The organism is Butyricimonas hominis, from assembly GCF_014287455.1.
GTDB classification, from domain to species: Bacteria; Bacteroidota; Bacteroidia; order Bacteroidales; family Marinifilaceae; genus Butyricimonas; species Butyricimonas muris.
The window spans coordinates 400723-516065 of record NZ_JACOOH010000004.1 but is presented as its reverse complement, the minus strand read 5'-3'; the positions used below and the strand labels follow the sequence as shown (position 1 = coordinate 516065).

Annotated in this window: 102 protein-coding genes and 2 tRNA genes (2 of these 104 only partly in view); 21 read left to right on the top strand and 83 right to left on the bottom strand. The window is 41.2% G+C overall.

The genetic code is table 11. From position 1 onward, the window contains the following. Positions 1 to 78, top strand: partial view of a CehA/McbA family metallohydrolase domain-containing protein gene (locus H8S64_RS11260; protein WP_099291445.1) — the 3' end only. It extends 1539 nt beyond the left edge of the window; the window shows 78 of its 1617 coding nt (coding positions 1540-1617); the start codon falls outside the window, past its left edge; it ends in the stop codon at positions 76 to 78. A gap of 302 nt (positions 79 to 380) precedes the next feature. Here H8S64_RS11260 and H8S64_RS11255 read toward each other — a convergent pair whose 3' ends face one another. The 36 genes from H8S64_RS11255 to H8S64_RS11080 all read right to left on the bottom strand — a co-directional run bounded on the left by H8S64_RS11255 (position 381) and on the right by H8S64_RS11080 (position 27618). Next, positions 381 to 974, bottom strand: a complete 594-nt coding sequence (locus H8S64_RS11255) for a hypothetical protein (protein WP_186976140.1) — start codon at positions 972 to 974, stop codon at positions 381 to 383. Beyond that, on the bottom strand, positions 907 to 1446 hold the full coding sequence (locus H8S64_RS11250) for a hypothetical protein (RefSeq protein ID WP_186976139.1): 540 nt from the start codon (positions 1444 to 1446) through the stop codon (positions 907 to 909). The genes H8S64_RS11255 and H8S64_RS11250 overlap by 68 nt, the downstream gene beginning before the upstream one ends. Continuing rightward, positions 1439 to 1855 carry a pepsin/retropepsin-like aspartic protease family protein gene (locus H8S64_RS11245; RefSeq protein WP_186976138.1) on the bottom strand — a complete coding sequence of 139 codons (417 nt, stop codon included), beginning with the start codon at positions 1853 to 1855 and terminating at the stop codon, positions 1439 to 1441. The genes H8S64_RS11250 and H8S64_RS11245 overlap by 8 nt, the downstream gene beginning before the upstream one ends. 33 nt (positions 1856 to 1888) lie before the next feature. Next, positions 1889 to 2494, bottom strand: coding sequence for a hypothetical protein (locus H8S64_RS11240; RefSeq protein WP_186976137.1), 606 nt, complete (start codon positions 2492 to 2494; stop codon positions 1889 to 1891). Between the two features lie 984 nt (positions 2495 to 3478). Next, a complete protein-coding gene (locus tag H8S64_RS11235) occupies positions 3479 to 4435 on the bottom strand; it encodes a DUF3871 family protein (RefSeq protein ID WP_370645591.1) in 957 nt (318 codons plus the stop codon). 73 nt (positions 4436 to 4508) lie between these two features. Next, complete coding sequence (locus H8S64_RS11230; protein WP_186976135.1) at positions 4509 to 5396, bottom strand: AAA family ATPase; 888 nt, start codon at positions 5394 to 5396, stop codon at positions 4509 to 4511. 92 nt (positions 5397 to 5488) lie between these two features. Then, positions 5489 to 5761, bottom strand: coding sequence for a hypothetical protein (locus H8S64_RS11225; RefSeq protein ID WP_186976134.1), 273 nt, complete (start codon positions 5759 to 5761; stop codon positions 5489 to 5491). Positions 5762 to 5976: 215 nt separating this feature from the next. Continuing rightward, on the bottom strand, positions 5977 to 6492 hold the full coding sequence (locus tag H8S64_RS11220) for a hypothetical protein (protein ID WP_099291452.1): 516 nt from the start codon (positions 6490 to 6492) through the stop codon (positions 5977 to 5979). Between the two features lie 237 nt (positions 6493 to 6729). Then, positions 6730 to 7461 (bottom strand): hypothetical protein, encoded by a 732-nt coding sequence (locus H8S64_RS11215; RefSeq protein ID WP_099291454.1) that lies wholly within the window; start codon positions 7459 to 7461, stop codon positions 6730 to 6732. 503 nt (positions 7462 to 7964) lie between these two features. Next, positions 7965 to 10097 carry a hypothetical protein gene (locus H8S64_RS11210; RefSeq protein ID WP_186976133.1) on the bottom strand — a complete coding sequence of 711 codons (2133 nt, stop codon included), beginning with the start codon at positions 10095 to 10097 and terminating at the stop codon, positions 7965 to 7967. Between the two features lie 135 nt (positions 10098 to 10232). Beyond that, the gene (locus H8S64_RS11205) at positions 10233 to 11468 is read right to left on the bottom strand and encodes a site-specific integrase (protein WP_099291456.1); all 1236 of its coding nucleotides are present in this window, start codon (positions 11466 to 11468) and stop codon (positions 10233 to 10235) included. Between the two features lie 255 nt (positions 11469 to 11723). Beyond that, positions 11724 to 11825, bottom strand: a tRNA-Lys gene (locus tag H8S64_RS11200). A gap of 384 nt (positions 11826 to 12209) precedes the next feature. Further along, positions 12210 to 12557: a HepT-like ribonuclease domain-containing protein gene (locus tag H8S64_RS11195; protein ID WP_186976132.1), complete on the bottom strand. Its 348-nt coding sequence runs from the start codon at positions 12555 to 12557 to the stop codon at positions 12210 to 12212. Further along, positions 12541 to 12837, bottom strand: a complete 297-nt coding sequence (locus tag H8S64_RS11190) for a nucleotidyltransferase family protein (RefSeq protein WP_186976131.1) — start codon at positions 12835 to 12837, stop codon at positions 12541 to 12543. The genes H8S64_RS11195 and H8S64_RS11190 overlap by 17 nt, the downstream gene beginning before the upstream one ends. A 226-nt stretch (positions 12838 to 13063) precedes the next feature. Beyond that, complete coding sequence (locus tag H8S64_RS11185; RefSeq protein WP_186976130.1) at positions 13064 to 14005, bottom strand: ADP-ribosylglycohydrolase family protein; 942 nt, start codon at positions 14003 to 14005, stop codon at positions 13064 to 13066. A 131-nt stretch (positions 14006 to 14136) separates the two neighbouring features. Further along, positions 14137 to 15354: a leucine-rich repeat protein gene (locus H8S64_RS11180; RefSeq protein WP_186976129.1), complete on the bottom strand. Its 1218-nt coding sequence runs from the start codon at positions 15352 to 15354 to the stop codon at positions 14137 to 14139. Positions 15355 to 15407: 53 nt separating this feature from the next. Then, complete coding sequence (locus H8S64_RS11175) at positions 15408 to 15593, bottom strand: hypothetical protein (protein WP_186976128.1); 186 nt, start codon at positions 15591 to 15593, stop codon at positions 15408 to 15410. A 23-nt stretch (positions 15594 to 15616) separates the two neighbouring features. After that, the gene (locus H8S64_RS11170; protein WP_186976127.1) at positions 15617 to 15850 is read right to left on the bottom strand and encodes a hypothetical protein; all 234 of its coding nucleotides are present in this window, start codon (positions 15848 to 15850) and stop codon (positions 15617 to 15619) included. After that, on the bottom strand, positions 15837 to 16202 hold the full coding sequence (locus H8S64_RS11165) for a hypothetical protein (RefSeq protein WP_186976126.1): 366 nt from the start codon (positions 16200 to 16202) through the stop codon (positions 15837 to 15839). The genes H8S64_RS11170 and H8S64_RS11165 overlap by 14 nt, the downstream gene beginning before the upstream one ends. Positions 16203 to 16229: 27 nt before the next feature. Further along, on the bottom strand, positions 16230 to 16448 hold the full coding sequence (locus tag H8S64_RS11160) for an ETC complex I subunit (protein WP_186976125.1): 219 nt from the start codon (positions 16446 to 16448) through the stop codon (positions 16230 to 16232). Positions 16449 to 16483: 35 nt separating this feature from the next. After that, positions 16484 to 16738 (bottom strand): hypothetical protein, encoded by a 255-nt coding sequence (locus H8S64_RS11155; protein ID WP_186976124.1) that lies wholly within the window; start codon positions 16736 to 16738, stop codon positions 16484 to 16486. A 2-nt stretch (positions 16739 to 16740) separates the two neighbouring features. Then, on the bottom strand, positions 16741 to 17085 hold the full coding sequence (locus H8S64_RS11150) for a hypothetical protein (protein WP_186976123.1): 345 nt from the start codon (positions 17083 to 17085) through the stop codon (positions 16741 to 16743). A 15-nt stretch (positions 17086 to 17100) separates the two neighbouring features. Then, entirely contained in the window at positions 17101 to 17313 is a 213-nt protein-coding gene (locus H8S64_RS11145) for a hypothetical protein (RefSeq protein ID WP_186976122.1), read from the bottom strand. Between the two features lie 27 nt (positions 17314 to 17340). Then, positions 17341 to 17580, bottom strand: a complete 240-nt coding sequence (locus tag H8S64_RS11140; RefSeq protein ID WP_186976121.1) for a hypothetical protein — start codon at positions 17578 to 17580, stop codon at positions 17341 to 17343. A 22-nt stretch (positions 17581 to 17602) separates the two neighbouring features. Continuing rightward, positions 17603 to 18349, bottom strand: coding sequence for a PP2C family protein-serine/threonine phosphatase (locus tag H8S64_RS11135; protein ID WP_186976120.1), 747 nt, complete (start codon positions 18347 to 18349; stop codon positions 17603 to 17605). Between the two features lie 15 nt (positions 18350 to 18364). Further along, positions 18365 to 18772, bottom strand: coding sequence for a hypothetical protein (locus tag H8S64_RS11130; protein ID WP_186976119.1), 408 nt, complete (start codon positions 18770 to 18772; stop codon positions 18365 to 18367). A 728-nt stretch (positions 18773 to 19500) separates the two neighbouring features. Next, a complete protein-coding gene (locus tag H8S64_RS11125) occupies positions 19501 to 20226 on the bottom strand; it encodes a hypothetical protein (protein ID WP_186976118.1) in 726 nt (241 codons plus the stop codon). A 7-nt stretch (positions 20227 to 20233) separates the two neighbouring features. After that, complete coding sequence (locus H8S64_RS11120; protein WP_186976117.1) at positions 20234 to 20548, bottom strand: hypothetical protein; 315 nt, start codon at positions 20546 to 20548, stop codon at positions 20234 to 20236. A gap of 927 nt (positions 20549 to 21475) precedes the next feature. After that, complete coding sequence (locus H8S64_RS11115; RefSeq protein ID WP_186976116.1) at positions 21476 to 22138, bottom strand: hypothetical protein; 663 nt, start codon at positions 22136 to 22138, stop codon at positions 21476 to 21478. Between the two features lie 220 nt (positions 22139 to 22358). Further along, complete coding sequence (locus H8S64_RS11110; RefSeq protein ID WP_186976115.1) at positions 22359 to 22580, bottom strand: hypothetical protein; 222 nt, start codon at positions 22578 to 22580, stop codon at positions 22359 to 22361. A gap of 225 nt (positions 22581 to 22805) precedes the next feature. Further along, positions 22806 to 22997, bottom strand: coding sequence for a hypothetical protein (locus tag H8S64_RS11105; protein WP_186976114.1), 192 nt, complete (start codon positions 22995 to 22997; stop codon positions 22806 to 22808). Then, entirely contained in the window at positions 22994 to 23671 is a 678-nt protein-coding gene (locus tag H8S64_RS11100; RefSeq protein ID WP_186976113.1) for a hypothetical protein, read from the bottom strand. The genes H8S64_RS11105 and H8S64_RS11100 overlap by 4 nt, the downstream gene beginning before the upstream one ends. Before the next feature lie 414 nt (positions 23672 to 24085). Beyond that, positions 24086 to 25141: a DUF3871 family protein gene (locus tag H8S64_RS11095; protein WP_186976112.1), complete on the bottom strand. Its 1056-nt coding sequence runs from the start codon at positions 25139 to 25141 to the stop codon at positions 24086 to 24088. Positions 25142 to 25392: 251 nt separating this feature from the next. Continuing rightward, positions 25393 to 25845, bottom strand: a complete 453-nt coding sequence (locus H8S64_RS11090) for a JAB domain-containing protein (RefSeq protein ID WP_186976111.1) — start codon at positions 25843 to 25845, stop codon at positions 25393 to 25395. Positions 25846 to 26041: 196 nt separating this feature from the next. Beyond that, positions 26042 to 26521, bottom strand: a complete 480-nt coding sequence (locus tag H8S64_RS11085; protein ID WP_186976110.1) for a hypothetical protein — start codon at positions 26519 to 26521, stop codon at positions 26042 to 26044. 158 nt (positions 26522 to 26679) lie between these two features. Beyond that, positions 26680 to 27618, bottom strand: a complete 939-nt coding sequence (locus H8S64_RS11080) for a helix-turn-helix domain-containing protein (protein WP_186976109.1) — start codon at positions 27616 to 27618, stop codon at positions 26680 to 26682. A gap of 908 nt (positions 27619 to 28526) precedes the next feature. Here H8S64_RS11080 and H8S64_RS11075 point away from each other — a divergent pair. The 5 genes from H8S64_RS11075 (at position 28527) to H8S64_RS11055 (ending at position 34597) form a co-directional block, all read left to right on the top strand. Further along, positions 28527 to 29600: a hypothetical protein gene (locus H8S64_RS11075; protein WP_186976108.1), complete on the top strand. Its 1074-nt coding sequence runs from the start codon at positions 28527 to 28529 to the stop codon at positions 29598 to 29600. A gap of 209 nt (positions 29601 to 29809) precedes the next feature. Beyond that, positions 29810 to 30889, top strand: coding sequence for a hypothetical protein (locus H8S64_RS11070; protein WP_186976107.1), 1080 nt, complete (start codon positions 29810 to 29812; stop codon positions 30887 to 30889). A 90-nt stretch (positions 30890 to 30979) separates the two neighbouring features. Then, a complete protein-coding gene (locus H8S64_RS11065; protein ID WP_186976106.1) occupies positions 30980 to 31330 on the top strand; it encodes a hypothetical protein in 351 nt (116 codons plus the stop codon). Between the two features lie 146 nt (positions 31331 to 31476). Continuing rightward, a complete protein-coding gene (locus H8S64_RS11060) occupies positions 31477 to 33318 on the top strand; it encodes a hypothetical protein (RefSeq protein ID WP_186976105.1) in 1842 nt (613 codons plus the stop codon). 391 nt (positions 33319 to 33709) lie between these two features. Continuing rightward, the gene (locus H8S64_RS11055; RefSeq protein ID WP_186976104.1) at positions 33710 to 34597 is read left to right on the top strand and encodes a hypothetical protein; all 888 of its coding nucleotides are present in this window, start codon (positions 33710 to 33712) and stop codon (positions 34595 to 34597) included. 72 nt (positions 34598 to 34669) lie between these two features. On the opposite strand, the gene H8S64_RS11050 is transcribed toward H8S64_RS11055, so the two are convergent. The 21 genes from H8S64_RS11050 to H8S64_RS10955 form a co-directional block, all read right to left on the bottom strand. Next, positions 34670 to 36745, bottom strand: coding sequence for a Shedu immune nuclease family protein (locus H8S64_RS11050; RefSeq protein WP_186976103.1), 2076 nt, complete (start codon positions 36743 to 36745; stop codon positions 34670 to 34672). A gap of 192 nt (positions 36746 to 36937) precedes the next feature. Continuing rightward, positions 36938 to 38137 carry a site-specific integrase gene (locus H8S64_RS11045; RefSeq protein WP_186976102.1) on the bottom strand — a complete coding sequence of 400 codons (1200 nt, stop codon included), beginning with the start codon at positions 38135 to 38137 and terminating at the stop codon, positions 36938 to 36940. Positions 38138 to 38239: 102 nt separating this feature from the next. Further along, positions 38240 to 38312 (bottom strand) — tRNA-Lys (locus H8S64_RS11040). A 73-nt stretch (positions 38313 to 38385) separates the two neighbouring features. Next, positions 38386 to 39102: a YebC/PmpR family DNA-binding transcriptional regulator gene (locus H8S64_RS11035; protein ID WP_099291457.1), complete on the bottom strand. Its 717-nt coding sequence runs from the start codon at positions 39100 to 39102 to the stop codon at positions 38386 to 38388. 100 nt (positions 39103 to 39202) lie between these two features. After that, on the bottom strand, positions 39203 to 40477 hold the full coding sequence (locus H8S64_RS11030; protein ID WP_186976101.1) for a FimB/Mfa2 family fimbrial subunit: 1275 nt from the start codon (positions 40475 to 40477) through the stop codon (positions 39203 to 39205). A 71-nt stretch (positions 40478 to 40548) separates the two neighbouring features. Then, a complete protein-coding gene (locus H8S64_RS11025) occupies positions 40549 to 41463 on the bottom strand; it encodes a glutaminase (protein WP_186976100.1) in 915 nt (304 codons plus the stop codon). Positions 41464 to 41592: 129 nt separating this feature from the next. Beyond that, positions 41593 to 42618 carry an AMP-binding protein gene (locus H8S64_RS11020; protein WP_186976099.1) on the bottom strand — a complete coding sequence of 342 codons (1026 nt, stop codon included), beginning with the start codon at positions 42616 to 42618 and terminating at the stop codon, positions 41593 to 41595. Between the two features lie 3 nt (positions 42619 to 42621). After that, positions 42622 to 43683 (bottom strand): o-succinylbenzoate synthase, encoded by a 1062-nt coding sequence (locus tag H8S64_RS11015; RefSeq protein ID WP_186976098.1) that lies wholly within the window; start codon positions 43681 to 43683, stop codon positions 42622 to 42624. A gap of 200 nt (positions 43684 to 43883) precedes the next feature. Further along, the gene (locus tag H8S64_RS11010) at positions 43884 to 45233 is read right to left on the bottom strand and encodes a TlpA family protein disulfide reductase (protein WP_186976097.1); all 1350 of its coding nucleotides are present in this window, start codon (positions 45231 to 45233) and stop codon (positions 43884 to 43886) included. A 19-nt stretch (positions 45234 to 45252) separates the two neighbouring features. Beyond that, positions 45253 to 46380 carry a TlpA disulfide reductase family protein gene (locus H8S64_RS11005; protein WP_186976096.1) on the bottom strand — a complete coding sequence of 376 codons (1128 nt, stop codon included), beginning with the start codon at positions 46378 to 46380 and terminating at the stop codon, positions 45253 to 45255. Positions 46381 to 46383: 3 nt separating this feature from the next. After that, on the bottom strand, positions 46384 to 48018 hold the full coding sequence (locus tag H8S64_RS11000; RefSeq protein ID WP_186976095.1) for a PKD-like family lipoprotein: 1635 nt from the start codon (positions 48016 to 48018) through the stop codon (positions 46384 to 46386). A gap of 20 nt (positions 48019 to 48038) precedes the next feature. Next, a complete protein-coding gene (locus tag H8S64_RS10995) occupies positions 48039 to 48785 on the bottom strand; it encodes a DUF4843 domain-containing protein (protein WP_099291465.1) in 747 nt (248 codons plus the stop codon). A gap of 10 nt (positions 48786 to 48795) precedes the next feature. Beyond that, positions 48796 to 50256 (bottom strand): RagB/SusD family nutrient uptake outer membrane protein, encoded by a 1461-nt coding sequence (locus tag H8S64_RS10990; RefSeq protein WP_099291466.1) that lies wholly within the window; start codon positions 50254 to 50256, stop codon positions 48796 to 48798. Positions 50257 to 50267: 11 nt separating this feature from the next. Continuing rightward, complete coding sequence (locus H8S64_RS10985) at positions 50268 to 53624, bottom strand: SusC/RagA family TonB-linked outer membrane protein (protein ID WP_186976094.1); 3357 nt, start codon at positions 53622 to 53624, stop codon at positions 50268 to 50270. A 154-nt stretch (positions 53625 to 53778) separates the two neighbouring features. Further along, positions 53779 to 54858: a FecR family protein gene (locus tag H8S64_RS10980; RefSeq protein ID WP_186976093.1), complete on the bottom strand. Its 1080-nt coding sequence runs from the start codon at positions 54856 to 54858 to the stop codon at positions 53779 to 53781. A 63-nt stretch (positions 54859 to 54921) separates the two neighbouring features. Further along, positions 54922 to 55506: an RNA polymerase sigma-70 factor gene (locus H8S64_RS10975; RefSeq protein ID WP_099291469.1), complete on the bottom strand. Its 585-nt coding sequence runs from the start codon at positions 55504 to 55506 to the stop codon at positions 54922 to 54924. A gap of 203 nt (positions 55507 to 55709) precedes the next feature. Continuing rightward, positions 55710 to 56531: a 1,4-dihydroxy-2-naphthoyl-CoA synthase gene (gene menB / locus H8S64_RS10970; protein WP_186976092.1), complete on the bottom strand. Its 822-nt coding sequence runs from the start codon at positions 56529 to 56531 to the stop codon at positions 55710 to 55712. 38 nt (positions 56532 to 56569) lie between these two features. Then, on the bottom strand, positions 56570 to 57142 hold the full coding sequence (locus H8S64_RS10965) for a DUF4840 domain-containing protein (RefSeq protein WP_186976091.1): 573 nt from the start codon (positions 57140 to 57142) through the stop codon (positions 56570 to 56572). 35 nt (positions 57143 to 57177) lie between these two features. Then, a complete protein-coding gene (gene menD, locus H8S64_RS10960; protein ID WP_366482651.1) occupies positions 57178 to 58458 on the bottom strand; it encodes a 2-succinyl-5-enolpyruvyl-6-hydroxy-3-cyclohexene-1-carboxylate synthase in 1281 nt (426 codons plus the stop codon). Beyond that, complete coding sequence (locus tag H8S64_RS22785; RefSeq protein ID WP_366482650.1) at positions 58455 to 58871, bottom strand: thiamine pyrophosphate-binding protein; 417 nt, start codon at positions 58869 to 58871, stop codon at positions 58455 to 58457. The genes menD and H8S64_RS22785 overlap by 4 nt, the downstream gene beginning before the upstream one ends. Next, complete coding sequence (locus H8S64_RS10955) at positions 58852 to 59994, bottom strand: isochorismate synthase (RefSeq protein WP_186976090.1); 1143 nt, start codon at positions 59992 to 59994, stop codon at positions 58852 to 58854. Before H8S64_RS10955 ends, H8S64_RS22785 begins: the two co-directional genes overlap by 20 nt. Positions 59995 to 60081: 87 nt before the next feature. On the opposite strand from H8S64_RS10955, the gene H8S64_RS10950 reads away from it, so the two are divergent. The 12 genes from H8S64_RS10950 to H8S64_RS10895 all read left to right on the top strand — a co-directional run bounded on the left by H8S64_RS10950 (position 60082) and on the right by H8S64_RS10895 (position 78269). Continuing rightward, positions 60082 to 61446, top strand: coding sequence for an MFS transporter (locus H8S64_RS10950; RefSeq protein WP_186976089.1), 1365 nt, complete (start codon positions 60082 to 60084; stop codon positions 61444 to 61446). Positions 61447 to 61770: 324 nt separating this feature from the next. Beyond that, complete coding sequence (locus H8S64_RS10945) at positions 61771 to 62334, top strand: RNA polymerase sigma-70 factor (RefSeq protein WP_099291475.1); 564 nt, start codon at positions 61771 to 61773, stop codon at positions 62332 to 62334. A 271-nt stretch (positions 62335 to 62605) separates the two neighbouring features. After that, positions 62606 to 63781: a FecR family protein gene (locus tag H8S64_RS10940; protein WP_186976088.1), complete on the top strand. Its 1176-nt coding sequence runs from the start codon at positions 62606 to 62608 to the stop codon at positions 63779 to 63781. Between the two features lie 97 nt (positions 63782 to 63878). Further along, positions 63879 to 67391, top strand: a complete 3513-nt coding sequence (locus tag H8S64_RS10935; protein WP_186976087.1) for a TonB-dependent receptor — start codon at positions 63879 to 63881, stop codon at positions 67389 to 67391. A gap of 13 nt (positions 67392 to 67404) precedes the next feature. Beyond that, entirely contained in the window at positions 67405 to 68820 is a 1416-nt protein-coding gene (locus H8S64_RS10930) for a RagB/SusD family nutrient uptake outer membrane protein (RefSeq protein ID WP_186976086.1), read from the top strand. 9 nt (positions 68821 to 68829) lie between these two features. Next, positions 68830 to 70020, top strand: coding sequence for a TlpA disulfide reductase family protein (locus H8S64_RS10925; RefSeq protein ID WP_186976085.1), 1191 nt, complete (start codon positions 68830 to 68832; stop codon positions 70018 to 70020). Between the two features lie 159 nt (positions 70021 to 70179). After that, positions 70180 to 70737 (top strand): RNA polymerase sigma-70 factor, encoded by a 558-nt coding sequence (locus H8S64_RS10920; RefSeq protein ID WP_186976084.1) that lies wholly within the window; start codon positions 70180 to 70182, stop codon positions 70735 to 70737. Between the two features lie 65 nt (positions 70738 to 70802). Continuing rightward, positions 70803 to 71972: a FecR family protein gene (locus H8S64_RS10915; protein ID WP_186976083.1), complete on the top strand. Its 1170-nt coding sequence runs from the start codon at positions 70803 to 70805 to the stop codon at positions 71970 to 71972. Positions 71973 to 72140: 168 nt separating this feature from the next. Further along, a complete protein-coding gene (locus tag H8S64_RS10910) occupies positions 72141 to 75611 on the top strand; it encodes a SusC/RagA family TonB-linked outer membrane protein (RefSeq protein WP_176554992.1) in 3471 nt (1156 codons plus the stop codon). A gap of 11 nt (positions 75612 to 75622) precedes the next feature. Then, on the top strand, positions 75623 to 77212 hold the full coding sequence (locus tag H8S64_RS10905) for a RagB/SusD family nutrient uptake outer membrane protein (RefSeq protein ID WP_186976082.1): 1590 nt from the start codon (positions 75623 to 75625) through the stop codon (positions 77210 to 77212). 10 nt (positions 77213 to 77222) lie between these two features. Continuing rightward, positions 77223 to 77837, top strand: a complete 615-nt coding sequence (locus H8S64_RS10900; RefSeq protein ID WP_186976081.1) for a fasciclin domain-containing protein — start codon at positions 77223 to 77225, stop codon at positions 77835 to 77837. 12 nt (positions 77838 to 77849) lie between these two features. Further along, complete coding sequence (locus H8S64_RS10895) at positions 77850 to 78269, top strand: hypothetical protein (RefSeq protein ID WP_186976080.1); 420 nt, start codon at positions 77850 to 77852, stop codon at positions 78267 to 78269. 100 nt (positions 78270 to 78369) lie between these two features. On the opposite strand, the gene H8S64_RS10890 is transcribed toward H8S64_RS10895, so the two are convergent. From H8S64_RS10890 to H8S64_RS10785, 22 genes are all read right to left on the bottom strand, one after another. Continuing rightward, positions 78370 to 78990, bottom strand: a complete 621-nt coding sequence (locus H8S64_RS10890) for a trimeric intracellular cation channel family protein (RefSeq protein WP_186976079.1) — start codon at positions 78988 to 78990, stop codon at positions 78370 to 78372. 78 nt (positions 78991 to 79068) lie between these two features. Continuing rightward, positions 79069 to 79905 carry an ATP-binding protein gene (locus tag H8S64_RS10885; protein ID WP_186976078.1) on the bottom strand — a complete coding sequence of 279 codons (837 nt, stop codon included), beginning with the start codon at positions 79903 to 79905 and terminating at the stop codon, positions 79069 to 79071. Between the two features lie 66 nt (positions 79906 to 79971). Continuing rightward, a complete protein-coding gene (locus H8S64_RS10880) occupies positions 79972 to 81144 on the bottom strand; it encodes a MalY/PatB family protein (protein WP_186976077.1) in 1173 nt (390 codons plus the stop codon). A 171-nt stretch (positions 81145 to 81315) separates the two neighbouring features. Continuing rightward, complete coding sequence (locus tag H8S64_RS10875; protein ID WP_186976076.1) at positions 81316 to 81480, bottom strand: hypothetical protein; 165 nt, start codon at positions 81478 to 81480, stop codon at positions 81316 to 81318. Between the two features lie 94 nt (positions 81481 to 81574). After that, a complete protein-coding gene (locus tag H8S64_RS10870; protein ID WP_186976075.1) occupies positions 81575 to 82201 on the bottom strand; it encodes a DUF6266 family protein in 627 nt (208 codons plus the stop codon). Positions 82202 to 82355: 154 nt separating this feature from the next. Beyond that, positions 82356 to 82952, bottom strand: coding sequence for an N-acetylmuramoyl-L-alanine amidase (locus tag H8S64_RS10865; RefSeq protein WP_186976074.1), 597 nt, complete (start codon positions 82950 to 82952; stop codon positions 82356 to 82358). Between the two features lie 24 nt (positions 82953 to 82976). Further along, on the bottom strand, positions 82977 to 83351 hold the full coding sequence (locus H8S64_RS10860) for a 3TM-type holin (protein ID WP_186976073.1): 375 nt from the start codon (positions 83349 to 83351) through the stop codon (positions 82977 to 82979). Beyond that, complete coding sequence (locus tag H8S64_RS10855; protein ID WP_186976072.1) at positions 83336 to 83632, bottom strand: MerR family transcriptional regulator; 297 nt, start codon at positions 83630 to 83632, stop codon at positions 83336 to 83338. Before H8S64_RS10855 ends, H8S64_RS10860 begins: the two co-directional genes overlap by 16 nt. A gap of 93 nt (positions 83633 to 83725) precedes the next feature. Beyond that, positions 83726 to 84346, bottom strand: coding sequence for a DUF6266 family protein (locus H8S64_RS10850; RefSeq protein WP_186976071.1), 621 nt, complete (start codon positions 84344 to 84346; stop codon positions 83726 to 83728). 467 nt (positions 84347 to 84813) lie between these two features. Further along, positions 84814 to 85215 (bottom strand): LytR/AlgR family response regulator transcription factor, encoded by a 402-nt coding sequence (locus H8S64_RS10845; protein WP_186976070.1) that lies wholly within the window; start codon positions 85213 to 85215, stop codon positions 84814 to 84816. A gap of 268 nt (positions 85216 to 85483) precedes the next feature. Next, positions 85484 to 86746 (bottom strand): hypothetical protein, encoded by a 1263-nt coding sequence (locus tag H8S64_RS10840; protein ID WP_186976069.1) that lies wholly within the window; start codon positions 86744 to 86746, stop codon positions 85484 to 85486. A gap of 29 nt (positions 86747 to 86775) precedes the next feature. After that, entirely contained in the window at positions 86776 to 87813 is a 1038-nt protein-coding gene (locus tag H8S64_RS10835; protein ID WP_186976068.1) for a hypothetical protein, read from the bottom strand. Between the two features lie 45 nt (positions 87814 to 87858). After that, on the bottom strand, positions 87859 to 88380 hold the full coding sequence (locus H8S64_RS10830) for a hypothetical protein (protein WP_186976067.1): 522 nt from the start codon (positions 88378 to 88380) through the stop codon (positions 87859 to 87861). Between the two features lie 142 nt (positions 88381 to 88522). Continuing rightward, positions 88523 to 88801, bottom strand: a complete 279-nt coding sequence (locus H8S64_RS10825; protein WP_186976066.1) for a hypothetical protein — start codon at positions 88799 to 88801, stop codon at positions 88523 to 88525. Positions 88802 to 88920: 119 nt separating this feature from the next. After that, the gene (locus tag H8S64_RS10820) at positions 88921 to 90015 is read right to left on the bottom strand and encodes a TlpA disulfide reductase family protein (protein WP_186976065.1); all 1095 of its coding nucleotides are present in this window, start codon (positions 90013 to 90015) and stop codon (positions 88921 to 88923) included. Positions 90016 to 90097: 82 nt separating this feature from the next. Beyond that, positions 90098 to 93406, bottom strand: a complete 3309-nt coding sequence (locus H8S64_RS10815) for a metallopeptidase TldD-related protein (protein ID WP_186976064.1) — start codon at positions 93404 to 93406, stop codon at positions 90098 to 90100. Between the two features lie 54 nt (positions 93407 to 93460). Next, positions 93461 to 95020, bottom strand: a complete 1560-nt coding sequence (locus H8S64_RS10810; RefSeq protein WP_186976063.1) for a DUF4998 domain-containing protein — start codon at positions 95018 to 95020, stop codon at positions 93461 to 93463. A 3-nt stretch (positions 95021 to 95023) separates the two neighbouring features. Continuing rightward, the gene (locus tag H8S64_RS10805) at positions 95024 to 96367 is read right to left on the bottom strand and encodes a DUF4959 domain-containing protein (protein ID WP_186976062.1); all 1344 of its coding nucleotides are present in this window, start codon (positions 96365 to 96367) and stop codon (positions 95024 to 95026) included. A 42-nt stretch (positions 96368 to 96409) separates the two neighbouring features. Continuing rightward, the gene (locus H8S64_RS10800) at positions 96410 to 98332 is read right to left on the bottom strand and encodes a RagB/SusD family nutrient uptake outer membrane protein (RefSeq protein WP_186976061.1); all 1923 of its coding nucleotides are present in this window, start codon (positions 98330 to 98332) and stop codon (positions 96410 to 96412) included. Positions 98333 to 98349: 17 nt separating this feature from the next. Next, positions 98350 to 101805, bottom strand: coding sequence for a TonB-dependent receptor (locus H8S64_RS10795; RefSeq protein WP_186976060.1), 3456 nt, complete (start codon positions 101803 to 101805; stop codon positions 98350 to 98352). A 114-nt stretch (positions 101806 to 101919) separates the two neighbouring features. After that, the gene (locus tag H8S64_RS10790) at positions 101920 to 103080 is read right to left on the bottom strand and encodes a FecR family protein (protein WP_186976059.1); all 1161 of its coding nucleotides are present in this window, start codon (positions 103078 to 103080) and stop codon (positions 101920 to 101922) included. 56 nt (positions 103081 to 103136) lie between these two features. Next, complete coding sequence (locus H8S64_RS10785; protein ID WP_186976058.1) at positions 103137 to 103706, bottom strand: RNA polymerase sigma-70 factor; 570 nt, start codon at positions 103704 to 103706, stop codon at positions 103137 to 103139. Between the two features lie 252 nt (positions 103707 to 103958). Here H8S64_RS10785 and H8S64_RS10780 point away from each other — a divergent pair, with 252 nt between their 5' ends. Both H8S64_RS10780 and H8S64_RS10775 read left to right on the top strand, forming a co-directional pair. After that, entirely contained in the window at positions 103959 to 105299 is a 1341-nt protein-coding gene (locus tag H8S64_RS10780; protein WP_186976057.1) for an ATP-binding protein, read from the top strand. 21 nt (positions 105300 to 105320) lie between these two features. Next, complete coding sequence (locus H8S64_RS10775; RefSeq protein WP_186976056.1) at positions 105321 to 106958, top strand: hypothetical protein; 1638 nt, start codon at positions 105321 to 105323, stop codon at positions 106956 to 106958. 103 nt (positions 106959 to 107061) lie between these two features. Here H8S64_RS10775 and scpA read toward each other — a convergent pair whose 3' ends face one another. The 3 genes from scpA to H8S64_RS10760 all read right to left on the bottom strand — a co-directional run bounded on the left by scpA (position 107062) and on the right by H8S64_RS10760 (position 112974). Then, positions 107062 to 109218, bottom strand: coding sequence for a methylmalonyl-CoA mutase (scpA, locus tag H8S64_RS10770; protein WP_099291507.1), 2157 nt, complete (start codon positions 109216 to 109218; stop codon positions 107062 to 107064). A 78-nt stretch (positions 109219 to 109296) separates the two neighbouring features. Beyond that, positions 109297 to 111177 (bottom strand): methylmalonyl-CoA mutase family protein, encoded by a 1881-nt coding sequence (locus tag H8S64_RS10765; RefSeq protein ID WP_186976055.1) that lies wholly within the window; start codon positions 111175 to 111177, stop codon positions 109297 to 109299. A gap of 321 nt (positions 111178 to 111498) precedes the next feature. Beyond that, a complete protein-coding gene (locus tag H8S64_RS10760) occupies positions 111499 to 112974 on the bottom strand; it encodes a S8 family peptidase (protein ID WP_186976054.1) in 1476 nt (491 codons plus the stop codon). A gap of 358 nt (positions 112975 to 113332) precedes the next feature. Here H8S64_RS10760 and H8S64_RS10755 point away from each other — a divergent pair, with 358 nt between their 5' ends. After that, on the top strand, positions 113333 to 114229 hold the full coding sequence (locus tag H8S64_RS10755) for a diaminopimelate dehydrogenase (protein WP_186976053.1): 897 nt from the start codon (positions 113333 to 113335) through the stop codon (positions 114227 to 114229). 63 nt (positions 114230 to 114292) lie between these two features. Here H8S64_RS10755 and H8S64_RS10750 read toward each other — a convergent pair whose 3' ends face one another. Beyond that, positions 114293 to 115343, bottom strand: partial view of an ATP-binding protein gene (locus tag H8S64_RS10750; protein ID WP_186976052.1) — the 3' portion only. Its footprint extends 680 nt past the window's final position; the window shows 1051 of its 1731 coding nt (coding positions 681-1731); its start codon lies off the right edge, out of view; it ends in the stop codon at positions 114293 to 114295.

The following is a 115343-nucleotide window of genomic DNA, read 5'->3' as shown; positions in this document are numbered from 1 at the left end:
AATAATGAAGCCGCGGCAAAAGTCTCTTTCGAGGATTTATGGTTTTACTCGAATCCTATCTTCGTGAAGAAAAATTAAGTAGTTAATAATCTACAAGGTACCCACTTGACTTTTCTATAGTTAGGTGGGTATTTACTTCCTATAAAAAAACCACCTACTTTCGTAAGTGGCTCATTTTCGGTGACCTCGGTGGGACTCGAACCCACTCTGTATAACATTAAAATACAACATGTTAGATGCTTGCTGAATGTGATATGCACCTGTAAGGATACCAGATATAGATTAAACAATATTTTTCTTACAAATCATATTATCTTTATTCTTCCCACCATAATGGAAATGTAGAGGCTGAATAAGTTTCATGTTACTGTGTTCATAATTCAATCATTAATTTCTAGTTTATTAAAGTCAATAATCCATTTGTGCTTTTTGAGAAAGTTTGTTCCTAGTACCCCAGAGAACATCTTCTCTTTGGATGTGCAATAGGGACATAGGCTTTGGTCAATGTAAAATAGTTCAGAATAAGTCTTTCCATTATATTCAAATTTGAGTATAGTAGATTCACATCCCATTATAACCCCATTTTTACATCTAACCTTCTTGATACCTTCTCTCTTCTGGAATACCTCTCTAAACAAGTATAAAGGGGTTTTTATGGGGGCTTCTGGAGAGGGAAAATTTAAATTCAACCACTCATGAGATTTAATCCTTTCCTGTGAAGCTGGATATTCCTCGTGAAAGAAGTCAACCAAGCAAGGAGCAAGTAGGTTGTACTTGCAACTAGTATCCACCAAGAAAGTGAATCCTATACCCTTGACTTGAATTAATATCATAGGTTGAGCTTTAAATTTTTCCATCAATTTTAATATTGTCATTAAGAGGGTGTATATTATTGAATCAAACAGTTTACCATAATGCTCTTTCAGAAGGAAGAAAACAACAAAGAAGAGGATTTCCTGCTTCAATTTCTTCATTCCCTATTTTTATATAGAAATGATAAATTGTCCTAAAATACCCTTGAGATTCTGCAATTCTTATTTCTCCTGTATCTGTCTTAACTATAGCTAGTTTTGTTAATTCATACATTGAACCTAAAGGAGTATTTTGCATATATCCTGTAGCAAGACCATAATATTCAACAGATTTAATTGCACATGTAATAGGATTATCAATACCTACTTCAATAGTAACTAAATCCTTATTTTCGAAAAGTACTTTTAATCTTGATGAATAATTATCTTTAAATGAAGCATTTTCTGTTGTTTTAATTAATACAGCTCCATAACCACTAGCTGTATATGGTATATTCGTTTTGAGGAAGTTATTACATGAGTAAACACTATCCATTAGGCTTATAGGATTTACTTTATTTGCTTTTTGTGTTTGCTGAGTATTGCATCCTATAATAAAGAAGAATATAGGAAGCAAAATGTGATATTTATTCATTATAATTTGATATGTTAAGTTTATTAAAATCAATTATCCACTTGTTTTCTAGTAAAAACTTTATACCAAGTACCCCATGAATTTGTATTCCAGTTTCTTCCTGCACTTGTTTAATAGCTTCAGAAGCATCCAATACAGAAAAAGTGGAAGTATAATCTTTCCCTTCAAAATTGAATGTGGCTTCAATAGTAGGAGTCTCTCGGTATTGTCCCTCTATTCCCATAAGTGATTGGGTGTCATCTAGTAATTTAAACTCATCCCTAAAGTGGTTATATACAAAATCAAATAAGATATTATGTGTTGAACCCGTATCTATCAAGAAACATAGATTCTTTAGTTTACCTGATGTTAGTATTAAGGGTAATCCTGCTTTTTGTAGTCCTAAAGTGATTGGGAATGATTTATCCATATTATTTTCATTATAGAGTTTATGAAGTGATAATTAGTCTAATAGAACTCCTTTGAATTGGAGTTTCCAATTATTACCATTCATTTTGAACATAAGTCGTCGTGTCATCCAATTGTCATAATAACAATACCAGCTTTTAACAAATAGTTCGTTGAATGATAATGCATCAAGAGAGTTGTTAATTAGTATTGTATAATAAACATATAACCCTATTCCTATTGAAACAGATTCTGGGTCTAAAGAACGCCTTTCAACTTCATTATCAACGTTCAATATATCTTCTACATCTTTAAATTGTGCATGCATTGTAAGCATACTTATTTGTTGGTACAAGATATTAATATCTTTATTATAAAGATGTTTCATTGCTTGATTATTCTGGCAGAATAGGTTGTCTTTGTATGTTGTCATATGTAGCTTCATGAATAAGCTAAATTTCCCCTCTGGAGCATTAGGGTCTACATAATGCGAACATAAAAAACCTTTACTTTTAAAACAATAATCAGGGGCTTGGACTTGCATTGCAGCAATACTTTGATTTTTACTACTTGTCAATTTAAATGCATCACATGAAGGTTTTAACATTGATTCAATGCTGTACTGCTGCATTAAAGCGGCATCTAATTCTTTTGTATTCATAGTTTTTCTTTTTGTAGCCATAGTACAAAAAGAAGGTGTGAGCCAAGCCTCAATTGCAAGTCCAAGGTATTACCACACACCTATAATCACACAATATAAGGGAAGCCCACACCGTATGGTATGAGTATCCACTACTTACTGTTGTGATTATTAGTCTTCAAGGTGGTAATTTTAGGACTATCACGAGTAAGAAGCAAACACTTCTTTTTCTAGTATGTCTTGATTAAACTTCTATTTCATTAGCAATCATTTAACTGTTACTACCGCAAAGTTATGACTTTTCTGCAATAAACAATCATTTAAAAGCTATTTTAGAAGGTTTTCAATCCATGCTAGTACCACAGGCATGAGCTTGTATCCTTGTTTGTGTTCAATACACTCCAGAAGAGGAAAGAAGTACTTCAATCCTTCATTCTTGATGGCAAATGTACCACATTTCTATCATTTGTCCCTGATTCTCATATCAATTCAATTTAAAAGCCCCAATCTTTACCAGAAAGGGGCTTGAAACAACAATAAAAACAATCACACGAGGGATACCCTCATTCATTCTTCGCAATAACACATATCATTATTATCCAGATAATAACATGAACAATAGCCTCGATAATCATATTCATTAGACCATATTTATCTTGTACAACTTTAAGCCTGTTATCTAAAAGCTACTCCAGAATAGGGTATTGTTAATAAACAGGGATACATCACCCCTTCTAGGCTCTATAAACCACCTTCAACGCGTAATCACGTCTTTTAATTCCAGTGACAGGTTGTATTCACTTCTCCTTTATTAGACAATGGAAGTGAATACATGGCTCACTTTAATGATACAATGTATTATTATATACCCAAGTGAGCAATGTCGAATTTTTCCAGTTTAACCTTATACGGTGTAACATCAATTTTTTCGACACTATAAAATTTCCCATCATAATGGATAAAATGTAACTGGTAGTTCCAGAAGTTGAGTTATGGTGAAGAGAGTTACTGGATAAACCATGAATACTCGTTTCTTTCATTTAGAGCCTTGTTTAGCCCTTCTGTCAATTGGGTGGCATTAAGAGCCCTATCAATGAAATTATCAATGTAGGATGACTTGTTAGCCCCTGTAAGAAGGTTGTAGACTCTCCACATGCTGATTTCCCTGTTACCTTCTTGAATGGCAAAGTTTTCATCATTGTAATATGCCTTGGCTACAAGTCCTATCTGGGTATCAGTCATAAGCATTGAAGGTAGCCTCTTCTTCTGTTCACTGGGTAGGAATTGATACATCCTGCTCTTTCCCAAGAACTGTGCAAACTGGCTTTCAGTCATGTAACAATCCTTGTAAGTAGCCATGTTGTGAAGGTGTTGGGCTGCATTATACTCGTGAATTACCCTTATTGTGGCATTAAACAGGTCTGCAACACTCGTCACCTTCAACTCTGACTTGTACCCGTCGGTTGAAACACACATGTTGCAGCAAACCATGTTCTTGAAGCCAATAAACACCTTGAACTTCTCGATGCCCTTCTTGCTGTAAAGATTTTCATGATTGTAAGCCCTAACCCCTCCAACAGTGAGATTGAGCCTGTTGCCTTCTATATCCTCGTGAATGGAGGGGATTTGAATACAAAACATCATTCTTTCATAGTAGATGGTCTTGTCTTCATCCAGCAAGTCTTTCACTGGTTTGTGAATGGCATCTGGTGTTCTACCTTTAATAACATGGCTAACCCTGATGGAGGGTTCTTCAATCTCTTCCCTTGGAAATGCTTGATTGGCAGCTTCCCAGACAGTTTCAATGAAAGAAGGGTGAGAGATGGTCACTTCATTATCCTTGCTGAATACGGGCACCACGCAATCATTTTTCAAGTGTTGCATGGTGGCTTCTCTAGTGTTTGCCTCGATGAAAGGTAGTTGCCCCTCTATTAATATAGCATCTTCTGGAGTCCCTTTCATTATTCCAGTTTCAGGAGCAACAGGTGAAGTGCTTGCTCCAGAATTGTAGGTAGTGATGATGCTTGGATAAATATTAGTTCTGACGGGCTGTAATAGCATTGTTTCCATATCTTGTAAAATTAGGTTGGTAATTGATACCGGGTTGTTTCATGGCTTCTTGTAGTTTGACTCTCCTCGTGGTGAAGTCACTTGATAATTGAATGTTCCATTCAGGGTAGGCATGGTAAATAGTGGTCAGTTCTTCAATGGTTCTGGCTTGGTTAATCTTGCTTTTAACCATCTCCATGCTTACCCCTTCATTGCACCAGTCTAAAATAGCCTGTCCTGTAGTGGGGGTAATGATAAACTCTGGTTTATTTACAAACAGTGCTGTTCTATCCTTTGATGCAATAACTTGATGCTTCATGTTGATATCAAACACTATGGTAAACTCGTAATCTATCCCATCTCTCATGACAGCTTTTAATCCTACCTTTTCAGGTACCATTTTACCATTCTTTTCATTCAAAACATAATCTTGTTTACACCTCATGGTGCAAATAACATGGCTTCGAGATTGTAGAATCTTTTGCATGAAGGCATTGATTCTTGGAGTTACTTTCTGCCAGTTAGTGAATGAGTTACCTTGCAGGTTGGCATGGTATTCAAGCAAGTAATCCCAGCATTGAGAGATTGAGTCAATTATAATCACTTCTATCCCTGCATCTTCACACGCTTTTATAGCCTCAATATAAGTTTCTGGGGTGAAGTTTTCACTTAGATTCAATACATTATAAGTTCCCAAGTGAGCGTATAAATCAGCACTTCCATTTTCACTATCAATAACTGCAATTTTAGTCCAGTCATTGCATAAGCCATAGGCTAATAGCAAGGCAGAATAGGTCTTTCCTGAGCCTGCACAGCCTTGAAGGGCAAGCTTTATCTTGGCTTGCTTCTTTGATGATACTCTTAAATTTAGCATATTCAAATACTATTAATGATTAACAATTTAGAAAAATAAAAGAGCAGCCAGACATTCATCCAACTGCCCTTCTGGAGTGTATTCATTAGCTATTACAAGGTAGCCAATGTAGTAGCCCCTCCTTCTCCTTTCTGGTGCAACAAGAAGAACATCTCTCCAGTTGTAGCGGAGCATACTTCAGAAATTACTGGTACTGTTAGTTCTCCTGTTTCTACCTTCCTTGAACAAGCACCAGTTTCAAAGCCATAGACAAAGAAACATTTGCCAGTGTGCTCATTCCTTTTCACTTCAATCTTTTCTACATTGTGGTGTGCTTTAAACTCTGCTACACTCATTGTTTTCACGAACTTTAAATCTCTTTCCATGATTGTGAATTTATTATTGTTGTAGGGGGGACTATCCCCACCTGAGTGATGGGGAGGGTGGATTGGTTGGAGTATATAGCATTCATGACTCCAGAATAGAAAAAAAATAATTTTGGACAGGTCTTTTTAATCAGTAAAAACAGCTATACATTACCATGTTCTATATATAATAATCCCCCTCTCTCTGGTTGAAAACAGGGGATTATTTGTACTTATCAATACATGGTACTAAGAATCTCGTATCCTTTAGTTTTTATCCCGTCAATATATCTACTTGTATCATTAATATTGTACCAGTATTTGAGGTCAGAACCTTTGGCAGTACTTGTGATTCCTACTTGCTTGTATATCTTTTCTAGGATAGCTTTTGCTTCTTTAGCTGGAATAAAATCTTTGCTTTCAAGTTCTTCCTTGAGAATGGGAAATACTTTATTCTTTAAGAGAATATTTTCACATTCAATTTTGAGTTTACTTTCCTTGAAGTTTAGAGCTTTAATTTTTGAAGCACCTAAAGTCGAGTAATACACCTCTAAACTAGGGTCAGCTGATCTCATTGATGCAATTATCAGCTTATCAGGCATGGAATTACTTTCTTTATGAAGACAATATTCTTCCATTTTTTCCTTGAATGAACCTTTAACTATCGCTTGTTTTAATTGTGTATCATATACTTTCCACTCTTGTTTACTTATAATCTTGAATCCACTATCTTCCAGTTGTCTCTTTACCATAATACCATTTTCATATCCGTGTTTCTATACCTTGTAACAATACTCTTCATTTAACTTGGCTAAATCATTGAACCTAAATGTATCTGTATTGGAATCATACATGGTGTAAGACTTCGAGTACTTGTCAATTTTTTGTAATTTAACAATATCATCAATCTTTTTAGGTCTCAACAGGTGAGAAGCCTTGTTGCACTCTTCGATTTCCTCTTTTGTTAGATCAGTTTTTTTTCTCATGTACTATTCAAACGTTGTATCATCAATATCTTCAATTCCAGTGTTGTATATGAAATACAATCTTTTTCTGAATGGATTACTTTCCAACCTTTGTCTTCCCGCTATTTGTACAAGATCAGTGCCTATATCAATGGTTGTATTCAATTTCCTGTTATCACTGATAACAAAAGTCGAAGCACATTCAGAGTAGAAATCACATCCTGCATAAGAGGTAGAAGTACAAAAGGTGAACATTTTGTGTTTTTCTCCTCTCAAGGGGATTCTACCCTTGTTAAACCCCTCTCCTAGTTCCTTTATTAACTTGTTATTATCTTCTGAAGCCCCGACAATGATGTTTACCTCCTCTGGTGATAACTCGCATTGTTTGATTATATTCAGAATGTTAGTAACAGAGTTTAAAAAGATGATGCATTCTTTTGAATATACTTGTTTCCCGTCAACAAGCAAGACAGGATAATCACCTCTTTTATACATTGAAACAATACCAACTCCAGCAGCCATAGGGGTAGGGGATTTTTCCCTGATAACTTCTACAGTTTCTTTTTCTTCCCATTTCAGTTGATAGTATACAACACCCTTTAATACATCTAGTTGTTCAATAAATTGGTCTAGTATTGGTGTTGCAGACAGGTAAGTAATGTGTGGATATTCCTTTAGGCTATCTAATAGCCTGAGGTTCACTTCTGACTTGAAAGAAGCATCTCCTAAAATGTAATGAAACTCATCCACCACCACTCTCCATGGCTTCTTGTTAGGAATGCACTCCCCAATCTTCTAAAAAGAATCATAGGAAACAAGAATCTTTGGTATAGTAGCCTGCTTGATATAATCTTCAATTTCTTTCTTGTGCACCCCTCCAATAACAAGCAAAGCATTAGGATATTGGGAGTTTTTGTTTTTTAATAGTTCATTCCTTGGGCTACAAATAATAGTGGGATGCTTGTCTGTTAATGCAATAGTGGTAGCACCACATCCAGTTACTTCTTTGTTAAGGATACCATTGGGTAATTCAAACCCTTCTATTTCACTGAGGTACTTGATACCTTTTTTAATAGAAATAATTTTTTTCTACATAAAAAATATGTTTTAAGTGGAACTTTTTTGCACTAAAAAACAAATTTATTAAAGGTGATCTCGGTAAAAAAAAGTTCCATCAAACTACCCATCACCTTAATTGATATACAAATATACGCAAAAAAGATGAGATGTCCAAATTTATGGTATTAAAAATCAATACATTAAAACATAAAATATTGAAGTAAGTCATTTTCGGATTTATTCAACCTGTTCTTGTGTGATGAGAATTTAGACTCTTTTAGGATTATGTATTCCTTCTTGGGTCTGGTGGTTTTGAAAAAACACCTGAATAAAGTGATAAGCTTTCTCCCTTTCTCTTTAAAGTCCTTATGGAGGTGGTAGTATATGATAGGCTGCATTTTAGCTTCAATTTCCTCGTTTGTGTATTTATTGCCTACTTTGAAAGTTTCGTGAACAGATAACTTCAATGGGTGCTCTTCATCCAGAGCCCAGAATACAACTGAATTATTGAGATTCTTGAAGCCTATATTATTACCACTTTTTAGCTCTTTCAATAGCTGGATGGCTTCCTCCATGTTGATATACTTGTACAGGGAGAGAACTTGCTTGTAAACTTTTCTTTGGGCACTATTCCCGTGGTAACTTTTCCTTGATAAAACTTTTTCATCTACTTGTTGGTTGTTATGTAGTTCCAGAATCTCATCCAGTACTTTTACTCGTTCTTTCTGGGTTAGTTCTTTCTGTTGTTTCTTTTCTTCCTCCTCTATCTCTAGTTGTTTCTTTGGTTTCTCGTTTGGATCATCAGGAATAGAGGTTACGTCATAATAGCTCTTTAATGCTGTTTCAAGAAATTTGGGTACTTTGTAGTGGTTTCTGTAAAGGTTAATTCTTAATAACAAGTAGTCAAGATTCATATAAGCTACTTCCCACGTGTTTTCAATATTCTTTCTTACAAGGGACACCGGAGAGAACCTTCCTTGTAACCTTCCTGTAACCTTCTCCTTTATCACGTTTTGTACTATTGCAAATAGTTTGGTTAAGCTCTTATCACCATCACTTAATTCATCAGCCACGTTGAGTAGTTTAACAATTTTACTTCCTCTTTCAATCATCAATGCAATTTCATTAAGCCAAGTTTCTTTATAGTACATAGTGTTGTGAACTAGATGATTACTAAGTGTTTCTTCTTTGGTTAGATTGATTATTTGCTTTAATGAAAAAAGGGTATTCCATTGTTTCGTGTCAGAAACAATAATCAAGTGAGCCTTTTCTGTTATCTCTTTCTTGAGTTTGTTAAAGCACCAAAAGATGATTCTTTTAGGAGAGCTTGGAGTTTCCCCTTCTTGTTCCACGTGGTATTTGCCTGCTTCTAATTGCTTGTTGGGAGAACATATGATGCCACATTCTTTTTGATATCTCTCTTCTAAATTCAATATACATAATTTGGATTGTCTTACAGAGGGGTATATCAGGATAACCTTATCCTGAACGGGTAATTTCTCTATGATAGTCTTAATTCTACCCGTGATATTCACGCAAGGATACAAGGTTACATTCTTGTGTAAAGGTTGTTGCCAGTGAATGATATGCCTTTTTTCTTCCTTCAAGAGGGGATGGGTGAATGCCAAATGATCTGTCGTGTAAATACATCTATTGGTAGGTGGAAACTTGATATAATAATCCAGAACTTCTGCATTCAATTGATTGCTAGTTGCTTGAAGTTCCTCCATGTTTCTAATCATGAAAAAATAATTGATTATTTCATCCTTGAGTAAAAATACTAATGTCTTTAAAGTGAATGATGAAATAATGAATTTTTTCCATTCTACATTGGCTTTATAACAGATAATTTCTTCTTTTATATTTCCGTGCAGACTATCTATACAAAGGCTACTCGTTGTCACTTGGGAATGTTGTAGGGCTTCTTCTGGTGTGGAGAATAGTATGATGGAGTTTCTTTGAGTGTGGAGTTCTAGGTAGGTTGCTCCTATATTGGGTACAGGGCACTCTATAATACCACAAGGAGTTTCATTTAATCTTTCAGATAAGTGAGAAGTGGTAGGGGTACATTCAATAACTATAGCCTCTTGTTCTTTTAGAATATTATCTGGAGTTTCCTGTTTTTCAATAGTATCTTGAATAATGATGTTATTACTGGATTCTATAGAGTATAATGTTTCTTCTTCATTAGAGAGAATTATATCATTATTACTTGTGATGTTTTCTTCTTCTCTTAATGTATAAATAGTTGAACTCTCTTCTATGTCTTCTGGAGTAAGATCAAAAATATCACTATATTGATAATCTGTATCATTAGTATCTATGTTTGTCATGTCTCACTTGTATTTAATTATAAAATATATAATACTAAGTGCGCAAATATACGCAAAAATTGAAGAATTAAAAGAGAAAGAATCCCTATAACCCAATCAACTACAGGGATTCTTTTTTAATCTCACTTCTGGAGCCTATAATGGTTCCTTGTGCTCTTGTTTGCTCTCTAGTTGCTTGGATAGCTGGAGCATGTGGTTGCTGACATTTTTGTTTACTACTTCGGCATAAGATTTTTGAGTGATACTAATATTAGCGTGTCCCAACAATTTACTCACTATTTCGATAGGAACATTGTTATAGAGGAGGATAGTTGAAGCAAAGGTTTTTCTTGCCGTGTGATGCGTGAGTTTTTTCTTTATTCCCACTATCTCGGCTATTTCCTTCAAGTAGCTGTTCATCTTTTGGTTGCTGATAGTTGGTAATATGTACCCTTGCTCTCCCGCTTGATGATACTTTTGGATGATTTTTAATGCTTGTGGTAACAGGGGAATGTTAATCTCCCTTTGTGTTTTCAGTCTTATCATCTTTATCCATAGTTGATTATCAAACCCTTTTATGATATGTTCCTCTTTTAGCTCGAAAGCTTCATTGTAAGCCAGTCCAGTATACACGGAGAACATGTAATAATCCCTAACCCTTTCTAATCTCTCTTGAGCAAATTGGAAGTCTTCAAGAAGTTTTATTTCTTCCTCTGTTAGGTATATCAATTGCTTGACCTCTTTAAGAGGTTTATAGTTCCTGAAAGGGTATTTTGCACCATCATAATTAACTCCTATCCAAACTATTTGACAAACTCTTTGAATGATTTTATTGATTGTTGCAGGTTTATGATTCTTATTGACAAGTAGATATTCCTGAAAACCTTGGATAAAGTCATTATTCAGGTGTGTAAAAGCAATATCTTTAATGTTATGAATTTCTATCAGATAATCAAGTGTATGTGCGAATACCTCTTTGAATTTTGTTAGAGTACCTTTGCTATAACTTTTACCTATCAGCTTCTCCATTGAATCAATCTTCTTTTTGAACACCTGTATGAGTGTGACTGCTGACTCTTGATTTGCACCAGTGAATTTGGAATAAATATCATGCAGCGTGTAGTTTTCTTTCTTCTCTACCATAAACAGTGCTTCAATGTCTAATAGCTTACTTTTGATACTATTGAGATGAAGGTTGATGGTTTCTGCTGTTGGAGATGAACCTTTAGCTTGTTGTTTGATTTTATTCCATTGGTTATGGATTAAATACATTCCAGTAGAGTATTGCTGCCTTTCATTACCTATTGATATTCTACAATAAATAGGTGCTTCTCCTTTGATATTCATTTTTGAGGATAGTAAATAGAATGAAATCTTCAATTTTTGTATCATTTTTCATGTGATGTTACTATCTGGTATATAGTAAGATATATCACTTCTAGGTGTAATTTATTATGTTCACTATAATTACACCTGATTGTGTACCTAGCATATTCATATTTTATCTATTCTTAGAAGAAAGATGTTAAGAATTTATCAATAGACTAGATTAGCAATTAATCTTATATTATTGATTGTCAATGTATTTAATAGATATGAGGATAAAAAGAAAACCACCTACTTTCGTAAGTGGCTCATTTTCGGTGACCTCGGTGGGACTCGAACCCACGACCCATTGATTAAGAGTCAATTGCTCTTTAAAGCCTCAAAAGCTGTCGCTTTTGACGCAACCAGCTGAGCTACGAAGTTTTACAGAAAATGAACTCACTCCTTTTTGGTGTTAGCGAAGTGTTGGTTTAAACATAGTTTAAACAGATGCTCTTGCCATGTTGATTAATACTATTAATGAACTCTCTCTTGTTGAATCTCAAATATAAGCAACAAATAGCTTATATACAAGCAACTTACCACTAAATTATGGTGGTTGGGATATGATTTTTATACACATTCTTTCTGTTATTAATTGGTTATACATTAAATTCCAACTTAATTCATATCTCTAATTGAAATATGTAAGTTGGTGAATAATATTTCTATTGGGTATATATAACTAAATTTGCTACAATTTTCCACCAAATAAAAAAGGCAACAGAAATGAATCCATTGCCAGTATATTTTATCTATGATGATATTTTATTCTAGTTCACGTTTGTATAACTCAACCTTCTCTTTTAATGGCAATAGTTCTGTTTGAATTGTAGCCCACACCATTTCATCACTGATTTGATAATAACCATGTACTAAAACATGGCGCATTCCAATTATAACTTTCCATTCAACTTCTGGATGCTTTTCTTTAAATTCATTTGTCAGTAAATATGCCGCTTCTCCAATTATCTCTAAATTCTTGATAATGGCAAAACGTAATATTTTGTTACCCTTGTACTCGTCAAAACTGATACCTTGAGTAAACTCGAACAGGTTATCAATTGCCTCTATTATATGGGATAAGCGGTTAATATCTTTAGGCTTCTCTCTCATAGATCAATATTTTATCCTGTTCTGCTGATTCTTTAGCGAAATCTTTCAACTGTCCCTCTTCCACCAAATCTATTTTTTTGTGCAGAAGAGATTGTAAAGCGTTCACGATACCGATATACTTGAAAAGAGTAACGTTAGCATTCTTGTCAAAGCGTACAAGTATATCAATATCGCTTTCCCTTGATTCTTCTCCACGTGAACAAGAGCCAAACACCCATGCTTTCTCAACTGGTTGTAGCGTGAAGAACTCTCTTAGTTTATTGATAATAGCTTGTTTCATATTTGCTCTTTTTGCAAAAATAGTGAATGTTGACGAGAAAACCATGATGTTAGGAGTAACTAATGGTTAAATATTTGACTTGGTGACTTTTCCTCAGAGCTGGCATATAAAACTTAATACTTTATATTCCTCACCTATTGAAATATTACACATCAAACTCACATAGAATAAAAAAGGGCTTACCTCTTTTGAAGTAAACCCTATATGTATGATTGTATTAAAACTTTTATTTCATTATTGAATCCTGTTTATCAGCCAATTCAATAATATCATCTTTTTTTGCTAATACCTCCAACCATTCAGAAGGAATAGTATCATAACCGTATATAATCCCTGCCAATCCTCCTGTAATCGCACCCACTGTATCAGTATCATCACCTAGATTCACTGCTTTTAAAACAGCATCTTTATAGTTAGTAGTATTGAAGACACACCATAAACTAGCTTCTAGTGTATCTATAACGTATCCAGTAGAACGAATATTCTTCAATTCAATATTCTTAAACTCTTCATAAGATAAGCCTACTAACCTTTTAAAAGGAATATCTTCTTCAATAAACATCTCCTTTTTCAGAAGTTGTAGTATCGTTTGTTGCATAGCTTGGTAGGCTTTCTCAACTGATTGGAGATTTATATACTGTATGGCAAATTCACATAATGCGATACAGGCTAAAATACTTCTTGGATGCCTGTGAGTTAATGATGATACTTCCCCAATAATCTTAAATCTATCTTCTTCCTTCATGTTAAGGATATAAGGAACCAACGGCAGGATTCTCATGAGAGAGCCATTACCGTTATCCCTTTCTCTATCCATTCCTGCTAGTTCAGGCTTACATCCACTTTGCAAATAGGATATTGCTCTTGCCGTGGTAACCCCAACATCAAACACTCTTCCATAAGGAGTACAATAACCATCATAGTACCATTTTATAAATTTATCTACAATATCATTCAAATTATATCCATTGCATAGAGATTCAGCCAAACAGAGGGCTAAAGAACTATCGTCTGACCACGTTCCTTTGGGTTGGTTATGTGTACCGTACTCTCTCATTCCAACAACAGGATTCTTCTCTAATTCCTGCCTGTGTTCAAATTCAACAGGAACGCCTAAAGCATCACCAATGGCTATTCCTAGCAATATATCTTTATTTAAGTTATTCATCGATATAAATATATATAAATCCCTTTATTTGTGATAGTTTTTAAAGCAATATGTTTCTCTGAACTTTGAAATTTAAACATGGTGACTTTTCTCCTGAATTGGTATAATAAAATATTCTCACCTAATTTTTATCACTCTTCAATAATTGTAGCAAACTCACACCATTCAATAGCATTTTTATAAGCCTGTAAAGAACCTTTGGGAACATATAATATAGCCCTTTCTTTGCTGGATTTATCAAATGCTTCCACGAGTAATGGAGGGATGGAAGCTCTACAATGTACCTCTTTCAATGGCGATTTAAATTTGCATGAATAAGGAAGTTTCCAATCTAAATTCACGGGACGATTACGAAGACAATTCCAATATCCTAAATGAAATGCATGGTATTTTATTCGTTTTATATTTCTCCCTAATGTTATAGAAATCAAATGTTGTCCTTGAAAAGCTTCTTCATCAATATATTCTATATGATTAGGAATCAAAATTGATAAGTAACCATTATAATGACCTAAAACATGACGTTGTATAGTATTGTTGGTTTCTGGTATCGTGTATGGTTTCTTGGCAGCTTTAGGGTATAGTATCAATTGTTGTTCATCCTTACTAACTAAAAATCCATCAACAGTAGAATATTTAGAATTGGAAGGTGATACAATGAATTGTTCAAGGTTAGGTGCATAAATATCTCTTATTGATGTAACACTTTCTGGAATTGTTATAGATGTTAATTTATCCCCTCCCAAATCGTATATGGACACAATCCCCTCTGGAATTGTATAATTCCCTTCTCGACCTCGTGGAAATCTAATTAACATGGTTTTGCGCTTGTCAAATAACACACCATCAATTGTAGAATAAGTGGGATGAGTATCTGAAACAAGAATTTGTAATAGATTCTCACATCCTCCTAGTTGTATCCAAAATTTAAATTTGTCAGGTAAAAAGATACTTTTCAAATTCAAACAACCATCAAAAGCATCATCATTAATGGAAGATACGAAGTCTGGTATGATATACGAAGTTGTTTCCTTTTTGGGAGGATATTTAAGAAGTTTGTTCCTTGTTTTGTCAAAAAGAACCCCTTCAATTGTACAATAATGTAAGTTTGATTCTGAAATATAAAAACATTTTATACTTTCCATATTTCTGAACTGAGAGAAACGGATGAAAGCTCCAAAGTCATCAAGTTCAATAGGTGGTATATCATCACATTTTAAGTATGCATCATTTACTAGTGTATCAGAATCAGAAAGTATTAATTCTCCCAATTGATTCTTGTAATAATAGAGTAAGTAACTTATCTCTTCATTAATCACGCCTTGGTATGAATGTATTTTTTCTTTCATGTTAATTCTACAAATCTTTTTTCTCCTTTATTATTCATCCCTAATAACTTCTACTATATCCGTGTAAAGTTATCCCACACTTTTTCATCTGGAAGTTCTGGTTCATCTATAGATTCTTTTTTTTCCATGCCCATTTGCTCTGATAATGCTTCTATAATAAGCTTCATGGATTCCTCTCTTTCTTCTGGTGTCATTTCAACTGGTTCTGTAAATGACTCTTCAAATGGAAATTTACTCATATTATTTCATTTTATATTAATACCTACTTCCTCATAATATGCTGAACTTTACACTCACCTATGCAATATTCATTCTCCTTTAGTCCATGTTCACTAGCATATTCACGTGCTTCTTCCCCTGTTCTAAAATTTAAACTATCATATTCAGGATTACTAATAATTTCTCCAAACTCATCAACGAGGGCTATACTTTTAGAGAATCCTTCTAATGCCCAATATGGTTTTTCTCTAATTACTCCATTATCATATACTTTCATGGCTGTTTTCATTATCTGACCAAATAGTTTCCACTAACTCATTCGTACTTATCTTATATACTTCAATTCTGTCTGAATATCCATATATACGATAATTTTCATTTATCGCTATATAGTTATGACTTCCTTCTTGTCCATAATGAATATGATATTCTAATTTACCATACTTCTCTTCTATCCCGTCTACAGCTTCATTCCATACTTCAACTAAATTACCTTTCTTGTCACGTATTTCTGTATGTCCATCTGCATATCTACACATGGTAATACAATCATTAACCATTACAAATATAGGGTCTCCTTCTTCTGGTGGTGGTCCTAATTTAGGTCTTGTAAACTTACCGTAATCCATATAACTTATCTCTGTTTTTAAGTGACATTATACATACCAGAAAGCAATCTCATATTCATCTTCTTTTAAACCATTCTCTTTAGCAAAAGCAATAGCTTCTTCTTTGGTTTTAAACATTGGACATTCTAAAGGATCAGCTACTTCTATTTTCTCTATTTCTCCTACTTCTAATTTAGGTTTGTTTAGTAATCGTATTCCGTATGGTCTATATTCAAATTTATGACCTTCTCTCTCATATACAGACATAATTATTCATTTTTATTTTACCAGATTATTTATACCTAATATAACCATTCTCCAATTTTATATTCATCTTCTTTCAATCCATGTTGTTTAGCGTAGTTACGTGCTTCTTCTTTAGTTTTGAATACTTCACTTTCAATAGAATATTTAATTGTATTCTTTGTACCTCTCATTATCTTACCTCCAACTACAACTTCTACTGGCACGGTTCTTCTATCTACATTAAGTAAGTGGATTGTATAAGGCTTTCTATCCGTTTTATCCTTTATTGTCCCATCATTAAAATAAGCCATAATTATTCTTTATTATTCAACCAAATAGTTTCTACTAACCTGTCAAATCTCTTATCATCTAACAACTTATAAAAGGTTGATAAATCATTCAAGTAGTCTATTAGTAGATTGTAGTTAGAAGAAACAATCAATTTATCACGTAATTTCTTTAATTCTTCTTTATCGTTTCTATGTTTAAAATCAATGTTGATTTTATGAATCTCTTTGTATTGAAGGAAAAATTCATCTATTATATCATCGCTTGCCAATTTTCCAAGTATATTTAATGAAATTGGAATAAATGACCTACTGCAATAAGTATAAGTCATATATTGGCATATATTCCTATCCATAAATTCATTTTTCATTTCGCTGATAATTTTCTACTTGAAATCTCCCCAACACAAATGTATTTTACGTTTCCATCTATCACTCCTAATACATATCTTTTCACGTGTATCTGGATGTTCATCTAAAAATAGACGATATACTTCATTGTTCTCTACCAAATTCCCTTTTAAATCATAGTAAGTACCGTTTATTTTAAGTTCATTTACGTGTCCTATTGCTTCATATTCTTCATTATATACCTTCATAATTCACTTCTATTCTTTAATAATAGGTTAATCAAACTCTAATTCCTTGTTAGTCTTTATGGTTGGCTGTGCTTTAGTTTGTATATCTCCAAAGGATTCTATAAACATATCATCTTTGTACACTTCTGCATAACCATTGTAATCATACATTATATATCCTCCTGAATTGAAACGGAACACCAAACAGATATTATCGTACTTCTTATCTGGAATATAATTTCCTTCTCCGTACTTACTTATAGCTAATTCATATATATCATCTATCATACTTTCCCTCCATTCTTTAAATTTACAATATCCTTATCAAGTACGCAGAGTAGTTATCCGTGGACTTTTCAGCACAAATACTTTCAATTTGTTTCATTTTGCTATTATCCTCTATAGAGGAGCATAATATATGGACGAGGCTTGAAGCGCTCAGGCACTCGATAACCCCGTCAGAACATAAAAAGAAGTAATCGCCAGATAGAATGTTAGAAGTCTGGTAAACATCCGCTTCATCTCGTTCTGGTTGATTTGCTTGTATCGCCTTGGTCATGATACGAGATAATTGAAGTAGTCTTGGATCATCTACTTGAATCTCCCCACGTTCAACAAGCATCGTTGCCAAAGAATGGTCTTTTGTCTGGAAAAGTATTTTCTTCTCGTTAGGTCTAACATGATAAACTCTGCTATCTCCAACATGGGCAATAAATACACTACTTTCTAGTATTTTTAAAAAGACCAAAGTCGTACCCGCATCATTTGGAACAATCCTATCTAACTCGTCATAAGCGCATGATAGTGCATGATTGAACAAAGTATTCGTGAATGGGCTATCACTATAATTTAACAAGTAACTGGATATGGTTTGACACGCTGTTTTACTGGCAATCTCTCCCATGGATACCCCTCCAACTCCATCACAAACCATGAATACAGTATCTTCGATTGTCACATTTTCTGGTAATGGATAAACACTATCCTCATTACGTTGCCTACCTCCTTTGGAAGTAAATGCGATTGGTTGAGCTATCTTTACAGGAGTGCAATTCATAATCTATCCGTAGTTTTAAAGTGTCGTTAATCGTTCAAGTACACGTTTAAGTTCTTCTTCATGGCTAAGGTCTACTTCAATCAACCTCTCCAACTTCCCGTGTTGCAGTATCACACACTTTTCCACTTGCAACGGGTTATCATCTAACCAGTAAAAATTAGAACCAAAGTCGATAGCTTCTGTTTTCAATGAATCCCAACAGGTAGGTTTTATCGTTCTCAAATCTTGCATGATAGTTGGTTCAAAATAGGAAGACAAATAGCGAATCACGTTTGAAGCATCTCCTTTACAATGGGTAGTGAGCCAGTAGCATTCAAAGTTGTTTACTATATAACGAATAAACTCTACCACGTGATATGCAGGTTGCGGGTGTTTGGTTGTTATTAAAACCCCATCTATATCCAAGTATAATTTTCTTCTCATTTTCTTCATTATCATTTTTCTCCATATTATTTCCAGTTGAAATAGAAATAACATTTAATAGTTTTCTTCCTTCTCTATTATTTCATTTTACGTTTACGGGTTATATATCTTACTATAATGAAAGTTGTACAAATTACTAATACCCAGAAATAGATTATTAAAGATGTAGGTCTAATAGGTCCCATTGTAGTGGTGGGTCCTGATTGATCCCATACTATTAGAAAAAGCCATGCAACAATTATTACGCCTTTGTATTTCATGTTACCTCATTTAGTTTTTACAATGAAAATCATAATAGTACACGTTACTAATATTGCCCAACCAATTTTAACTAACATTGGTAGAGGTAAAGGTGGATTTGAATGAGGTTTAAACAGGTAACTTATTATTGTCATTATAATCCATCCTGTTACTATTATTGTTTCTCTATGCTTCATACCAGAATTTCTTTAAACTAATTTCATCACATTATAAACACATAAGAAGTTATCACAAGCAATATATACAGTATAAATAATTGCCACCTTTTCTTTTTACTATTTACAAATACATATAAATTGCAAAAGGCTATATTAAGTAGAAACATTACTGTGTAAAGTAACCATATATCACTTTTATATCTGCAAGCATCAGGAAATAGTATTTTATAATATATTTGTTCTCCTATTGCCCATAACAAGAATTCCAATCTATTTATGAAATATCCTATCAGTGTTGCAGTTATCACTTTAAATACCTTCTTCATCGTTTTTCTCCCTTATAGGTGGATAAAATTCTGTACCCATTATACAACTTGTAATGTAATTTCTAGCGTCCATTCTATCGCTTGTTTCTTGGGTTGTAATTCCATACTTTATTCCCCACTCTGTAAGCGATTGTGCTAGTTCTCTATGCTTGTCAATAAACTCTTTTAGCTCTTTTACAGGTACAATATCTAACTCATCCAAGAAAGCATTATCACTGTAATAATTAGGATGCAGATAACCACGGAAAGGAGGTCTATTTCTTGCCACTTCCCAAGCATCTTGCTCTGACAGGAAACGATTCTCGTAAGGAGAGGCTATTTTCCACCTGAAACGCTCTAGGTTGTTTATAAAAGAGAACAAGGCTTTCATTGATTCATTATACAAATCTATTGTTGCCTGTTGATGTTCTGCTTTATATTTCGCATCTATCGCCTGTCGCTCTTCTTCGCTAATCTCATTTTGCCATTCTGTTTCCTTTATCTCTTCATGTTGTTTTACAACGTCTTCTTCATCTAGTACTTTGTCCAAAAACTCACACGTCTGAATGACTATGATACAAGCTACCACGATCCACACGCAAACAAACAGAACGGCATATCCAAAGTTTGTTGGCTCTATCCACTTCCAAACGAAGAATCCAACCCCAAGTATCTCTACAAGTATAACGACAGTATATATCGTTGTAATAAGTTTTTTCTTCTTACTCATCTTATCACTATATTATGAATTTATCCAATAGTTGACTTACTATAATAAGAATCGCAACAGGACTTAACCAGAGTATTAATATTAATCCAATATCTTTCTTACTTTTCTTGATAGAGCGTGATGAAAGCGTGATAACAAGAAATGCTAGCATTAAGCCAATCAATGTAATAAACACGTAATTACCAATATCATACCACTTGTCAAAATTAAACATATAGTGTTCAATATTACTACAGCTTGTTACCCCTGCCACAAACGCACATATACAATTACTTAAAAGCAACAATATAACATACACTCGTAAATCTTTCCAGTACTTCATATATTGTCATTTTAGTTGTCCATATATCAACAATTCCTTCACTAACATTCCCAACTTAAATGCGATCATTGGAAACAGGAACAAACAGAAATATAGCAGGCTACTTATCCATTGTTTCTTACAAAGGAGGTACAAGCCTACAAGTGTAGTCGCAATGCCTAGTGTCCACCAGTAGATTTTTAATATTACAGTAAGATTAGTAGTGACTTGTACAGCAAATAACACTATAAAACTGATAGCCCAGAATGAATAGACTATTTTCCAGTTTAAACAGGCATTCAATATATCTTTATATCTTATCATTTTGAAAATGTAATTTGTAAATCACCATATCTTGTGAATAAATGTTTGATTAACCGCAATATCTGATGTGTGGAGGAACATGGTAATACAAAACGCAACAAGTAATATTCCCACATTTTTCCATTTTTTCTTGTATAGTTGGTATATAAATGAAGGGATTAACCATATTCCTAAACCTAAATAGAATGATCTTCCATTTATATATAATTGCCCCAACTCAAAATCTCCAAATTTAATGACAGGTTTGAAATTAAGCCAATATATTGCATTAGGATCAAATGGAATTGTATTAAACAAGTAAAAAATCATGAATAGCAATATGATTGATATTCTAACATCATCTAAACAAGTAAGTAGTATCCGTTTCATAACTCATGAATTATAGACATTATTCCTCTAAAACAGATTGGAATAAAAAACATTACGGCATTTAACCATTGCTTTTTTCGTAACCAATAGCATCCAGATATGGTAAAGACGCAACAACCAATAATCTTTATAATGAATAATACTTCTATTATAGAGAAGAATAAATTCCAGTTATTCCGTAGTGTTCCTATTACAAGTAGATAGATGAACCATATTATATACATGGTCTTCCAGTTTAAACAATACTGTCGTAATCTATTCATTGTTCCATTCTTGAAGTTGTTTATGTAATATCTTTAATGGTATCGCCACGTGCAAGTAAAGTGAATCATCTCCTGCTGTATAACCATCAATGAAAAGCGTGTTTCTCTGTAATAGCATTTCTTGATTATAAGGTTTCAAACGGCTGATAAAACAACCTCGTTCCAAGGGCATAGGGCTTGAACTGTATATATCCTTAACACAATCTATTTCCCAGTTAGCCAGTGTCAGGTAAATACTATCCACTTCTTCTGGAACCCAAATCTTCATTACCGCAATACTGTCCATTTCATTATTATCCCAGTATAGTATGTCTACTTGTCCTACCACATCACCAGTTTCACCTGTTATAAAGGTTACTTTAGAGAACATACCAGAGCCATTTGCACACCACGTGCTTTCTGCTTGCTCAATCTTGTCTGCCAGATACTTCTTATCACTTTTAGACACTAACGTATCTCCAATAATATCATGCACGATTCCAAATGAAGAAGCTATTCTGTATTGTGCTTCCTCATAAATATCAACGTCTTTACTATCATATCCTGCAATGATACTGTCTATCACTTGTTCGTATCTATGCAAGTATGAATTTATAGGCTTGTTTGAACAAGAAGCTAAGCCTGCAACCAGTATAAAGAGTAACAAATGCTTCATTGTAATAATATTAAGGTTGGTGAGTTTTTATCATGATAAGTATATAGACATACCACGATAATAACTCACTTACTTGTTTGTGATTAATCTTTCCACCTATTCTCCAAGTTCTTTTGTTTCTTCTTTAAAGCATTGTGTATAAGTGCAACAACACCTAAAACTAGTAATCCTGCAATAATTTCCATTTGTTATTAATATTAAATTGTTAATATGCTTGGTTTTACTTGGAGCGACCACTAACCGCTTTTGACATTTTATCGTATATCTGTCCCTTGAAATGGTAATATGAGGCATACTTTTGTACTTCCTCCGTATCCCAGCTTCCTAAACTGTATGATTTTGTTTGCGAATAATGTCCATACTTGTCTAGTATCTTGACCGTTAATGTGATGTTGTATGTTCCTTTGCCTTTGTGTAACTTGTTGTATATTTTCTCTTCCATATTATACACATCTTTCATGTTAGAACCACGTAAAGGCATCGTTATTGTTATCTCCTTCCCTTTGTAAGAAACTTTGCAAGTACTAGAGCTACACGATGCAAATATCATACACCAAAGAATCAATACAATCAAAATCAAATAAGTATGTTTCATTTTATTCATGTTATTAGTTTATAATCTTAATTGAAAACAGAAGAATTTACTCTAAAAAATTCTTTACATGATCTATTCTTTTTTTATCAAGCTAATTATAATTCCTAGAATTAAAATACATAACCATGTATAATGTCCGTCAACAAGAGTTATTATCGCCATTGGCAAGCTAACGATTATTGATAAGGCAAACACCGCACAACTAGGAATAAATAACATAACAATACCAGCGACTATTACTGCTGCCCAAACAATCGTATTCATAGTTTACTTATCTTTTTTAATAACTTAACTAGAACGATAATTAATGCAGCTAGTCCAAACAGACCAATAATACAATAGAAACCTATCTTGAACCACTCCCAGATATTAGCATCACTTATCTGGAATGTTTGCCAAAAGGCATAATTCTTTTCAGGTTTTTCATACGGTTTAACTAGGTCTGTTTCAATTTTACCATTTTCAAATCGTAAATCCTTAACGGCTATGATGTCTGTTGCAGAGCCAATACTAACATACTTGTAATCTTGTTCTGCTAAAGAATTAAGCAGGATAACGTGAGCTTCCTTTTTTCCAGAATTTCTAAAAGCTAATTTATCTGCATATTTTCTAATAGAAGATCGTTTATCTAAATTGGAAATGACATTCGCACCTTGCTCAATGGGAACAAATTTCCTTTTAGTTTCAATCCATTCATTATCTACTTTCTTGGCAACAAAGAATATATCATATGAATTGTCAGTGTATTCTAAAACAGAGAATTTGATATTTATAAGTTTCTTAGAACTTGCGTCTAGTGCAAGCGCAACTAAATCTGAATGTATTTGTTTTACTGTTTTTGTACTAGGGAGATTTAAAATTATTTGTTCCGCTTTACTATATTGTGCGGCACTCGTGGTGTATGCTAGTAATAATATGAATAATATTGCAATTCTCATAATTAGTATAAATAACTTCCCAATCCCCCAAGAAGTATTAATACCAAAAAAGAAGCGTGGGAATTGTCAGTCTATTCACTTTGAGGGTCTGGACTCCCTTTCATACAAATAAACAGCTACCCCACGCTAAACCAGTATATATAATTGGATTGTATATATGGCAAGCATGAGCGTTTGTACTGTTTATCCCTGTATGATGAAATTGTCCAGATTCCAAAGTGAGGATAAAACTAAACGCTTCTATTATCTAATATGTTACCAGACAGGTTTTATCCTGCCCAGTGTCATACAAAGGTAGATAATTTTTAGCATCCAACAAACGCCACTACGGGGTAGCCGTGTAACAAATTTATGAATTAATCATCGCCCGCTGCCAGACAACGGGTATTCTATTGTAATTTAGAATTAGATTAATTACTCTATAAACCATTTATAGGTGTTGTCACCATGTAACGCCCTATCTATTCCTTCCGTTAATTGCGTGGCATTTAATGACCTATCGAGGAAATTATCTATATAAGAAGATTTATTCGCACCTGTCAACATGTTGTAGAATTTCCATAAATTTATTTCATTCTCTCCATGCTCCCTCTTGAAATTGTCATCGTTGTAATACGCCTTCGCCACCATGTTAATCTGGCTATCCGTCAACTCCATGCATGGTAAACGTTTCTTCTCTCTGGCAGGTAAACATTGATACAACCTACTTTTACCCAAGAATTGTGCGAATTGATGTTCCGTGAGGTAAGAACCAGTGAAACTCTTCATCAACCTTAAATGCTTGTCTGCATCGTACTGTTGGAATAACTTCATAACACCTCTAAACAGGTCATGGTAACTCATCGCTCTTAAATCAGTCTGGAAACCATCCGTGAAAGTACACAGGTTACAACATACCTTGTTCTTGAATCCAATCGCTACACTGAACCTTTCTGATGTCTTCTTTGAATAGAGGTTCTCCCTGTTATACGCTCTCACTCCCGTGATACATAAATTAACCCTGTTACCGTTTATAGATTCATAGATAGTCGGTATCTCAAATGCGAACGCCATTCTTTCATAATAGATGGTCTTGTCACTTTCCAGTAATTCAGATACTGGTTTATGTATGGCTTCTGGAATCCTACCTTTTATAACGTGGCTAACCATTATATCTGGTTCATCTATGCTTTCCCCTCTAAACAATTCACTAGCCACCTTATGCACTGTTTCAATAAATGCTGGATGGGATATTGTCATCTCGTTATCCTTGCTGAACACTGGCACGATACAATCATTCTTTAAATGTAGCATATCTACTGGTGAAGTGTTAGCTTCAATGAAATGCTTTCTCCTTTTGTCTTTTTTAATTGGTTCATTTACCACTTCATAAGGAGTGTAGGTAGGTTCTTCTTGCTTGACGTTATCACTGCCAAATAAAACTGGCAACAATCCTTCATTCTGGCTTGAAATTAATATTGACGTGTTCATAATCTAGTCTATTTAACGGTGGTGGAATTATTAGAAATTTCAGTTTATATATACAATTCATAAATTCTCCACCAACCTTGATTTATAAAGTTCATTATCACTTTTACTTGATTTATTTATTCTCTAGCGTTATGCCAGTTAAAAAATTGAACTGGAAATACATTTATGGTTTAATTGCCAATGGTGGTGAGAATTATTGTCCCTATTGGCTATATATACCAATCCAGACAAAAACTCACCAACCTAAATTTTCATATCTTATCGTTAGCTGAATAACTGTAATAACCCTCTTCATAATAGAGAACGTAATCCAGTAACTCTACATCTATATATGAAAGTGCAATCTTTACCTGTTGTACCAGTTCATCATCCTGTTTAGTTGGCTTTATATCACCAGAAGGTTGATTTATGCAAACTATCACGCTTTTACAATTAGAGAGTGCAGCCAGTTGTACTATAAACCTTATATCCGTGATGTTGTAAGATAACGCACCTTCACTGATTGTGGATACACCCAGTACTTGGTTCCTACCATTTAACAGGATAACTCTAGTTGAGATATGGTGTTCGATGGTATCTTTAAACGGGGATACCAGTAACTCGTGCACGTCCCTAGCCATTTTGATTTTATACCTTTTAGAAGGTTTGGTATTGTTCCTGTACACCAGTTCTACCACTGGTACTTTTATCAATTCCTCATTCATGATATTGTTTTACTTGATTTTTAATTTGAATACGTTAATGGTAATGAAATTTAGAGAGTTGTAGGCTTGTCAGGTTTGGCAATGGAGAGGAAAGATTCTTGCTTATACTGCCTGTTTAGAAAGGTGATACTTCCTTCACTTTGGTATAACAATATCTTTCCCCTTCCCACTGCGCTCTCTGTCCCTGTATCTTTAACTACTCTTCCAAGTAGGCGAATTTCTTAATCTGCATCTTTGTTTTAGTTCCAGCATAAACGGCGGGAGTTTCAACCTGACCGCATAACACTATGGTTTTGCCTTTAAGCGTCAGGATAAGCTGGTCTAGCATCATGTTCTTGGCGAGAGAGTAAATGAAACGTAACTTGTCCCCATGTTTCTGTTCTATGGCAGGGTCACAGGGAATGTCATCTGGCGTGATGTCCCCTTTCTGGCTCGCACGAACAAGTTGAGTGTATTTAATCTCTTTCACCTCTTCCTCTCCCAAGGCACAAACCAGTTGTAATTGTTGAGGGTTTTCCCCTTTAAAGTCAATAACAGTCATTTCATCACCAACCTTAACGGGAGTGGGTAATACCGCCACCTGATTTTTAAACTTTTCAATCAGTTCAGGATTGAGTTCAAGGGAATTGTTAGGTTGTGCAACCTCCAAATTTTGGTAGTAAGTTTTCAAGTTCATAATTGATAAGATTTTGATTAATTAATTTAATTTTCTTCACTCTTGGGGTGGGGGTATAAATGGTTACACTACCCTAGCGTGGAATACTCTTTATATATAATGCCAACATGAAATTGAAAGGGAGGGGGTGTTTTATAGAGGGTAGGTATATATGTTTGTCAAAGATACAATACGGCTTCCTCCACCTCTTCTTCTGGCTGGGAAACTCTCTCTTTATAACATTTAGTATTTATCAACGAAGTAAGGAAATATTGTAAACTATGTATCTGGGATGGCAGGTTGGGACATAATTTAGGTAAGTTATATTTCAATGAATAATAATTGTAATGCTTCTTGGCGTTTCTATCTCCATTTCTAACTGCCGTTTCCAGTTCCTCCTCTGGTTGATCGTACCTGTGAATACATAACACTTCCATTAGCTTGAAATCGTATGGAGGTGGGATAACATTCTTCTCTATACAATAGTTATATATAATATCGTATTTCTCTCTGGCTAGTTTATCAAAAGTTCTCAGTCCAAAATTACTTTTAGCATGTGGGGTATCCAGTATGATGTTGTTATCCGTGATAAGGAAGAAATTATTAACTTCCACCAGTTTATGATACTTTATTGCCAAATCTATATATTTCTTTACGGTTTTTGGAGATAAGTTTAATCGTCTTGAGATTTCTGTCTTGTTATAGTAAATAATATTGGTATTATTGATACATAAACATTTAAGTAGCACTAGGAAGGCTTTCAATTCATCAGGAATATCTTCCAGTAATAAATCTTTCTTGAACCTGACCCAGTTACTCTTTGGAATGTCTACATGATACGTGACGGGTGTGGTTAACTGTCCTTCATTGTTCCTGTAATTATACTCTTTACGCAGGAAGCCTAAATCTTCAAATTTGGCAGTGTACTTGGAAATAGTATCTACATCTTTAATGCCTGTAACCTCACGAAGTGTTTCCCTCAGTACATGGGATTCACCTGTTTCATAATCTGATTTAAAAAGTAACCATGTAAATGTATAAGTTTCATCTAGGTTCAGTTTACCCGCAATATCTCTCGTTATGATTCTATAATCCTTCTTTTCTTCTTCATTCGCCATTATTAATTCCAGTTTGAAACAACCATCTAAAAATGATCTATGGATTCACTGGTTCTGCTTTTATTTAGTGGGATAGGCTAGCAAGCCTGTAACACCAGTACTAGTTATTAGTTTACTAGTTAATAGTATGTACCCTGTCAATTCCCTAAAAGCATACCCCATCAAATCCCCAACTTTTAAATATTAATCTTCATGGAGGGATAATCTCTCTATTTCAGGTTGGAATCTCTGGTTACATGAAATATAGTTATATCATGTAGCTTTATAGATTAATCTTTACAGGGTGGTAGTATCTGGATTCTGGTATTCTCATCTGGAACGTAGTATATCTTCCTCACTTTATCTACCTGTTTTTTAATCTTTTTCAGCCCCTTAGACTTTATCCAGAAACCTATGGATACCTTGTTGTCAGGGATGCCAGATTGTATGGCTAATCGCCTTAATCGCTCGTAAGTGTACATGATTTGATAATTTGATTGGTTAGTACGGTGTATCTAGTTTAGTGCCACTTGAAGACCAAAAATTACTCCTTACAGGTGGACTTGCAAGGAGTAACAGGAATCTTTTATATAATTGTTTCAAATGGTATGTTTTGATCTTTAAGATGATACAAAGATATTAAACATCTGGGATACCGACAAATAGAGTATAGGTATTCTTTAAAAATCGAGTTGAGGTATATATAAAGTGAGAATATTGAAGATAAGGGTAGCTAACAGGCAAGTTTTCAAGTTATAGATATACTTGTACTGGATATATTCAGGTTGGTGAGTTTTCAACGGATCGGGTATATAATAGTAAAATGCTATCAATTCTTCACTTACCCAAGAATGAATTTCGTGCAAGTATATTTTTGAAATTTTCTAGTAACGTGTAACTTTAACCTGATAAATAATGATATTAGCGTTATGAATGAAAAAATCACGATAGAAGATGGTATCTTATTTTTTCCATTAAAGGTATTTAGAAGGATTGAACCCCTTTTGAAAGAATGTTTTGGTTTCAGTAGAGAATTAATTAAGGAAGAAATAGAACATCTTGTAGCCTCGTTGCCGCTTTTAGAGAATGACTTTCAAGATTCAAAGTTTGCTAAATACTGGTGTAGTCTGGATTCAGACGGAATGAAAGGCTGTTACTTTGATCGTGCCGCATTTTTAATGGACACGGATTTATGTTTATGTTTTGAGGCGGGAGGGGATGAAACTAATTTATTCAAACTTGATCCAAAAGTTAAAAATGAACGGGACGACATAGAGTACACGCTTTTATTTTTGGGATTGTTATATAACAGGCTTGCATATGCTGAAATGGATAGAAGTAATTGCACTCTAAAACCTGATAAATATATTATCCAGTCATCTATTATTACAGGTGATAACAAGGAAATTGTGGAATCTTATGATTTTACTGAAAATGTGCAAATTAATAACATTCATAATCGCCAGCAAGATATGCTAAAGCTTTACAGGTTCATGCTGACGAGCGAACAACCTATCACGTTAAGAGGGAAAGATCACAAGGCGATCACGTTGACTTGTGCCCAAAGTTGGCTAGTGGAATTACTGGAAAATGAATTTATCAAAAACTGGGGATTGAACAGGAATAGAACGAGGCAAGAAATCCTGCAAGAAGTAGACGAGTTGCTTGAAGAATCAAAACGGCGAGTTAAAGATGTTGATGATAAAACCAAAATGCCAAGCGGGAAAGACCCTCTAGTGAATATCTTGGCGTACGGTACGTATAAACTATTACAACATCATCCCTCGTTCGCTTCTCCTGAAAATGCCCCAACAAGAATAACAGCCACCCAAGTAGAATGTATTATTAGATATTTAAATTACTTGGAGATTCCGTATTGCGAGAACGCACATGATCTACAAGAGAGTCTTGACACTTTATTACGTAAATTGCAAAAACAGAATTTTCAACCAGACCTTCACTCTTATACTTTTGGAGCCTCCCCTGTCCATTTTTCCAAGTAAACCTGTTGCAAGTATTTTTTATATAAAACCATGGGCTTCCATGGTTTATTTTTTTGACTTTCCCAAAATTGGATAATTCAATTTTAACATTTATTGGCTTTCTGCCTTTGAATTTATAAGTTTCATTTTTGCATTGTCAATCAAGAACGACGGCGCGCACCTCTTCCAAGATTGAGAAAACATATTGTGAAATATTAAAATTTAAAGAAATGAAAAATTCAATTAAAACACAGGAAGAATTAAACAATCAAGTTGAAGAAGTAAAAGTAAACGTTATGGATTTGAACGAATTAAAAAAGAAAATGGCTAAAGCTAGAAAAGATTTAACCAGCTTGGAGAACAAGAACATGAATCCTGCCGTTATCGAGGCACAGAAGAAGATCGTGGAAGAGCTGGAAGTGGAAGTTGCCAATCATCCAGAAATGAAGGCAAGCGAGATAAAGGTTAAACCTGATTTTATCACCTTTGAAGTGGTGGATGGCGATACCTACCAGAAAACAGAGGTAAGTAAAAAATTGGCTTTTGTTGAAAACAATCGACCTATTGATTCCAAGAAGGTGGGTACTTTTATCTCTATCATTTCAGATGGAAAGTACGAGAAAGCCTATCCCGTTATCGTGATTCCCGCCGCTTCACTTGTGGAACAGGGATACACGGTAAAAGATATTGAAGGTAAGCCCATCCCTCAAGAAGAGGTAGAAGATTATTTTGTTGTTCTGGACGGTCAGCACCGAAGCATAGCTTTCGCCAGAATAAACGCCACTGGTGAAACTCGTGTTATTCCTAACGTTAGGATTAAAGAGAAAGAGAATGTAGGGGAATATCTTGTTGATATAAACAGGGTAGGCAACTGGAATACCAAGGATAAAATAACGGTAGCGGCTTTGGTGAATAAAGAGGATGAATTACTGAATGTTATGGCGAAACGCATGGAAGAGGGTTTTAATCCTTCCACGTTGGGGTTAATCTACGCCAAGAAAAAATTATCTGACAAGGCAACGAGCTTGGCGTTAAAAGGGGAAGAATATACCTTACCACAGGGAGCGGAAATTAATATAAAGAGAGGCAACAAGTTCATCACGCTCTGTCAAATGGCAGGAATTGAAGTAAAAGATATTACCAAACGATATTTCATCGAGGGATTTGAAGGGTATAGTAGTGCCACAAGTGAAGAAAAAGCTTTCGATGCTCTGGGTAAACTGGGAAGCTTGGAAGATAAAGCGAAGAAGTTTAAAGCGGTGAAATCTGGTAATGACTTTATCGCTCTATTAAAAAAGGCTAGCAAGTAATAAAAAGGTTCTGGTTTTAGCTAAACACGTGTGAAGTCTGATAATGGCTAAAACCAGAAACCTTCATTGTTTAATTATAATATTAATAACATGATTGATTTAGAAAAAAGAAGAGAGCTGGGTAAAGCTCCAAAACTGACAACTGAAGAGTTGGTGTGGAGTATCAATCATCATTACAATGATGCAGAGATACTGGCAATAACATCCGAGTTGCGAACCTCCTTGCAAAAAAGGATAAATGCCTACAATGATGAATGCTTCAAGGTGGTGAACGAGGGTACGGAAGAAGAGGATGAAGAGTTTGACGAGGGGGAATACGATTCAATGATTGCCAAGTTGCAAACAGGTGCTAGAGAAATTCTAGTGAAGGAACTGGAACGGGGAATCAGTGAAGACGGTTGGAATCCAGATTTGTTGAACGAGTTGAGGATTGAATACTAGTTCTAAAGTGAGGTTTCTGTGGTTGTTTCAAATAACGACCACGGATTCCTTTAATCACCAAAATTTGAAGTCGGTGAGAAAATAGCTGGAACGGTATATAATACCTAAACGACAGTAAAAACTCACCACCTGTAAAATTGGATCACATGAAGAGATTATTTCAAAAATTGAAGTTTGAAGTTATCCCAGCGATATTGAAAAAGGGACAACGTTTGATTGACGCTTTAAAAACGATAGGATATAAAAACATTCCAAGTGACGTGATACTGGATAAAACGTTAACGGGAATCGGTGCCACTTATCAGGAATTACACGCAAAACGTCATTCAATTATCATAGAACCGACTTTGCCTGTGATACATGATAAAGCGTACGGTAAAGATGAGATATTGCCAGTTTACGAAAATTGTAAAGTTCCTGACGTGAAACGGTATTTGCAAAGGGCTGGGGTTAAGTACAAGAAGATTCTTACCACGCCAGAAAGTTTCTGGAAGGTAAAGAAAGCGTGTGAAGAGTTGAAACTGGATATGCATGGTATGTTCTTTTGCCTGTTTGATGAATGTGAAAAAGTGACGGAGGATAGCGATTTTCGTAGGAAGATAACAAAACCGATGAAAGATTTCTTCCAGTTTAAAGGTAAGGCGTTCGTGTCAGCAACACCGCTAGAGGTGAGTGATCCTCGATTTGAAAATTTCAAGTGGATAAAGGTCAAACCTGATTTTGATTACAAGAAACCTTTGAATCTAATTATTACTAATAGCTATGAAATGTCCGTTCGTAAATTGTTACTGGATGATCTGGCAAACAGTTCTTGCGTGTTCGTCTTCCTGAACACAACGGATGGAATTGATAAGATCGTGAACACTCTTGAAATAGAGAATCAATCGAGGATATTCTGTTCCAGTAAAAGCGTGAGCAAGCTAAAGAAGAAAGGTTACACGAATGTCGCAAGTTTATATTCAGAACCTATCGCCAAGTACAACTTTTTAACCTGTCGATTTTACTCCGCACTGGATATAATATTGAAAGTTAAACCAGATATAGTGATGCTTACCAACTTGTTTGAAGCAGAACATTCAATGATAGACCCGTACACGGAAGCGGTACAAATATGCGGTCGTTTCAGAAAAGAGATTAACGGTAGTACATTTAATTCGATCACTCATGTTACTAACGTTCGTGACAGTTTGAAGGTAAAAACGGATGAAGAGATTGATATTGAACTGGAAGAGAAGTTGAAAACTTACGAGGATTTACAAACTAGGTACAATACAGCCACAGATAAAACACGGAAGGAAGCTATACTTGATGATATAAGGAGATTAGGTTTAGCTGAATTTGCCACTCAACTTGATGATGGATTACTTGAAATAGATTACTTCGCTATTGACAACTATTACAACAATGAAAGGGTAAAACGGTATTATCTATCTGGGAATGCTTTAAAAGAATCTTACGAGCGAACAGGGCATTTTATAGTTAGTTACAGGAACGTGTTTTATGCGGTAAGTGATAGCGTCAGGATGGAATTGAAACAGTTGCCAACATTCGCTGAACGCTGTAAATTGATGCTTGATAAATTGAACAAGTTACAGGGTGATCCAGAGCGTGATTTTTATATTGATATTCTCAAACAGGGAAAAGATGGAGAATTGATAGTTGAAGCGTACGAGAAGCTGGAAATAGAGGTGTTTGCAAACAAGAAGTACCAGAGGGCAGAGATAAAAAAGGCTCTGGATAAATGTAATATAGAATTATTACGATTTAGTGTTGAGGTGGTACAAGAAGTAAGAGGAACCTTCCCTTTAAACGTGCCAATACCGATGGATGAGATTCAATCTAAATTACAGAACGTATACAAGCGGTACGGTATTGATTATAAAGTGAAGAAAAATACCATTGAAGATTATTACGATGTTAGCTTTTCATACAGCAAGAAACCGTACACGTACACACTTAAAGCGGTAAAAGAGAATTTATTTAAATAACCACAACTAAAGGATTTGTTAATGAACTTTAGAGAGTGATGCCTGTTGATGACATTGATTTTTAATTATTTGATGGATTTTTCTGGTTGTAAAATTATTGTTGGTGAATTGTTTACAGAATAGGTATATAAAAGAAATTAGATGATATTTTTTCACTCGCAAAAATTTGTTTAGAACAACATATTTATAATATCTACTTTATGAATAAAGAAATTTAAAAGGAAGTAGTAAAAAACATAATTACTATAATTCTCTTTGTTCTATTTTTGATGCTTTTATGCTGAATATATTTTTATAAAATTAGATTAAGATGAAATATTTGTTGCTATATTTGTAAAATAGGTGGAAGCATATATGTTTATATGCATGATATTTTAATTTGCAAATAGAAATGTTAGTTGCTGATATTAAAGAAATAATTGAAAACAATAAAGGTGATATTGCTTTTATCATAGGAAATGGTATTAATCGTTATTCGACTAATTCTAACGTACTCTCTTGGAATAACTTGTTAATTCAGTTATGGAGTGATGTTTCGTTACATACATTAAGTAAGATTCCTCCAGGTATTTCTTTGACCGAATTTTATGACATTTTAGACCTAGAAAATACTCAAAATAAAAACTTACAAACAAGGATTGTAAGTTTGATGTCTAAGTGGGAGCCCCTCAATCATCATCAATTGATTACCAATAGAATTAGAGATATTAATGCCCCCATTCTAACAACTAATTTTGAAGATACTCTTGCTAAAGCATGTAAACTGAGTTTGTTTAAAACGAATAAGGGAAAATTTACAGATTTTTATCCTTGGACGAGCTATTATGGAGATTCGCAACTTGTATCTCCTATAGATGGTTTCGGAATTTGGCATATAAATGGAATGATCAATTACCACAGAAGTATTAGACTCGGTTTAAGCCATTATATGGGAAGTGTTGAAAGAGCAAGGAATTTTATACATAAAAGAAATGAGGAGAACTTATTTTCTGGTAAGAATATGAACAATTGGAGAGGATTCAAAACATGGCTACATATTATATTTAATAAATCTCTTTTTATTTTTGGTTTAGGACTTGAAGAGAATGAAGTTTTTTTGCGGTGGTTATTAATTGAGAGAATAAAATATTTCAAACAATTTCCTGATCGAAAGCACAAAGGTTGGTATATCTCTAAAAAAGAAGACAATGCAGGAAAAAAATTCTTTCTTGAAAGAGTTGGATTTGAAATAATTGAAGTTGATGATTATTCTGACATATACGAAAATATTTGGAAATAAAATGTAAAGATACGACACTGTCCAGAATTTTGTTTATGCAATCTTATGGACAGTGTCTATCCTTAATAGTATTTAGTCTGCTGGTAAACCTAATTTGTCAAACAGTATTTGATTACGTTTTTTAGCATCACTTCTAATTTTATCAAAAGTCATCACTTCTATATACCCATTATATCTCCTAGATTTAAACGTGTAATATCCCTGTCCATCTGGGGTTTTATAAAAATCCCGTCGCTCTAATATCTTTACTAAAGATGGGGTTAAATCACTAATAATATACACATAAAAAGGTGTTTCTTTTGTAATATTTATCGTTCGTCCTTTTCGATTCGTAACTTTTCCGTTCAATAAATCTTCAATGTAACGCTCTACTTGATCTACAGGATTTTTAGAATCATCATTATCAATATAATTATCCCGTTCTGGTTTTTTAAATTCGATGATTGTTATAGAGTTATAAGGGGGGTCTTTTTCTTCAACAAAAGCAAAAGCATTTGAAAAAATTAAAATATCAGGTCTATCATCAGGATTTTCAGAAACCTCAATATATTTTAATGTACTAAAAAATTTATCAGAAGCAAGATAAGTATGATATGACAATCTTTCATCTATCATCCATAAATTTTGTTTACTATATGGAATTATGTCCGATGTTGATCGGATAGGAAAAAAAAGGCTATGAACAATATCTTCATTTGCATATTTGTCTTCATCGCTTTCCTTACTTACAAGATAATCTAATAAATCAATTACCGCTTTTCGATGTGTAACGTATCTTGCTAATTCAGATTGTCCAATTTCATTTAGACCTGTTAAATAGCTTTCGTACAAATCTTGATATTCATCTAGATTTGTAATATCTTTTTTCTTCTCAATTAATTCTATACCTTGCTTTTTTATATCAGCTTTCCAATCAGTTTCAATTTTATATAATTCAATGTCTAGATTTTGCTTTGATAATCCAGCCTGCAATTTCTTGACTTGTTCGGGTCTTCTATTTAATACTGCTCGATATTGAGGCATTTCAGTATCGATTACAGTTCGATAAATTTCAACTTTTTGATTTTGGACATCATTAAGGTAATCAGCTATTAAAGATTCTACTGCGTTTACTGCATGACGACGTATTTTAGACAAACTAATTTCTTCTGTTTCTTCTTCTTCCTCATCTTCTTCATTTGTTGGAAAACAAAAGTTCGTTCTTTCATTATTGACAGACCTATCTAATAACTCACTAACAATGAAAGCTGCGTAATAAAAAGGAGAAGAATCTTTAAATACTACTGGTTTTTTACCTAAATCAATAATTCGTTTACCTAGCCACTCTTCTATGACACTCCTATTATGTGCACAAAAGTGTAACCTATGGCTTTGGGAGGAGTTTGATTTAGATAAATATACTGTAAAATAGTCTTCTCCAATATTGAATCCTTGTTCTTGTATCTTATTACTAAATGAGGTAGAATATCTATTATTCAAGTCAATATGATCCCCGTTTTGATTATAAATAATGATATGGGGCATTTGATTTGTAATAAAATATAATTGGAAATGAGTAATTATGGCATCAGCAATCTCACCCAATCTTTTAGGCGTATGACGTTGATATTCTGTTAAAAAATCAAATAAAGTACATGTAGTTTGATAAACTCTTTCATCTGTATCAGTTTCTGTATAATTTTCAAAACCTTGTTTAGTGTTCTTTAGAGATAACGATCTCTTTTTAAACACACCTCCTTCTCTAAAAACACTACTAATTTCTAAATATTTGAATGCTTTTAGACATACAAAACGTCCTATTCCTTTTCCCCCGATATTTAATTTATGGTCAGAGTCCGCCTCTGTAAACGAAATAAGATTAGCCTCATTTAATCCAATGCCGTTATCTTGAACTTTAATAGCTCTTATTGGGTAATTATCATTATCAGCGATTGATTCCAAAGTTTGTGGTTTGCCGTTTCTGATCAAAGTAATCAATACCTTTCCCTCCTCATCTTCATCCATTAGATCTGCTGCTGCACGTTCGAAAATTGAATGTATGGAATTGCTAATTAATTCAAATAATGGCATTAATCCTTTTTTACGAGATAGAACTGTATTCCTTATCTTATTAGCTATATTACTTTTGGCTATTATTTTATCTACCATAATACTTTATTTCGATATTTTATAAGACAAAACTACGAAATAAAATAGAAAAGTAAATATTGGTTATCTGATAAAAACGCTTTTCAAAAATATCTGTACCTTTTTTATTAGTGAATAATAGCCAGAAGATACATTGCTATATACCTTTCTGGCTAAAACCCACCTTACTTGATTTATCAACTTCAAATGTAGCTAAAGTAAATTACTCATAGCTTCATCTATCTGGTCATTCTCGAAACTATCCAGATAAATTTGTGTTACCTTTTCAGAACTATGCCCCAATGCTTCACAAATGAGTGATGTACTTACACCTGATCTTTTGAGTGTGGTTGAGAATGAGTGTCTAGCAACGTAGGTTGTCAACTTCTTATCTAAATCTAATTCAACTCCTAATGCTTTCAAATGCTTGTTTACCTTACCAATAACTTTATGAATCCTATTTATTTTCTGCTGTTCCGTTTTGTGAAATGTTGATAGAATAGGGAAAATGTAAGGATTGCTAGGTGATTTATATTTGTTGATAATTTCCATAGCTTTGGGTTGCAACGGTAATTGTATCAGCTTCTTTGTCTTCTTTCGCTTATATGCCAATCGTCCATCAATGATATTATCATATTTGATTCTTGCCATATCAGTGAAGTTGATACCTCCCATGAAATAAGAGAAAGTGAATAAATCAATGGCTAATTCTTTATAAGCATTATTTGTGGAGGTCGATACGATCTTTTTTACATTATCTTTCACAATAGCCCGTTTGGGAGTGTCTTCATGTAGTTTTGAAACATTATAATCTTTAAATGGGTAAAGATCGGCTTTGACATACTTTTTTTTGATAGCAATGTTATATACTGCTCTTAAAGTACGAAATCGGATACCGATAGAGTTTTCTGCACTTCCATTCTTTCTTTGCCAATCTTCATATTTTTGTAACCATTGTACATCAATATCGGAGAAGTAAATATCTAAATGTCCGTTGAACTTTAATAGATTCTTATAAACAAATTTATGCGATAAAGCATAACTAATTCTATCTGCGTTGTATAAGCGTTGAATTTGTTCTTGAAATAATTCTCCTACTGTTTTGCGTTTTGTTGGGTTATTTACTTTATCAATGAGGCTTTTGCTTGTAAAGTCCTTCTTTTCAATTTGTAAATCAACAATATTATCTGTATATTCTTTAATTTTGTCTGTAATAAGTCTTTGAATTGCCATATAATTGGGGCAATTAGTTTTAGGCTTATTCTTTTTGGTATCCCAAAAATTCGGATGAATATTAATGCCTAAACTCACATATTTAGGTTTCCGATTTTGAGTAACTCTTAGCATTAAAGGGTGATTCCCATTCTTTAATGTTTTTGATGTGTAGTAAACTACTGAAACAGAAGTATTCATGTCTAAATTCTGGTTTAAACATGGTTTAAACATCTACCTCAAAACCTCCCAATTTTACCCCCAAAAGAAAACCACCTACTTTCGTAAGTGGTTCATTTTCGGTGACCTCGGTGGGACTCGAACCCACGGCCCATTGATTAAGAGTCAATTGCTCTACCAGCTGAGCTACGAAGTCTTCCTTGTTGCGAGCGGTTTTAACCGTTTTGCGGGTGCAAATATGCAACAATATTTTTTAATCTGCAAGAAAATTATTCTTTAATGTTGTGATAAACGTTGGTTACGTCATCATCTTCTTCTAATTTTTCCAGCAATTTGTCGACGGTTTCTCTTTGTTCCTCGGTTAATTCTTTTGTATCGAGAGGAATACGTTCGAACTCTCCACTGGTAATCTCGTATTTGCTATCTTCCAGATATTTTTGGATAGCACCGAATGATTCGAATGCACCGTAGATAATCACGTGGTTTTCCTCGTCTTCAAAGATTTCGTCGGCACCGTAGTCAATCATTTCCAACTCGAACTCTTCGAGATCGAAGTTTTCGGGGCGGGAGATTTTGAACACGCATTTGCGGTCGAACAAGAAGTCCAGACTTCCGGTTGTTCCCAGTGAGCCGCCGTATTTGGAGAAACAGTGGCGCACGTTGGCAACGGTACGCGTATGGTTATCGGTAGCGGTTTCCACTACAACGGCGATACCGAAAGGTGCATACCCCTCGTACACGATTTCCTTGTAATCTGAAGTGTCTTTTGAAATGGCGCGTTTGATGGCACGTTCCACGTTTTCCTTCGGCATATTTTCCGCTTTCGCATTTTGGATAAGGATACGCAAACGAGTATTATTTGCTGGGTCTGGTCCTCCTGCTTTTACGGCAATATCAATCTCTTTTCCTATTCTCGTGAACGTGCGGGCCATGTTGCCCCATCTTTTTAGCTTCCGTGCTTTACGGTATTCGAACGCTCTTCCCATATTATTGTGAATATAATTTATTATACGATTTGGAACGCGAATTTAGTTTTTATACTGAAAACTTAAAAGGAATTCCATGATTTTCTGGTATGAAAGTATCTCATTCGACGAGTTCTACGCTAAAATCATCAATATAAATACCCTCGTCGGGGACAATAGCCTTGCCATAGGTGCGGATTTCCACCCGCAAATATTTTGCTCCTTCCGGGGCGGTGAATGTTTTGCTGTTGAAGACATTAATCCACCCGTCGGTTTGTTTCAGATAAGTTTGTGCTTGAATCGGTTTGTTGTATTCCGACGGGAGAGCCGTACTTTTGTTCTTTCGCCAGTAACAGTAATATTTCCACGAGAAATTAGCGGACGGGGCATTCACGAACATTTTAATCTCGTAGCGGGTGAGGGCCTCGACGGGAACATCTTGGTATAGATAAGTCTTTCCTTGTAGGAATACCGCTTGTCTTCCCGAATGTACTTTATCCTCACCCGTTTTTATGGCAGAACTGTCCCGTCCGTCTTTGAAAAAATGCCAGCTGTCAGGCTCTTTGGAAAGATCACTCCAAATCTCGAAGTCCCCGTTTTCCAATAAATTGATGCCATTTCCTTGTAATCCTCCTTCTTCCAATTCAAGAAAACTGCTTTCCACCCGGATGATTCGGTTCGTGTCTATGCTTTCCGTGAACGGGATGATTTTGCGTTTTTCTTTATCTCCCGTGCGATAGGTAACGGACAGGGTTGCTTCTCCTTTTCCGGCGGGAAAAGTCAAGAGTTCGACATGCCCTTGATTTGCTTCCCGATGCATCGGTTTCGTGATTGTCCCGAATGTATTCGTGTTTGAGCCTGTAAAATTGATGGCGGAGGGAACGAATGACAGTTCAAAATTCACGTTATCGACCTCTTCGGGTATATTTTCCAGCCTCACTTGCAATTGTGCCACCCTTCGATAAAGGTTTACAGTAAAGACTGCATCTTTATTTTCCGAGATACTTACACTTTGGAGAGACGTCAGTATATCATCCGCCTCTTCGAAAATCTCTCCTTTTTGAGGTAAACGAAGTAGTATATTTTCCAGTGTTTCTCCTGTATCGAAATTTATATCCGGGCAGTTAGCCACGCAAGCGAGGCGATAGCGTCCGAAGGGAAGTTTTGCCCGTAGCGTGTTTTCATGCAAATCATTTCGGGTGAAATGTTCGTGACGGACAACACGGTTATCCCGGTCTATGGCGAACAGAGCCAGCGTCTCGAAAGCCGGGGTATGAAGAGATGCATTACCGAGCGTGTAACTTTGGAACAAGAGTTGTGTTTCTTTTCCCGTGATTTCTTCGTCCCGGTTACAGGAAAAAAACAGCAATAGCCCAAAGAAGATAATTTTCCTCATAAACGCTAATTTATCCTTACTTAACAAAAGTAAGGAATAAGCGCGAGAAAATCAAGAATTATATATCTTGATTAGAAAATAGAAATCCCGATATTCGTGGTGAATCTTTCGAGTGTCTCTATACCCATGTACGAGTTTCCGTGTTCGTTTAGTTCAGGGCTCCACACAGCGATACTGAGTTTACCCGGGATAATGGCGACCACTCCCCCGCCTACGCCACTTTTACCCGGCATACCAACCCGGAACGCGAAATCTCCCGATTCGTCGTAGAAACCGCAGGTAAGCATCAAGGCGCTGAGGCGCTTCGAGCGGCTGACCGTTAGGATTTGTTCGTTGTTGTGCGGGTTCACCCCGTGATTTGCCAGAAAGAGAAAAGATTTTGCCAGATCCTCGCAAGTCATGACAAGGCTGCATTGATTGCAATACACGTCAATAAGCGAATCCACGTCGTTGTCGATGTTTCCGAAACTTTTCATGAAATATCCCAAGGCTTGGTTACGGCTGGCGTGTTCCTGTTCCGATTGGGCTACAATTTTGTCAAAATAAATATCTTCCGAGCCGGCGACTCCCCGCACGAACTGGAGTATCGCTTCTTTGGGACGGTGGTAGAGGTTCATCAATTTGTCCGTGACCACGAGAGCCCCGGCATTGATGAACGGGTTACGGGGAATGCCGTGTTCATGTTCAAGCTGGACGAGCGAATTGAAAGGAGTTCCCGACGGTTCCCGTCCCACGTATTGCCACAGGTCACTTCCCATGTGGCGCACGACCATGGCGAGCGTGAATACTTTAGATATACTTTGGATGGAAAACTTGGTCTGGTAATCTCCCGTGCCGATGATTTGCCCGTCCATGGTAGCTATGGCAATCCCGTACTGTCGCGGGTTCACGTTTGCCAGAGCCGGTATATAATTGGCGACTTCTCCTTTCCCGAAGAAAGGTTTTACCTCGTTATATATATTTTCGATAACTTCCTTGTAGTTCATAAGTTCAAAAACTTTGTTTTTGAGTTACAGGTTGCAAGTTGGCAGGTTACAAGTTGAGAAACCGGAAACTCGCTGGATTGCAACTCTAATTTGTATGTTTTTTGTGCGGCAAAGATAGAAAAGTTTTTGTTACATTAGTTTTCGGATGACTTTTCCCGAGTAAGTTTCCGTGAAATGTTCCCGGAAGTAAATTTTTTTAGGTACTTCGTATGGGTGCAATAGCTGTTTCAGTTGTTCCTGAAGTCGTTTTTTTCCTGCCTTGTCCCATGGTACATCTTCAATGACGAGAACGGTTCGTTGTCCCAATCGGGTATCCTCCTCGGGCATAATAAAGAAACGTTGTTTCACGAGGAGGGCAATCTTTGCTTCGATTTTTTCGGGGAATAATTTTACGCCCCCGGAATTAATCACGTTGTCATGACGTCCCAGCCATTCGAAACGTGTCGTGTCGACGAGATTAACAATGTCATTAGTGATAAAGGTTTGTTGATGCAAATGCGGGGCGTGGATGATTAGGCACTGCCTTTCGTCTGTTTCGAAATGCACGTCGCCTAAGGCAAAGTAGTCGGGTGATTTCTTTACGCTGTTAATATCCCGCAGGGCAACGTGTGACACGGTTTCAGTCATGCCGTAGGTGGAATAACAACGTGTGGGGACTTGTTGCAGGCGTTCTTCCAGTACCGGGGAAAGGGCTGCACCTCCGATAATTACTTGTTTGATTCGGGAGAATTTTTCTGCTGTTTCCGGGGTGGTAAGACAGGTTTCTACCTGCATGGGAACCATGGCGGCAAAGTCAATGTCTTGTTCTAAATGCTTCAACGGGGATGACGAGGGGGGAACGACAATCAAATCGGCTCCCGCAAGGATACTGCGGACAATCATCATCTTCCCGGCGATATACGACGGGGAGAGGCATAATAATAAACGGGATTCGGAATGGATATCGAAGTACCTGTTTGTAATTTTAGCTGACGCCAGCATGTCCTGCTTTGACAACCGGATAGTTTTCGGTGTTCCCGTGGAGCCGGAAGTATGTCCGGTCACGTGGTCTTTATCGTCATACCATTCTTGCAGGAATGTGACTACATCCGGATTGTCGACAGCCTGCAATGCTTCCGGCGTGGTGTAGCGAATACCGTTTATTTTGATTGTCATAATCTAAAATTCTATCGGGGTTACATCCCATGAACATTGCGGGTTATACCGGATAGTCGAACCGGTTTGTTCCAGCGGGGCGGGAATATTATTCGTGTAGAGTTGTCCGGTTCCCAGTCCTTGGGGCATACCCGTCGGGTGGAAATTCAATATATAAGCAGTCCATTGTGCGATGGCGTTGAGTCCGATATTGGATTCCAGTGCGGAAGTAATCCACCAGCCGATGCCGCGTTCCCGGGCACGTGCTATCCATTCCCATGAGCCGGAGAAACTTCCTGTTAAAGATGGCTTTATTACAACATATTGGGGATGAATCATGTCAAGTAACTCGCCTTTTTCACCTGTTCTGTTAATTCCTATCAGTTCTTCATCCAGAGCAATTGGGATAGGGGTATTTCGGCATAAAGCAGCCATTTCTTTCCACTGTCTTTGGCGGATAGGTTGCTCTATTGAATGGATGTCATAGCGTGACAGTTCTTCCAGTTTACGGGGAGCCTCCCGCGGGGTAAAAGCACCGTTCGCGTCTACTCTCAACTCGACGGTTTCTTTGCTGAATTGTTTTCGGATATAGCGTAATAAATCTAATTCCTCCTCGAAACCGATAGCCCCGATTTTCAGTTTGACACAATGGAATCCGGCATCCAGTTTTTCGATAATCCGTTGGCGCATGGTATCCTTATCACCCATCCAGATTAAACCGTTAATCTCGATGTCTTTTTGTCCTTCGGTAAAAAGACCGGGATAGATAATGCGTTTGCCTCCGTTTTTTAAATCCGACAGGGCGGTATTCACTCCGAAGCTGATAGAACTCCAGTTTCGGAAGTAGTGTATATGGCGTATTTTGCCAATATCCCGGCAGGTTTCTTGTAGTTTCCTCTCGTATTCCGGGCGGTCATCCGCGCTTAATCCCCGGAATAAAGCACATTCCCCCAGTCCGTATATTTCGGGATGTTCCGAATCCCAGATTTTAATGAACCAAGTCTCTTTTTCCGTGAGAATGCCGCGGGAGGTTCCGGCGGGCTGTTTGAATTTCAGAATATATCTCGTGTACTTTGCTTGTAACATATCATTCTTCGGTTTTGTACAAGCAAAAGTAAGATATTCTGTAAATGAAAGCAAGGAAGAGGCTAAAAAGTCGGTTTGTACGAGCTCCCCCCTCCAACACCCCCTTACACAGGGGGAGAGAAACCGCTTCGGTAATTACTTCTCTTCGTGAATAATAATTAACCAAGCTGTTTTCCCACCTGTGGAGGGAGGCGTTAGGGTTAAATATTAGGAAGAGCGTTTAAAATCTTTTCGGCGTCCGGGGAAGAAGGACGGACAGCTTTGGGGTTAATAATCTTGCCATCCGGATCAATAAGAATGAAATGAGGGATGCCGTTGATATTATAATCCCGTTGGAATTGACTCCCTCGCCCAAGCAAAAGTTGAACGCCGGAGAGTTCTCCCGATTTGACCATTTTTTCCCATGCCGCTTTGTCCTCGTCAGTAGAAAGACCGAGGAAGGTGATGTTTTTCCCTTCCATTTTCTTTTCCAGTTCTTTCAGGTAGGGCATTTCTCTTTTGCAGGGACCGCACCACGTTGCCCACATATCGATATATAAATACTTCCCTTTGAAATCCTTCAAGGAGTAAGTTTTGCCATTAATGTCCTTTGCTTCGAAGTCCGGGGAAAGTTTTCCGGCAACGGCAATATTCCATTTGTCGTACTCCGTTTTATAGGCAGCCCGTAAAGTCGGGTCCGTCACGTAGGTATTGTAAATATTTTCCATTTCGGTGATATTATTAATACCGTTTTTCTTTATCTGTCTGACTACAATCTCGTTAAGAAGAGATTGTTTTAGCTTGTCATTTTTGAAATGTTGAGCGATATATTTCATTCGGGCAACATTTTTATTGTAAATGCCGGAGATTTCTTTATCCTTGCTTCCAAGTATAAGAGCGGACTCTATAATAAATTCCCTGTAAATGTCGAGGTCAATCAAACTCTCGTCTTCTTGTACATATTGTTCCAACGTTGAATAATACTCCTCGTTCGGGCGATAAGTCGTGTCGAACATGACATGCCCCATGGGATACATAACCAGACTGACCAGATATGAATATTTAATTCGTCCCTCTTCCAGTTTTACAAATTCGGGATTTGTCGTTTCCAGTTTTCGGGCTTTCAGTAAGGCGGTAGCCTCGTCTATCTTCTCGTTGGCAAGACTCATAATCCCGTCCAATGAACGCTCGTAATCGGGGGGATTTATCGGGGCATAAGTGATAGAATTAAGGTATTCTATCACCGGAGCATTCTTTCCCTCGAATTTCATGCCGTCCTTAAAATTGTTGGCATCAAAAGAAATCGTTACACGATCGCCTTTCCGGAAAAAAACATTCTTGGCTTCCTCGCCATAAAACAGTCGGGCGTATATCACATCGCCCTGCAATGTACAGGTGGCTTTCCCGTGTTTGTCCAGATCCATTTCCTTGATTATTTCCGGGCTGACAACAATGGCAATCTTGGAATAGGTCATGTTTTGCACTTTGAAGTCCACGACAATATCGTCGTTGTTCTTCTGTGAACAAGAGCAAGCGAGCGAGAGTAAAATAATAAATATAAAGCTTCTCATTTCAAGTATATATTAATAATTAATCATAGATTTCCTGCATGGCAGCATCCAGCCATCCGCCTCTTGCGTTTACGTTAATAATCTTTCCCTTCTCGTCTACAAGGATAGAGGAAGGGACTCCGGTCAGGTTATAAGCTCGAAAGGCTGCTTTGGTATTATCAATAAGCTGTCCCCAAGGCATTTTTTCCTCTTCCATGGCTTGATGCCAATTCTTCGGCTCACTGTCAATGGAGATACTCACGATATTTAACCCTTTGGGATGGTATTTACTGTACGTGTTACGCATGTGGGGAATTTCCGCACGGCAGGGACTGCACCATGATGCCCAGAATTCGATCAATGTAGTACATCCGGGTTTCACGAAATCCGATATTTTCTTTTTGCTTCCGTCCGGTGCCATGAGTTCCATATCGATGAAAGCCCCTCCGATAAATACCTGTCTGCCTTGAATTGTTGCCCGAAGAGCCTGCCCCATTTCCGAATTTTGCATTTCGGGCGATAGGCTGGTGAACAATCCTTCAATTTCTTTCAGGGAAAGGTCGGAATTTCTGTCGGAGAGTTCTTGCGCTATCTTAACGCTGATGGCGGATTCGGGGTGCGCTTTCAGGTATTTCATTTTAGCCTCTCTGATCGCGAGTCTTTTTTCCGTGACAAGTTTGGCAAGGTCAATCGCTTTCGCTAAATCCTTTGTGCTGTAATAGGCTTCCCCGTAAGCGTAAAACGTTTTACTCCGGTCATCTTCCATGGGCTGTATCTCGCTCAGGTAGTTCTGGTATTCAGTTTGTGTGCCGCTTCCGGAGATTTGGAACACGGGGTGTTTGCCGGAATAGTCGCAAGTGGCTTCTACCGCTGTGCTGTCGATAAATAACGAGAAGTTTATAATTTTACTACGGGTCTGTCGGTCATTGGGATCAAGGTAAATGTTAATCGTGCAATAACGCGGAACTTCGAATTTACCTTGGAATTTGAATTTGCCTCCCGATATTTTCGTGCTGTCGATAAAATGAGGTTGATTTGTATCATCCAGTGCCAGAAAAACGGGTTTCCCTTCCCATGCTTCGGGGACGTGTCCCGTGAGGGTATATCCGTCGTGTTTTGCACAACTGACGACGGATAGAATGAACGCGATAAATAAAATGTATTTCATTTTTTATTCTTGAGTTATAGGTTCTTTATAGATAATATCCACGATTCTGCCGAAACCGGAATGATACTCTTTGTAATCGGTTATTTGTGCAAGGTTATCAATGGCTTCGTACACTCTGAGTTCACCTCCGTCAGTACCGCCCTTGTCGCTACCCACGATCAAATCGTAAGAACGTCTGGCATTTTCTGCGTTCCTGTATAGATAGAATTTCAGACAAGTAATTTCTCCCGGCACCTCAAACTGGAATTGGGCAGAAGGGGTACTCGTGTCCAGATTCACCCGGTAAACCTTTCCGTCCACGGCATAAAACATCTGATTGTTCAAGGGACTGAATGCAAAATGTTCTGCTCGTGTGATATCAGTACAATTGGAGAGGTTCGCATAGTGGGTTTTTGTGTAGGGTGGTGTAGGCACTCCTGTTAGCATTTCTGCTAAATAGTCTCCTAACGTAATTCCATAAAGATGATAGACGCCATTATTTTCCAAAATCGTAAAAGTAATGTTGTTATACGAACCGGGCGCCATGGAAGATTCTGTATATTTACGTCCGGTATTTTCCATGTAGACGTAGTTATAGCCTATCGGGAATGAAAAGGAAACATCTTCTCCGGCTTCATCATCGCTCATATTCACGCAACCGGCAGTTCGATCTTGGGTAAAGTCCCCGTACATACCTCCCGGATGGTAAACAAATCGTTTGTGGTCTAAATCATAAAACATGAATACCGGGGCGAATTGCATAGAGTTCGTGATATTACATCCCACGTACGGTGCAACTTGTATATATTCTTTCGTATTATCGTCATTACGGAGATAATTCAATTTTGATTCCCATAATGCTTCGGTTCCATAACCGAAATTGCTACTGTATATTCCATCCGGTGTTACCATCATGCGAAAATATATTGCTGATGTGATATGAGTAGGTTTGGCATCGCTCATATCTCCCATTTCGTATTTCATAAGATACTCCTCTTTCCATTCGAAAGCATCTTTATGCAACCGGGTAGTTCCTTCTTCGGTAAGTAAATAAAATGGAGATATGGGGTCTACTTGTTGTTCTTCAGTGTTAAGGGCAATAAGTGCCAACGGTCCTTTCTTGAAAGGCATATCCGAATCGGCAAGCATATCTTTGGAATGTACTTTTTCTCCTAATACGGTAGAAATCATATCCAAACGGACATTGCCATTCTCAGAACATAGGAGAACCCATCCCTCGGACGTTGTCGTGACAACGGAGAGATTTGCCTGCTGTTGGTAAAATACGTCCAATTGTTTATCCTTTACTGTGTAAATCAATTTATAAGGACCGGGGCGTAAAGATATAATATCATTAAATTCTTTTGTGGTTGCCAACACTTCGCTTACAGCGTCATTTTCATCTTCTGCCTCGAATTGACGGATAGCCCGCCACTCGTATTCATACCGGTTTTCATCGGCTTGCAAGCCGTCTAACTGCACGGGGATAGACAAATTCTGGTATGCCAAAGCCGTAATGGAATTACCGATACCTTCAATTTTCACTTCCGGGATATCATGGTAATTATAATTACCTTTATCGTCTGCGCAAGCACTGATTCCACCTGCTATTGCAACAAGTAAAAAAAGTGATTTTATTCTATATAATATCTGTTTCATAGTTAGTCTTTTTATTGTAGTTAAAAGATTGTATCTCCATTCTCGTCAAAGATTTCAGGGTCGGGATTTTCCAATAACAATTGTTCCGCTACATATTTTCTCATTTCAGACATAAAATATTGGAATCGGAAGGATGAGATTTTTGACGTATCATTAAAGTCTGAGCGCGGGATGTTCATTACCCGACAAGTCAGAAAGAAACATTGAGGGGTAAATGGGTATATATAAGTGTACCAGGCAGCAGGTGCTGCTGTGAACAATTCCGAAAACTCTATTTTGTGACGTATGGCTGTAACATCCGTACCGCTTTGGATATCCGTGATCTCGTGCGTGATAATCGGTCTGAAATATTCGTTTTCTTCAATGGCGATCTCGATCGTTTTTGCTTCTTCCTGCAGGACGGTCGAACGCTTCAACGTAATTTCATAATTGAACGAACTGGCTCCCGCGGGTAATACCGGGTTGACGGGTAACACGAAATCGTCCCCTTCCTTTGCACTTCCCCCGACAACTTTGATGTTTACCGGGCGAGGTTCATCAATAGCCCTCCCGACTAATTGAACCGGAATAGATACGGTTGCTTCGTTCTGTGATTCCTCGATATACACGAACGTGAAATTCGTGCTGTCCGTCAGTATATTCCCCACTCTTATACGTTGGTTGAAATAGATTCCTTCCTCTGCACTATAGGTATTAACTTCTTCTTCTGAACAAGCGGTTAATCCTAGAATGAGCATAATCCATATAAATATATTTCTTGTTTTCATGATTCGCGTATTATTGTCTGTTATTGATTTCAGTGTCGGGTAAAGGCACCACGAAAACTTGAGTAGATGCCGCTTGGCCTGCAGGTTTACTTCCACTGCTGTTCGTTTTGTTTAAGATTGTTGTAAACGTCCGTTTATAGAAATAGAATAATTGTCCTTCACCATACAACTCGCGCATGTATTCGTAGGTCAGGTTCGTTACGGTTAGTGAACCCAAATTCGTGATACCTCTTTTATTTCTCAACGTGTTGATATATGGAAGTCCGTCATCCAAAGTTTCCGATTCGCTTTCTGCGGCGATCAGATACATCTCTCCCAACCTTAACATTGGAATCATCGTGTTCTGTATTAATCCGGTGGTACTCATATCATTGTATTTATAGAAATACCGGGCACCGTTTGTCAATCCGGGAAGAGTAGCCTGTTCCCAGTTGGCCTCAAAACGAGTGTCGCTCGTGGTAGAGGAACCCGACGCCGAGTACAGGAAATTCAATAATTTTTCATCCATGGTAAATATAAACGACGGGTTACGGGACGGGTCGTAGTAATTCTTGAATAACAGAACCCGATTCGTGTTCGTTAAGGCAAACAATACCTCTGACGAGAAAATTCGGTCACTCTTTGCCTCCGTCCTTTCCGTGAACGGGAATGTCCCCGCTTCTGCCGCCGTGATCACTTTCTTGGCGTAGGTGGAAGCATTGGTTTTATCCCCGGCATAGAGATAAGCCCGTGCCATGAGTCCTTGTACCGCGTAGTAATTCATACGCAATGCCCGGTAACGCAGGAAATTGGATTCATTCCCGGCAGACTCCATCAAAGTACCTTTCGTGATGATCGGGTCATTTGCCAACGCTTTCTCCGCTTCCTGCAAATCGCCGATGATATATTCCATTACCTTGTTTGCGGGTAACAAATCATTCACGTTCGGTGATTGGTGCAGATAGTAGGGGATACACACGTTTTCCGGGTTATTCATGTAAACCGGTCCGAACAGGCGCAACATATCGAAGTGCAACATGGCACGCAACGCCAAGGCTTCCCCCCGGATAATATCGTAATTGATCCCCGTGAAGAGTGATTCCCGTCCTTCTATATTATCGAGAATCTTGTTACAGTTCATGATCAGCGCGTAAGCCTTCTCCCAAACTTTATCCAAACGTCCCCGCCAGTATTCCGTGCTGTATTTGTAACTGTTCAAATCAATATAATCCCCCCATTTCCCTTGGTCGTCGCCGATCTTGTAGGCTCCGCCCATGAGTTCGAGCATCTCCACCATGAGGGTACTTCCGTAAAGGTTCTCGTCGTTCAACTCGATGTACACGCCGTTCAGTAATTTCTGGAAACCGGCTTCCGAGTTTAACAGGTCTTCTTCCGCTATCTGGTCGTAAGGCTTCACGTCCAACCAACTGTCACAAGCCCCGAAAACAAGGGAGCAACATATAAGCGTGATTAATTGTATTTTTCTTTTCATAATTCTTCCGTTTAAAAGGTTGCAGATATAGAGAACGACATCGTGCGTGCGAACGGGTAGTCAATGCCTCGCTCGCTCTTTACTGACGAAACTCTGAAAATATCGTTCATGTTAGCTTGCACGGTTAATGTGGACAACCCGACATGCTTGATGAAAGGTTGGGTGAACTCGTAACCGACGTTGAAAGACTCTCCGCTCAGCGTGTTCTCGTCCATCACGAATCGGGAAGAAGTTTCGGTCGTTTGAAAAAGAGAGATTCTTTTGAATTTAGCCTCTTGTCCCGGGGTACTCCAACGGTCGTACAAAGCCCGTTTATCCTGATTATAATTGATCCCTTCCCGGTCAATATTTTCCACTTTTTCGTAGAGAGCGCTATTGAAAACCTGACCTCCTAACCGGTAACGCAGGTAACATCCGAACGAGAAACCTTTATAGTAAAGGGTTGTGCCGAGCACTCCTTCCAGTTTCGGTTCGGTATTCCCGACCACCACTTCGTCATTCTTGTCATACGCGAAGGTGTAAGTCCCGTCTTTCTTGATAAATAAATCCTGACCTGTCGCTGGATCGATACCTGCCGATCTTACTGCCCAAATATCGGTAGGGCTGCCGCCGTCATAGTATCTGGTCGTGTTCAGGTTCGCTTGATTCTGTTCATTCATCGACTGTAACTTGTTCCCTATCTTCGAATATTTTGATTTGGCGTGCGTTCCGTTGAGGCTGATATTCCATACAAAACGCTCTTGCGGGCGGTAAATGGGAGAAACTTTTAACGTTACTTCAATACCGTCTGTTTTCAGTTGTCCCATGTTCATCATAACACTCTTCACCCCGATAGAGCTCGGTGTCGTGATGGCTGCTACCAGCGGATCGGTCTTTTTCCGGTACAAATCCAAGGTGAGGTTCACTCGCTCGTTGAACATCGTGATATCGGTTCCCAAACTGTAATTGATAGTTTCCTGCCATGCCAGATCGGGATTGCCCAAGCCTTCGAGAATAACTCCGGTTCCGAAAATATTGCTCATCCAATGCGTGAAAGCGTAGGTAGAGAATGCTTGGTAAGAAGCGAAATTCTGGTTCCCCGGGTTTCCGACCGAGCCTCTGAGTTTTAATAACTGGAAGAAATCGCAATTCTCCATGAATTTCTCGGCGTGGATGTTCCAGCCTAAACCGACAGACCACGTGTTTCTGAAACGGTTGTTTGTCCCGAACACGGAAGTACCGTCACTGCGGTAGTTGAAATCAAACAGATAACGGTTGTCATAAGCGTATCCCCCGTTGATATAGAAACTGGCGGCACGTGTTTTGCTTTCCGTGTAAGTCGGTTTAGAGCCTGCCGGGTAGCTGTTTGTGAAAGACGGGGCATCAAATTCATCTTCCGTGAAGCCGATAGCCTTATAACCGTTTCGGGTGTTTTCCTTGGTGCTGAAATTGAATCCGGCAACAGCATTTACCATGTGTTTCCCTGCGAACAGACGTCCGTAGGTAACGGAGATATCTCCTTCGTAATTCAGGTTTTTCGTTTGAGCATTCGTGTAAAGTCCTTTCTCCGTCTCGCTCATCTCGTCAAAATCACTGTGTTGCGGGGAAAGACGTACCTCGGCTGTCGAACTGTTTTTGGTAATTCCGAACTTGGCTCTTGCACGCAGGTCATTCGTGGCAAACCATTCGAGGATAAAATTATTCGTGAACCCGAATTGATCCTGCACGTCGTAATTATTCAGGTGAGCGTTCCACAAGGGATTGGGTACGGAATATTCTTCGTACTCTTCCGTGTAGTATAAATATTTGTCGATACCGCCTTCGCTGTTGTATTTTCTGAAATAAGGATTGGCTTTCGCGTATTCAGAGAAAGGAACAGCCGGGTTATTCGTTTTCATGTAATCCAGTATAAATTTATTACTAAACTGGAATTTCCCGGTACGGTAAACCAAGTCGATATTTCCGCTTATCGTTTGACGGTCGGAACCTTTCATCACTCCTTGCGTGTTGCCGTAACTTAACCCCAGCCCGTACCGGATGCGTTCCTCACCTCCTTCGGCATAAAGGTTGTGTTTCTGAACGAAACTCGTGCGAATCGGTTCGCTGAGCCAGTAGGTGTTAACGCCGCGTTCGATGTCTTGTAAACGTTGGTTCCTGAGATTGTCCATCGCGATTTGGTCCATCGGGTCGCCACTGGTACTGGTGTACCTGCCCGCTTTGGTTTCAAACTCCAGTTTCTCCCGCGCGTTCATCAGGTTGTAGTCCGACAAGTCAGCCATGGTGACACTGAAATCACCCTTGTATGAGAGGGAAAGCACTCCTTTTTCCGGAACTTTCGTTTCGATAACCAGTACGCCGTTGGCGGCTCTCGAACCGTAAATTGCCGTGGAAGCGGCATCCTTCAATAGTGTTACGGATGCAACCCGGTTCATGTTCAAATCCATGACGGTCTGCAAATCCGTTTCGAAACCGTCCAATATAAACAACGGTTGGTTCGGGTCGGTACCGTATTCTTCTTTCAATCCCATGACACTACTCTTGCCCCGTATCTCCACGTCCGGCAACCGGTTCGGGTCTGATCCGAATTGGTTATTGACATTAATCTTGAAAGAGGGGTCGAGCGTTCTGATACTTTGGAGTACATTTTGCGTTCCGGCGGCTTTCAAGTCTTCCACCTTATACGTGCTTGCCGATCCCGTGAAACTCTCTTTCTTTCTCCGGTAGATTCCGGTCACCACCACGTCTTCAATTTTTTCAACGGCAGGCACGAGCACGATTTTCTGAAAATCCGCCATATTGCTTCCGGTAAATTTCTTTACTTGGCGCTCGTAACCGATGTACGAGAAAATAATATTATACTCTGCCGAATCGAGAGGAAACGTGAATTGTCCGTCTGCGTTAGTGGCAGTCCCTTTGGTTGTCCCTTCGACCATGACGGTTACTCCCGGTAACGATTCCTGTGTGTCGCCGTCCACGACAACCCCTTTCAATTCGATGATTCTCGTTCGGGGCTTTTGAGGTTCCGCCGGACGTTGCGTGATGATAATCGTCTTATCTTCAATCCTGAATGTAAAAGGAGTTTCGTCCAAAACGTATTCCAACGCCGCCTTTAACGGGGTATTCTTGAATTCTCTCGTGATTCGTTTATTGGAAGTACTGATTTGTCCGGCATTATAAAAGAATTCCATTCCCGTGGCTGTCCCGATTTTCTTCAAGGCATCCAGCAACGTGGAATTTTCCAGTTTTAAATTTAGTTGTGCCTCTTGAGCGTAACTTACCCGCGTAAAACTGCAAAGCACTATAAGCAGGAATACCGGCAGGAGGATCTTTCCCCGGAGTTTATCCCGGGGTATCATCCGGCTCAGACTAAATGATCTGTCTTTTTTCATGTTGATTTAGTGTTAATTGATATTTATTTTATACTCGAGTTTTCATTTTTTTAAGCATACAAGATCTTGAACTTTATTTTTCAATAAAGTTTTATTCTTGATATTGAGGGAGTTCCTCTAACTATGATTTATTAATCGTTATCTCCTTTCTTACCTACTTTAAATATATAATCCCGTTCTCAATAATACATTTGATATTACTTGTCGTTGTTACTAGCCTCGTGATGTAGTCGATTCCCCGCTCGTGTCGGATCATCCCCGAAAAACGGGAATCGTGGTGTTCCTCCGATACCTGAATATCGATACCGTACATTCTGGACAATTTTTTAGCTAACACGCTTAGTTTCTCGTTGTTGAAATAAATTACGCCCTCTTTCCACATGGCGTATTCCGCGGCATCTACCTCGTGTTTTTTTACCTTGTTCGTTCCTTTGTCCACGCGAATTTGCTCGTTCGGTGATAAAGTCACCGTTTGGTTGTTCGCCGGAACGTGATAAGCTATTTTACCGGAGAGTAGCGTGGTCACGTTTTCCGTGTTGTCTTCATAAGCCGATACGTTGAAACAGGTACCGAGTACCCGGATCGATTCCCCGTTGGGAATCTCCACGTAGAAAGGTTTCGTCGTATCGCTTTTCACTTCAAAGAATCCCTCTCCGTTGATTTTCACCCTGCGTTCCGATTGGGAGTCAAACGTCGAGGGATACTCGAACCACGTGTCGGCGTTTAGCACGATACGTGTGCCGTCAGTTAATTCAAGATTGAAATGCTTGCCCGAGGGGACGTATATTTTCAATACTTTTGCCTCTTGCAGCATAATCTTTTTCCCGTCGGCGGATTGCAGTGCGACATTCGAATGTTTGTCTACATTTATCTTCGCGTCGCTTCCCAAGTTTGAAACGGCAGAATCCCCGACAATCAACTGCACCTGTTCGTTGCAAACGGATACTCCCATGTTATCGAGTTGGGCGTATACCGGAACATCCTGCAAGGCAGTGGGACGGAACAACAGAAACAGGAACACGAACACGCAAGCCGCGGCAACACTGCCGGAAATCCAATACATCCGGCGGGTATTTCTTCTCCGGCGGATTCTGCTTTTCACGTCTTGGTAATTCTCGTTCAATATATGTTCCTCGCGCTCCTCTTCCGGGAGAGAGTTCCAGATTTCATCCAGCAACTCATCTTCATTTTCCCCGATGGGGCGATTCAAATATTTGTCTGCATCTGTTTTCATTCGCACTATTCACTAAAGTATATATATAATACCTGACTTCCCGAAACTACGTATTCGGAAATACTATTTTTTTATTTTTCCCCGAAGTTTTTTCATTGCTTGGTAGAGAATGGTTTCTACCGTTCGGACGGAAATGCCTAATTCTCGGGCAATGTCGGCACTTTTTTTGTTTTCGATATGACTCATGATCACCACTTGTCGGCTTCTTTCCGGTAATTCATTCAGTAAAGCGGATAATTGTTGTTCGGGATCGGGATATTCTTCGTGTCGGATCACGTTTTCTTGTTCCTCTTCGCTTTTTTCCTTTTTGAGGTTTTCTTGATGTTGTAGGTGGAGAGATTGGGTTTTGAGATAACGCAAGGAATTGTTGTGTGCGCTGCGAAGAAGGTAATTGCGGAGAGATTTCTCTCGGTCGAGATTTTTACGGTTTTCCCATAAGGCTACAAAGATATTTTGAATAATCTCGTAAGCCGCATCGGAATCACCCACGATAGAGGCAGAATAGTTCCGAAGGAGAGCGAAATAGCTTTTATATATTTTCTCGAAAGCTGCTTCCTCTCCTTTGATTAATGCGTCCAATAGTGATTGGTCTATCTGAGCCTTTTCATTTTTAGCATTTTCAGTCGTATGACTACCTTTTTCTATCATTATCAATGTACTACCATGTGTAATTCTATATTATTAAACGTTCGTTTATTGATATTGTTTTTTGTGTTCTTTACTTTTTGATTGAATTTTGAATATTTGCTTATTTTCAATGTATTACGTTTGTAACTACAAAATATCTTTTTTCGTTTAATAAACGAACGGATATTGATACTTGATGATGACAAATTTTATAGCCCCTGCTGTCAAGGAAACTTGGGAAATTGTTGGAAATCCGGGTCCCTTTTCTCCAAAAAGGCATTTTTACCCTCTTGTGCCTCTTCCATCAGATAATACATGAGGGTGGCATCTCCGGCAAATTCCATTATCCCGTGTTGTCCGTCGAGTTCCGCGTTCAATGCCCGTTTAATCATGCGGATTGCCATCGGACTCCGTTGCATGATTGTTTTGCACCATTCCACGGTTTCGTCTTCCAGTTGCTCGAAGGGAACCACTTTATTCACCATACCCATCTCTTCGGCTTCTTTTGCCGTGTACTGGCGGCACAGGAACCATATTTCCCGTGCTTTCTTCTGTCCCACGTGACGGGCAAGATAAGAGGAACCGAATCCCCCGTCGAAACTCCCCACCTTCGGGCCGGTCTGACCGAAACGGGCATTCTCGGAAGCGATAGTAAGATCGCACACCACGTGCAGCACGTGTCCGCCCCCGATGGCGTAACCGTTGACCATGGCAATCACGGGTTTCGGGAGTGAACGGATGGCTTTGTGTAGGTCAAGCACGTTCAATCGGGGTACCCCGTTCTCGTCAATATATCCGCCCACGCCTTTCACCTTTTGGTCGCCTCCCGAGCAGAAGGCTTTATCCCCGGCCCCCGTGAGTACCACCACCCCGATATCACTGCGTTCGCGGCAAATATTCATGGCATCCAACATTTCGAAATTAGTTTGCGGTCGAAAAGCGTTATACACTTTCTGACGATCAATCGTGATTTTGGCTATTCCCTCGAAGAACTCAAATTTAATATCCTTGTATTCTTTGATAATAGTCCAGTTTCGTTTTGACATATTCTTATGGTTTTAATATTTACATACTGTAAGCTAGATTATTCATACTCTCCTCTGAAGTGATAGACAAGTTGTTTGAAAGAATCAAGTTTGGTGCCTCCCACTAAAATTTCTTTAGGAGAAACATTGAACATGATAAAATTAAAGGCTTTCTCAAAATCACCGCCGAACGTGTCGGCGAGGACTATCGTAATGTCCGGCGTGTTTCCATTGGCGGGAATGACAATGTTTTCCGGAATAAGTACAAAATGCACGGAGTATCCATCGTTGTCAATTTGTAAGAATTCGTATTCGGCTTTGACTTCCACTTCTTCAATGTCACGCAGGGTTTTGGCAACCTGCTTGTCGTCGATGATGTCGGCAATGGGAGCAAGCTGCATCACGAATGAAAGTGAATCGCGTGATTTGGCTTTGGCGTTGTCAATCTTTGTGATTTCATCCCCGTGATAAAATGCAACTTCAATGGAACCATGATATGTCCCTTTCATATCGAATAGAGCTTGTCGGATTTGCTTGGCGCTAATCTTTTCTTCATCATCATTACACCCTGATAAAAGGATAACGAGAGAAAGAATGCTTAAAATCTTTAATCCGATTAATTTCTTTTTCATTTCCACGATTTAAAGATAATAAATTACTTCCAAGTCTATTTCAAAGCCTCGAAATATTTTTTCAGAATCTCGCCGTTTATTTCCCCCGGGGTCTCGACAATCAATACCGCCGGACGTTGTGACGGTCCGTAAAAAACGGGTAGGATTTCCCGTAAAGCAGCTTCATTGTCGGCCTTGTAAACCTCGAAATTATGGGTTTTTGCCAATTGTTTCAGGTTCACCTTATGCGGTGTTTCGAAATACTTTTCCACCTCCTGCAATGCCGACGGTCCCGGAAGGAAACGGAAGATTCCGCCTCCGCCGTTCTGCATCACGATGATTCGCAGGCGGGCTGGTATCTGTTTCATCCAAAGAGCGTTCGAGTCGTACAGGAAACTGTTATCCCCCACGATGAGGGTTGTCGTCCCGTCAAAAGAACAGGCTGCCCCGATAGCGGTAGAGGTACATCCGTCAATGCCGCTGGTTCCGCGGTTGGCATCCGAACGGGATACTTGGGAATAGCGGAAAAGCTGGGCGTAACGGATGGGAGTACTGTTCCCGAGTTGCAGGTGGCTATCGGCGGGCAACGAGGGCATCAACACGGAAAATGCTTTCAGGTCACACCACGGGATGCGGTTTATATATGCCTCGTGTTTGGTTGTCGCCGATTCCGCTTTTTGCAACCATTTCCACGCGTAGCCGGAAGCGGATATCAAGGGAAGCGGTGTTGACAGGAATTGTTTAAAAAACTCCCCGGTATTTGTTTGCAGATGCCGTGTCATGGACTTGTACGTGTCCGGCGGGGTGGCACGTTCGTCTATATGCCAATGTACGCGGGGCGGGTGCTTGCGGATAAACGCCTTTATCATGCGGGAGATAATGGCACCCCCGAACGTGATGAGTAAATCGGGAGCGTATGCCCCGGCTTCCCCCGGACGCACGGTCGAGATAATGCGATCGATCGTCGAGAAGGAACAAGGAGTAGTCAAGTTAGCCACGCTTTCCGTGAGAACTACCGTGTTCGGGAATCCCGCGAGTTGTTCGATATGTCGCTGTAAAACCGGATCGGGTGCTTGAAATCCCGCGATGATCATCACGTTGGTCGAAGACGCGAACTCCTGCCTCAGTTGGTTTATAATTTCGTCCGGGAAAACATTCCTTGAAGGAGTCGTTTCAATAACACGTTCCGCCGGAAGTGTTTTTTGGTGAAACTCGTACAAGGGCTCCCGCAGGGGAATATTTATATGGACGGGACCTTTGCGGGGAAGTCTCGTCAGGTTGATAGCCTCGTTAATCACGCGGTTCGTGTACCAGTGCTCCTCTTCGCTTGCAATCACTGCGGGCAGTTGGTAGCTTTTCTTGACAAAACGGTCGAGTGCGCCTTGTTGCCGGATTGTCTGGCTGTCATCCTGATCAATCCATTCCGCGGGACGGTCGGCCGAAATGACGATAAGCGGACTCCTTGATAATAAGCTTCTGCCACGGCAGGTGCGTAATTCAACAAAGCCGTACCCGAAGTACAGACAAGTGCCACGGGTTCACCACTTTGTTGTGCCATCCCGAGGGCAAAGAAAGCGGCGGAGCGTTCATCCGTGATGACACGGTGGAGTATGCGTCTTTCCCGGGCGATTGACACCACCAACGGCGCGTTGCGGGAACCGGGAGAGAGGACGACGTGGCGTACTCTTTTTTGCACGAGCAGGCTCACGAGCACGCGAACGCTCTCGATATCAGAATGTAGTTTTTCCATAGTTGATCTGGCGAATCAAATTGAGTAATGTATCGGCTTTTTGACAAGTTTCCTGCCATTCGGTTTCCGGGTCGGACAATGGGGTGATACCTCCGCCCACGTATAGTTTCAAGGCATCGTCGAATACCTCCATCGTGCGCAGGTTGACAAAAAGGTCAAACGCCCCGGTTGCCTGTAACGGGCCGAGGTACCCGGCATAATATCCCCGTTCCTGCTTCTCGATTTCGGTTATTACTTGCATCGCCCGTTTCTTGGGAATACCGCAAACGGCCGGGGTAGGGTGTAATTGTGTGACCAGTTCGTCGATCCGGTCGGGTGGAATCTGTTCGTCACTTCTGAAAAAGGTGCAGAGGTGGAACACGTTGCCCGCTTGAAGCGTGATCGGTCCTTCCGTTTCGAGATGGCGGGTGAAAAATTGCTTTAAAGTATTTTGTATATAATCGGTTACTATTTGTTGTTCCTCGATGTCTTTCTCTCCCCATTGCGGCGGGTTCTGTGCGGTAGACACGGGTTGCGTGCCGGCAAGCGACATAGAGAAAAATCCGTTGCGATCGTATTTCAAGAAAGTCTCCGGCGAAGCTCCTATCCACGCGCATTTGCCGGGAATGGCAGCAAAGAAAAGAAAGGCATGATGGTATTGCCTCATCTGTTCAAACAACACGGGAGCTATCCGCAGGGAATCACACGGGATGGTGATCGTGCGGGATAGTACCGCTTTTCGCATTCCCTCCCGTTTCAACGTGGCGATTAGGGTGCGCAATTCGTCCAGATACTCGAAATGCTCGCAATCCTGCTTGGTGAAAATACGTCCCGGCGTGTTGAACACGGTATTCCGGAGATTAACGATAGCTTCTTGATCCGTGAGATAGTCCGTGAACGTCAGGTCTGCCTGTATGAAGAAGGGGAAACTCCATGACGCGGGATTAAAAGGGGTGATGATGAAGCCTTTCTCGCCCCGGTGTTTTTCGAATCCTTTAAAAAGGCGGATGTTATTGGTCAATTGTGCCCCGAATACGACTTCATGCGAACCGGGCAGGCGATAAGAGTAGAAAGGAATATTATTCCTCAAGCAAATGGCTTGTGCTTCTGCCACGGATAATCTATTTTCTGTTTGTAGTGTCATGATGTACCCTAATCTTTACGCGAAAGTAACCAAAATTCTTCTGCGTTGCTTCATGATTCAAGTAAAAACTAACTACTTTTGTAAAACATGAATAAAAGTGGTGACAAACATAAATTCTTGGGCGGTTGGCGAGGGCTTCGTGAGTTATTGCCGAATAACTCGGGGGCTTTCTCCCAGGTGTTTGCGTCGCTGAAGAATCGTAATTTCAGGCTTTATTTCGGGGGACAATGCGTGTCACTCGTCGGAACGTGGATGCAGCAGATAGCCATGAGCTGGTTGGTATTCCGCCTGACGGGATCCGTGTTCCTGTTGGCGACGGTCACGTTTATGGCGCAAATCCCCGTGCTGGTCGTGACTCCTTACATGAGTGTCTTTGTCGATCGTTTCAACCGGCGGGCTTTGCTGGTCGTGACGCAATCGCTGTCTATGGTGCAAGCCTTGCTGATGGCATTATTGACGCTAACGGGCTGGATCGAAGTGTGGCACATTATGGTGTTGAGCCTGCTTATCGGGTTGATCAATGCTTTGGATAATCCTACCCGCCAGTCGTTCTACCCGAGTCTGGTGCCTGCGGAGAAATTGGGTAACGCTATCGCCTTGAATTCCGCCGTGATCAACGGTTCCCGTTTGATAGGTCCTGCCGTGGGAGGTGTGCTGATCGGCTTGTTGGGCGAAGGAATATGCTTTCTGTTGAACGGTGTCAGTTATATCGCCGTGATTATCGCCTTGTTGATGATGCGGATAAAACCGAACCGGGAAACCGTCGTGAAACAACGGGTGTGGGAAGATATGCGGGATGGATTCCTGTACGTGGCACACGATATGCCTATCCGTTCGCTGTTGTTGTTGATGAGCGCGATTAGCTTTTTCGGTTTGCCGTTGATGACGTTTATTCCCGCTTACGTGAAGACCATTTTGGGCGGGGAGAGCGAGATGCTGGGGTTGTTACTGTCGTGCGTGGGTGTCGGGTCGTTTATTGCGGCTTTATATCTCGCGGCACGGAAGAGCGTGTTGGGATTGGGAAAAGTGGTTATGCTCTCCGGCGCGTTGCTGGGAATCGGTCTTGTCGTGATGTCTTTCGTGACCGTGCCGTGGGTGGCGGCTGTCTTGTGTGTGCCTGTCGGGTTCACGATTATCGCGGCAGTGGCTTCTATCAATACCTTGTTGCAAACGCTGTCGCGGGAAGATAAGCGGGGACGGGTAATGGGGTATATGGCTATGGCATTCACGGGTATGGCACCCGTGGGAAGTATGGTGTTGGGGGCTATCGAGAAGTTCGCGGGATTGCAGAATATTATCTTGTTGTCAGGTGCCTGTTGTTTTATAGCTTCTTTGATTTTTGAACACTACCGCCCGATAGTACGGAAATATGCCCGTCCGGTTTACGTGGAAAAAGGTATAATCAAAGAGATTGCCGAAGGTATAGGTTCTGTTGAGGAATACAAATTCTAATTTCTTTTTTTTGTCTGATATTCAGTGGGAAGTTATGAGGAAGTACTATCCGTTATATAGAAGAAATCAACTATAGTAGTAGATCACTTCCGGTTCATTTCCGGTTGAAATATTATTAATAAGCTTTTAGTTCCCTATTAAAACGCTATTATAGTATAGGGTTTTAATAGCGTTTTAATAGGGAACTAATAGCGTTTTACACGGAAGTGAACCGGAATTAATGTACTACTATTACGGAAATTACTATTGTATTCTTATTGTTTCGGGTATATTTTGCTTTTTAACTTGCGTATGTTATCTTTGTAGGACTTACTCTATCACTTTATGGACGAAAACGATATTTTGCTCGTGAAACAATTAAAGAACCGGGAGGAGAAGGCTTATGTTTTCTTGTTCGAGCAATATTATAACCGTTTGTATCGTTTCGCTGCCAATTATTTATGTGATCCCGAGGCAGCTCATGATATCGTGCAGGATTTGTTCACGGATCTTTTCGAGAAGAGCGAGGTGTTGAATATAACGACTTCGGTAAAGGCCTATCTGTTTATGGCAGTGAGGAATCGTTGTCTGAGTTTCCTTCGGAATCTGAAAATCAAAGACTCGTATAAACAGAATGTACTGGAAGCCCACCTGTATTCGGATACCGTGGATGCGATAGAGGACGGCTCCGTGTTGGACGAGTTGCAGGTAATTGTCGATAAGATGCCCCCGGGGATGAAAGAAGTTTTTCGTTTGCGTGTCACGGAGGATTACAAATTTAAGGAGATAGCCGAAAAATTAGGGATTTCGGAAAATAGTGCTAAGGTTCAGATGAACGGGGCTATCCGAATGATCCGGGAAAAATTGCCTTATCTGAAAGATCGTTTATTGTTGTTTGCTCTGTTTTAAGGGGCTAGAGTCGCTTTCGGCGAGTTGCAACTTGCCGAAGGCAAATGCAACTTGTAACTTGTAACTTGTAACTTGTAACTTGTAACTCGCCGCAGGCGACTCTTTTATTGATAATTTTTTTAATCCGATTTTTCATTTGCTAATTAGTTGTTAATTAGTATTTTGTTTATTGGTATGCGCTACCTTGAAAATTTTTATCAAAAAATAATGATATTTTGTCTTAACCTTTTTCTCTTTTGAGGCGTCTTAATAAAAATTAAACCCGAAAACTATGGAAAAGAGAAACGATGAATCTTTGGAATGGACGCTAATTAGGAAGAGTCTTGCAGAGGGTTTGACAAAAGAGGAGCAGGAGCAATTGAATGCTTGGTTGGAGGCTTCTCCGGAGCATCGGGCTTTTTACAATCGGATTTCTAAGTTTGACCGTTCGGAAGGTATCGCGGGATTGTCCGGGGAAACGTATCAACGTGACCGGAACCGGTACGTGGATAAATTTCGGCAGAATAAGCGGAAAAACAGTAAACGACGTCTGGTATATTTCACTCGCTACGCGGCGGTGTTTATCATGTTGTTGGGTGTGGGGCTGTATTTCTGGTACGCGAACGGTTCGCGGGAGGTGATGCCCGAGAACGTGTTGCCCGTGGCGGTTCACGGGAAAGCGCAACCGATTCTGGTAACGGGGGATGGAACACGGGTGAATTTGGCGAAAGAGAGCAATTTGTTGAAACAACTCGCGGGCGGAGTGGTTTCTTCGGGAAAGGATGGAATCGCTTACACGGAATCGACAAATCAGGGAAAGAAAGCGGATCACCATACGTTGATCATTCCTCGCGGGGGAGAGTTTCGGGTGGAGCTTGCAGACGGAACTGTCGTTTGGTTAAATTCCGAGTCTGAATTTACTTATCCGGTGATTTTTAATGACACGACGAGAGAGGTTTCTTTGAAAGGGGAGGCTTATTTCGAGGTGACGAAGGACAAGAAGCCGTTTAAGGTGAGCGTGAACGGGGTGGAAGTGAAGGTTTACGGGACACGGTTTAACGTGAACGGCTATGACCCGCGGCAGGTACAGACCGTGCTGGTAGAGGGACGAGTGGGAGTAAGGTCTTTGGAACATGCTTCGAGAGAATGGATGATGAGCCCGAACGAGATGGCGGAGGTGAATACGGAAACGGGGGAATGTGTGGTGACGGAAGTGGATGCTTCGGCGTACGTGGCATGGAAAGAGGGATATTTCTCTTTCGAGGGGGAAAGTCTGGAACAGATTATGGAAAAATTGGGACGCTGGTATGATGTGGAGGTGGTGTTTGCGGCTGATGATGCTCGTTCCCAACGGTTCTCGGGACGGGTGGACAGGAGCGAGGATTTCCGGGACGTGTTGAATTTGCTTCAGCGTACGCTATTAGTGAAATTTGAAGTGGATGGAAATAAAATAACCATTACTAAATAAAGAGACGGAAAGTGTTACCAGCACTTCCCGTCGTAAATAAGTTAACCGCCTAAATTGGAGGTTTAGGCAATTGAATCATCAATTAATTTACAAGAGTATGAAAAATTCGCGAGAAAAGAAAGCTTTTGCGGGGATTTATTGCAAAGTGTTCGTGATTATGACGCTGTGTTTGTGCATGGTAACGAATCTTTGGGCTAATTCCTCTTATGCATCACCGCAACGGGTGACTATTAATCTTAAGGATGCGGCGGTCAAGCAAGTGTTTGCCGAAATCCGTAAACAAACGACTTACAATTTCGTGTATAGCGACGATCAGATGGATAAGTTGAAGCCGGTGACGTTGAATGTGACGGCGGAGACGGTGGAGAACGTGCTGAACAAGGTGTTGGAAGGGACTCCTTACACGTACACTATCGAGGGAAATTCTATCGCGATAGTGGCGAGAGATAACGTGAAAAAGGAAGTGAAAGAGATCCGGGTAACCGGTAACGTGAAAGATAAGGACGGTCTGCCCCTGCCGGGAGTATCCGTGATCGTGAAGGGGACAACGGTGGGTGTCGCTACCGATATCGACGGGAATTACACGCTGACTTTTGCCGAACGGCAGGATGTTACGCTTGTCTTCTCTTTCGTGGGAATGCAAAGCAAGGAAGTTCCTTACACGGGACAGAAAGAGATCAACGTGGTTCTGGAGGAAGAGCAAGTGAGTCTGGGTGACGTGGTCGTGATCGGTTACGGTACGAAGTCAAAGCATGACGTGACGAGTTCGGTGTCTTCGATTAACGCGGACGAATTGAAAAAGTATTCCAGTAGTGCCACTTCCTTTGATGGTATGTTGGGCGGAGCGATCAAGGGAGTGCGTGTTATTCAGAATAATGGAGCCCCGGGTGCGGCCGCAACAATTAACGTGAGAGGTGTTACTTCACCCGTGTCAGGAAGCACGAATGAGCCTTTGTATGTTATTGATGATGTTCCTTTCTTTTCCGAGCGCGGAGGTGTGAATCCGTTGTTGATTATTTCCCCGAATGACATTGAGAGTATTGATGTGTTGAAGGATGCTGCGGCTACCGCTATTTATGGTTCCCGGGGTGCAAACGGGGTGATTATCGTGAAAACCAAGGGCGGGAAAAATAACGAAAAAATTAATGTATCAGCCGGTTATTCTGTTACGGTCGGTAATCCGGTGAAACAGTATAAACCGTTGAACACGGCAGAGTATAAAGAGGTGCAGGATTTGTTGATAAAAAACACGATATCTGCCATAAACCGGGGGCAAATTGAGCCTTACACGGGAGTTTATTTTTTTATACCGATGTTGGAGTTACTCGGGAATTTTTCGGAGATCGGTTTTGATGACGAATTGTTTATCCCGAAGTACGAGTACGACGGTTTGAATGAAGATGCTTTTGGAGAAGCAAACACGAATTGGGAAAAAGAGATTCAGAATAAGAATGCTTTGAATCAACAATTTGACCTTGGTATCCGTGGTGGCGGGAAAGCTATAAATTATGCTTTTTCTTTCAACTCGGTGAATCAGGACGGTATTTACATTAATGACGGACTGAAGCGTTACGGGGTGCGTTTGGCTGTCGATGCTAATATTAGCGACCGTTTGAAAAGTGGTGCCACTTTAGGATATTCATTTTCAAAATTCCGGGATGCTACAAGTATAACGGATGGAAACACGAAACCTTGGCTGGTGCGTCCGGATTATCCCGCGAAAGACGAAAGCGGGGAATTTGTCCGGTTGCCCGGTTCTAATTATGGTGACGTGTATTACGCGGCGAATCCGGTCGCTCAAAGAAAGGTCAAGAACCGTACGGATGCCCGCCAGTTTATAGGTAGTGCTTACGCCCAGTACCGGATATTGGATAATTTGAAACTCCGGGGAGATTTCAATCTAGCCTCTTTCCGCGATGACGGAAGTTCTTTTGTGCCTAAAGCGGCGATGGATGAATACACGTATTATGAAACGTTGTCTAATCTGACAGAGTCGCAGAGTGATATGACAACTACTTCCATTAATTTCAGGGCGGATTATAATTTGGATATAGAGGAACATCGCCTTTCTTTTATGGTGGGGTACGGTTGGGATAGAACATTCCGTAAAGGAGGGTATCAAATGTACGAGGACTTCGCGGATGACCAAATTCTGAATAATCCGGCTTCCGCGGCAAAAGTGTCCGCTTACTATTCTTCAAAGTCTACAACGGGATTGAATTCCGTTTATGCCCGCGTGGGGTATATTTATAGTGACCGATATTTGGCGGAGTTTAATTTCCGTTCGGATGCTTCTTCTAAGTTCGGTCCCGGGAATAAACGCGGTTATTTCCCTTCGCTCTCGTTGGGGTGGAGAATAAGTAACGAACGATTTATGGCGAATTTTTCCAGATTGGATGATTTGAAATTACGTTTGAGTGCGGGACAAACCGGTTCGACGAACTTGGATGATTTTGTTTACAAGCAATTGTTCGGGAGGACTTCAAACAATTTGTGGGAGGGTAAACCGACAATCGTGCCGAAGAGTAATTTCCCGAACCGGGATGTAAAATGGGAGATGACAACCGAATATAATATCGGTGTTGATTTTTCTTTCTTTAATCGTCGTTTGTACGGTAGTTTGGATTTGTATTACCGTTACACGGACGGGGCATTAACTCCTTCTCCTGTTGCCTTGGAAACGGGTTCCATGACTTATTATTCTAACTTGATTGATTTGTCGAACAAGGGAATTGAGTTTGAGGTCGGGGGCGATATTATACGGAAAAGTGACTGGCAGTGGACTTCTAAGTTTAATGTCGCTTTGAACCGGAATAAAATAGAGAATTTGAACGGGGCCACGCTGGCTTCTTACCAGTTGGATTTTTTCACGAAAGGGTATCCGGCAGGTGCTTTGAAAGGGTACGTGGTAGACAGGATATTCCAGTCTGACCGGGAGGTTAACGCCTATAACAAGTTTTCAGAGATTATAAATGGAGAGGGTAGTTATTACCAGAACTCATCGACTGGGGCTGGAGATTATAAGTTCCGGGATTTGAATGGGGACTGGAAAATTACGGCAGAGGACAAAAAGGTGATTGTGAATCCGGAACCGGACTTTTTCGGGGGATGGTTTAATTCGGTTAATTACAAGAATTTGAATTTGTCCTTTGTATTCCAGTTCTCGGTAGGGGGAGAGGCTTTTCTGAATGATTTGGCTAACAGTGCGACGGGAGTTGTCGGGAATAGCATACAACGTAAGATGTTCCGGGATACGTGGACGGAGGATAATAAAGACGCTCGTTACGCTCGTTTGGTTGCTTTGGATTATAGTGGTAATTCAGCTTATTGTGACAAATATGTGTTTGAAACTTCTTATCTGAGGTTGAAGAATATTTCGTTATCTTATGTTTTACCCAAAGAATGGTTGAAAAAAATCAATTTCCAGTCTGTGCAATTGTTTGCCAGCGCATCCAATTTGTGGACATGGACGAATTGGCCGGGGCTTGACCCGGAACTGGTGGGAGACAGAACGCTGGCGGGGACCAATCCTTTGCAGGAAGGAGTTTTCAGTAATGACGCCTATCCGCTGAGTAAAACATTCACGTTTGGTATAAGAGTAGAATTTTAAATAATAAATGAATATGATGAAAGCGTTTAAATATATAGTTTATTCCTTTTTGGGTGTTATGGGGTTTACCTCATGCGACTTGGTCGGGAATATCAATGATATTAAGCCCGAGTATATTTTGGATGAAAAGACATTGATTCGGGATGCCAGTTCGGCGGAATTGGCTTTACGGGGTGTTTACGAGCAATGGCGGGATAAGGGGTTGAGTTTGATATTGCCCAATATGTATTTTTTGTCCGGTAGTTTAACGGGTAGTGGTATTGATGCCGGTGTTTTCTTAAATAACGAAGTGAAACCGGAAACAAGTGTTATTGCCAATTATTATACTTCTTTGTACCATATCGTGAATTATGCTGATATAGTGATGGAGCAATTGGAAGCCGGAAAAGCCGTGGGGTTGGATTCGGTGCGCATGGTGGAGATGATCGGGGAAACGAAAATACACCGTGCGATGGCGCATTTCTTTTTGTTGAGGGCTTACGGGCAATTCTACGATGAAACATCGCCTTACGGTATCGTGTTGGTAGAGGAGCATATGCAAGAGACGAAAGCTGCGCCGAGAGATTCAGTGGCGGCGGTCTACGTATCTATAAATAGAGATTTGGACGATGCCATTGAAACTGCGCCCGAGAATGTATCGACACATTATAGCATGAGTCGGACTACTGCAAAAGCATTGAAAGCTAAGGTGCTGTTGTACCAAAGGAAATATAAAGAAGCAGCGGATTTGGCGAATGAGGTTTTAAGTGAAGCGGAAGGATATGGATATGCCATGGAAAATAATTTTATCGATGTATTTAAAAATAGTTGTTTTTCTTCCGAGGCGTTGTTTTGTCCTTATACTTACGGGCGTATTGAAAGGTTGGTATTGAATATTAATGCTTTGATTCCGGGACGTTATTTAACCAAAATTGCAGACGATTTTGTTGCGGGAGATGGGAATATGACTACCGGAGAGGGATATGACAAGCGTTTTGCAGAAACTTTTGCTTATAATTTGAGAGGACAGAATAATAACGGGAAGTTCCCTCATAATGATATGCTGGATGGCACGAAGAGTAATACGGTGTTTTATATGCGTCTGGCAGAAGTATACTTGATTCATGCGGAAGCGGCCATACGCGGGTATCAGGATTATGCCGGTGCCCGGACAAGTTTGAAGAAGATTACGGATAGGGCGGGTTATGATGAGAATTACGTGAATACAATTACCGATGGGGATTTGTTAGAGATGGTACGTAAGCATAAATTGTTGGAATTGGTATCGGAGGTTTATGAAGAATGGTTCGATTTGGTACGGTATTATAAAGAAGGGGATTTTAATATCACGGATATTAAGAGTACAATTACTTCTGATAATCAATTAATTTTGCCTATTCCGCAAACAGCATTGGCGGGAAATAATTTGTTAGAACAAAATCCATTATAAAAAAAGTATATGAGGACAGTAATTATTGTTTTAGCGTGTTTACTGGTGGGATATTCCTGCCAGAAGGCACCCCGTTATGTTGTTAACGGGAAAATCTCCGGTAACGCGGAGGGTATGAAGGTGACATTGAATAGGATTGATTACCCGCAATTGGAATTAATTGACAGCACGGTAATTAAGGATGGAAAGTTTGTGTTCGAGGGTGTACTTGCGGAGCCGGGGTACTACACGATACAGATTGACAGAAATCCTAAGGGAGAGGAATTCTCACTGAGAAATGTCACGAATAGTCCGTTCTATTTGGAAAATTCAGTGATTAGCTTTTCGGGGAATATTGATAGTTTGCCCACGATGTACTGGAGTAATAAACCGCAGAAGGCGCCGAAAGTGACCGGGTCGGCGATGGAAGACCTCTATCAGAAATTTCAGGCGGATGGACGGGAGTTGAGAAACCGTTCGAGTGATTTGTATGAACAGTATTTGGAAGAATATCACCGTCCGGCACTGGATGGCATTTTCAACAAGGAGAGAGGGATTGAGTTGGCTCGTGCCATGGAGAAGCTGGAAAAGCAGTTGGCTGACATGAAATGGGAATTCGTGAAGAATAATATTCAGACCGTGGTGGGTTTTGATATGGCTAAACAGTATTTTCAGGATATGTACGTCCGTATCACCCCGGGGCAGATAGATGAATTGGAAACCTTGGTGGAGAAGGCATGGCCGAACACGGAGAAGGCTACCGAGTTCAAGAAAATGGCGGAAGTCGGAAAGCGTATCGCCGTGGGAGCCAAGTACCCGGATATCGAGTTGGTGAATCCGGAGGGGAAGAAAGTGAAGTTGTCGGAATACGTGCCCGCGGGGAAATATGCGATGCTGGAATTTTGGGCTTCGTGGTGCGGACCCTGCCGGGGAGAAATCCCTCATCTGAGAGAGGTCTACAAGGAATATAAAGATAAAGGTTTCGAGATTATCAGTATCTCTATCGACCGGAACGATGCGGAGTGGAAAAAAGCCATGAAAGAGGAGAATATGGTTTGGACGCAATTGAATGATCCGGGAGAGTTTAACGGTCCGGTTGCTAAAGTGTATAACGTGCAGGGTGTTCCCACGTGTATTCTTTTGGATAAGGAAGGACGTATTTTTAAAACGGATATGCGGGGAGCGCAATTGGATGCCGTGTTGGAGGAGATTTATGATTGATAATGCAACAATTCGTTTATTAAATATGCTTTGTTATCCCGCTACCGTTCGGTAGCGGGATAACTGTGTTATAAAGTGGTTTGTGGTAATAAATTGTGTCACCATTGTTGGGAAATAATTATATTCTTTATCTTTGTCCGTGGATAAAGTGTATATACGGTGAAAAGTGAGTTCGACATATTATTTGAGAAGTATTACGAGCGTCTTGTCTTGTTTGCCGAGGGGTACGTGGGGGATTTGAAAACGGCGGAAGATATGGTGCAGGATGTTTTTTTGGCACTTTTATCCCGAAAGGATTTAAAGGATGTGGAGTATAGCCGTTCCTATCTTTATAGTTGCGTGAAGAACGGGTGCGTGGATTACCTGCGTAAATTAAAGATTACCGATCCTTTGGACGTGAAGTTGTTTGATGCGGCTTACTACACGGGAGATTTTGACGTGTTGGAGCAGGAGAAATTGATTTGCAGGGTCGAGGAGGAAATTGAAAAATTACCGGAGCAACGGCGAGAAGTGTTGAAGTTGAGTGTCTACGAGGGGATGAGTTATCCGCGGATCGCGGAAGTCACGGGATTGTCTGTCAATACGGTAAAAACTCACATGAAAAAAGCATATCAAGATTTACGAGAGACTCTTTCTGATCAGCATGTACATCTTTTTTTGTCTTTTGTTCTGCTGAAGATGAGACGAAAAGCAATTTCAAAGTTATTCAATCCATAATTTTTTTCATTTTTCGTTCACCCTGTTTTTCCATTTTTACGTCATAGGTGTAAAAATTTAAACAGATGAGTGAATCGGAGTTTATAAATGTATCTCTTCTTTACCGGAAAATGACGGGGGAACTTCTTTCCACCGAGGAGCAGAAGGCATTTGACGTGTGGTACGCCGTGAGCAAGGAACATCGGTTGTATTATAAACGTTTTTGCCGGCAACAGGAGAAGATTATGGAAAGACAATGTTCCCGTGTCGATGTCCGGAAAGGATATGCTAGTATTCGGGGAAAGCGACGTCGTTATATGAACCGATGGACTTGGGGAGGAATTGCCGCTTCTTTGCTATTGTCCGTGACGCTCGGAACGGTTTATTGGCAAAACGGTCGCACGAAGAATGTTCAAGAAGTTAATTCGGGTTTCCGTTTTTCCCCCGGTCATAAGAATGTGATACTTTCATTGGGAGGGGGACAAAAAATCGTTATTGATTCCACGTTCTCGGAAAAAACTGTCGGACAGGATTGTGTAGCGATTCAAGTTGAGAATGGCGTTTTGCGTTATCGACAAAACACGGTTATTACGGAGGCTCCTGTTTTTAACGAGCTGGTTGTTCCGCCTTCCGGAGAGTATATCGTGGAATTGGTTGACGGCACGAAAATATACTTGAATTCGGATTCCCGTTTGCGTTACCCGACGTCTTTCACTGGAATGAATGAACGCAGGGTATTTCTGGAAGGAGAGGCGTATTTTGTTGTTTACAGAGATGAGAAGAGACCTTTTATCGTTGAAACTTTGCAGGAAGAGGTGAAGGTATTCGGAACGGAGTTTAACGTGATGGCTTATCGGGATGAGGATGTCGTGCAAACAACTTTGGTGAAAGGAAGCGTCGGGATAAATGTAAAAGGAGAGAGGAAGGATGTGTTCCGGAGAATAGTACCGGGAGAACAATTCCGTTTGCATAAACAGTCCGGGGAGGTGAGAATAGAGACGGTGGACGTATTCCCTTACGTGGCTTGGAAGGATGGGCTGTTTGTTGCCCGGAATGATGATTTGGAATCCATTATGCGGAAGGTGGCACGTTGGTATGATGTCGAGGTGTTTTATCAAAATCAAGGTTTGAAAGAGAAACGTTTTTTCGGTATCATGAAAAAACAGACTTGTTTGGATGAAGTGCTTGAAATCATAGCCAAAGCGGGTGATGTGCAATTTAACGTGAGTGGCCGGACGGTTATCGTGAAAGAGTAAAAATAAAACAAGAAGTTGTTTGCAGCAACTTCTTGTCAATAACAAATAGGGAACAAACATTTTGCAGGTGTTGTTCCCGGTAATGTTTCATTTAAGAATAACAAATGTATGAAAAAAAATCGTTGGAACGTTCCTATACGGGGGAACTGTTTTCGAAAAATGTGGCTTATGACAAGATTATTGACAGTTTTTTTGTTCGTGATGTCGATGAATGTATCGGCAAGCCTCTATTCTCAGAATAAGACGGTCAGTCTTAAATTGAACGGGGCGACTTTGGAAGAAGTGATTCAATCGTTGAAATTGCAAACGGATTACGGGTTCTTTTATAACATTGATAACAAGGATATCAAAAGCGTCAGGAATATTTCTATCGACGTGAAGGATATGGCTTTGGAGGATGTGTTGTTGCACGTGTTGAAGGGTACGAATCTGACGTATTCCATCGTGAATAACGTGGTTATTCTTAACACGAAAAACCCGGTTGTCACGAGGGATTCGGTTCAAAAAGAACACGTGTTGGTCGGTAGAGTGATAGACGAGAAGAAGGAGCCTATACCGGGCGTAACAGTAAGATTGAAAAACACGAATATCGGTACGGCAACAAATAATAAAGGGATTTTTGTTTTCCGGTTGCCGATCACGAAAGGTGCGCTGGTATTGAGTTTCGTCGGGTTTAAGACGAAAGAGCTGGAATTCAAGCTCCCCTCTGATACGCTTAGAATCACGTTGGAAGAGGATTTGGCAAGTATTGACGAGGTAACCGTGGTGGCTTACGGGGAACGGAAAAAGCGGGAAGTAGTGGGTGCTATATCTTCCGTGAAGGCGGATGATATAAAAGAGGTTCCGACGGCTAGTATCGAGAATCTTCTGCAAGGTCGGATGGCGGGAGTCGAGATCAACACGCAGAGCGGTGCTCCCGGTGGTGGCGGTAGTGTTGTTGCTATCCGGGGATATAATTCCCTGTTCGTGGGGGACGGTCGCGATTACGGGGAACCGTTGTACGTGATTGACGGGGTTCCTGTACATTCGTTTACTTCTCCAATCACGGGGACGAATGCGTTGGCAGAGATTGACCCGTCGACAATAGAGTCCGTCGAGGTATTGAAAGACGCAGCTTCTGCGGCAATCTATGGTTCTCGTGCCGGAAATGGAGTGATCCTGATTACCACGAAAAAGGGTAAAGCCGGTAGGGCCAGTTTTTCTGCAAATGTATCCTATTCTTACTCTATATTACCCGAGACTCCGGTACAAACGGGAGGGCGAGGCGAGAGGGCTTTTAATTTTGACGTGATGAAGAATGAACATATGGCCGGGTATAATAACGGGGAATATATATTCCCGCAGAATTATTTGGATTCTAAAACCGGTTTGGGATTATATGACCGTTGGTGGTACAACGCGATGAAGCGCACAAGTGGGAAAAGACAGTTACAGGATTCCTTGAATCCGTATTATAATAATTCCACGGATTGGTTCCGTTATGCATTCCGTGCCGGGGAAATCGTAAACGCGAATATTCAAGCAAGCGGGGGAAGTGAAACGATAAATTACCTCGTGGGGGCCGGCTATTATACTGAAAAGGGGATCATGTACGGGAGTGATTTCTCCCGTGTAAATCTGATTGTAAATTTAGGTACGCAACCTGCCCGGAATTTGAGTCTGGATACAAGGTTGTATTTTGCGTATACAGACCGTAGCCGCGGGGCCGGTACCGGTGGTACCATGTCCGGGTCAAAAATCGAGAGGTTGACGGTAGATCCCAAAACTACTTCCTCTCTTCTTGCCGCCGGGGGGATAAATGAGGAGAAATTGCTCGAAGAGTTGAATACTTCCATTGAGAAGAATGAATCTTACCGTTTGCGTGCGAATCTGAACTTAAGATACCAGTTGTACAAGGGATTGAATTTGTCTGTACTTGGTTCCTTGGATTACAATCAAGGAATGAGAAATAATTTTCGACCCAGTACTTTGGATCCGACAAACGGTCTGAGTTCTTCTATCGGGGAGGTCGACCGGAACTTGTTAATTTTGAACGAGAATATGTTGACCTATAAAACCTCTTTTAACGAGAAACACAATATAGACGCGTTGTTCGGTATTTCTTACCAGTCTGATCAGAACGATTATATTGCGGCGAAAGGATTGGGGGGAGCCAGTGACAAGATTCATTATATTGTAGACGAGGGAACATCTGTTGAGGTTAATGGGCAGACCATATACCTGAAAGAAGCTAAAACGGATCGGACAGAAAAAGTGTTGGTCAGTTATTATGCCCGTTTGGCGTATAATTATATGCAACGCTATCTTTTTGAAGCAACTTGGCGTAAGGATGGTTCTTCCGTGTTTGGGAATAAGGTGCGTTGGGCTACATTCCCGTCGGCGGCTGTCGGATGGGCTTTTTCAGAAGAAAGTTTTCTGGAAGACGTGTCTTGGTTGAATTTTGGTAAGATTCGTGCTTCTTGGGGACGTTCCGGGCAACAGTTCGGGCAGGCATACTTGGCGCACGGCGTGATGGTTCCGAACGGGACTTTCTTGGGACAAACGACAATTTCTCCGAATCCCATGGGTGGAATGATTAATCGTCGGTTGACATGGGAAGAGAGTGACCAGTATGATTTGGGGCTGGATATGGATATGTTTGATTATCGTATAAAATTTAAGTTGGATTATTATTATAAGTTGACGAAAGGTCTTTTGTATTACGTTCCCTTGGGCGGTAACTGGAGTTTTATGACGAATCAATGGCAGAACGCCATGCGGGTTTCGAACGAGGGATTGGAACTGGAGCTGGAGGCTGATATCTTCCGTGAAACAGCCGTTTCTTGGAGGATGAAATTTAATATTTCCCGTAACTGGAATCTTTTCAAGAAGAGTTACACGGGGCGTGACGTGGAAAAATACGTTATCGGACGACCGCTTTATTCTATTTTCTTGTACGAGGATGACGGTTATTATCAGACGGATGATGAGATTCCTTATGTTTATGACCAAAGAGGTTACAAGCATAAAATGTATGTAGGTGCAAACGGAAGCGGTAATGCTGCTACCCGTTATGAGGAGGGAACAAGGAGAATTTTGGATATTGATGGGGATGGCATGATCGGTGCGGGAGATATGGTTTACCAAGGTAGTGCCTTGCCTTTGGCTTATGGAGGCTGGGTGAATGAAGTTAAATGGAAAGGGTTCGATGTGAATATTCTTTTCACTTACTCTCTTGGACGTAAGATGTATAGAACTTATAATCATAAATCTTTAACAGGAAACCCGGATGTTCCGATTCTGGAGAACGTGGGTAAAGTATCTTTTTGGGAAAAAGAGGGGGATATTACCGATTACCCGAGAAAGGCTGCTTATAGTGATATTTTGCAGCAATTTGGGGGGACTTTGGCTTCCAACTTGGAAAAGGTAAGTTATATCAAGTTGAAACAATTCACGATAGGTTATGATGTGCCTAAACAGGTTGTAAAGAAATTGAAGCTGTCCGGTGTGCGATTGTTCTTCACGGGCGAGAATCTTTTCACATTGACGAATTATTCCGGTTTAGATCCGGAGGTTGTGGATATGTACTCGGGGATGGATGATTTTAATTACTACCCGTTGGCCCGGAAGATATCTTTAGGACTTACCGTAAATTTTTAGATGAATAGGTTATGAGAAAATTGATAAGATTATTGGCTGCAATTGTGTTGTGCTTGAGTATTTCATGCAGCAGTATGTTGGACGTTGAGCCTGAAAATTCTGTTACCTTTACTAATTTTTATAAAAATGAACAGGATATAGCTGCGCTGACTCGCGGAATGCACGCGATACTGGCATGGTCGTTTCGAACTTTTAATACGTTGGAATATGCGGGGGTGAAAACGGATGCTTCTCCTTCCGGTCATTTCCCATCTCCCGATGTTTTTATGCGTTTTCATTTATGGAATTCTGTCGGGACAAGTTGGAAGAGTTTCTATGATGCGATTTATCAATGCAATTTGTTGTTTGATAACGTCCAACAACCCGTGTGCGCTCAAGATCGGATGGATTTTTATTATGGACAGGCAAATTTCATAAAAGGGGTATGTTATCTGCAATTGGCCCGTTATTGGGGAGATGCCGTTATTTCCGGACATACAGAGGATACTCAAGCTCGTCCTAAAAAGCCGATGGTGGAGGTTTTGGATACGGCATTAGCTTGTGCGGAAAGAGCTTTCATGTTATTGAAGAAGCATGAAGAATTGGTGGATTATGCCGGAGCCAGAATTACCTCGAAGCAATACGGTAGTAAAGGTAGTGCGGCAACTTTGATAGCACACATCTACGCGTGGAAAGCTGCGATGGGGAAAGGTTTGAGTGATGAAGAAGTGCGTGCATGTTGGGAAAAGGTGGATACTTATGCATCCAAAGTGATCGACACGGACGAGTGCGGGTTTTATGAATTGGAGAATAGTGCCGAGTTATTGGTTGCGAATACTTTAAATACACGTAATGGTAAAGAGAGTATTTTCGAGATAGAATTGAACGCGCAAGATAAAACATTGGATGGGACTGTTTTTACATCCGCTCGTTGGTTTGTCGGTTTTCCTGTTGTTCCGGGAGCACTTCCGGGAGATATTAATAGTAATCAATGGAAATTGAAAATTCAAACGGTTCTCGATATGTACCCGGGAGCAGATGAACGCAAGAACGCTTTTTTTTATAAACCGGAATTATATTCAAATGATCCGGACAGCGCACGCGCCTGTGGCGGATATGCTTTCGAGTATAAATACAGAAAAGGGTTGTACAGTACTTCCACGACTTCTGAACAGACTTTAGAATTTGTGAATTTCGACGTGAACAGGATGGTTTGGCGTTTGGCCGATTTGATTCTGTTGAGGGCGGAGGCACGGATGCATTTAGGGAATACAAACGGTGCCGTGCAGGATTTGTGGAGAGTTCAGCGGAGATCAAAAGCCGTTGAATACGCGGGTGGTGATTTGCAAATGGCGATCTTCCGGGAAAGAGAAAAAGAATTGATTTTTGAAGACCACCGTTACTTTGATATCATGCGAAATAAAGGATATTATAAAACAGAATTGCCTAAAAATAAAGTGTTTGTTCCTTTCCCGTTCCCTCACGAGGAAGAGGAGGAAGTGTATAGTTTATTGACGGATCAGGAAGTGGCGGATGGTGCTCTTTTTTTACCGATAGGGGATGGAGCGTTCTTTTTGAATCCTATGATGATTCAGAATACATATTGGTTTAATAGAAAATAAAGTTATAGCCATGAAAAAATTAATTATTGGACTGTTGTTAGCCACGTTTTGGGCTTGTAATACAAAATATAATTATATTGATACGGGTATTTCAGATGGAGTTCATGATTGTTCTATGCTGGAGTACTTGAAAGGGGATTCATATAATTGGGATACCATTGTACGTGTTATTGAACGTGCCGGGTTAACTTCTTTGTTTGAGGGAGAGGGACCCGGGGAGCAGATAACGTTTTTGGGACCGACCAATCATTCTATCCGTAATTGGATGTATGACAGCGCGTACATTGATGTAAACAGTATCCCCGCGGATACGTGTAAGAAAATCGTGTTGCGCCACGTGATTAAAGGCCGGTACATGATGACGGATATTCCTCGCGGCAGTATCGGCACGAGTGCCTCTTCCGGACGTGACGGTGGTGTTGAAATGCCAACTCTGGGAGGAGGAAAGGTGTGGCTTTACACGGTGTCTACTCCTGCTCACGGGGTGGAAGATGCCGGTCCGCTGACTCTTTATTGCGTTTCTTTGGATTTTCAAAAAAGTATTCCGTTGGCTTGTCCGGATATTCAAACGAATACAGGTGTCGTGATTTCCTTGGATTACAATTTTTATTGTGGTGAATTATAAATGAATAGAATTATGGGAAAATATATTGCTGGTTTTTTATTGCTGGTTGTCGTGGCGATGTCATGTCATGATGTGAAAATTGGCTATTTGGAAACGGAAAATGCTGTTTATGTTCCGGACTCGTTGGTGGTGAATTTGGAATGGACAGTGGAGGAGTACATACGATGGGAGAATGAATCCGATTGGGTTTCCACGGGGATACAGGGGGTGTTGGGAACGGCTCCGATTACTTATCGGGTGGCAGATGTAAAGGTGGACGGAGAAGGTGATGCCGAAGCTATGAAAGCGGCTTGTGCAATTAATGGCGGCGGGATTTTTACTATCCCGTTTCATCACGAAATCCCCAAGGGTGTGTATATATTATCAATAGAAATAAGTAATGAAGATTATCATTTCGTAAAGGATGATATTTTCAGGATTATAGTGAAATAGGTATTGTCGTAGACGTGCAAAGCTCGTGGTGACCGAGAAATAATGTGCTTGGAGTTGTATCTTATGGAATACAATTTCAGGCACATTTTCCCGCTTTATATTAATGATCTTCATGCCCTTTCAGTACCGGGAGGCTGATATGGTATTTTACAGCGACAACACGAGCAAGGATGACGCTTCCGGCTGTGACGATTTGCGTGGTGACGTGACCGATGCCGAGGGCATCACAGGCGAAGTAGATAAAGCCGCCGAGAATACAGGCGATGGCGTAAATATCTTTTCGGAAGATAAGGGGTACCTCGTTGATGAAAATGTCGCGAATGACTCCCCCGACGGCTCCGGTGGTCATACCCATGATGATTGCTACCCACGTGGGGAATCCGGCGAGTAAGCTCTTCTCGATGCCGACCACGGTGAATAGCCCCAGACCGATGGCGTCGAAAATGAAAAAGGTATTATTTAGCCGGATCACGTGTTTTCCGAATATGATGACGAACAGGAGGGCAAGTCCCGTGACGATGAGGTAGGATGGTTGGTGCATCCAGAAAGGGGTGACACCCAGTAATAAATCCCGGGTTGTTCCACCCCCGATAGCCGTGGCTGCTCCCACGACATAAGCCCCGAACCAGTCAAAACGTTTGGCAGAAGCAAGACGGATACCGCTGATCGCGAAAGCGAAGGTTCCGATGTAGTCGATAATGGTAGTGAAATCTATATGCATAATCCTATTTTTGAGGGGACAAAAATAGTAATAATGTATGTCGATTGCTCTCGTTATAAGATGTTTTACAACAGGATACTACACCCAATCTTCGCTTTTTACTTCTCCTTCCACGGAAAGGATAATTCGTTTGACCGGGATGTTGCGTGAGGCTTGTTCTCTTGCCTTCAATGCCATTTGGAATAGTCCGCCGCAACAAGGAACTTCCATGATTACCACCGTTAACGTGTTGATCTTGGCATCGTCAATCATATCGCGAAGTTTATCCACGTAGGAGTCCGTGTTGTGGTCGAGTTTCGGGCAGGCGATTGCCAGAATCTTGCCTTTCAGGAAACGCTCGTGAAAGTTTCCGGCGGCGAATGCCGAACAGTCGGAGGCAAGGAGTACATCCGCGTTTTGGAAATACCCGGCTTGCGGGTTAAGCAGATGTAATTGAACGGGCCATTGCCGGAGTTCCGAATTTCCGGTACAAGCGACCGGGGTGGCTTTCGTGACAGGTTTCAGTTCTCTTGCCATGGAGCCGGGACACCCGCATCCCAGTTTTTGGGCGGGATGTAATTCTTGCAGGTTCACGGGAATGTTATGGCGTTTCAGGTATTCCACTCCCTGTTTTAATAATTCTGTTTCTCCATGTTCTTTCAAATGGTGTAAATGAGCTAGTATCACGTGTTGCCCTTTAGGAGCGATACGCTCCATGACAGTCTCTTCACTATAAGGTTCCGCTTCTCTCTCTTCCAGTTCAATAGCGCCGACGGGACATTCCCCGATACACGCACCTAGCCCGTCGCAATACAAATCGCTGATCATGACGGCTTTCCCGTCTATTAACTGTAACGCTCCCTCGTGACAACCTTGTACGCATAAACCGCAACCGTTACACTTTTCCTCGTCTATCTTGATTATTGTTCGTTTCATCTTGTAGTTGTTTTTGATTTCTAGTACAAAGATAAGGCACGAGGGAGAGATATTTTGTAATGATTATTACAATAGGGGAATAAATGTTTTCTTTATTCGTTCAAGTCCTTCTTTTACCGTGGCAAGAGGGCAGCCGATGTTCATGCGGAAGAATCCTCTGCCTTCTTCGCCGAAGTCGGTTCCGCTATTGAGTCCTATTTTTGCTTCCTTGAGTAATTTTTCCCGCACCTGTTCGTGTGTCAACCCGGTATCCCGGAAATCCAACCAGAGCAGGAATGAACCTTCAGGGGGGAGCATTTTTACCCGGGGAAGTTCCCGTTGCAGGAATTGGTCCGTGTAGGTAATGTTCTTTTCGAGGTAGCGGAGCATCTCGTCCAGCCATGCATCGCCATGTTTATAGGCTGCTTCCAACGTGATATGCCCGAAGATATTTCCTAAATCCAAGTGCAGGCATAATATTTCCTTTTCAAAACGGCGGCGTAGTTCGGGAGATGAAATCACGATAACGGAATTCATCATTCCGGCGATATTGAATGTTTTACTGGGAGCCATCATGGTTACCGTAATGTCGGCAATTTCGGGTGACAGGGCTGCCATTACCGTGTGCTTGTGTCCGAACAGGGCAAGGTCGGCATGTATCTCGTCGGAGAGAATGGTTACCCCGTGTTGCAGGCAAAGATTACCTACGCGGGTGAGTTCATCTTTCGTCCATACCCTGCCTACCGGGTTGTGCGAGTTACTGATGATAAGCAGTTTCACTCCTTCTTGCAGTTTCCGCTCGAAATCTTCCCAGTCGATGCGGTAATGTCCGTCTTCTACTTTCAACGTGCTGCACACGAGTTCCCGTTGATTGTCTTTCACCACGGCATGGAATGGCGGGTAAACGGGTGTGAAAATAAGTACTTTATCCCCTTTCCCCGTGTACACTCGCACGGCGAGGGACAATGCCGTCACGATACCCGGGCTACTTAATATCCACTCTTGTTTTACCTGCCAGCCGTGGCGACGTGCCGTCCAGTCAATGAAAGCCTGTTTTGCTTCATCCGTTCGGAACGTGTACCCGAAAACTCCTTTTTCACAACATTGGCGTACGGCTTCCAGAATTTCAGGTGCTGCCTGAAAATCCATATCTGCCACCCACATGGGGAGGATATCCGTAACCCCGAACACGTTTGCCAGATTATCGTATTTCGCGCAAGCCGTGTTCCGGCGATCTATTATTTGGTCAAAATTGTACATATCGTTTGTTTTTAAGTTGCTGCAAGTTACAAAACTCTTTCGTGAAATCCATGTTTATCGGCTTTTGAAAGCTGAAACAATCACTTTGTATTTGAGTAACAAGTACTTAACAATACTATGCTTCTTTTGTGATTCGGCACCAGTTCGGTGCCGAATCGGAATCTATTACCACTATTCCTGTCGTTGTCTCCATCGCCGTTTCACCCGGGCGACAACGATGGAGCTAACCACTCCGCCCACGATACTTACTACCCCGGCGAAAAAATGATCCGCCATTTGCGACAACACTGAATTTAAACTCAGTGTCGAAAACATTCCTATCATAAAATAATTCATACAATTGAAAATTGAAAGTTGAAAATTGAAAATGAAAGAGGATTCAGCCACACAAAAGCAAAGCCCCGTGCGGCTGGAATCACCTAATCATAAATCAAGAAATCAGTACGCTGTCCGATGCTCCTTTCCCGTTCTTCAGCATGGCGAAGCAATACACTTTCACCTTCGTGCTATCCCAGTCTTCCGGGAGTGCGTAACTTGTGCTGCCACTCTCGCTGCGGGCTCTCAACATCACTAGCCTTGACCTGTCCCGTTCCGTTTCGTACAACACGCCGTACACCTTGTCCTCCGCGGAAGCGTACCCGTCTTCCTCTTCCTGTACCTCCTGCGTGAACTGGTACTTCTTACTCTCCTCGTCGTACGCCATTGTCACCTTCGGCGGAGTAAGTAACCCCGTTGCCACCCGCAGCCGCTCGAAGTCCACCGTTGCCACGTTCTTGTTGTCTACCAAGATCGCCTCTTGATTCGTTGCCACGAATGCGTTTGACGTCGAACCTTTCCCGATACCCGTGAATCCTTTGCGGATCACCGGTAAAAGATTCCGTCCCAGTTGCACCAATGCTTTCATCCTTGCCCGCTGTGCCAGTATCTCCGGTGTCGGGTTGTCTTTCCTCGAGAACACCTTCGCCTTCGCGATGTTCTTCCCTTTCGTGTAACACAACGTGATGTTACCAACTGATTTTCTCGCTTTACCTAACAAATAAGAATTAAATTCTGCCATAAAATAATTGAAAGTTGAAAATTGAAAATGAACTGCTCCCTCAACTTCACGAACCAAATAATATAAGGTAATTCAGCTCTCCCTCTGTTTATAGAGGGAGTACGGCGAAGCCGGGAGGGAGTTCAATCTAAAATTTAAAATCTAAAATCATAAATCATTCCCTCAGCGCGGATTCCAACGCCGGTCCCGGGTCGATTTTCCTTGTCGTGATAGCCGAATGTCCCACCACGTCTTTGATCGGGTAATATTCTTCCAGCACTTCGCATACCTTCATCAATGCTTGTACCTGTACCCTCGTGTAACGATGCCAGTAAGTCAATTTCCCGTTCGAGTCATGGGTGTAAACCTCCTCCGGCGGAACGATCCGTCCACACTCGGCAATAAACAACCCTTCACGTAACCGCAATAAGCCGAGATTATCCAGTTCGATCCCTATGGAATAACGATTCAGTCCCGAACGCCCCGCGTACCAACTCCGTCCGGCATGCCACGCTTCCGTGTCAAACGGCACCAGTTGAATGATCTTTCCCTCCCGCCCGATCACCAGATGTGCTGAAGCGCTTACGTCAGGTCTTGTCAGATAAATTGCCGCCGCCTCACTACCCGCTGCCGCCGTGTAATGTAAAACAATCATATCCGGTCCTACAAGTTTACGCGTGTTCTTCGCGCACACCAGATGCCTTACCCCGTCTCCCACCAAACGGTGGTTAACAATTGAAAATTGAGAATTGAAAATTGAAAATGAACTCATAAATCGTAAATCATAAATCAAAAATTAGAAGCGTTTTTTTCCCGTGAAGGCTTGCACGATTTTTTCCCCGCTTCTTCCCACCACGTAGCCGCCTAACCCGATTTCCAGCAAATCCCAAAAGCGGGAGGTGTCGGCGAGCATGGGCAGGCTCGTGAATGTCCCCGCGAGAACAATCAAGGCGAATGTCAACATCACCAACGGACGCCACGATCGTTGTAACCATGTACCCCGGGCTTCTTCTGTCAGCACCGCCGCGCGGGCTTCCATTACCCGCTTTTCCCACTCGATAAAGATTCGCATCAAATCCGTTTCCAATTGCTTCTTCTCCCTCGCCGGGAGCGTCAGGCGGTCGATCACCCCGCCGACCGCACTGACAACGCCCTTTACTCTTTCCACCATCTCAATCCCGTGACAATACTATTCTTGATCTCTGCCTCGAAGTAAAACTTCTTGTTCCCCACTCTCCGCACGGGAATAGCGAACAACTTCTCGTAACGGCGCAAGGTGTGGGCGGAGATATTCATTGCCTTGCAAACTTCCGCCGCGGTCATCAATCTGTGCGATACGTTTGCCGCCGTTTCTATCGCTAACCTTACCTCCTGCCGGTATTCTTTCAGTTGCCGCAGTAATAACAGGGTTATTTCTTCTCCTTTTTCGATGTTGTTAATCACTCTCTTCATGTTAATTGAAAATTAAAAGTTGAAAATTGAAAATGTAAATCACTGAATCAATAAAATCATAAATCTTAAATCATAAATCTTAAATCATAAATCTTAAATTCGAATGTATTGGCTCGCCGAATACGCCTTCCCCTCCTTTTCCTTGAAAAAGCTGTATAAATGGGCTGCCGTACCTTGTTTCCGTGTCAGGCGGAATATTGCCTTCCCGCCCCCTCGCGTTGCGCCGTCCGTATCGATAAACACGGGCGAGAAAGAGCGATTTGCGTACAGTACGACTACCACCAAGCCATCATTCTCCCGTGCCGAGGGCACATCCATACCCTTCTCCCATGTTAGTGTCACCGTGTCGTCGTCTGCGACCGTGGCTTTCAGGTGGTTCGCTTTTTGCAACAGCCCCACGGACAATTGCAGGCGGGAGAAATCCCCGATCTTGCCGTCCGACCGGAACACCGTCATGTTCAGTTTCATGAATGCATTGTAACCGTTTATCCCGGAGCCTCCCGCCGCCACTTTCCATGCCTCTTGTAATATAGTCCCCTTCAGGTGTTGATAAAAACGTACTGCCACTCTCAGGCAGGAACGATTTGCCCGCTGTTTCACCGTGTCCGCGTCAATATAATTTGACGCCGTACTTCTCACCCGGGTTTCGTTGCCTACCCGGTAAAATACCGTGTTTCCAACTTTCCCTCGAATAGATTCTTCCGTCTTTGCCATTCTTCGTCCTTTTTAATTCATTACTACTATTTTTCTTTCCTCTCCGTCCTTTTCTCCCATTGTCCGGGACAAAGATATTGCCTGCTACTACCGTGTTGCAACTCTAATTTAAAAACGACGTTATCTTTTTAAATTCGACGATTTAACGTCGAATTCCGACAAAAAACCGCTCACCCCGTAACTTCTTTCGATATCCCGGGGAAGAAATCGGGTAGAAAAAAATCATTCCCGCGGCACTCCCGGGTCAAAGACCTTTCGCCTACGCCCCCGAACGTCTTTGAAACGTCTTTGTATCGAAGGTGAAACGTCTTTGATCCCTTATTACACCCTTATCTCATCGAATGCACTTCGGCTCTACACCGGGTATTGTTCCCGGGATTCTGAATATAGTGAAGGGTAAACTTTTCCACGGAATCCCGCCGATAAATATACCTGCGAGGTGTGGTTATTATTTTAGATTATTGATACTATGATTCTGTTTTGCGGGTTTTCCGGGAAATTTCCGAGAAATGTAACGTTCCCTGCAAACGCTTCTGGTAAGCCCTTCCGACGGGGAACCACTCGCTCCCTATTTTCACCGAATTTCCTACCAGCGTGTCGATAAAATGCCAGTTAAGGATAAAACTCTGGTGTACCCGGACGAAACTGCTCTCCGGTAACGACCGTTCGGTTATTGCCAGGCAGTAGGAAACAATTATTTGAGTTCCGTCGGTGAAGTGGAATGTACTGTAACTGCCCGATCCCTGCACGTAAAGTATATCCGCGTACAAGGCTCGCTTGCAATAGCCTTCACCCCAGATAAACACGTGTTCACCCCCGTACCGGGGTTCGTTGGATGATGTTTTTGTTCCTGTTTTTTTATTTTCCATGTTATTGATTTTTATGCCTCGTGAAGAACTCACCGGCGGGCAATTTCGTTTATCATGCTTTTAATGAATAACCGTAAAAATCAATATTGCTTATCCGTATCCCGGGGCCTATCTTCTATATGCGTTTTTTTATTTTGGATAAAGTCGGGAAAATTTCCCGAGGTCGAGATTATAATGAGCTTTTCTTCTGTAAGCACGAGGGAGAGCCAAACAGGTCAGGCTCCCCCTCCACACAAACACCGACTATATAACAATTGTTGAAGACCGTTTACTTGATAATCTTTCCTTTTTTCACTTTGTAAGATGTGTTTCTCCGGGCAGAGTTGCCCCTTTCCAAGTCATTCCCAGTTGATAAATATAATTCACCTGTGTACCATGTTGCTTCTATCGGGTTTCCGTTGTTCCCGGGAAAAATGACATCAAGAGGGAGCGGCTGTCTGGATTTCGCTCCCCGGATCGAGATGAGGTAGAGTTTGCCATCCCGGATTTCCCAGTTAGCGGTATATCCCCGTAAACAAGAGGGAATGAACTCATCCCGCAAACGGGAACGTATTCGGGCATAAAGGTTCATATCATATTGGAGAGGGGTATTTTTTAACTTGTAGGTTTTCCCGTTCGCGGAAAGCGTGTCGATGAATGCCCAGTTGTCAAAAGAATTAGAACAGACATCCTTGCATCCCTTGCCTTCCCATATCCTCAATTCGCATCCCGGCATGGGATGCACTTGACCGCGGAGTTTCACGTAGTCCCATGCGGGTACAAGTAGCACACATTCTTTCAATTCTTGTATGTAGGGATTGGAAAAATCATTTTCTATCCATTGCCCGTCATCATCTCTCACTTGACTGATAGAGGATTTATCCGCTACCACGCGAATGGCAAGACCAAGGCTGTCGATGGAACCGTCAGGGCGGGGAATTACCTGTACTTTAGCAATCACGTAGTTATCTGCTAACTCGGGAAAGCGATCTCCGTTAAATAGGGTTTCTATTAAAGATACAATGTTGTCCGAAAGGGCTGTCTCCCTTCTTTCATTACGGTATGTCGTTTTAGATGCAACGCATCCATTTTCTACCCGGTATATCCATTGATCTTCGTAATCCGATCGGAATCCCATTCCTGCCTGATATATACACTCCCCACCTGCGACGTCCAACTCCCCGCTATACCACGAGGCAAAAATCTTTCCGTCTTGCAGGTAAGCATCGAATATGCCTTCTATATCCATTAAAACGGTTTTATGATTATCAGAACGTACGGTACTGTAACAATCCACGATTCTATCCAGAAATAACGAGTCATTCTGTAACCGCCACCATGCCACGTAAGGTGGCATATCCCGGATATAGTCACCCTCGGGTATGCGTTCATATACTTTGTCATGCAGGATTTGTTTTGCTTTTAAGGGGTTGGAGTACATTTCAAAAGAGTCTTGCCCGATAATCACTATGCTTTGTCCCGAAACTTCTATCGGGACGGTGATGCTGAAGCAAGCTAGAAATACAAATAAAATGATTTTAGATTCTTTCATGATTTCATAAATTGAAGTTAGCGATGATTTTACTCCCACCCATTCCAATGAAGGGGATAACGATATTCCATATCTCCTAAATAGGTCCATGAGGTTTTTTGGTCTACAATTTGTTTACGGTATATTACGATCCAGAACGTTTGTTCTGGAGGGGTTGACATGCGAGATTTTGTATAACCATGGAAGTCGTTAATTGAATTGTAGAAAACATAATCTTTGCTTATTTTTTTGTAAATTTGTGCGGAAAAATCTCCTGTTGACTCAATATAAATCTCGATGTAGTTATCTAATTTATAATGTGTTAGAATTACATAAGTGGGCATGTTATTCCACCATAATCTTTTACCTATAAAATCATTTGAAGGAAAATCCGGCATGGGATCTTCCCAAAGTCCCGTAAAAATAAGCGTAGTTTTCGTATATAATGGACCAAAATATTTTATTTTCCAATTCCACAATACGTCGTTTCCGAATCCCCATTTGAATGTTGCAGAACTTGCGTTTCCTCCTATATATGCCGTGAGTTTTTTAAATTCCTCTTTCAATTCAAAAGAGCCTCCTCCATTTGATTTAGAAACTCCGATTTTAGATGGTCCTTTGAAATTTGCATGTTCTTCTGGTATGATTCCGTCATAACGACCTGTAAATTCCTGCCTCCATAGTGGAGTTGCGTGATTGTAAGTTGCCCTTGATAACGGTTCTTCCTTGTCCTCAATATATTTGTAAAGTTCTTCGTTTCGAGTAAATGGTTCCCCGTTGTAAAATACAATTGCACCGGCCTCTAAATATCTTTCAAACTTTTGGTTCTCGTTTTGTAAATACTCGAGGAAATAGTTGTATTTCTTTTTAGGAATTCCTTGTTCCAAGGCTGAATTCAAATCTAGTATACAAGAGAGTTTACCTTCATTAAATTTTACGTTTTCAAGTAAAATATGATCATTGGGAGAGAGTTCTTCTTGTGTACAACAAGAATAGTCAATGTAGCCAATCTCTGGTTCCGAGACTTCAGGAATACTAGAACAGCTTATTAATAAACAGAGCCAAATAAGTAGATTCGATTCTTTCATAATTCATAAATTGTTGGTTGATAATGAATTTATGGCATCATCATTCTATAATGATAACGTTCCAAATACCATGTATCCATTTTGTTGGATAACACGCACTCTAGGTGTTTTACCAAATTCTAATCTGTAATGCAAAGGTACAAGCCTGTCTTTATATTTTGCCAACACATAAGGGTCATACTCGTCGTATTTTATTTTATACCAAAAGCTGACAATTATACGACCTCGTCGGGTTTCTGTTTGTTTGTAGTCCAAAATTCCATACTTAACGCTTCGCATGTGTTGTATATAATTTTTAGGTGGGAACGAACCCGGAAAAGGATTATCATATATCATGCAAGAGATTATAGAATCTCCGCACACTTGAAAATACTCCGGGATATACAAGTTTGTACCCTCTTCCCCGGTAAAAGCCTGAGGTGTTAAATCAATTCTATATTTCCGGCTATCTATTTTTGCACGGACAGCTTCTTCAAGTTCCTTTTTCGACAAGTTTTCATGTAACGATGCACATGACGATAAGCAGATCAATGTACTTATTACCAAAAATAGTAGTAGTAGTTTCATAATATTGGGAATTAGGTATTATTCATTGATAATTCATATCTATTTGGTGAATAGTTGTTTTTATTATTCCATAGGCAATAAATTTAATTAGTTAAACATTACTTTAGTGTACAAAATGAGCAAATTGAATTTTGTTTATTAACTATTCATTTTCAATATACTCTACTTTGTTTACTTGTTGTTCAATACGCTCGATACTCCTGAAGCTATGTATATTAATATATACTAATATAGCCAGCACTGTCAATATTATGGATATTATTAAAAAAACGACCTTTCTTTTGATTAATGCATTAAGGATGAAAATTATACCTATAAGCATCAGTATCGTTGTAATAAAATGTGATGGACTGAGAACAATTAATAAAGCACCCGCCAAAAAGACAACACTACCAAAAATTAATTTAAATTTCTTGTTCATAATCTTGATTTTTAGAGGTTGTTTAGAGTTATAAAACAGTGATTTAATATATTGCTTGTCATTGTGTCGGTTGAATACTATTTATCCAACCAATACAATGACAAGTATATACTCTAGTACTAATCCTTCTTCTTTTTCAGCATTTCCTCAATCTTTTTCTCGAGTTCTCTGCCGCGGAGGTTTTTAGCCACGATGCGGTTTTCCTCGTCGAGGATAAAGGTGCAGGGGATGCCTTTCACGCAGTATTCGGCGGCGATTTCGGAATGTTGTCCTTTTAGGTCGGACACGTTTTTCCAATTACAGCCGTCCTGACCAATTGCGGCTAACCAAGCGTGTTTGTTATCATCAATTGAAACACTGATGATTTCCAGTCCTTTCGGGCGGAAGCGTTTGTAGATTTTTATCAGGTTCACATTCTCCCGTCGGCAGGGACCGCACCAAGATGCCCAGAAGTCGATGACTTTTACTTTTGCCTTTGTTTCGTACAAAGAAAGTACGCCGCCATCGGATAGCGGGGCACTGAAATTGGGCGCAACAGCTCCTATCGCTATTTTTTGGATCTTTGCCAGTTCGGTAGCGATTTGTTTGCCGTAAATGGTTGCTTTTGCCTTTTCTCCCAGTATATCGTAGCGTTCTGCCAGTTTCGTTTCGTCAAGAGTTTGAGGCAATTTGGCTGCCACGACGTAGGCTGCCACGTACGTGTCGTTGTATTTTTTTAGTAATGCCAATTCTTCTGCCTCTACTTGTGTGATTATTTTTTTGAAATCCTGTTGCAGTTTTTGTGCTTGTGCTGGATTTGACCGGGCTTGTGCTTGCAGCTGTTGTTCGCTTTGTGCCAGATACTTGTCCAGATCGTTGAATTCTTTCCATATATTCTGGGCTTCACCGCTACTTTCCACGAGCAGTTCGTTGGTGCCCATGGTAATCGTGTAAACTGCGTTCTCCAACATCATGGCTGCCAATATAGTGTTTTTCTTGACCGGCATCAAGTAGACCAATGTCGTTTCTGGCATCCGGCCTGTAAACTCGAAAGCTCCGTTCGTGATCACGGCCTCGCCGATATCGATCATTCCGTTTTCCGTGTTGGCAACCAACAGTAATTTTCCGTTGACGGAGTTGTCTAACCGTCCCTCGATTTTGTAACTATCTCCTTGTGCCACGGATAACATGACACAACTGAATAACATGCATACGGTAAATAAAAACTTTTTCATCTTCTCGTTCGTTTTTAAAAGTCTCCCGTGTTGATTCGGATTGATTTTCACGGGAGATTTTTAGTTAAAATGGATAACTTGATTATTCTTGTTCCCGTTGTCTCGGGACTTTTAGTGTCGGTTCTTTTGCCGTTTTCGGGCTTGCCTTGTCGATTACCAAGCCGTCCACGATCATTCCGGCAGGATAGATCATAGAAGCGGGATAGTAATCCGGCAGGTAATTCATTACTTCTTCTTTTGACGATATTGCCGTGATTTTCTGCAATTTTGTCAAGTCGGGCATGCGGAATCCGGTGGTACGGACACGGGTTTCTTTCCCGTCCTTGAGATCAATGCGGTAGACCACGAGTGCTGACCCGGCAATCCCTCTCACGATGTAGGCACACGATTGTCTGGCTTCTTTTGCCGCTTTGATCAGTATCTTCTTCATTTTTTCGTGGGAAGTGCCTTTCTCCACCTGTACGTGAATTGTTCCGGTTCCCGTTGTAACAGTCGGGCTTTGCGGTGATAGTATAAAGCGGGAACTGCCTGTTGTTTCCGGGGCTTTCTGTGTCGGGATGCGTCCGTTCAGCATCTTTTTGAACACTCCTTTCTCGACCAGAGTCATTTCTGTTTCCGGGGTAACACCGTCCCCGTCTATCTCGTAATGCCCGTATAACGGTGTACCGTTGTATTCTTTCATTGCCGTGTAATTTTTGACAGTCAGACGGCTATCCATGATCTTGCTCCCGAACTGGTCTTCCAGTCCTCCCCGGGACGGGCTAAGTGAACGGGCGGCGATCAATCCGCCGCGGTATAAGAGGTTGTTTGCCAGAATCGTTGCCACGGCTCCTCCCTCGAACATGATCGGTCCGTTGTAGTACTCTGCCACCGGGGGCGCAGCTTTCAATTGCATCAATCCTTCGGCAAAGGCTCTCACCCGTTCTTTTAACTCCTCGACGGAGGGGAGTTCTGCCGGACTCAGTAACGAGAGCGAGAAAGAATCTCCCACGGTTGAACCGTCGTCAGCACGGGCCTCCGCGGAAACCGACACGGTCACGTGCCCGCCGGGTTCTTTTAATTGCACACCTTCCGTGGTCAGCCGATAGAGGTCTATTTCAGTCCCGCTGATTGCCACGCTGGAGTTATAAATATCCTTGTACTCTTTGAATACAGCCGAGGCTTCGGTTACAAGCTGTTCCAAGGCGGCTTGATTGATCTCGAATTTTGTTTCCCGTTCCCGTACGTGGGTAACCGCGGGTAATTGTTGCATTTCCGCCAAGGCAGATTCCTCGAGTGACCGGGGATTTTGTTGCAAGTAATTCGCTTTCTGTGCCATCATTCCCAGCGAGTATTTGTACATCATATCCGATGCTTCCCAGAATCCGCGGCGAATGATGTCGTAATCCACTTCCGAGGGTAATTGCGCGGGAGCGATTTGTTCCGAGTATTGTACATCGCTGTTATGTTGGTAATCCCCGAGCATCACTTGCGTACCTCCGTTCATTTGCCACGGTGAAACATTCGAGAACATGATGCCTCCTAATGAACCGGCTACCGAGAAGCGACGGTAACGTGCCACTGTGTACGAGATATAGTAAGGTTTCGGGCCGTTTGGTAAAATCAGTGCCGCGTTATTGCGCTCCAGCTCGGAACGCATTGCTGCGAAAATCGTTTCGTCCGTGGTTCCGGTAACTTTGTTTTCCGGTTTCGGTGAAGGTAAAACCGGGGCTATATCACGTGCTTGTGCCCGGCGTTGTGTTTCTATCTGGCTCACGAATATCGTGGGTGAGGTTGCCGTCACGGGTACCCAGCCTGACTCTGCCCCGCAAACGCCCGTGAACACGCTCGGTTTGTTGCCGGCAGCCGTGATGTTCGAGAACATTGACAGGGGAGTCCCGATCATATCCACGCCACGCACCAGTTGATCCGGGCGACCGTCCACGAATACCCTGTACACTTCCAAGGGAGTCACGTTGAACGAGTTCAGGCTTCCTCCCTCACCCGTGTACGTGAAACCACTTGTTACGGTGCGGAAATAATAACCGTATTCTTTTCCTTGCTTTTTGGCTTCTTCCACTAGCATGGCACGCAATTCATCTTCCGTGTAGGGACGATTGGTTTCGATGATTAAATTAGATTGTCTGGAAACAGGATCGCCTCCCCCGGAGGTACGCCCGTGACCGTTGCTCACCGGAAAACCGTCTAACGGTACCCGGCTCATGAGGAATTCTTTCAGCACACCGTTTACCACGTTATCCACCCGGCGAGCTTTCACGCCTTCATCATCGTACACGTAATGACCGTACAAATCCGTGTCGGCATAACGCTTTTGTAAGGGGTCACAATACACTTGAAACTCAGCGGGCAATACCTGTTCTCCAACCATTTTTTTGAAGGTCTGACCGCCCGATTTCAAACGGTGACCTTCCAGACGGTGACCGAAAATCTCGTGAAAGAACACGCCGCTCGCGGGTCCCGAGAGAATGGCAGGTCCCGTGTACGGGTCGGCTACCGGTGCGTCACGCAGTGCCAGCAAGCGTTTAATCATATCTTGTGCATCCGCGACCATCCGGTCGTTATCCGGCAATTCGTCCGGCGTGTAGGCAAAATAATCCATGTTCAATGGTAACTCCATCCCATCAGCTGCTTTCAGTGATGCCATTAACATTACCCGAGTGGATACCCGGTTCTGCACGACCACGCTTCCTTCGCTGTTCACGAAATAGGTGCGTAATACTTGAAAACTAAAGCTGGCTGATCCTTGACGCAATTCGGGACAAGTCTTGAACACGGCGGAAACCTCGTCCATTCGTTGCTCCCAAGCCCGTTTAATATCCATTTTTTGTCTTCCGGCAGCCACGGGAGCTTCGTAGTAATGTTCCACGGGCGCTTCAGAGAAACACGGTGCTTTGTCTTCGTCCTCTACGCTTACTGTGGCGCGAGTCTTTGCCTGATCATACATGGTACGGGCATACTCGTAACGTTGCAGAGTTTCCCGCCAGATCGCTTCCCGGATGGCATCCGAAGCATTATCATCCAAGGGTAAAATTACGCCCTGTGCTCCTTGTGCGTTAGGTCCGGCAAATCCTCCCTGCATATTATACTTGAAATTGTCCAGTTCCGGGCTTCCCAAACGGATTTGCGGTACTAGAGTGCGTGTGCGGTTTGCGTTGGCGGTAGTTACAGCCCCGAACGAGCTTACCACCGTTATGGTGTAGTCGTCCATCGCCCGCATGTTCATGTAATAGGGGATACTTTCCTGTTTCTTTAACTCCTCCATGCTGTATTTCAATTCCTGCTTCATCAGTTGCAAGAGTTTATCCTCTTGCTCCTGACTGAATACACCGGAGAAGCTCAATAGTAGAATCCCGCTAAAAAAGAGTCTGGTTAAATGACTTATTTTTAACATACTTTTTGGTTGTGTTTGAATAACGACCGCCGGAGCGGTCGTTATTATGATATCTTATTTATAAATAAGAATGTCTCCTAAATTAACTTTACAACTTCCTTGGCTGTCAGCTTTATCGCGTAAATTGAACTTGATATAGCGTACTTGGCGTGTTCCCTCGTGAACAGGCATCAATGTAACCTCACCGGAAGCCTCTCCTAGGTCGTTGGCTTCAAAGAATGTCAGATTTTCCCATATTGCCCCGTCAATAGAAGTTTGTATGGAAATAACCGAAGGAACAAAATTAGAGGTAGCCGTGCTCCATGCATAATACATGGGTTGTGTCACTTTAACCCCGCGAATTTCGGTCAGTTCTTTAAATTCCATCAGCATTTCATAATTGCGCAATGAGTTGGTGGCGGTCGTTACCCATACAGTTTGAGGATTGTCGTCCAAAAGATTATCCAATTCAGCGTAAAGATCTGTCGGGATACAGGAGATTATATTTCCATCATTGAATGGCTTGAAGGCTTCTTTGTCAATAATATCCAGTTCGGGTAATTGGGGATATCCTTTGTATGTCATATATGGGAGGTCGTCCCCGCCGAAGTAGTGTGCTAGAAAACCCTCGTGTCCGTAATATTCAATCTCTAATCCTAACAATTCGTTGGCTTTATCCAATACTTGTATACTTTTTTCCATAGATCCCATTAATTGGCTTTGGCTTTGTTCCGAATTGGCGTCTTGTTTGAAATAACGATTTTTGCCTAACACAAGTTTTTTTAAGTTCGGACAATAGAGTATATCTTCAAAAGTTTCTATGTTGTAATCGATTTCCAATTCTTCGACTTCATTAATAAATTTCTCGAACTGTTCCTCGTTTTCTTTTGTGTCTATCGAGTAGCCGTAGCGTCGTTGAATGGCATATGCGAACCCTGCACTAAAGGTTTTTTTATGGTTTAGAACAATTGGCTCGAATTCTATTATATCCGGGCAATCCTCTACTTTCCCTTTCCGTAAAACGTAAATCGAATCCGCGGGATCTGTGCTCACGTCCATGATTGAGATGAGAGAGCCATAACTTGTTTTTTTGTCAAAACCGTATTCTTTGATTTCCTTTTGCGTATTCTTGTATCGAATTATTATTGTATCGATATTCTCGTTCCACTGATCGGAAAAGAAAACGATACTATTATCCAGAAAGTAAGTTTTTAAGACCCCTCTCGAGAACGCGAGCATTACTTCGTGATCTCGTGTATAGGGACGGGCGTAAGTTGTTTCTTTCAAAGATTCGTTTCCTTCTTTGTCTACCGCACAGATATCAAAACGGTAATTCCCGTCTATCAAATTCTTCAGTTCGAAAGAAGTGGTTTCTTTAGGAAGCGAAACCGAATCTTTGCGGTCTTCACACGACCACACTATTTTGATATTTTCTATAGTTGCATCCGTACCGTTTACCCACTCTACTACTAATCGTTCCCATCCGGGTATGGCATGAACATCTGTACATTTTGCCACGTAGTGGATATTTCCGTCCCCGGAATAATCACTGTACGTGTCTTCCAGACTTTCGCTGCATCCGACAAACAATGCCGCCGCTGCAAATAAGTTTAATATGTATTTTCTTTTTCTCATGGTTTAATTCTTTTTCACGAAAATTTCCAATTCATGTAACGTAAAATAAGCGTTCCTATTTGTATTGGTTGAGGATTGCCTTTTTCTGAATGTATCATGTACCATTATCTTCAAGTAACGGTAAGTGTTGTTCAGGGCTGGGAATGAAATATCCACATAGTAGGGATCCATTTTGTCAAGTTCATCTACAGTTTTTGGAGCATACATTAGTTCTAATGATTTATACGTCCATTTGTCTTTTTCAGTCGAGGCGTAGGGATCTTGGTTTAAACGTCCTAAATATTCCCATCCGGCGTCCTCCGGATCAGAGGAATTTTTATTACCGTAGACGGTTACTTGGCAGGGCAGTTTATCCTCGTAACAACCGTTCCAAGATGTTCCCAATTCTTCGTTAGGTCCTGCCGGTTCGTTGGCATGCATGGGGCATAGGGCATACATACGAATCCATGCCGGTGTTTTTTGCTCTCTCAGGTCGAGTATAATGGGTTTGTCAAGAGCGTTAGGTCCTGCCAGATAAGAGGCAAATATTTCCGTGGACGGTTGTGTTATCGGATTTTGATGAGTGGAGGCAAGGAAGCGTTCTCTTCCTCTTAGTTCACCGTCAAACAAGTATTGCACGCCTGTTTTTGCTTTTGAATTTTCTACACTGGTGGGACCACTTATGAAATCCGATGCCGTCATAGTCCATTGTTCCGATAGGAAAGCGTCAATATCCGGATATACTTCCTGTCTTACCCGAAAACCTTGGAAATCCTCTGTACGAATGATAATTGTGTTTTTCGGTCTTTCTTGTTGCACTTTGAAAACTAAGGTGTCCCCACCCCGGCTGATTGGGAAGCTATTTACAAGAATAGTATCCGGTTCGTTAGTTAAAGGATTGGTACCAAGATAAAAAACGTGGGCCATTCCGGTTACGACCGAAGGGCTTTTGTAGATGACCTGAAAACCGCTCCATGCAGAAGCTACTTGTATATCGTTGAAAAAAGCCCAAGGTGCACTGTCTAGTGTTTTGAATTGATATTCACGGGATTCGGACTCCTCGTAGCTTCTATTCACGAAAGAAATATTGGCGGTAACCTCATGTGCTTGCGTGAAACCGTCCAGTAGCAGTGAATCACCACTGTAACCGCAGGTTTTCAATACCTTTTGTCCTTGAGAGTTCGTGTAGCGAACATTCATAGCAAAAATATCCCTATTGTCAGGTAGAGTGTAATGCATCATTGCTCCTCCTGCCACGGGAGTAAACTTGACTTCCAGACCTTCCGGCGATACATTAAAGAGTTTATCGTCGTCATTACAGGAATAAAGGCTGAATATCAGTAATAATAACCATATTGAATTTTTCATGATTCTATTTTTTAAGTAATAAATCTACAATCTAAAATTCATTTACCATCCCGGATTTTGAACCATTCCCGAGATTAATATTTCTTCAGCGTTGAGTGGATCAAAGTAATCTCGCGGAGCCACGAATTTATTCTTACTCCACACCACGATAGGTCCCTCTTCGTTGTTATAAAATGTTTGGGCTGATGTACCGAGGATGTTCCAACCATATTGTTTTTCGTTCATAACTTGTTGGGCTTTTAACCATCGACGTATGTTCCAATACCGGTGTCCCTCGAAAGCGAATTCGATATTATATTCCTGATGAATAATATCCCGCATCCCTACTTTTGAATCTACCTTTGCGGGGTTGTTGGAATAGGTGCGCCATGCTTCCCGTACCGGTAATATGCCTGCCCGCTCCCGTACTTTATCCAGTGGGTCGTACACGCGGTTGTCCGGTTGCTCCAAATACTCGTTCCAGGCTTCGGCTTGCATCAAATAAACTTCTGCAAGACGAATAATGGGTGCCGATTCGTTTTGAAGTCCGCCTGCGTAATTTTGGGTGGCAAGCCATGAGAAAAGATGTTTTTTCAACCAGTAACCATTGATATTTTGCCAGTCATTACTAACAAGAAAGTCTGCTTGAGTACCCCAAGGTTCTTCGTCTTTGTGAGCCTCAACAAGTAAGTTAAAGTCTACATTCCCCGTGTTTGTACCGCGTTGCCAATACATCCGGTCGCCTGCGATGCAGGCATAAAAACGAGGTTCTCTTGCCAAATGAAGATTTACTATTGTACTATTCAATGCAACAACATCCTCGTAAGCCCTGCTGCTTTCGAATCCTAATTTGTAACGGTTACTGTAATTCCAAGTCATATCGGATTCGATAGGTAGCCCGTTCACGGTATAATACATCTCGACCATCTTCATCGAGGGGGAGAGGCAACCCATTGCGGATGACTCGTAATTTACCGGATCGCCTATTAATCGAGGTAAAATATACATATAGAATTGATCCGGGTATTTCCACTCCAGTAAAAATTCTTGGTTATTAAAACGGGAATACACGCTGGCTTCAATGTCGGACATTGTGTTTAACAGTTTTGTTTTTTTGGAAGTCTGTCCCGAGTACAAACTTTTCCCTCCTTCGGCACAAATTTCGGCAGCTTTGTCTGCAGCTTCTGCTGCCAGTAGCCATTTATTCCGGTCGTAAGTTGCACTAAAAAGCGGTTCTCCATTTTTGTTTTTGAAATCAGAATAGAATGCATTCCCGTTAAACAGCGGGGAAGCGGCATAAAGCAATACTTTGGCTTTTAAGGCGTATAATGCTTCAAGACAGAACGTGTGCCCGTAGACTTCTGACCGTTGATTATACGTGGGGATATGGTCTTTCGCTTCGTCCAATAGTCTGATAACTTCTTTAAAACAAGTATCCACGGGTTGGCGAGGTAATTGATAGTGTTTCACGTCCAAATCCACCGGCATATTTTGGGGAACCAGACAGATAGGACCGTAGTGGCGTATCAATTCGAAATAGATAAAAGCTTTTAACACTTTTGTATCTGCCCGCCACCATTCACGATCCTCTTCACTGATGTTGTATGTTTTATCGATGTTTTCAAGAAGAATATTACACCTGCGGATAACAATGTACATTTGGTTCCATATTGTACCGTAAGGGTCTTGTGACATTTGTTGACCATTGGCTACTTTCAAGCCGTCGAGAGCAAGATATGAAGCTGCATTGTATAAAGCTTGACAGGTAACGAATTCATCGGCTCCCGTGTAGGCATTGTTGGTTTTGAAACTTGCAAATAAGATGTTTAAGTCACTATAAAGTGCTTTCCACCACTGTTCTACCTTCGTTTTCTGTTCAAAGATAGACTCTATGGTTTCGATGTCTTTCTCGGGTACCATATCCAAGTAATTGCACCCGGAAAGTAGGAGAATAGTACATAATATTGATAATAAATATTTTTTCATCATCACGTGTATTTAAATTAGAAACTAATATTCAATCCGACCGACCAAGTACGCTGTATCGGATAATTAAAACCGTTTTCTCCTAATTCCACGTCCCAAACTTTAAAGTTCGAGATCAAGAAGGGATTGTTAACACGGGTGTAAAATTTGATACTTTGCATCTTTAGTTTGGTTAATAAGTTTTGCGGTAAATTATAAGCCAATTCGATAGAGGTACAACGCAAGAAACTGCATTCTCGCATGAAATAAGTGGATCTACGTTGCTCGGCACCGGTTCCCGAATTTTCCTGCGGATTGTGAATCTCTATGGATTGAGTGGAAAGACGCGGCCAGAAAGGACGTGCTTTCATGTTATTTTCGCTCCAGTGGTCGTCGTAAATAGCTTTCAACATAGCCCTGTTCTCTACGAATGGACTGATCGCCATCGGGTTCATAAAGAACGCTCGTTTGCCTGAACCTTGGAAAGAGAAACTGAACTCGAAATTTTTGAAGTTAAAGAAGCCGCTGAAACCGTAAATGACACGGGGTGTCGTCGGGAAACCGATATAGGTGGCGTCATTCACGTCAATTACTCCATCGTTATTCAAATCCCGATAACGGATATCTCCCGGCATTACATCGCCGCCTTGGTGCGGAGAGTTGTCGATTTCTGCTTGATCGCGGAACAGACCTTCAGCAATGTAACCTATTTGCTGGGATAATTCCTGTCCTTTTTTACGTTGCCATTCCGGTTTGTCGGTAGCTTCTTCTATATCTTTGTAAATGGCTTTACTGTAAGTGAATGTCCCGTTCAAAATCATCCAGAAGTCCGGAGTGAAGGCGTGTTGAATCTTGCCGGAAAGATCTATACCCCGGGAGCGTGCGTTACCCACGTTACCGATCTGTAGTTTTTCCAACCCCGTTGTCGCGGGTATGGTGTAACGGTAGTCGAGAATATTGTGGCGTATTTCTTGGTAGAAATCGGCATTGATCTCTACGATACCTCCGAACAATTTGGTTTCTATACCAAGATTCATTTGTTCGGCGATTTCCCACGTGATTTTATCGTTGGGATAAGATGATATTTCATAGGTTTGTAGATTGTTTCCGTTGGGTGAAGGATCTGCCGCTTGCGTAGGTGTTAGCAATGGCAAATGAGTGAAATGCGGCTCGTTGATTACTCCGTCATTTCCTACTTTACCCCAAGAGAATCGAAATTTCAGGAAAGAGAGCCAGTGAGCCGTGTGGTTGGCTAGAAAACTCTCTTTAGAGGCAATCCATGCCACTCCTGCTGCCGGAAAGAACCCGAATCGGTGTTTATCGGCGAAACGCTCGGAACCGTTGTAGCCGAAACTGGCTTCCGCGAAGTATTTATCCCGGAACCCGTAGGTGCCACGCATAGAGAATCCCATGTTCCGGCGGGGAATACCATTCAGCACGGATGAGGCCGATGAGGTGGTCGTTTCTTGTGCGTTGAATACAGCTGTTAAACTGGTCTGATGTTCGCCCCAAGCTGCCACGTGTAGTCCCCGTACCTCGTAACTCATTTGGGTGTTTTCAGAACTACCTGTATTCTTTCGATCTTGCGTGTCCACTTGCAATGTTCTGGATGCCTCATCCGGGTTTATTGCAGTTAACGTGTGTACACCGGTTTCAAAATCATAGTTTTTTAATATGTAACGGTAAGGTTCGGTCTTGTAACCGGTGGAATAGTATCCCGTGTAGTTTACCGAGACGGATGCTCGTAGTTCCAATCCCTTGAGGATGGGGGATAAGTTATGAATGTACTCTGCTCGTGCCACGGCGGAATAACGTCGACGATCTTTATATCCCTTGTGAAGTTCCAAGTAAGGATTATTTGTTTTGTTATTTAGAGAACCGAAGCGAAGATGCGGCCATCCGTATGTTTCATCACCCGGGTACATTGCTGCAAAATCCACCGGGGAAGCGTTGAAAGCCATATAGTAAGCTTGGCTAACATCGGCTAAGGGACCGTGATACTTGTCAAGGTTTGCCGAGGAATTGATGTTCAGGCGGATACCTGCGCTCAGATCGATATTCAGGTTCGTGCGGAAAGAGAATGTATTGTTTTCGATATTACATTTGAACTGGTTCAAACGTTCTGTTTTCAACATACCCTCATCTCTGACATAATTCACTGAAGCGTAGTATTGTACTAAACGGGAACCTCCCCGGAGATTCAATCCGGCGCGATGGTTGATAGAGTAGTCATTGAACATGATATTGTACCAGTCATTGGCAGGATACACGTAAGAAGGGTAAAGGGGAGAACCGGTACGCTCGATACGGGTTACGCTGTACTGTGGCGTAGCTGACGGGTTACGTGCCAGTAATGCTTGATTGTACATCTTCATGTAGTTGATCGGATTAACCACTTCGATTTCCCTCGTTGGCATACTTGCTACCGCTTCGTACCGAACGGACGTGTAAACACTACCTTCCTGTCCTTTTTTGGTGGTTACAAGGATTACCCCGTTTGCCCCGCGAGCACCGTACATGGCAGTAGCTGATGCATCTTTCATCACGCTGAACGTTTCGATATCTTCCGGAACCATACGGGAAAGATCCAGTTTGGAAGATTCCACCCCATCGATCAAGATCAAGGGATCAATGTTGGCTTTACTTTGGAAAGAGGTGATACCCCGGATGTAGAATTTGGTATTCATTTCATCTTCCGTCAGAGCCCCGGGAAGCCCTCCGGTCTGCCAGCCGACGATACCGGCAATCTTTCCGGTAAATTGGGATGTCAAATCGCTGCTTGAAGATTTTAAGGTTCTTGCATCCACGGTGGTGATGGCTGATACCACGCTTTCCTTTTTCTGTTCACCGAAAGCCACGACAGTAACCTCTTCGATGTTTTCGGCTGTGGGATTCAGACGGACGTTTACTTTTGTTTTCCCTTTGAGTTCCACGACTTCAGTCTTGTAACCGATGTACGAGACCCGTAGAACGTCGTTTGGGCGCACGCTAATCGTGTAGCGTCCGTCTGCGTCTGTGACAACTCCTTGGGTTGTTCCTTGAATAATTACGGTAGCCCCGGGGAGGGTATTCCCCTTTTCGTCCACGATTTTTCCGGTAACGGAGATCATTTCTACTTCCGGTTTCGTTTTTTCCCGGATAGAAATCAAACTTTGTTGTACCGTGTATTCCAATCCCAGTTTGGGAAGAATCTCATCCAACAATTGTTTGACCTCTTTGTTTTCAGCTTTTGCGGAGATCTTACCTTTAGATTTTACCAATTCGCTGTTGTAGAAAAAGTCATAATCTGTTTGCTTTTTCAACTCGGCAATGATCTCGTTCAAGGTGACATCTTTCAGGTCAAGAGTTACCTTTGTCCTTTGTTGGGCTTGCGCACTCGCCGGAATGGCAGTGTACACACCTAGAAATAAGATTACGAGAAAATTTTTAAAGATTAACATCTTTCGCCATGAATTCCAACTCCTTGGTAATGCATAGTCTCGCTTTTTTTTCATAGTTTTGTGAATTAATAATTTAACATTTTATACATCCGTTTCTTGCAAGGATTCCGGTTGTATGGGTGAATAATGACAGGTTGAGGATTGATCAGGTCTTCAACCTGTATTTTTTTATTTCTTTTGAATGATGATCCGTTCGTTCGCGACAATGAATCTGATGTCACGCGTGTATTCCAGCATCTTGAACAAGGGTAAGAGATCGTCATACCGTTTTAATCGTCCGCTGAATTTTATTTCCTTTAAATTCGAATCGGCAAATTCGATATTCACGTTGTACCAACGGGTGAAGATTTGCATTAACTCTCCTAACGGCATATCTTCAAATTCATAGTAACCGTCTTTCCATGAGGTGTATTGTCGTGTATTCACGGGGAAATAGTCTGCTTTTCGGGTTTCTTTGTTGTAAGCGACTTGCATTCCCGGTTTCATGACAAAATTGTTATCGCCGCATTGTGTTTCGACCCGCCCCTCTACCAATGTCGTTTTCACCCATGCTCCTTCCGGGTAGGCATTTACGTTGAAAGCGGTTCCCAATACACGTACGGCGACCTCTCCCGTGTGCACGATAAACGGGTGGCAGGAATCGGGTGTTACTTCGAAATAGGCCTCTCCGATTAAATATACTTCTCTTGTTCCCCCGATAAATTGGTCGGGGTAGCGCAGTGAACTCCCCGCGTTGAGGTATATCTTTGTTCCGTCCGGGAGAACCAGATTATATTCCGCTCCCAACGGGACGTTCATCGTGTAGTATTCTGCTTCTCTGATTTCCGATTCGTTGGACTTGACAATCAAGGTTTGTTTGTCGGTACGCATCTCTTTATTGCTATCGGACACGATAACGGTATTTGTTTTTTGGCTGAGAAGACGTTTTTTCCCGTCGGGCATAATCAGTTCTGCCGTCGGGCGATGGAGGGATAAACCGGAAATGTAGGTTTGATTGATGTCGGCTTCTTTGCCGGGTGTATTTTCTTGTCGGAAGATAAGGAAGAAACCGACCAACAAGATGATTCCGGCAGCACAAGACGACCAATAGATGAATTGGCGTTTTCTTCTCGCTTGACGGATTCGTTTTTCTACTTTAGTAAAAGCGACGGCTTCTTTCTGGTGTTTATCCAGAATCTTTTTTTGATGTTCCAGTTTTTGAATGATCTTTTCGACCTTCTCGTTTCGGACAGTAGCGTGTTTCCATTCTTCCAACAATTGCTTTTCCTCCTTCGTAAGTGGTTCTTTGTTTAGGATTTTCGCTAATATGTCATCTATGTTTTCCTTCATAATTTGCTGTTGTTTTCTTATATATTTTCAAAACGGCAAAAAAGGGTGATATGAATTTAGAGTTTTTCTGTTAAAAGAAGTAAAATTGATAAGAAGTGTTCTTCTTGAAGGTTTTCACGCAAAAATTTGAGGGCGGTTTTCATCTGAGTTTTCACCGTGTTGATGCTTGTTCCCAATTCGTCGGCAATTTCCTGATACGATTTATCATTCAGGCAAGCCATCAAGAATACCTTCCGGCATTTATCGGGAAGACGGTCTATCGTGTTGTAAAGTAGTTCGATTTCCTCCTGATGTTCCTCCCCGGTCATATCCTCGTACGTGTCGTTTTCCTTGAAAAAGGAGGAGTGTGCGTCAAACCTCTTCTTATATTCTTTCAAAAATAAGAATGCTTGGTTTTTGACCATCTTAAAGATAAATCGGTCTAAATCACCCGTGAAAGAATGAAGTCTTTTGTTGTTCCACAAGCTGAAGAAGCAATCCTGTACGATATCCTCCGCTGCCTCAAGATCGTTTAAAATATGATAACAGTATAGTAAAAGATTGTCATAATACCTTTCAAAAAGAAGGCGGAACGCACCGCTTTCGTCTTTTGTGATTAAATCTAATATGTTATCGCGTGGATTCATTCGTTTTTTTTACTTTCACAAATGTAGTGAACTCCAAGTTTGATGCAAATTATTTGGTGGAAATTAAGTAATTTTATGCAATGTGGTCGGGATGTCAAATGATTGGCAGAAGGAGAAATGGTATGGGATTTTTGTACCCTTTCTCCCGAAATGTGACAAATTATTCGAGAAAATACCCCCGAAATGTGACAAAAAGAAATAAAAATAGCCCCCGAAATGTAACAATCGTATGGAAATTAGTATATTTGTCCTATGGTAGAAAGAATCATAATTGGGGAATTACGGGCGTGGAAAACTAAGATATCAAGGAAACCCTTGATTCTTCGTGGAGCTAGGCAAGTCGGGAAAACGACGGCAGTGAATTTATTTGCCCGAGATTTTAAACAATATATTTATTTGAATCTCGAAACGGCCCGGGATCGCAATCTGTTTATTCAATATCCCTCTATTGATACGTTAATCCAAGCTATCTTTTTCGAAAAAGAAAAACTTTTGGAGGAAAAAGATACTCTTATATTTATAGATGAGATTCAAGAAGTTCCGGAAGCGTTGAGTATGTTGCGATATTTTTATGAGCAATATCCGCAATATTGTGTTGTTGCGGCAGGTTCTTTGCTTGAATCTTTGTTTGATACAAAAATTAGTTTTCCTGTTGGGCGAGTAGAATTCAAGGTGGTCCGTCCTTTTTCGTTTCAAGAGTTTTTATTAGCCATGGATGAGGGCAATGCTTTGAAGCAATATCATAAAATCCCCATGGATACTTTTGCTCACGACAAATTGCTATCGTTATTTCACTTGTATACGCTAATCGGGGGAATGCCGGAAATAGTATTATCGTATGCTGGCAGTAAGGATATTGTTGCCTTGACTTCCGTGTTTGATTCTTTGATAGGTACTTATTTGGATGATGTTGAGAAATACACGTCAACCGCGGGGCAAACTCAAATTATGCGTCACGCTATCAGATCCGTGTTTATGGAAGCGGGGAATCGGATAAAATTCAATGGTTTTGGTAATTCTGCGTATGGTTCACGAGAAATGGGAGAGGCATTGCGGACAATCGAGAAAGCAATGTTGATTCATTTGATTTATCCCACCACACAGACCGGTGAACCTTTTATGCCGGATATGAAGAAAAGTCCCCGTCTTCAGGTACTCGACACGGGAATGTTAAATTATATGGCTCATCTTCAAAAAGAGGTTTTTGGTACCAATGATTTGAACAATGTGTATAAAGGGCATATTGCAGAACATATTGTGTGCCAAGAGTTATTGGCTCATCAGATATCATTGCTCCATAAACCTCTTTTTTGGGTAAGTGAAAAGAAAGATTCTGTGGCAGAAATAGACTTTTTAGCCTATTTAGACGGTAGAGTGATTCCGATTGAGGTGAAGTCTGGAGCAACCGGACGATTGCGTTCACTTCACTTGTTTATGGATGCTTACCGGGGTAATGTTGCCGTTCGCTTATACGCGGGTGAGATTAGAAAGGATATATTGACAACTTCAAGTGGGAAAAATTATACCTTATTAAGTTTGCCTTATTATTTGACGGGGAAAATCGGAGAATATTTGAGAGAATTTGCTTTGTAGTGATTCAAACGTACAATATTTATGAAAAAACTTGTATTGTTATTTGTCTTGTATATTTCTTGTATTCGTTTTGCCGGGGCGACAGGGCAAGCGGGAGAGGTGATCATCATCGGGCAGGACACGTTGCAGTTGTTATCATGTCCCATAGAGGTAGATTCGGTATTGAGCCTTAAAGTCAGCACTTGTGCTGACAGGTGCGGGAGTTCAACCGGGTGTTGGCGGGGATACATAGGATGGTGGCGGCTGGAAAATGGAACGTTGTATCTTGAAAAACTTGTAAAGGAAGATAGAGATAGTTTGGGACGGGAAATTTTGATAGATACCAAAGATATCTTTGACGCTTACAATCGGGACGGAAAGATTGTTGCATCGTGGTTTACAGGAGGATTGAGAGTTGTCAAGGGAGAATGTATCTCCTATACGCACATGGATTTTTGGCGGGATTACGAGGAGGAGTGGATTTACCGGGTGGAACAAGGTAAGGTCGTTTCCCGACAGGTGTATCATAACGTTTCGAGAAAAGCGGCAATTTCTTCCGGGGACTTCATCATGTGGGTTGCCGATTTGTTTAATGGCGATCAGTTTCCGGAATTAAAAGACAAACATTTGTTTTTCAAGGCAAGAGTACTTCCCCGGTTTGACGGCTCTATTGACAGCATGAATATAGAGATTTGCGTTATGCCTTCCGATTCGGTGTCGCGTAAAGCTTTGCGCTATCGTAAATGGATAAAGAATGATTTTTCCAATCCTTACACTAAGGCAATAAAGGCTTATTTGGAGTTGCTCCCGGAGTGGGATTATCTCTCTATCCGAGATCAGGTGCGAGCGTACGAGTTGGCATGGGATCTTGTCGGGTGGGAAGGTAAGGGATGCAAGGCTTATGAAGAGCAATGTCTGTTGAAATCAAGTGCGGATGAGTTGTCATTGAATGATTCGATTTATCGTTTGCGGGAACATCCTCTCCAGTATGACATGAACTTGTTTACCCGCTTACGTTCCTTGTGGCAAAAAGCTCTTTTATCCGGGTATTTGTGGAAGTATTTCGCTTGTTGGGAAATCAGGAATGACCGTTTATACTTGGTGTCGTTGCATGATGGCAAGACAAAAGAGTCGATACCTTTGAGTTATATTTTCCCTCAAAACGCGGGGGAACCTGTTGAAGCTTCATGGTACACGGGAAAATTACTTTTACAGGGGAAAGGTCCCTTGGGACAAGGTTTTCCCTTGCATAAGATTTATCGTGAAGAGATCGTTTGTGAAATAGAGAAAGGAAAAATTGTTAGACAAACGAGATATGATAATTTTTTCAAAGAGGGAAACGAGAAAGCTCGGAACCGATACGAGAAAGAAATAGAAAACTTTGATTGGAAGCAGTTCCCGGATTTGAAAGATAAAAATATAGACTGCCAGTACCGCGTGTATCCCCGGATGGACGGGACGGTCGATTCTGTTTGTATTAATATCATTTTATCAGAAAAGAATGAGCCATGGAAGCAGGAAAAAATTGAAGACCCTCGGCATCCTTACGTGAAAATATGCCGGGACATACTTGGGAAAGTTCCTTCATGGGAGGTGATTCTTGAGCGAGGGGAGGTACGAACTGTTAAGGGGATAGTTCTTGTTAGAAGGTCTATTCCCAAATCGGAAGAAGATAATTAAAAATTGTGGTTGATTTTTTAAGTGAAATTTTAAACTCCGAAAGTGAAAAATGAAAGAGGAGAGTCTCTATGGATTCCCCTCTTTTCATTACATGAGTTACCTCTTATTTTTTAGCCAAGTCGATCAAAATTTCAAGGACTTGGATAGCACTCTTCGATACCTTGGTACCGGGACCGAATACGGCGATAGCACCCGCATCGAACAGGAATTGATAGTCTTGGTGAGGAATTACACCACCCACGTAAACGAGGATGTCTTCACGTCCCAATTTCTTCAATTCGGCGATAACGGCAGGTACAAGCGTTTTGTGTCCGGCTGCCAATGAAGATACTCCGACAACATGCACGTCGTTCTCAACGGCTTGTTTAGCGGTTTCTTCCGGGGTTTGGAACAACGGTCCCATGTCCACGTCGAACCCGAGGTCAGCGTAACCCGTTGCGACAACTTTAGCACCGCGGTCGTGTCCGTCCTGACCCATTTTGGCAATCATGATACGCGGACGACGTCCGGTCATTTCAGAGAATTGGTCTGCCAATTCTTTAGCCTTCCGGAAGTCTTCGTCTTCCTTGGCAACACTTGAATATACTCCGCTCACGGTTCTGATAACTGCTTTATAACGTCCGGCAACTTTTTCACATGCATCCGAGATTTCTCCCAAAGATGCTCTCTTCTTGGCTGCATCAACGGCTAATTCAAGCAAGTTGCCTTCGCCTGTTTCAGCACATTTGGTGATTGCTGCCAATGCGGCGTCAACCTCTGCTTGGTTACGGTTAGCTTTCAACTCGTGCAAACGACGGATTTGTGCTTCGCGTACGGCAGTGTTGTCCACCTCGAGGATATCGATCGGGTCTTCTTTTTCCAAACGGTATTTGTTCGTACCCACGATGGTTTGTGCACCACTGTCGATACGGGCTTGCGTACGAGCGGCAGCTTCTTCGATACGAAGTTTAGGAATACCGGACTCGATAGCGGCAGCCATACCACCCAATTTTTCTATTTCTTGGATATGTCCCCATGCTTTCTCTACCAGTTCTTGGGTCAGGCTCTCCACGTAGTAAGAACCTCCCCACGGGTCGATAGATTTACAAACGGTGGTTTCATCCTGTATATAGATCTGCGTGTTACGCGCAATACGCGCGGAGAAGTCGGTCGGAAGCGCGATAGCCTCATCCAACGCGTTGGTATGCAACGATTGCGTGTGTCCCAAAGCGGCACCCATAGCCTCGATACAAGTACGTCCCACGTTGTTGAACGGGTCTTGCTCGGTAAGTGACCAACCGGAAGTCTGGCTGTGTGTACGCAATGCCAGAGATTTCGGGTTCTTCGGGTTGAATTGTTTCACGATCTTTGCCCACAACAAACGTCCGGCTCTCATCTTGGCGATCTCCATGAAGTGGTTCATGCCGATAGCCCAGAAGAACGATAAACGGGGTGCGAAAGCGTCAATATCCATTCCGGCGTTTACCCCGGCACGCAAATATTCCAAACCGTCAGCCAAGGTGTATGCCAACTCGATATCGGCAGTAGCACCTGCTTCTTGCATGTGGTAACCGGAGATAGAGATAGAGTTGAACTTCGGCATATTCTTGGAAGTGTACTCGAAAATGTCAGCGATAATCTTCATGGAGAATTTCGGCGGGTAGATATAAGTGTTACGCACCATAAATTCTTTCAAGATATCGTTTTGGATGGTTCCTGACAATTGGTCGAGTGTTGCCCCTTGTTCCAATCCGGCAACAATGTAGAATGCCAAAATAGGAAGTACGGCACCGTTCATCGTCATGGAAACGGACATTTTATCCAATGGAATCTGGTCGAACAGGATTTTCATATCCATGATTGAATCCACTGCCACACCGGCTTTACCCACGTCACCGATTACACGCGGGTGGTCGGAGTCGTATCCGCGGTGAGTAGCCAAGTCAAATGCCACGGACAAACCTTTCTGTCCGGCAGCCAAGTTGCGGCGATAGAACGCGTTGGACTCTTCAGCGGTAGAGAATCCGGCGTATTGACGGATTGTCCACGGGCGCATCGGGTACATTCCGGAGTACGGACCGCGTAAATACGGGGGAATACCGGCAACATAGTCCAGATGTTCCATGCCTTTTAAATCTTCGGCCGTGTACACGGGTTTTACCGGTATCAGCTCGGGTGTCAACCAATTTTTTTCTATGTGATTAGCCTTTTCCCACTCGGCAGCGGCGGTCATGGCTTTCTCTGTTGACTTGATATCTATATCTTTGAAATTTGGTTTCATCTTTCAATTTTTGATTTATAATTTACGATTTACGATTCTTGATTTTTCAATCTAAAATCTAAAATCTGAAATCTAAAATTATTTAATTCCCAATAGTTGTTGGTATGCTTTCAAGTCTTCCAGCACGTTGCATTTCACGTGAACATAGTGCTTGATACCAACCTCTTCCAATTGAGGTCTGCTCTCCGGGTTACCGGCAACCACGATGATTGCCTTGTCTTTTAACGCGGCGTAAACTTCCGGGGCAATCGTTGCGTACTCGTCGTCAGAGCTACAAATTACCACGATGTCTGCCTTGTTATCGATACATGCTTTAGCACCTTCTTCAACTGTCTTGAACCCGTTGTTGTCCATTACTTGGAATCCGGCGCAAGCGAAGAAGTTGCAAGCGAATTGAGCTCTGGCTTTACGCATAGCTAAATTTCCCATCGGCAACATGTAAACCACCGGACGGTGTCCGTTCTCTTTTGCGAACATGTCGGTTCTCAAGCGCATAGCCTCGAACGCTTGTGTTCCACGGTAGGGTTTCAATGTTTCTACCACTGCATCCGGTGCGGTTTCGTCTTCCGGCTCTAGGATACAAGCGCAAAGTTCACGGTCAATCTTTTCGTTGAAGTTCGGGAATTGGTTCGTACCCAAGAAGTTTTCTTTCCGGTTAGCGATATCCTGATCTCTTTTCTGCGCGGTAGCTTTCACGGCTGCCTGAACGAACCCGTTCTCGATTGCTTTTACCATTCCGCCTTGTTCCTGTACTTGGAGGAATAATTTCCAAGCAGCCTCGGCAATGAATTGGGTCAATTCTTCGATGTAGTATGAACCACCTGCCGGGTCAACGATCTTATCGAAATGAGATTCTTCTTTCAACAATAATTGTTGGTTACGAGCCACGCGTTCTCCCAATTCGGAAGGATGGCATTCGTAGATATAGTCGTACGGGTGAACCGTGAACGAGTCAACACCGCCAAGTGTCGCGGACATGGTTTCCGTTTGTGTGCGGAGCATGTTCACGTTCGGGTCGTAAACCGTCTTGTTCCATTCTGATGTTTCAGCGTGGATATTCATCTTGCACACGCAGTCACAGCAAGGATTGTAAGCCTTCACGATCTTTGCCCACAAGTAACGGGCTGCTCTCAGTTTGGCTATTTCCATGAAATATTTTGAACCGGTAGCGAAGTGGAAACGCACGCGGGGAGCGACGTCCTTCACGTCCATTCCGGCGTCAGTCAAATTGTTTAAGTATTCTACTCCGGCAGCCAGACTGAACCCGAGTTCTTGCACGATGGAAGCTCCCGAGTTATTGAACACGTATCCACCCACTTCAATGGTCTTGAAGTTTTTCAGGGCAGCGGTACTTTCGGTAGCGGCTTTTACAACGTCAAACGGTTTGGCGTCGCAGAATTTACCTTGCAAAAGGAGTTTGCTGATCGGGTCGATGTTGATTCCACCTTTAATTTTCTCCGGATCAATGCCTTTTTCGGTAACATATTCCTTGAACAGATTCAAGATAGCTACCTTGTTGCAGCAAGCCACGAAATTGATTTCGATGCATTCCAGACAAATGTCTTTTAAAAGAGCGGCCATGTCGGCTTTCGTGAAATTCTTGCAATTGGAAAGTACGAAACCGAGAGAGTCAACACCTTTGTTCAAAATATCCAACGCTTTCTTGTTTGCCTCGGCAACATCCTCTACCATGATGTCTTGGCGTACAAACCACGCGTTGTTGTCTTTTTTATTACCTCTCACGAAAGGATATTCTCCCGGGAAGCACGCTAAGTTCTTGAGGTCTTTCATGTCTTCCAACCGGTACATCGGCTGCACGTTGAAACCCTCGTTTGTTCTCCAAACCAGCTTTTTATCGAAGTCAGCCCCTTTTAGGTCTGCAATGACTTTGTCCTTCCACTCCTGTGTCGTGTTGGGTGCAAATTCATTGAAAAGCTTTTCGTTTACATTCTCTGCCATAATAGATTTTTATGTATTTATTCTGTAACTGTTTGTTATTAAAAACGAAAGGCAAAATTAGGCGTTTTTGTATAAATAAAAAAGAAATTCTTCTTTATTTCTACCCCTTGATTGGATTATAAGTCTTTTTAAGAGTTGGAAGGGAGGGGTAATTTTAGATTTAATGATTTTAGATTTTAGATTATGTCCGGTAACAAGTGCTTTTATTTAAAGAATTTTTGCAGGAATTCAGGACTTCCCCAATCTATTTTGAATTGAGTGCTTGGTAAACTACCCCTCTAACTCCCCCTTACACGGGGGCGTTGAGTTCTCCATTTCGCCTTATCTCTTGTTCACGATTTGGTCTGCCATCTTCACGGCTTCATATGCGTTCACGATTCCACCTGCGATGCAGAGTGACGCGAAAGGAATTTGCACTGTTTCGCTATACAGGGAATATCCCAATGACCGGGACACGGTGTCGCCTCGCCGGGTGACTGCCGTTTGCATGATAATATTCTTCACTTGAATGGCGGACAATTCCGGATAATATGCCATTAATATCGCCGCTACCCCTGCCACCATCGGTGAAGCCATGCTAGTTCCGCCTTGTTGGGAATATTTGTTCCCCGAGACGGTGGAATTAATCGATTCACCCGGTGCAAACACGTCAACCTGTTTCTGCCCGAAATTTGAAAATATTGCCGGATTACCTTGTACATCAGATGCCCCGACAATCAGGAACGAGCGGATTCGTCTTTTCCCAATATAGGGCTTGGGGTAAAGGGTAATACTGTCGGCGTTTATACTGCTATTCCCTGCCCCTCGCACGAGCAGGACACCTTTCTTTTCCGCGTACGCTAACGCCTTTTGTACCCATTTTTCCCGTGGCGACATCCATTTCGAGAAACTCATGTTTATAATATTTGCCCCGTTGTCCACCGCGTAACGAATGGCATTCGCCACGTCTTTGTCATATTCGTCTCCATCCGGGATTGCTCGTACAATCATCAATTCCACGTGATTGGCAACACCGTCTATTCCAATACCGTTACCTCGTTCGGCACCGATGATTCCTGCGACGTGTGTGCCATGATCCCGTACCCGAATGTGTAACGAAGCCGACCAAAGAATGTTATTCCCGTAAAAACGATCATTCACGTTTTCCAGATTGTCACCGATCAAAGGGCGGTGGTCCTGCATGGGACCGAACAGATCCGTGAAATGCTTTTCCACGTTCGCTATTTTTACTTCGTCACCCTCTTCTTTTGCTTTTTCCAGTTCAAGATATATCTTTCCCACGGGAGATGTTTGAAAAAGATTACGCGAGCGGGTAAATTCCTTTTCTTCCCATTTATTTCGTTTCTTCGCGAATAACTCGTCATAACGTTCGCGGTGTAGCATGAAGTAACGGTTTCTTTCGTCAACCCCTCGTCCGATTACCGTTCCGTCACTTTTACCAAGGAAGTTCCAGCCATGAATATCATCCACGTAACCATTTCCGTCGTCGTCTATGCCGTTACCGGGAATCTCTTTCGGGTTCACCCACAAATTGGCCTTTAGATCCTCGTGGTCAATGTCTGTTCCCGAATCGATAACCGCCACGATAACTTTCCTCTTTTTTGGTTTATCCTTTAAAAACTCGTAAGCCCGCTCAACCTCCATACCGTAGACAGAATCCTTTGAGAACGAGAGCAACGGCCAATCTACGGGAGGCTTCTTTATCTCCTTAAAAGCTGTCGAAACTCCTTTAGTCTGAGCTGAAACACCCTCTGCCACACAGAAAAGTACTACCAAAGTAAACATTATAATCTTCATACTATTGATTTGAAATTATACATTAAACATCGTTCATTAATAGGGATAAGGATTGTACCTCTATCTTATGAAGTACCGGAAAATCTTAAAAAGGTCTATTGTGATGCCATGAATTAATTGTATTTGTACATCCGACTTTCTTGCCGGGGGCGAGAGAAAGTCATTACCGGGATAGAGAATGGAGGCCTGCCTTTGATAGAGAACTAAATCTGAACAAGTCTTTCACGTGTTGAATTTTTTTTTATTTGGGAGAACAGGTGTGGAATATTTAACAATCGGATGAATTCCATGTTCTTGTCTTTTGTCGGGAAAATATTATTTCGTAATTTGCGACGTTAATTTTAAAAGCAAAAAACACATGAAGAAAATTAGAGCAGCCATTGTCGGGTATGGCAATATCGGTCACTACGTGCTGGACGCACTGGAGGCGGCCCCCGACTTTGAAGTGGCAGGAGTGGTACGTCGGGATGCAGCGAATGTCCCGGCGGAGTTGAAGGACTATTTGGTCGTGTCGGATATTGCTCAAGTCAAAGATGTCGATGTGGCAATCTTGTGTACCCCCACTCGTAGCGTGGAGGAATACGCTTCCCGAATTTTAGCCATGGGAATCAACACGGTGGATAGTTTCGATATTCACACGGAAATTACCGGATTACATAAACGTTTGGGTGAGGTTGCCCGGAAGCACGGGAAAGTGGCTGTTATTTCAGCCGGCTGGGACCCGGGAAGCGACTCCGTGGTACGTGCCTTGTTGGAGGCTTGCGCCCCGAAAGGGATTACATATACAAATTTTGGTCCGGGCATGAGCATGGGACATACCGTTGCCGTGAAAGCCGTGAAAGGTGTAAAAGCCGCTCTTTCGATGACTATTCCAGTGGGAACGGGTATTCATCGTCGTATGGTGTATGTCGAATTGGAGGATGGATACGATTTTAAGGCTGTGGCGGAAGCTATCAAGACCGATCCTTATTTCGTGCATGACGAAACACACGTGATGCAGGTGGAGAGCGTGGATAACCTGAAAGATATGGGGCATGGCGTGAATCTTACCCGCAAAGGCGTATCTGGCAAGACTCAGAACCAGTTGTTCGAATTTGACATGAAAATCAACAACCCGGCATTGACGGGACAAATACTCGTGGCTACCGCCCGCGCTTCCATGAAGCAACAACCGGGATGTTACACGCTGATAGAGATTCCGGTGATTGATATGCTGTATGGCGATCGGACGGAGTTGATCAGGCATCTGGTGTAAATTTCTGTCGGGTAATATATATTAGCGGCTTCTCTGCTTGTGACAGATGGGGAAGCCGCTATTTTATATTACGATTTCATTTATCCGTTCCAATTCCCACCCCCGAAACTGCATCACGATGCAATGCAAGGCTGTGCCTTGAACCAATTGTTTCACACGCGGAGCCACGGCGTATCTTTTTATCTGTTCCACGGCTTCCAGCCATTGCGTTCCGGCTTTTGCTTCGGAGTCTTTCGCGGATAGGTATTTTAATTCCAGTATGTAACTATGCTTCACTTTATAACGTTGTAAGTCAGGCATCAGGAACAAGTCGCAATAGCCATGATTCAATTCCACTTCCGGGGCAATCAGGTAGTAAGCATTCGTGCTCAGGTAGGCGGTGAAGAATCCTTGGATATTACGTTCTCCTTCAATGGTGTCACGGACGGAGGAATTTTCTTTGTAGGTTTGGGCGATGAATGTCAATGCCTCGTGCCAATGACCGTCATAAGCCATGTCGTAGAACATCGAACCCAGCTTGTTCAAATTAATATATTTCCTGTTTTGGTACTCTTCCAGCATAAATTCGTAATATTGCTTACGGACGTTGTTGTTTGGAATCCCCAGTACCAAATCACTTCCGCGTGTGGCGGTGATGGTCAACATGCCATAATAGAACAACAGGCTGGGGAATATCTCAGGGTCTGCTATTTTGGCTGCCGAAAAGGTAGTTACCAGGTTGGTGACTATCTGCCCCTCTTCGGTTATTTTACGCAACACGCCTCTTCGGTCACCGTCCAAACGATCCAGTTGGATGAGCCGTTTCATTTTGTTGTAATCCGTGCGAGTGTTGGGGTCTATCATTTCTTTCGGTGATTTTCCAAGAGTCATGTAATGACGCAGGTAATAGAACACCATGTCACAATTGAATATCTTCGGGTCGCGTTCCAAGCTTTCTTCCGCGAAGCAGTAGTTATCATACCACGGCTTTATTTCCGCTATCATGGCTTCTATGTCTAGGTCAGTCGGTAGTTGTCCGGCATTTTTATAATATAGAATCATTTCGCGAACATCTTTTTCACTGAATCCCAGCATCATGTTGAATTGGAAGTCAGTACTGATATTCCAGCCGATG

What these genes read in the sequence shown, in the direction of transcription:
- H8S64_RS11255 (WP_186976140.1), bottom strand. Translation starts at nt 974, where the DNA reads ATGAAGAAATTGAAGCAGGAAATCCTCTTCTTTGTTGTTTTCTTCCTT.
- H8S64_RS11250 (WP_186976139.1), bottom strand. Translation starts at nt 1,446, where the DNA reads ATGAATAAATATCACATTTTGCTTCCTATATTCTTCTTTATTATAGGA.
- H8S64_RS11245 (WP_186976138.1), bottom strand. Translation starts at nt 1,855, where the DNA reads ATGGATAAATCATTCCCAATCACTTTAGGACTACAAAAAGCAGGATTA.
- H8S64_RS11240 (WP_186976137.1), bottom strand. Translation starts at nt 2,494, where the DNA reads ATGAATACAAAAGAATTAGATGCCGCTTTAATGCAGCAGTACAGCATT.
- H8S64_RS11235 (WP_370645591.1), bottom strand. Translation starts at nt 4,435, where the DNA reads ATGAAAGGGACTCCAGAAGATGCTATATTAATAGAGGGGCAACTACCT.
- H8S64_RS11230 (WP_186976135.1), bottom strand. Translation starts at nt 5,396, where the DNA reads ATGCTAAATTTAAGAGTATCATCAAAGAAGCAAGCCAAGATAAAGCTT.
- H8S64_RS11225 (WP_186976134.1), bottom strand. Translation starts at nt 5,761, where the DNA reads ATGGAAAGAGATTTAAAGTTCGTGAAAACAATGAGTGTAGCAGAGTTT.
- H8S64_RS11220 (WP_099291452.1), bottom strand. Translation starts at nt 6,492, where the DNA reads ATGGTAAAGAGACAACTGGAAGATAGTGGATTCAAGATTATAAGTAAA.
- H8S64_RS11210 (WP_186976133.1), bottom strand. Translation starts at nt 10,097, where the DNA reads ATGACAAACATAGATACTAATGATACAGATTATCAATATAGTGATATT.
- H8S64_RS11205 (WP_099291456.1), bottom strand. Translation starts at nt 11,468, where the DNA reads ATGATACAAAAATTGAAGATTTCATTCTATTTACTATCCTCAAAAATG.
- H8S64_RS11195 (WP_186976132.1), bottom strand. Translation starts at nt 12,557, where the DNA reads ATGAGAGAGAAGCCTAAAGATATTAACCGCTTATCCCATATAATAGAG.
- H8S64_RS11190 (WP_186976131.1), bottom strand. Translation starts at nt 12,837, where the DNA reads ATGAAACAAGCTATTATCAATAAACTAAGAGAGTTCTTCACGCTACAA.
- H8S64_RS11185 (WP_186976130.1), bottom strand. Translation starts at nt 14,005, where the DNA reads ATGAATAACTTAAATAAAGATATATTGCTAGGAATAGCCATTGGTGAT.
- H8S64_RS11180 (WP_186976129.1), bottom strand. Translation starts at nt 15,354, where the DNA reads ATGAAAGAAAAAATACATTCATACCAAGGCGTGATTAATGAAGAGATA.
- H8S64_RS11175 (WP_186976128.1), bottom strand. Translation starts at nt 15,593, where the DNA reads ATGAGTAAATTTCCATTTGAAGAGTCATTTACAGAACCAGTTGAAATG.
- H8S64_RS11170 (WP_186976127.1), bottom strand. Translation starts at nt 15,850, where the DNA reads ATGAAAGTATATGATAATGGAGTAATTAGAGAAAAACCATATTGGGCA.
- H8S64_RS11165 (WP_186976126.1), bottom strand. Translation starts at nt 16,202, where the DNA reads ATGGATTACGGTAAGTTTACAAGACCTAAATTAGGACCACCACCAGAA.
- H8S64_RS11160 (WP_186976125.1), bottom strand. Translation starts at nt 16,448, where the DNA reads ATGTCTGTATATGAGAGAGAAGGTCATAAATTTGAATATAGACCATAC.
- H8S64_RS11155 (WP_186976124.1), bottom strand. Translation starts at nt 16,738, where the DNA reads ATGGCTTATTTTAATGATGGGACAATAAAGGATAAAACGGATAGAAAG.
- H8S64_RS11150 (WP_186976123.1), bottom strand. Translation starts at nt 17,085, where the DNA reads ATGAAAAATGAATTTATGGATAGGAATATATGCCAATATATGACTTAT.
- H8S64_RS11145 (WP_186976122.1), bottom strand. Translation starts at nt 17,313, where the DNA reads ATGAAGGTATATAATGAAGAATATGAAGCAATAGGACACGTAAATGAA.
- H8S64_RS11140 (WP_186976121.1), bottom strand. Translation starts at nt 17,580, where the DNA reads ATGATAGATGATATATATGAATTAGCTATAAGTAAGTACGGAGAAGGA.
- H8S64_RS11135 (WP_186976120.1), bottom strand. Translation starts at nt 18,349, where the DNA reads ATGAATTGCACTCCTGTAAAGATAGCTCAACCAATCGCATTTACTTCC.
- H8S64_RS11130 (WP_186976119.1), bottom strand. Translation starts at nt 18,772, where the DNA reads ATGAGAAGAAAATTATACTTGGATATAGATGGGGTTTTAATAACAACC.
- H8S64_RS11125 (WP_186976118.1), bottom strand. Translation starts at nt 20,226, where the DNA reads ATGAGTAAGAAGAAAAAACTTATTACAACGATATATACTGTCGTTATA.
- H8S64_RS11120 (WP_186976117.1), bottom strand. Translation starts at nt 20,548, where the DNA reads ATGAAGTACTGGAAAGATTTACGAGTGTATGTTATATTGTTGCTTTTA.
- H8S64_RS11115 (WP_186976116.1), bottom strand. Translation starts at nt 22,138, where the DNA reads ATGAAGCATTTGTTACTCTTTATACTGGTTGCAGGCTTAGCTTCTTGT.
- H8S64_RS11110 (WP_186976115.1), bottom strand. Translation starts at nt 22,580, where the DNA reads ATGGAAGAGAAAATATACAACAAGTTACACAAAGGCAAAGGAACATAC.
- H8S64_RS11105 (WP_186976114.1), bottom strand. Translation starts at nt 22,997, where the DNA reads ATGAATACGATTGTTTGGGCAGCAGTAATAGTCGCTGGTATTGTTATG.
- H8S64_RS11100 (WP_186976113.1), bottom strand. Translation starts at nt 23,671, where the DNA reads ATGAGAATTGCAATATTATTCATATTATTACTAGCATACACCACGAGT.
- H8S64_RS11095 (WP_186976112.1), bottom strand. Translation starts at nt 25,141, where the DNA reads ATGAACACGTCAATATTAATTTCAAGCCAGAATGAAGGATTGTTGCCA.
- H8S64_RS11090 (WP_186976111.1), bottom strand. Translation starts at nt 25,845, where the DNA reads ATGAATGAGGAATTGATAAAAGTACCAGTGGTAGAACTGGTGTACAGG.
- H8S64_RS11085 (WP_186976110.1), bottom strand. Translation starts at nt 26,521, where the DNA reads ATGAACTTGAAAACTTACTACCAAAATTTGGAGGTTGCACAACCTAAC.
- H8S64_RS11080 (WP_186976109.1), bottom strand. Translation starts at nt 27,618, where the DNA reads ATGGCGAATGAAGAAGAAAAGAAGGATTATAGAATCATAACGAGAGAT.
- H8S64_RS11075 (WP_186976108.1), top strand. Translation starts at nt 28,527, where the DNA reads ATGAATGAAAAAATCACGATAGAAGATGGTATCTTATTTTTTCCATTA.
- H8S64_RS11070 (WP_186976107.1), top strand. Translation starts at nt 29,810, where the DNA reads ATGAAAAATTCAATTAAAACACAGGAAGAATTAAACAATCAAGTTGAA.
- H8S64_RS11065 (WP_186976106.1), top strand. Translation starts at nt 30,980, where the DNA reads ATGATTGATTTAGAAAAAAGAAGAGAGCTGGGTAAAGCTCCAAAACTG.
- H8S64_RS11060 (WP_186976105.1), top strand. Translation starts at nt 31,477, where the DNA reads ATGAAGAGATTATTTCAAAAATTGAAGTTTGAAGTTATCCCAGCGATA.
- H8S64_RS11055 (WP_186976104.1), top strand. Translation starts at nt 33,710, where the DNA reads ATGTTAGTTGCTGATATTAAAGAAATAATTGAAAACAATAAAGGTGAT.
- H8S64_RS11050 (WP_186976103.1), bottom strand. Translation starts at nt 36,745, where the DNA reads ATGGTAGATAAAATAATAGCCAAAAGTAATATAGCTAATAAGATAAGG.
- H8S64_RS11045 (WP_186976102.1), bottom strand. Translation starts at nt 38,137, where the DNA reads ATGAATACTTCTGTTTCAGTAGTTTACTACACATCAAAAACATTAAAG.
- H8S64_RS11035 (WP_099291457.1), bottom strand. Translation starts at nt 39,102, where the DNA reads ATGGGAAGAGCGTTCGAATACCGTAAAGCACGGAAGCTAAAAAGATGG.
- H8S64_RS11030 (WP_186976101.1), bottom strand. Translation starts at nt 40,477, where the DNA reads ATGAGGAAAATTATCTTCTTTGGGCTATTGCTGTTTTTTTCCTGTAAC.
- H8S64_RS11025 (WP_186976100.1), bottom strand. Translation starts at nt 41,463, where the DNA reads ATGAACTACAAGGAAGTTATCGAAAATATATATAACGAGGTAAAACCT.
- H8S64_RS11020 (WP_186976099.1), bottom strand. Translation starts at nt 42,618, where the DNA reads ATGACAATCAAAATAAACGGTATTCGCTACACCACGCCGGAAGCATTG.
- H8S64_RS11015 (WP_186976098.1), bottom strand. Translation starts at nt 43,683, where the DNA reads ATGTTACAAGCAAAGTACACGAGATATATTCTGAAATTCAAACAGCCC.
- H8S64_RS11010 (WP_186976097.1), bottom strand. Translation starts at nt 45,233, where the DNA reads ATGAGAAGCTTTATATTTATTATTTTACTCTCGCTCGCTTGCTCTTGT.
- H8S64_RS11005 (WP_186976096.1), bottom strand. Translation starts at nt 46,380, where the DNA reads ATGAAATACATTTTATTTATCGCGTTCATTCTATCCGTCGTCAGTTGT.
- H8S64_RS11000 (WP_186976095.1), bottom strand. Translation starts at nt 48,018, where the DNA reads ATGAAACAGATATTATATAGAATAAAATCACTTTTTTTACTTGTTGCA.
- H8S64_RS10995 (WP_099291465.1), bottom strand. Translation starts at nt 48,785, where the DNA reads ATGAAAACAAGAAATATATTTATATGGATTATGCTCATTCTAGGATTA.
- H8S64_RS10990 (WP_099291466.1), bottom strand. Translation starts at nt 50,256, where the DNA reads ATGAAAAGAAAAATACAATTAATCACGCTTATATGTTGCTCCCTTGTT.
- H8S64_RS10985 (WP_186976094.1), bottom strand. Translation starts at nt 53,624, where the DNA reads ATGAAAAAAGACAGATCATTTAGTCTGAGCCGGATGATACCCCGGGAT.
- H8S64_RS10980 (WP_186976093.1), bottom strand. Translation starts at nt 54,858, where the DNA reads ATGAAAACAGATGCAGACAAATATTTGAATCGCCCCATCGGGGAAAAT.
- H8S64_RS10975 (WP_099291469.1), bottom strand. Translation starts at nt 55,506, where the DNA reads ATGATAGAAAAAGGTAGTCATACGACTGAAAATGCTAAAAATGAAAAG.
- menB (WP_186976092.1), bottom strand. Translation starts at nt 56,531, where the DNA reads ATGTCAAAACGAAACTGGACTATTATCAAAGAATACAAGGATATTAAA.
- H8S64_RS10965 (WP_186976091.1), bottom strand. Translation starts at nt 57,142, where the DNA reads ATGAAAAAGAAATTAATCGGATTAAAGATTTTAAGCATTCTTTCTCTC.
- H8S64_RS22785 (WP_366482650.1), bottom strand. Translation starts at nt 58,871, where the DNA reads ATGGAAAAACTACATTCTGATATCGAGAGCGTTCGCGTGCTCGTGAGC.
- H8S64_RS10955 (WP_186976090.1), bottom strand. Translation starts at nt 59,994, where the DNA reads ATGACACTACAAACAGAAAATAGATTATCCGTGGCAGAAGCACAAGCC.
- H8S64_RS10950 (WP_186976089.1), top strand. Translation starts at nt 60,082, where the DNA reads ATGAATAAAAGTGGTGACAAACATAAATTCTTGGGCGGTTGGCGAGGG.
- H8S64_RS10945 (WP_099291475.1), top strand. Translation starts at nt 61,771, where the DNA reads ATGGACGAAAACGATATTTTGCTCGTGAAACAATTAAAGAACCGGGAG.
- H8S64_RS10940 (WP_186976088.1), top strand. Translation starts at nt 62,606, where the DNA reads ATGGAAAAGAGAAACGATGAATCTTTGGAATGGACGCTAATTAGGAAG.
- H8S64_RS10935 (WP_186976087.1), top strand. Translation starts at nt 63,879, where the DNA reads ATGAAAAATTCGCGAGAAAAGAAAGCTTTTGCGGGGATTTATTGCAAA.
- H8S64_RS10930 (WP_186976086.1), top strand. Translation starts at nt 67,405, where the DNA reads ATGATGAAAGCGTTTAAATATATAGTTTATTCCTTTTTGGGTGTTATG.
- H8S64_RS10925 (WP_186976085.1), top strand. Translation starts at nt 68,830, where the DNA reads ATGAGGACAGTAATTATTGTTTTAGCGTGTTTACTGGTGGGATATTCC.
- H8S64_RS10915 (WP_186976083.1), top strand. Translation starts at nt 70,803, where the DNA reads ATGAGTGAATCGGAGTTTATAAATGTATCTCTTCTTTACCGGAAAATG.
- H8S64_RS10910 (WP_176554992.1), top strand. Translation starts at nt 72,141, where the DNA reads ATGACAAGATTATTGACAGTTTTTTTGTTCGTGATGTCGATGAATGTA.
- H8S64_RS10905 (WP_186976082.1), top strand. Translation starts at nt 75,623, where the DNA reads ATGAGAAAATTGATAAGATTATTGGCTGCAATTGTGTTGTGCTTGAGT.
- H8S64_RS10900 (WP_186976081.1), top strand. Translation starts at nt 77,223, where the DNA reads ATGAAAAAATTAATTATTGGACTGTTGTTAGCCACGTTTTGGGCTTGT.
- H8S64_RS10895 (WP_186976080.1), top strand. Translation starts at nt 77,850, where the DNA reads ATGGGAAAATATATTGCTGGTTTTTTATTGCTGGTTGTCGTGGCGATG.
- H8S64_RS10890 (WP_186976079.1), bottom strand. Translation starts at nt 78,990, where the DNA reads ATGCATATAGATTTCACTACCATTATCGACTACATCGGAACCTTCGCT.
- H8S64_RS10885 (WP_186976078.1), bottom strand. Translation starts at nt 79,905, where the DNA reads ATGAAACGAACAATAATCAAGATAGACGAGGAAAAGTGTAACGGTTGC.
- H8S64_RS10880 (WP_186976077.1), bottom strand. Translation starts at nt 81,144, where the DNA reads ATGTACAATTTTGACCAAATAATAGATCGCCGGAACACGGCTTGCGCG.
- H8S64_RS10875 (WP_186976076.1), bottom strand. Translation starts at nt 81,480, where the DNA reads ATGAATTATTTTATGATAGGAATGTTTTCGACACTGAGTTTAAATTCA.
- H8S64_RS10870 (WP_186976075.1), bottom strand. Translation starts at nt 82,201, where the DNA reads ATGGCAGAATTTAATTCTTATTTGTTAGGTAAAGCGAGAAAATCAGTT.
- H8S64_RS10865 (WP_186976074.1), bottom strand. Translation starts at nt 82,952, where the DNA reads ATGAGTTCATTTTCAATTTTCAATTCTCAATTTTCAATTGTTAACCAC.
- H8S64_RS10860 (WP_186976073.1), bottom strand. Translation starts at nt 83,351, where the DNA reads ATGGTGGAAAGAGTAAAGGGCGTTGTCAGTGCGGTCGGCGGGGTGATC.
- H8S64_RS10855 (WP_186976072.1), bottom strand. Translation starts at nt 83,632, where the DNA reads ATGAAGAGAGTGATTAACAACATCGAAAAAGGAGAAGAAATAACCCTG.
- H8S64_RS10850 (WP_186976071.1), bottom strand. Translation starts at nt 84,346, where the DNA reads ATGGCAAAGACGGAAGAATCTATTCGAGGGAAAGTTGGAAACACGGTA.
- H8S64_RS10845 (WP_186976070.1), bottom strand. Translation starts at nt 85,215, where the DNA reads ATGGAAAATAAAAAAACAGGAACAAAAACATCATCCAACGAACCCCGG.
- H8S64_RS10840 (WP_186976069.1), bottom strand. Translation starts at nt 86,746, where the DNA reads ATGAAAGAATCTAAAATCATTTTATTTGTATTTCTAGCTTGCTTCAGC.
- H8S64_RS10835 (WP_186976068.1), bottom strand. Translation starts at nt 87,813, where the DNA reads ATGAAAGAATCGAATCTACTTATTTGGCTCTGTTTATTAATAAGCTGT.
- H8S64_RS10830 (WP_186976067.1), bottom strand. Translation starts at nt 88,380, where the DNA reads ATGAAACTACTACTACTATTTTTGGTAATAAGTACATTGATCTGCTTA.
- H8S64_RS10825 (WP_186976066.1), bottom strand. Translation starts at nt 88,801, where the DNA reads ATGAACAAGAAATTTAAATTAATTTTTGGTAGTGTTGTCTTTTTGGCG.
- H8S64_RS10820 (WP_186976065.1), bottom strand. Translation starts at nt 90,015, where the DNA reads ATGAAAAAGTTTTTATTTACCGTATGCATGTTATTCAGTTGTGTCATG.
- H8S64_RS10815 (WP_186976064.1), bottom strand. Translation starts at nt 93,406, where the DNA reads ATGTTAAAAATAAGTCATTTAACCAGACTCTTTTTTAGCGGGATTCTA.
- H8S64_RS10810 (WP_186976063.1), bottom strand. Translation starts at nt 95,020, where the DNA reads ATGAGAAAAAGAAAATACATATTAAACTTATTTGCAGCGGCGGCATTG.
- H8S64_RS10805 (WP_186976062.1), bottom strand. Translation starts at nt 96,367, where the DNA reads ATGAAAAATTCAATATGGTTATTATTACTGATATTCAGCCTTTATTCC.
- H8S64_RS10800 (WP_186976061.1), bottom strand. Translation starts at nt 98,332, where the DNA reads ATGAAAAAATATTTATTATCAATATTATGTACTATTCTCCTACTTTCC.
- H8S64_RS10795 (WP_186976060.1), bottom strand. Translation starts at nt 101,805, where the DNA reads ATGAAAAAAAAGCGAGACTATGCATTACCAAGGAGTTGGAATTCATGG.
- H8S64_RS10790 (WP_186976059.1), bottom strand. Translation starts at nt 103,080, where the DNA reads ATGAAGGAAAACATAGATGACATATTAGCGAAAATCCTAAACAAAGAA.
- H8S64_RS10785 (WP_186976058.1), bottom strand. Translation starts at nt 103,706, where the DNA reads ATGAATCCACGCGATAACATATTAGATTTAATCACAAAAGACGAAAGC.
- H8S64_RS10780 (WP_186976057.1), top strand. Translation starts at nt 103,959, where the DNA reads ATGGTAGAAAGAATCATAATTGGGGAATTACGGGCGTGGAAAACTAAG.
- H8S64_RS10775 (WP_186976056.1), top strand. Translation starts at nt 105,321, where the DNA reads ATGAAAAAACTTGTATTGTTATTTGTCTTGTATATTTCTTGTATTCGT.
- scpA (WP_099291507.1), bottom strand. Translation starts at nt 109,218, where the DNA reads ATGAAACCAAATTTCAAAGATATAGATATCAAGTCAACAGAGAAAGCC.
- H8S64_RS10765 (WP_186976055.1), bottom strand. Translation starts at nt 111,177, where the DNA reads ATGGCAGAGAATGTAAACGAAAAGCTTTTCAATGAATTTGCACCCAAC.
- H8S64_RS10760 (WP_186976054.1), bottom strand. Translation starts at nt 112,974, where the DNA reads ATGAAGATTATAATGTTTACTTTGGTAGTACTTTTCTGTGTGGCAGAG.
- H8S64_RS10755 (WP_186976053.1), top strand. Translation starts at nt 113,333, where the DNA reads ATGAAGAAAATTAGAGCAGCCATTGTCGGGTATGGCAATATCGGTCAC.